The organism is Microbispora rosea, assembly GCF_044460045.1.
Taxonomy (GTDB): Bacteria; Actinomycetota; Actinomycetes; order Streptosporangiales; family Streptosporangiaceae; genus Microbispora; species Microbispora rosea.
This window is the reverse complement of sequence record NZ_JBITJO010000003.1, coordinates 662,818-778,160: the sequence shown is the minus strand read 5'-3', so window position 1 is coordinate 778,160 and position 115,343 is coordinate 662,818. Positions and strand designations below refer to the sequence as shown.

The window sequence follows — 115,343 nt, the reverse complement described above, 5'->3', positions numbered from 1 at the left end:
TACAACGCCCCCGCGGCGGCGGCGAGCAGCATCGCCTTGGTCTGCAGGGGCGACCGCAGCGCCACGGCGACCATGCCCGCGGCCACGCCCGCCACGATCAGCACGGCGATCCACACCGTGGAGCCCGACGCCGGTATCCCACCGCCCTCGGGGCGACCCGCCAGGAGGAAGGCGGCCACGCCGCCGCTGACCAGCACCGCGCCCAGCCACTCCGTCGGGCCCAGACGCTCCTGGTAGAACAGGGCCGCCGCGGCGAGGGCGAAGATGAGGTTGGTCGCGAGAAGCGGCTCCACGGACGCAACGTCGGCACGCCGCAGGGCCAGGGCCCCGAGGACCTGCCCGCCGACCATCGCGGCGATCCCGGCCAGCCACACCGGTTTGCGCGCCAGGTCGAACAGCAGGCGCACGTGCAGCATCTCGCCCAGCGGTTCGGTGTACGCGACGTGCTGCTGTGCGACCCAGCCCAGGCCGAGGAGGGCCGCGGCCGCCAGGCCGAGAACCACCGTGACGATCACGGCGGCACGCCGTCCGCCGGCGCCCTCGGCATCATGATCGGTCACTCCCCTCGGCGGCCGGGTCTCCCATGTATCCGCCCATCCCCCGCGACGACGACCTCATGTCCGGTGCTATGGTTTTGGGCAAACGTCCAAGACGGTCACCCAAGTCAGTCGTACAAGGCGGTCGTACGAGAACCGAACGGAGCACGTGGGAGATGGCGGAGGCGTCCGCGGACCGGGGCAGGACCACACGGCAGCGGCTGCTCGGCGCGGCGGCGGCCCTGATCGCCGAGGCCGGCTGGGGCGGCGTCAGCACGCGGATGGTGGCCGAGCGGGCCGGGGTCGCCCCCGGGGTCGTGCACTACCACTTCGCGTCGCTGCCCGACCTGCTGATCGCGGCCTCGACGGGGGTCGCGCGCGCGATGCTGGAGGAGCTGGCCGGGCGGCTGGCGGAGCAGCCCGACCCCGAGACCGGCGTCGAGTGGCTGCTGGGCGAGCTGTCCCGCTACACGGGAACCGACCCCGCCTCGCTGCTGATCGTCGAGATGTACCTGGCGGCGGCCCGGCTGCCCGAGCTCCGCGAGCTGCTGCACGAGATCGTCGCCGATTCCCGCGCGCGGATCGCCTCCTGGCTACGTGATCGCGGCCACGCCGGCGACGCCGAGGCCACCGCGGCGGTCCTGGTCGCGGCGGTGGACGGCCTCGTGCTGCACCGCGGGCTCGACCCCGGCCTCGACCTCACCGCTCTGGCCGGACCGCTGCGGGCGATGGTGCGTACGGACGGACACGAGGAGGGCAGTGGGACATGAAAGCGATCGTCTGCGGTGCCGGGATAGCCGGGACGGCCCTGGCCTGGCACCTGGAACGCGCCGGCTGGGACGTCGAAATGGTCGAGCGCGCCCCGGCGTTCCGCGAGAGCGGATACATGATCGACTTCTACGGGCCGGGGCTGGAGGCGGCCGGGCGGATGGGGCTGCGCCCCCGGCTGGAGGAGGTCCGTCACCCCGTCCACGAGATCGGTTACGTCGACGGCTCAGGACGGCAGACCAGCCGTCTCGCCGTCAAGGCGGGCTTCGCCGAGGTGGTCAGCCTGCTCCGGGGCGACCTCGCCCGCGTGCTCGCCGAGCAGGTGCGCGCGCCGGTGCGGTACGGCACGACGGTCGCGGCCGTCACGCAGGACGACGGGGGCGTCCAGGTCGAACTGACCGACGGCACCCGGCACGAGGCGGACCTGCTGGTCGGCGCCGACGGCGTGCACTCGCGGGTCAGGGAGCTGGTATTCGGCCCCGAGGAGCGCTTCGTCCGCTATCTCGGCCACCACGTCGCCGCGTACGTGGTCGAGGACGAGGACCTCAGCCGGCGGGTCGGCGCGCGCTACCGGATGCTGACGGTGCCGCATCTGATGGCCGGGGCCTACGCGGTGGGCGGGAACCGGCTCGCCCTGCTGTTCCTGCGCCACGAGCCCGACCCCGCCGTTCCCGCCGATCCGGCCGCCTCGCTGCGCGAGCACTTCGGGCAGCTCGGCTGGATCCTGCCCGAGGTGCTCGGCGGCTGCCCGCAGCCGCCGGAGCTGTACTACGACCAGGTCACACAGGTCGAGGCCTCCAGTTGGAGCAGCGGCCGCGTGGTCCTGCTCGGCGACGCCTGCCAGGCGGTCTCCCTGTTCGCGGGCCACGGCGCGTCCCTGGCGGTGGCCGCCGCGTGGGTGCTCGCCGGCGAGCTGCGCGCGGCCTCCTCCGGCGACCTGTCCCCCGCCCTCGACCGGTACGCGGCGCGCATGCAACCGGTCGTCGCCGACGTGCAGTCGTTCGGACGCCGTTTCCTCCCCTGGATGGCGCCGTCCAGCCGCCTGCGCATCACGGCCCGCGACTGGCTGCTTCGGCTGGCCTCCCTCCCCGGAGCCGACCGGCTCTTCATGAACTCCCTCAGCCCCGGCGGCCACCGCCTCATCACCTGACGGACCGCGGGGTGACGCACCGGTAACGGCTTTTTATTCCGGAAGCCGTGGTCCGGTAATCGGGGCGGACTGAAGTGGCCGTCATGGAAACGGCGGCAGAAACCAGCACACCGCGGATCGCCGGAGCCCATTACCCGGTCGTGGTCGTCGGTGGCGGCCAGGCGGGGCTGTCGGTCAGCCACTGCCTGGGCCGGCGCGGCATCGAGCATGTCGTCATCGAAGCGCGGCGGGTCGGTCACGAGTGGCGCGAGCGCCGCTGGGACTCCTTCTGCCTGGTCACCCCCAACTGGCAGTGCGACCTGCCGGGCTTCCCCTATCGGGGGCCCGACCCCGACGGTTTCATGGTCCGCGAGGAGATCGTCCGCTATCTGGAGGACTACGCCGCCTCCTTCGGGCCCCCGCTCGCCGAGGGCGTGCGCGTCACCCGCCTGCGGAGAGCCCCCAGCGGGACGTTCGAGCTCGCGACCACCGCCGGGGACCTCACGGCCGACCAGGTCGTGGTGGCCACCGGCCCCTACCACGACGCCGCCGTCCCCCGCCTGGCCGAGCGGCTGCCCGCGGGGATCACCCAGATCCACTCCTCGCGGTATCGCCGTCCCGCGCGGCTTCCCGAGGGCGAGGTCCTCGTGATCGGCACCGGGCAGTCGGGCTGCCAGATCGCCGAGGACCTGCATCTGGCCGGGCGCAGGGTCCACCTCGCCGTCGGGAGTGCACCCCGCGTCGCCCGCTTCTACCGGGGCAGGGACTGCGTGGCGTGGCTGCACGACATGGGCCACTACGCCAGGAGCATCGACGAGTTCGACGACGCGGACGCCGTACGCCTGCGGGCCAACCACTACGTCACCGGGCGCGACGGCGGGCGCGACATCGACCTGCGGGCCTTCGCCCGCGACGGGATGCGCCTGTACGGCCGGCTGACCGGCGTGACCGGCACGACGCTGGAGTTCGCCGCCGACCTGAAGGACAACCTCGACCGGGCCGACGCGGTGGCCGAGGGGATCAAGGACGCCATCGACGCGTACATCGCCGCGCGCGGCGTCGGCGCCCCCGCCGAGCCCCGCTACGTGCCGGTCTGGGAGCCGGGCGAGCCGGTACGCGCCCTCGACCTGGCCGCCGCCGGGATCACCTCGGTCGTCTGGGCGACCGGGTTCACCCGCGACCACCGCTGGATCGAGATCCCCGCCTTCGACGGCCGGTGCTATCCGATGCACTGGCGCGGCGTGACGAACTGTCCCGGGCTCTACTTCCTCGGGCTGCCCTGGCAGCACACCTGGGGCTCGGGCCGGTTCGAGGCGGTGGGACGGGACGCCGAGTTCCTGGCCGGGCACATCGAGGCGTCCCGGCGGCTGGCCGACGTCTGCGGCGCGCTGACCGGCGCGCCCGCCGAACTCTCACCCGCGCTGCCGGTCGGGTGACCCCGATGATCTTCGACGCCCACCGCCACATCGGCGTGCTGCCCGCCCATCCCTTCTACGGCGGCCCCGCGGTGAACCCCGACGTCACGGCGCGTGCCACGGTCAAGCAGCTGATCGCCGACCTCGACGCGGAGGGCACGGAACGCGCGCTGGTGCTGCCCAACTACGGCGTGCCCGACCCGGCGGTCGCCTTCGCCCTCAACGACCTCGTCCTGGAGGCCGCGCAGGCCGACGACCGGATCCGCGCCGGGCTGTGGGTCTCGCCGCTGCCCCGCGACGAGGAACGCACCGCCGGCGCCCTCGCCCTGGCAGGAGAGCGGGGCGTGCGGGCGCTCAAGCTCAGCTTCCTGCTCGGCGGGCGGCCCACCGACCCCGCCTGCCGTCCCGGCCTCGACCGGATCTTCACGGCGGCCGAGCGACACGGCCTGGTCGTCCACGTCCACACCTCGCCCGGCGCCGCCTCGGACGTCGACGAGGTCGGGCACCTGGTCGAGTGGTACGCCGACCGCGTGCCGGTGCACCTCGTGCACTTCGGCGGCGGGATGAGCGGCCACATCAAGCTGGCCGGCTCCCGGTTCTTCGACTGGATCGCGGCCGGCAAACGCGTCTACACCGACCTGTCCTGGGCCATCGGCTTCGCGCCGTACTGGCTGGCCAAGGAGATCGAGCGGCGCGGCCTCGGGCACGACCGCGTGCTGTTCGCCAGCGACCAGCCGTGGGGCGACTTCGCGGGCGAGCACGCCCGGATGCGCGCCGCGGCCGGGGACGGCGAGCTGGGCGCGCTCGTCTTCCGCCGCACGTTCGCCTCCCTCTACGACTGACCCCCACTCACCCCCCTGCGGCTAAAGGAGAGACACCATGTCCGTCGACATGAACGACCTCGAGAAGAAGAGCATCGAGGAGATTCCCCACCCGTCCCTGCCCGAGGGCTCCAGCATCTACGGCACGACCAAGGTGTTCCCCGACTACAAGGCCGAGAACGGCGAGTCGTACTTCACGCTCGTCCACGGCATCGCGCACGAGTCGTCCGTCAGCTTCGTGGCCGTGCTGCAGGCCACCCGGGCGCTGCGCAAGGGCTTCGAGACCGCCATCTACTTCTACGGCCCGGGGTCGCTGAACTGCCTGGCCACCCGCGGCTTCCCGACGACCGGCAACTCGGCATTCCCGGGCGAGCACAACATCAACAACCAGCTCAAGACGTTCATCGCCGAGGGCGGGAAGGTCTACTGCTGCCGGTTCGGCCTGTCCCTGCACGGCGCCCGCGAGGAGGACCTCATCGAGGGCGTGATCCCGACCCACCCGCTGGACGTGCAGGACGCGCTGATCCACTACGCCCGCAAGGGCGCCATCATCAACTCCACCTACCAGCTGTAGTGCCGTGACCGTCGATCTGCGGATCATGACCCGCGCCGAGCTGGCCCTGCGCGGCGTGGCCTTCGACACGCCCGTACGGCGGCCGGACGGCGCGGGGCCCAGCGGCGACGGCCACGTCCTCGTCGACGGCGCCGGCGCGGCGCTGCCCATCGATCCCGGCAGCCCCTACACCGTTCGCGACGGCACGGTCTGGCTCGGCGAGCAGGACACCGGGGTCTCCCTGGTGCCCGTGCGGCGGCCGAGGTTCTACGACCTGACCACCGCCGACGGCGTGCCGTACGAGAAGATCGCCCGGCTGCACGGCGCGGACGTGCTCGCCACGACCGTCGTGCAGACGTGCGTCCGGTACGGCGAGGCCGAGCGCTGCCGTTTCTGCACCATCGAGGAGTCGCTGCGGTCGGGCGCGACGGTCGCCGCGAAGACGCCCGGCCAGCTCGCCGAGGTGGCGGAGGCGGCCGTGCGGCTCGACGGCGTACGGCACATGGTGATGACCACCGGCACCACCACCGGGCCCGATCGCGGCGCGCGCACCCTGGCGCGGTGCGTGCGCGCCGTGCTGGACGCCGTGCCGCACCTGCCGATCCAGGTGCAGTGCGAGCCGCCGGGCGACCTGGCCTGGATCGGCGCGCTGCGCCAGGCCGGGGCCACCGCGATCGGCATCCACGTGGAGTCGCTGGACGAGGAGGTCCGGCGGCGCTGGATGCCGGGGAAGTCGTCGGTGCCGCTCGCCGAGTACGAGGCCGCCTGGGACGAGGCGGTCCGGGTGTTCGGGCGCAACCGCGTCTCGACGTACCTGCTGGTGGGGCTGGGCGAGGACCCCGACGAGCTGATCGCGGGCGCGGGCCGCCTCATCCGGCGCGGTGTCTACCCCTTCGTGGTCCCGTTCCGCCCGATGCGGGGCACGCTCGCGGCCCGCGACGGGATCGGCGCCCCCGGCGCGGGCCTGCTGACGTACGTCACCGAGGGCGTGGCGGCGCTGCTGCGCGCGGCCGGCATGCGCGGGGCGGACCAGGGAGCGGGCTGCGCCGCCTGCGGGGCGTGCGGCGTGCTGAGCGCGGCGGGCGGGTGAGGTGACGATGCACCTCGACGGCGACACGGCGCCCGACATCCTCGCGCTGCTCGGTGACCGCAGCACGCTGGCGCGCCGCCCGGGAGTGCGGATCGAGCAGGCGGCCGACGCCACGACCCTCCGGGCCTACCGTCGGCTGCGGCACGACGCGTTCGTCCGGGAGCAGGGCTTGTTCGACAAGCACGACCTCGACGACAGGGACGACGATCCCCGCACGGTCACGCTGGTGGCCAGGGACGCGGCGGGCACGGTCGTCGGCGGCGTGCGGCTCGGACCGGCCGGCGACGGCACCGACATCGGCTGGTGGACGGGCGGGCGGCTGGTCGCCGCGCGTGGTTCCGGGGGCACGGGCGGCATCGGCGCTGCCCTGGTGCGGGCCGCGTGCGCCCGCGCCGAGGCGGAGGGCGTGCTGCGGTTCGAGGCGACCGTGCAGGTCAGGGCCGAGACGTTCTTCCGCCGCCTGGGCTGGACCCGGGTGGGGCCGGTGACGGTCGCGGGCGCGCCGCACGTGCTGATGCGTCACCCGATCGGCCGGGTCGCGGCCCACGCGGCGGCGGCCAAGTCGGCGCTCGGGCCGCTGCTCGCCGCCCTCGCCGGGCAGGCCCCGCACGCCCTCGGCGGCCCGGGTTTCGTCGGCGACGACGGAGCGCCGGTGCCCGGCGGCGACGTCGTCGCGGCCTGCGACGCGATCGTGCCGTCCATGGTCGAACGCGACCCGGAGTGGGCCGGCTGGTGCTCGGTCCTGGTCAACCTCAACGACCTGGCCGCGATGGGCGCCGCCCCGGCGGGGCTGCTTGACGCGCTCGCCGCGCCCGACGCCGCGCACGCCGCCCGGGTGCTCGACGGCCTGGCCCGGGCCGCCCGCGCCTACGGGGTGCCGGTGCTCGGCGGGCACACGCAGCTCGGGGTGCCGGCCGCGCTGTCGGTGACGGCGCTGGGCCGCGCCGCGCGTCCCGTGCCGGGCGGCGGCGGACGCCCCGGCCACGCCGTGCGCCTCACGGCGGACCTCGGCGGCGGCTGGCGGGCCGGCTACCGGGGCCGCCAATGGGACTCGACCACCTCCCGGCGTACGGACGAGCTGCGCGCGATGCTGGGCGCGGTCGCGGCCGGCCGCCCCGCCGCCGCCAAGGACGTGTCGATGGCGGGGATCGCCGGCACGCTCGGCATGCTGGCCGAGGCGAGCGGCTGCGCGGCCGTGCTGGACGTGGCCGCGGTGCCGCGTCCGGCCGCCGCCTCCATGGGCGACTGGCTCACCTGCTTTCCCGGCTTCGCGATGCTCACGGCGGACGAGCCGGGCGCGCCGGCGCCTCCGGCGGGGCCGGCCGCCTCGGCGGTGTGCGGGGAGTTGACCACCGGCAGCGGCGTGTCGCTGCGCTGGCCCGACGGACAGGTCACGGAGGCCGTCGGCGGCCCGGTGACCGGATTGGGGGCCGCGTGAGCGCCCTGCGCATGGCGGCGGTGTCCGCCGGTTTCGGCCGCGACCTCGACGAGGACTTCGCGATCGTCGAACGCCTCGTCAAGGAGGCCCGCAACGCGGACGTGCGGCTCCTCGCGCTGCCCGAGGCGTGCCTCGGCGGCTACCTGCTCAGCCTGGACGGCGACGCCGCGGACGCCGGGCCGCCCCCGCTCGCCGTGGACGGCCCCGAGATCCGGCGGCTGGCCGCGCTGGCCGGCGACATGGTCGTGGTGGCGGGCTACTGCGAGGACGGCGGCGACGCCCGATACAACAGCGTGGTGTGCGTCAGCGGCGACGGCGTGCTGGGCAACCACCGCAAGGTGCACCAGCCGCTCGGCGAGAACGCCAGCTACGCCTCGGGCGACGGCTTCCGCGCCTTCGACACGCCCGTCGGCAGGATCGGCATGATGATCTGCTACGACAAGGCGTTCCCCGAGTCCGCCCGCGCGCTGGCCCTCGACGGCGCGCAGATCGGCGTGTGCGTGTCGGCCTGGCCCGGCTCGCGGACGAACGCGGCGGCGGACCTGGAGCGCGACCGCTGGAAGCGGCGCTTCGACCTGTTCGACCAGGCGCGGGCGCTGGAGAACCAGATCGTGTGGCTGTCGGCCAACCAGGCGGGCACGTTCGGGTCGCTGCGCTTCGTGGGCAGCGCGAAGGTCGTGGACCCCGGCGGCGAGATCGTCGCGGCGACGGGCGTCGGGCCGGGCGTGGCCGTCGCCGAGATCGACGTGCCGCGGGCGCTGGAGACCGCGCGCCGCTCGATGGGCCACCTGCGCGACCGCAGGCCGGAGACGTACGGAACGGCGGGGCACGCGGCGTGACCGTTCTGCGGATCGCCGCGGCGGCCGCCCACTTCGGCCGCGACCTCGCCTTCGACCTGGCCCGCATCGCCAAACTGATCGACGACGCCCGCGCCGCGGGGGCCCGGCTGCTCGTGCTGCCCGACGCCGCGCTCGGCGGCTACCTCGCCGACCTGCGCAGGCCGGACCCCGACGCGCTGCCGCCCGCGCTGAAGCCGGACGACCCGGTGATCGCGCGGGTGGCGGCGCTGGCCGCCGAGATGGTGGTGTGCGTCGGATTCTGTGAGGACGGCGGCGACGTCCGCTACAACGCGGCCGTGTGCGTCAGCGGCGACGGGGTGCTCGGCCTGCACCGCAAGGTGCACCTGCCCGCGGGCGAGACCGCGGCCTACGGCCCTGGCGACCGCTTCGACGCCTTCGACACCCCGGCCGGGCGGATCGGCATGCTGATCGACTACGACAAGACCTTCCCCGAGTCGGCCCGCAGCCTCGCGCTCGACGGCGCGCAGATCCTGGCGTGCCTGTCGGCGTGGCCCACCAGCGTCACCAACCGCGCGCCCCGGATCGCCCAGGACCGGCAGTCGCGGCTGTTCGACCTGTACGACCAGGCGCGGGCCGCCGAGAACCAGGTCGTGCTCGCCTCCTCCAACCAGACCGGGGTGATGGGCGGCATGCGGTTCCTGGGCCAGGCCAAGGTCGTCGGGCCGGGCGGCGACGTGCTCGCCCGCACCTGGTCGAAGGCCGGGCTGGCCGTGGCCGAGCTCGACGTCGCCGCCGAGATCGACCGCGCCCGGCGGATCCTCCATCACCTCGACGAGCGCAGGGCCGACGTCTACCGGGAGGCACGCGGGTGAGAATAGCGCTGCTCAGCTACTCGACCAGGCCCCGCGGCGGGGTCGTGCACACCCTCGCCCTCGCCGAGGCGCTCGCCGCGGCGGGACAGCACGTGACGGTGTGGACGCTCGGCCGGGGCGGCGACACGGGGTTCTTCCGCCCGGTCGACCCGGCCGTGCGGCTGCGCGTCGTGCCGTTCTCCGACATCCCCGGGGAGGGCGTCGGCCCGCGGGTGCTGCGGTCGATCGCGGTGCTGCGCGGGGCGTTCGCCCCGGAGGCGGCGTCGTACGACGTCGTGCACGCCCAGGACTGCATCAGCGCCAACGCGGCGGGCCGGTGCGTGCGGACGGTCCACCACGTGGACCACTTCACCACGCCCGAGCTGGCCGCCTGTCACGAGCGCGCCATCGTCACGCCGTACGCGCACGTCTGCGTGTCGCAGGCGGTGGCCGGCGAGCTCGCGGCCGGGTGGGGCATCACGGCGACGGTGATTCCCAACGGCGTCGCCTACGAGCGCTTCGCGTGCGCCGATCCCGTCGCCGCCCACATGTGGCGCAGACAGCTAGGGACGTACGTGCTGACGGTCGGCGGCATCGAGCCGCGCAAGGGCTCGCTCGACCTGCTGGAGGCGTACGCGCTGCTGCGGGAGGCCCGCCCGGACGTCCGGCTGGTGATCGCCGGGGGCGAGACGCTCTTCGACTACCGCGACTACCGCGCGCGGTGGGAGGCGCGGGCGGCGGAGCTGGGCGCCGAGCCGCTGGTCCTCGGGCCGGTCGCCGACGCGGACCTGCCGCCGCTCGTCGCGGGCGCCGCCGCCTTCGCCTTCCCGTCGGTGAAGGAGGGCTTCGGCCTCGCCGCGATGGAGGCCCTGGCGGCGGGCGTCCCCCTGGTGATGCGCGATCTGCCGGTCCTGCGTGAGGTCTTCGGCTCGGCCGCGCGCTTCGCCGTCAGCCCCGCCGGGCTCGCCGCCGAGCTCGCCGACGCCCTCTCCGCCGACGATCCCGGCAGGCGTACGGCGGGCCGGGCGGTCGCCGTCCGGCACACCTGGCGGGCCGCCGCCGAACGGCACATCGCCCTGTACGAGTCGCTCGCGTCGTAGTCTCGGACCATGGCGGCCAGAACGTTCGACGCGGTGCTGTGCGATTTCGACGGCGTCCTGAAATTTCAGGACTTCGAGCAGCAGGCCGAGATCGAGCGGGCGTACGGGGTGGAGCCGGGCACGGTGGCGCGGGTGGCCGGCCGGTCGGCCCTGGTGGTCCCCGCCCTGACCGGGCTCGTGACCCGCGAGGAGTGGCTGGCCTCGGCCGTTCCCGTCCTCGCCGGGCTGGTGGGCTCGGCCGCGCGGGCGAGCGCGCTGACCGCCGACTGGCTGGCCGCCCGCACCTGGGCGGACGAGGAGGTGCTCGCGCTGCTCACGCGGGCGCGCGCCCGCGTCCCCGTCGTGCTCGTCAGCAACGCCACCTCGGAACTGGCCGCCCACCTGCGCGAGCTGGAGCTGCACGACGCCTTCGACCACGTCGTGAGCAGTTACGACGTGGGGGTGGCCAAGCCCGACCCAAGGATCTTCGAGATCGCCGCCGGGCACGCGGGCGTCCCGCCGGAGCGATGCCTGTTCGTGGACGACCGGGCCGAGAACGTCGACGCGGCGAGGGTGCTCGGCATGACCGGGGTCGTCTACCGCGCCCCGGCGGACCTGGAGACGGCGCTGCTCCCGCTGTTCGAAGAGGCTCCGTGATGACGGTGCGGCGCGTGCTGGCCTTCATCGACAGGCCCGGGGACCGATTCGAGGAGGCCGCGGCGTTCTGGACGACCGTCACCGGCACTCGCCTGTCGCCGCGGCGGGGCGACGACGGGGAGTTCGCCACGCTGCTGCCGGCGAGCGGCGACGCCTGCGTGAAGATCCAGGCGGTGGGCGACGGGGGCGGCGCCCATCTCGACCTGGAGGTGGACGACGTCCGTGCCTCGCTGACCCGGGCCGTGGCGCTCGGCGCCGCCGTCGCCGCCGACCACGGCGACTGGGCCGTGCTGCGCTCCCCAGAGGGCAGGGCGTTCTGTCTCGTCCCCGGAGAGGGGACGACACGGCGGCCGCCCGTCTTCGCCGGCACCCGCCTCGACCAGGTCTGCCTCGACATCGCGCCCGGCGCGTACGAGGAGGAGGTGGCCTTCTGGGCGGCGCTGACCGGGTGGTCCCCGCGCCGGGGGTCGCTGCCCGAGTTCACGGTGCTGGCGATGCCGGAAATGCCGGTGCGGATCCTCCTGCAGCGGCTCGACAAGGGTCCCGGCCGGTCGGCCCACGTCGACCTGGCCTGCGCCGACCCCGACGCCGCTCGCGTACGGCACGAGCGGCACGGCGCGGTGCTCGTGACGCGGGGGCGGCACTGGCTGGTCATGCGCGACCCGGCGGGCGGTGTCTACTGCCTCACGCGCCGGGACCCCGAGACCGGCTCACTGCCGGGGTGACCGTCAGGCGGCGGGGCGCAGGTGCCGCAGCGCGGCGGCGAGCCGGGCCAGTTCGGCCACCATCGCGTCCGCCGCCGAGTTCATGACCTCGTTCGGCTGCAGGCGGCCCTCCTCGTCGAGGAGCTGGGCGACGAAGGGGATCGAGACCGCCTCGAACAACGGCACCATCTTCAGCGTGGTGACGACCTGCTTGAGCATCTGAACGGCCCGGGTGCCCGCGGAGACGCCGCCGTAGCTGACGAACCCGACCGGCTTGTAGTGCCACTCGTGGTGCAGGAAATCGAGGGCGTTCTTCAGCACGGCGTTGAAGCCGTAGTTGTACTCCGGCGTGACGAACACGAACGCGTCGCTGCGTTCGACGGTCGCGCTCCACTCCTTGGTGTGCTGGTGGATGTACTGCCGGAGGCGGGGGTGGTTGGGCTCGTCCATGAACGGCAGGTTCACCTCCGCCAGGTCGACGAGCTCGACCTCGAAGGCGTCCTGGGCGGCCGCGCGCTCGCGGAACCACTCCGCGACCGGTAGCCCGACCCGCCCGGGACGCGTGCTGGCGATGACGATCTGCAGAACAGGCTTCTCCACAATTCCCCCAAAACACCATTAAGCGGACATAACGCACTTAACAGTACGCTCTGATCGCGATGAACACCGATCGGGGTGCGCCGATTCCCGGGGCCATCGCCGAGCCGTGCGTGCCGCCCTGTAGGGCCGATGTGTGCAGCGAGCCGCAGCCGGTCGAACTCGCTTCATCCGCAGCCCCACCCCAGGACATCGAGGCCGCCGTGGGTACCCAGTGGCCTTGCAGGGGGTGAGCATCGGCGGGAGCGTCACAACTGTGCCGTTTACCATCAACACCTACTGCTACCCCCCGCGTCCGCCCATCCCCGCACGCCCGTGGCACCGCTCGACAGCCCACAGCGAAGCCAGCCATCGTACGGCTCCAGCTCTGGCAAAGCCCTCAGCAACGACGCCCTTGGATGGGGTCGTCATTCACTGCTTGGACCAAGGGAGGGCCTTGTCGAATGTCGACCGGATGGTGGTCGATACCTGGTCGCTTACGGGTGCGAACGAAAGGATCGCACCGACGACCAGTAGAATTCTGACGCTGGTTATCGACTGACTGTCGACTCCGGGAAGGAAGCCGATCGCCACTGCGGCACCCGTCAGCATCAGGGGAGCTGCCGCAACGCGAAGAAAACGACCCAATTTGATGTAGCGGGGAATTTCTGGTGCATGCTCGACCAGAGCCTGCCAATCCTGCTTGACTGACGATAGCAGACCTATCCGGAGCGATTCGCAGAGGTCTATGTAATCCTCGCGGGTCCTGACCCGGGCCAGCCTGATGCCATGCAATCGGATGAGTTCAGCTAACTTACGGTACTCGGCGCGGATCTCGCGCCGTAGCCGGAACTCCATCAGCCTAGTCCTGGAATCAAGCAATGACTGATCCCCTATGCGGCGCGCCGCCCACTCGGCGTACCGGCGCAACTCGCGTATCCTCCAGCCATGTGTCCAGAAGGTTCGATACTTGTAGAAGTAGGCCGTCACCGCAAGCAGGTGAATTATCACCGGATCGAGCGGCTGTCGAACGCACCTCGTACGCGCTATGTCTTCGACTATCCTGCCGAGCCTGCCGCCGACAGCTTGGGTTAGCAGGCCGACAATGAATGCGGGAACCGCGACCGCGTACCCCAGTCGGAGTAAATCCTGACCCGAGACGGGATTCACCATGAATGACACGACAGTCACCAATAATGGAATTGTGAAAGCCAAGCCGAAGACGAAAACTGCAAGGTAGCCGAGCGGACTCAGTTCAGCGACGTTCGAGACAATCCTCCTTATCACTCTCCTGCTGACAATCATGCCGCCGAGCGCCAGTCCCAGACAGAGGATACCGTAGCGATTCCACGGTAAATGATAAACAACAACCGAAGCGGTATCGAACTGGACTGCGAGAGTCAATACTGCAGCCGACAGGCCCAGTGCGGATGCCAGCAGAACGCCCATTGGCACGAGAGGAACTTTGTCAATGAGCAAAGAGTATAGACTTGCCTCATATCGTTCCCCACGGAGCGCCGCGAAGATCGCTGCTCGCCGCACTTCGGCTCGCTTCGCTACAGACTCAGGAGTATCTCCGAAGTCAATCGTCTCGGCAAGTTCGTTGACATAGTCGATAACTCCCAGGATGTGACGACGGTAGTTTGCGAGCACGAAGCGTTTGTAGCGAGGTCGCATGAGTCGCCCCTTCGTCGGCAGGCCCCACGAGTGTGACATGGACGTCGTCCCTCTGAAGCGTCTTCAGATTCCGGACAGCTCTCTGGCTAGAACGTCCACCTCCGCCAAGCAGGCCGGTCAGCGTCGGCCTGGGGCTCCGCAACCGGTAGCTGGCCAGCGCTTGTTACGGCGGTCACACACATGGCGCTCTGTCGCGACTGGGATCCGCGGCAAGCAGGCAACGCCTTTGAGCTTCCCTCATAGATGAGACCCTGACCAAGCCGCTGAACGGCCAACCGCCTGCCACAGCACTCACCCAGGAATTGCGAGACGTCAGATACGACTGTGTTCCGAGAACGAGAAGCCAGCACGATCGGTCACTCTCCTGCTTCGCTCCGCTTTTCGTCGATCGCGCGGCGAACCGTGCGGAACATCCGAATCAGCTCAGGGAGCTTGGCCAAAATCTCCCTCAGTTGAGTGATTGCGAGGGTGAGAAAGCCGAAACCCGCGAGCATGAAGAGTGTCAGGGTGTTCCAGTTCACGAGGACACCTCCGCGTTCATGTCGTCCTCGTGGCCAGTGTCCTCTTCCCGAACGCTTACGCCATGCCGTGCCAACGCTTCATAGATGTCGTCGGGACCGCAGTCGATGTGTTCGACATCGTGGCGCCCCTGGCAATCCGGCGGGCACTCGAACTCAGCGCATGTCTCGGGCTCGGCCGGGGCAACCGCGTTCCCCGCCATCCCTAAACTGTTGACAAAATCTGACACCTGCAAAGAGTAAGGATGCTGCGATGGCGACCTCGCCGAACCCTGAAAGTCACGATGCTCTTCGAAGCTTGACAACGGCGCTTCAGGAGCTCCATCGGGCAGCTGGGCGGCCCAGCTACCGCCGGATCAGTGATTCGATCAAGGACGGCTCCTATTCCGCGACGGTGAGCCACGAGGGCGTTCGGAGCGCGCTCAAGGGCTTGCGGACGCCCCGCTGGGAGACCATCGAGTCGATCGTCTCCTTCCTCGCCGGCTCCTGTCGGCCGTTGCGGGATCCTGCTACCGAGGTGGCGCATTTCCTTCCCCTGTGGCGCGCAGTCAAGGAAGGCGACGTAGGCGCCCTGAAGTCGGCACGGGAATTCGTCCTAGCGCGGAGCTGGGGCGATGATGGCGGCTCCTGGACACCCGAGATGATGGCGGGAGTGATGATCAACCCCTTCAACGCAGTCGAGCTCGACCCGACGCTCACCTCTCGACACGACCCGCTGATCTCTGAAGAGGAGTGGGTGAAGCTCAGCCTCCGTCTCATCGAGGAGTTCGGTGCTGAGTTCTTCCTGTACGCCCTGCTGCGCATTCTGAAGGGTGAGTACGTGGGCGAAGAGAAGGGCAGCCCCTTCGGCTACCAGTTTCCCGGCCAGGAGATGGATGAGGGCACGGCCCGAGAGGCCTTCGACTTCGCCTGTGACCAGATTGTGCGGCGCCTGCGCACCGAGCCGAACCTACTGGCGCGTTCGATTAGAGCGTTTTATTGCGACGACAGCCTCGACGAGGAGGAGCGCCAGGAGGTCACGCGCGCAGAGTCGGACCCGAGCCTCATGAGGGAGGTTATGACGATCTCCCCGGAGAACTGGCCGGAAGTCTCCGAGGAAGCCCGCCTGTTGATCTTCACCTACCTCGTCAAAGAAGGCAGGACAGTCGGCCGGCCAGGGCTTCCTCCGGAACAACGTTTCTTAATCACATGGCGAATACCGGAACTGCCGGATATCTAGGTGTGGACGTGGGTGACGTCGGTCGAGGAAGGTGACCGTTGGGGTTGCATGGGTGAGGGCTTTCATGGCTGCATCGTCGAGGACGGCTGGAGCATCGGTCGCGCGGCCGAACGCTTCCAGGTCTCCCACACCACCGCAGCTCGCTGGGTTCGCCGCTACCGCGTCCAGGGGGCGGCCGGCCCAGCCGCCCCCACCACAGCCGTGCCCGAAGCGACCCGCACACCGAGCGGCCCATCGTGAAACTACGGGTGACCCGCCGGTGGGGGCCGGCCCGAATCGCCGCCCGCCTCGGGTCACCGGACGGCGCGTGCGCCGCTACGAACACGACCTGCCCGGCTCGCTGGTGCACATCGAGGTCAAGAAGCTGGGCGACATCCCCGACGGCGGCGGGCACCGCATCGTCGGTCGCGCCCAGGGCAACAAGAACAAGCAGGCCACCACCACCCGGCGGCGTCCCAACAAACTCGTCATCGGCTACGGCCACCTGCACACCGCGCTAAACGACCATTCCCGCCTGGCCTACACCGAGATCCTTTCCGACGAGCGCAAAGACACCGCCGCCGCCTTCCTGACGCGAACTGCGGCCTGGTTCGCCGCCCACAACGTGAAACCATCCAGCGCGTGATCACCGACAACGGCGTGCTACAAGTCCCACCAGTGGGCGGTTACCTGCGTCGGCCTGGGCGTCGTTCACAAACGGACCCGCCCCTACCGGTCGCAGACCAACGGCGCGGTCGAACGCTTCCACCGCACTCTGGCCGACGAATGGGCCTACGCCCGCCCCTACGCCTGATGAGCCGAACGCCGCGCCGCGCTTGATCCCTGGCTGCACATGTACAACCATCACCTCGGACACACCGCGCTGAAAGCGCCAGCCACCCATCAGCCGCGTCACCAACCTCCCTGGGGAGTACATCTACTAGAACTAAATCCCAATACAACGAACCCCGCTTCCCGGCACAGGGAAGCGGGGCTCTCGCAGGTCAGGAGCTACATGGCCAGGTGGCGGCTGATGACGAGGCGCTGGATCTGGTTGGTGCCCTCGAAGATCTGCATGATCTTCGCCTCGCGCATGTAGCGCTCGACGCGGAACTCCCGCGTGTAGCCGTACCCGCCGAAGACCTGGACCGCGTCGGTGGTGACCCGCATCGCGGTGTCGGTCGCGACGAGCTTGGCGACACTGGCCTGCCTGCCGTACGGCAGGCCGGCGTCGCGGCGGCGGGCCGCGTCGACATACGTCGCCCGGGCGCAGTCCACGCCGGCGGCCATGTCCGCGAGCAGGAACCCGAGCCCCTGATGGTCGATGATCTTCTTGCCGAACGTCTCGCGCTCCTTGGCGTACGCCACGGCCTCGTCGAGCGCGGCCTGGGCGAGGCCGACGGCGCAGGCGGCGATGCCGAGCCTGCCGGAGTCGAGCGCGCCGAAGGCGATGGGCAGGCCCTGCCCCTCCGCGCCGATGAGGCGGTCGGCGCCGATCAGCACGCCGTCCCAGTGGGCGGTCGTGGTGGGGACGGCGTGCAGGCCCATCTTCTCCTCGGGGCGGCCGAAGGTCAGGCCGTCGGCGGCGCCGGGGGCGAGGAAGCAGGAGACGCCGCGCGGGCCGGAGTCCGTGCGGGCGAACAGCGCGTAGAAGTCCGCCAGGCCGCCGTGCGTGATCCAGGCCTTGGTGCCGGTGATCCGGTAGCCGTCCTCCGTCTTCTCGGCCTTGCAGGTCAGAGCCGCGGCGTCGGACCCGGCCTGGGGCTCCGACAGGCTGTAGCCGCCGATCAGCCGCCCGGCGAGCATGTCCGGCAGCCAGCGCTCCCGCTGCTCCGGCGTGCCGTACACCGCCAGGGGCAGGCAGGACAGCGTGTGCACGCTGACCGCGACCGCGACCGCGGCCCACCGCGCGGCCAGCTCCTCGAGCACCTGGAGATACACCTCGTACGGCTGGCCGCCGCCGCCGTACTCCTCCGGGTAGGGCAGGCCGAGGAGCCCGGCGGCGCCGAGCGTGGCGAACAGCCCCTCCGGGTAGGTCTCCGCGCGTTCGTGCTCGTCGACGCGGCGGGCGAGTTCCTTGTCGGCGATCTCACGGGTCAGCTCGATGAGGTCCCGGGCGTCCGGGCCGGGCAGCAGACGGTCGACGGTCACGATGACTCCTGGAGGACGGGGTCGTCCAGCTCGGCGAGAAGGGTGGCGGCGCGGTCGCGGAACTCCGCGACACGGGCGAGCTTGATGTCCTCATACCCCCGGATCAGGTCCGGCAGGGCGGCGATCTCCGCGACGACCGCGGCGGTCGCCGGGGTCAGCCGGTCGAGCGCGCGCCTCACCAGCTCGCGGTACTCCACGACCAGCGTACGCTCCACCCGGCGGACGGCGGCGTGCCCGAACACGTCGAACGCGGTGCCGCGCAGCACGCGGGCGGCCCGCAGCCCGTGGAACACGACGCCGGCGGACCGGCGCAGCCTGATCTTCCGCTTGAGGCCCATCGCCCGCAGCAGCGGCGGGTGCAGCAGCACCGACACGGCCGCGCCGGGGCCGAACTCCCGCTCGCGCCGGGCCCGTTCCAGCGGGTCGAGGTGCAGCCGGGCGACCTCGTACTCGTCCTTGTACGCCATGAGCTTGTGCAGCCCCCGGGCGTACGCGAGCCCGACGCGCACGCCGGCCTCCTCCCCCGCCCGCTCGGCGGCCAGCGCGGCCACCCGGCGCACGTCCAGCGCGTACGAGCGGGCGTAGCCCGCGTTCTGGTAGCCGGTCAGGTCGGCGACGCGTACGGCGAGGGTCTCCTCCAGCCCCTCGGACGCGGGCGGCGCCGCCGTCTCCGGCTGGGGGATCGCGGCCCGGAAGACGGCCTCGCGGTCGATCACGGCGGCCCGTCCCCACCGGAAGGCCGCCAGGTTCTGCTCCACCGCCGCCTTGTTGAGACGGATGGCCCGCTCGATCGCGCCGGCCGAGATCGGGATGCAGCCGTGCTGGTAGGCCGCGCCGACGAGCACGAGATTGGCGGGCATGTGATCGCCGAACAACGCCTCGGACAGCGCGCCTGCGTCGAGGTGGAGGCCGGCCGCCGACGCAGTGGCCGACGCGATGCGGGCGAGCGCGTCCTCGGGCCCGGAGAGGGCGGTGCGGCCGGTGACCATGGCGGCGGTCGGCACGATCGCGGTGTTCACGACGGCGGCCGTCCGCCCCGGCGCGGCGACGGCGAGGGTGTCGTCCGCGGCGGCGCCGAGCACGTCGAAGCAGACGAGGACGTCGGCGGTGCCGCGGGCGGCGCGGACCGAGCCGGTGATCGGCTGCGGGGAGATCCGCACGTCGCTGACGACGGGACCGCCCTTCTGAGCCAGCCCGGTCTGGTCGAGCCCGGCGGCGTGCAGGCCGTCGAGATGGGCGGCCATCTGCAGGATCTGCGAGACGGTCACCACCCCCGTGCCGCCGATGCCGGGCATCCGCAGCAGCACCGAGCGCTCCGGGAAGCGCGACACCGGCTCGGTCAGCGCCACCGGCGGCTCGGACACGGCACGCGAGACCTTGGAGCGGGGCTCGACGAGCAGGAACGACGGGCAGTCGCCCTTGAGGCAGCTGAGGTCGGAGTTGCACGACGCCTGGTGGATGCGGGTCTTGCGGCCGAACTCGGTCTCCACGGGCTGGACGGACAGGCAGGTGGAGGCGTCGCCGCAGTCGCCGCAGCCCTCGCACACGCGCTCGTTGACCACCACCCTGGCCTTCGGCGTGGGCAGTTTGCCGCGTTTGCGCAGCCGCCGCTCCTCGGCCGCGCAGCGGTCGTCGTGGATCAGCACGGTCACCCCGCCGATCGCGGCGAGCTCCTTCTCCACGTCCGGGAGATCGTCGCGGTGCCGTACGGACGCGATCGGGGCCAGCCGGACGGCCCGGTAGGTCTCCGGCTCCGGCGTCGTCACCACGATCCGGCGCACGCCCTCGGCGGCCAGCCACCGCGTCAGCACCGGCACGTCGAGGCGGCCCTCGGCGCGCTGCCCGCCGGTCATCGCCACGGCGTCGTTGTAGAGCAGCTTGTAGGTCATCGAGACGCCGGCCGCGACGGCGGCCCGTACGGCCAGGGAACCGGAGTGGTGGAAGGTGCCGTCGCCGAGGTTCTGGGTGAAGTGGCGGTCGGAGGTGAAGGGGGCCAGGCCGAACCACTGGGCGCCCTCGCCCCCCATCTGCGTCATGCCGACCTGCCTGCCGCGTCCGTTGCCGTCCAAGGCGATCATGGCATGGCAGCCGATGCCCGCGCCGACCAAGGTGTCATCGGAGGCGCGCGTGGCGGCGTTGTGCGGGCAGCCCGAGCAGAAGTACGGCGTGCGGGCGGCGACCAGCGGGAGCATGACGCGGCGCCGGGCAGGGGCGGGCGCCAGGATGGCCACTTGGCGTGGCAGGCGGTCCGGGCCGAGGCAGGTGGCGAGCGCCCCGGCCACGTCCTCGGCGCCGAGCGTGCCGCGCGACGTCAGCAGTTCCCGGCCGATGACGTCGGGACGCATACCGGTGTCGTACAGCGCCTGCTTGAGGTGCCCCTCCAGGAACGGCACCTTGTCCTCCACCACGAGCACCCGGCCGAGCCCCTCGGTCATGGCGGCGAGATCGTCGTAGGCGAGCGGGAACGGCATGGCGAGCCGGATGAGCCGCAGGCCGAGGTGGTCCATCGCGGCCTCGTCCAGGCCGAGGTCGGCGAGGGCGCGCAGGACGACGGCGTAGGAGGTGCCGGACGCGAGCACGCCCGTCGTGGCGCGCGGCGCGTCGTGGGCGACCCGGTTGAGGCCGTGCGTGCGGGCGTACTCGCGGGCGAGGCCGAGCCTGCGGGTGAGCATGTCGTGCTCGGCCTCGAGCGAGGCCGGGCCGACCAGGGTGGGCGGCGCCCCGCGGTCGGCGCGGTCCGGCACGGGGATGCCGGTCCGGATCGTCTCGCGCAGCGCTCCGAGGTCGACGGTGGCGGAGGAGTCGGCGACGTCGGCGACGATCTTCAGGCCGGCCCAGAGGCCGGTGGCCCGCGACAGCGCCACCGCGTGCAGCCCGAGCTCGACGACCTCCGCCACGGAGCCGGGGGCGAGCAGCGGCATCGACAGGCTCTGGCACATCGGCTCGCAGGAGCTGGGCACAGTCGACGACTTGCTGCCGGGGTCGTCGCCGATCCAGGCCACCGCGCCACCGAGCGGCGCCGTTCCGGCGAGGTTGCCGTGCCGGATCGCGTCGGCGGCCCGGTCGAGGCCCGGGTTCTTCCCGTACCAGAACCCGGTCACCCCCTCGTGCCTGCGGCCCGGCACCTGGGCGAGAAGCTGGGTGCCCGCCACCGCCGTGGCGGCGAGCTCCTCGTTGAGGCCGGGCCGGGCCACCACGCCCGCCTCCTCAAGGAACCGCGCGGCCCTGGCCATCTCCAGGTCGACCCCGCCCAGCGGCGAGCCGGGATATCCGGAGACGAAGACCCGGGTGTCCAGGCCGCGCGCGGCGTCGAGGCGGCGCTGCTCCAGGGTCAGCCGGACGAGGGCCTGGACGCCCGAGATCAGCACGGTGCCGCGCTCGGCCGCGTACTTGTCGTCGAGCGAGACGGGAGGCGTGGACACGGGCGGGGACACGCGAACCTCCTTGAGGTCGGTAAGTGACCCACAGCACACCAACGCTCCGGGCGTACGCGCAAGCATCGCGCGAGAACCGGCCGCCAAGACGCAAAAATATGGACGAGTCCGCCTCAGGCGCTACTGTTTCTTGCGCCGTACCGGGTGGAGAGGAAGTAGCCCATGGCGGAGATCGACGACATCGACCATCGGCTGCTGCGTCTGCTGCGCGAGGACGGGCGCAGGACCTTCTCCGAGATGGCCGCCGAGATCGGCCTGTCGGTGGCCGCCGTGAAGCGGCGGGTCGACCGCCTGCGCGAGATCGGCGTCATCACGGGCTTCACCGTGCGGATCGACTACGCCAAGCTCGGCTGGGGCATCGAGGCGTTCACCGAGCTGCGCTACCCCGGCACGACCCCGGTCGGCAAGATCGTCCGTACCGCCACGGACGTGCCGGAGGTGCAGGAGGTGTTCACCATCGCCGGCGACCCGGACGCGCTCATCCACGTCCGCGTCCGCGACCTCGGCCACCTCCAGCAGGTCATCGACCGCCTGCGCCGCGCCGGCGACGTGACCGGCACCAAGACCCTGCTCGTGCTCGGCTCGTGGACCCGCGACCTCGGGCCGGTCGAGGATCTCAGTCGCCGTTCCCCCGGACACTGAGGCCGCCGGCGTTCAGGAAGTCGGTCAGCGGGCCGTCGGCGAGCCTGCCGGCCCGGTACTCCTGCCGCAGCTTGACCAGCAGGTCGCCGACGCGCCGGGCAGCCTTGTCGCCCCTGTCCCCGCCCCGGTCTCTCCCTCTGCCGTGGCCTCCGGACATGTCCCTGGCCGTCTTCCTGATCGTCTCGTGGGCGTCGCGGGCCAGCTTCGGCTCGATGCCGCCCCGCCTCTCCTGCTCCTGCACGGCGCGGTCGAAGGCGGCCAGCCACTCCTGGTAGCTCCGGTAGACGCGGCGCGCGGACGGCGTGGGAGACGGCCTTGGGGACGGCTTCGGGGACGGCCGAGAGGTCGTCCTGGTCACCCGGGGCACCGGGGTGGGTGACGTCCCGGCATGGGTGGCGGTGGGCGACGGGGCCGCGGCCGCGGGTTCCGCCTGCCCGCCGCCGTCGGACAGAGCCGCCACCCCGATCGTGACCACGGCGAGCCCCGCCACCGCGGCGCCGAGCCGGATGAGCGTGCGCCGCTCGGGCGACACTCCCGTCGTACGCCCCGCGGGCACGCCGGGCGGCAGGGTGCCGGGCGGGGCGGTGTCGAGCAGCGGGGTGTCGAGCAGCGGGGTGTCGAGCAGCGCCGTGTCGCCCGCACGCGCGCCGCCCGCGTACGGCGTCGGCGACGGGGGCGGAGTGGGTGCTCCCGCCTCCCACGCCGGCCTTTCGGCCGAAAGCGCGACGGCCGCCAGGATCCGGCGGGCGACCTCCGCGTCGGCGGGCCGGGCGGCGGAGTCCTTGGCCAGCAACGCCATGATCAGGCGCTCCAGCTCGGCGGGGATGTCGGGGCGGTGCCGACTGGGCGGCGCCGGGGCCTGGTGGATGTGCTGATACACCAGCTCAGGGGCCGACCCGGTGAACGGCGGGTGCCCGCACAGCAGCTCGTAGCAGACGCACCCCAGCGCGTAGAGATCACAGGCGGACCCGCCGCCCCTGCCGTCGATCTGCTCCGGAGCCAGGTAGGCGGCGGTGCCGACGACGGTGCCCACCATGGTGAGCCGCGCCGCCTCGGTCGCCACCTGGGCGACGCCGAAGTCGACCACCTTGAGCACGCCGCTCGCGGTGAGGTGCAGGTTGGCGGGCTTGACGTCCCGGTGCACGACCCCGGCGCGGTGCGCGGCGTCCAGGCCGGCGGCGGCCTGGCTCATGAGGTGACACGCCTCCGCCACGCCGTACCGGCCGCGGTCGAGCAGCTCCGCGGCCAGGCTGCGGCCGGTGAGCAGCTCCATCACCAGATAGGGCCGCGCGTCCTGCTCGCCCACGTCGAGCACCGTCACCACGTTCGGGTGGACGACGCGGGCGGCGGCCCTGGCCTCGCGGGCGAAACGTTCCCGCGAGGCGACCCCGGCGACCTGCGGCGTGAGGATCTTCACCGCCACCGGGCGGTGCGCCCGCAGGTCCCGGCCCCGCCAGACCTCGCCCATCCCGCCCTGGCCGATCAGCTCCTCCAGCTCGTAACGACCGCCGAGCGTGGACGGCACCACGTCCCGCACCTCCCCATGGCCACTCGCGCCCCTCATGATCGGGAGCCAACCTATCCTCTCGGGCGGGCGGGGCGGGAACGGACGGCGTTACGCGGGGGTCCGCGGTCGCGACGAGGCCGCGGCGTCCTCCGGCTGTGCCCGCCCTTCGCCGCGCCGTTCGTGGGCGGCGGCGAGGATGAGATAGGCGCCGGCCGTCCAGGTGTAGGCGCGGTCGCGCAGCCCCTCGCCGGTGCGCGCGTCGAAGTTCTCCGCGAAGCCGGACCGCTCGCACAGCGCGCGGAACCGGGCGCTGATCTCGTCGGCGAGCCCGGTGTGCCCGGCGCGGCGCAGGCCGTCCTCGATGAGCACGGTCGAGGGGGCCCAGATCGGTCCCCGCCAGTAGCCGTCGTCCTGGTAGTGCTCGGACTCGGGGTGCTCGGTGGCGGGCCCGAAGGCGGTCAGATGCGCGGCGATGCGTGCGGCGAGCGCCGTGTGCACCGGCTCGGGGAGCTCGTCGCCGAGCACGATGGGCATGAGGTCGAGCAGGCTGGAGCTCGACCAGGTGTGCCCCGTGTGCGCGCCGCGGGCGACGAACCGGTCCCCCGTCCACAGCTCGGCGAGCAGCGCGTCGCGCATCCGGTCGGCGGCGCCGGACCAGTGGGCCGCCGCGGACGGGTCGGGGGCCCGGCGGGCCAGCTCGCGCATCTGCAGGACGAGGAACGCGGCCAGGTCGGCGGTCTCCACGACGCGTTCGGGGTCGAAGCTGGTGGCGTTGTCCCAGCCGCTGTCGTTGCCGTGCTGGTAGTGCGGCAGTTCCCGGCCGGGGACACGCCGCGCCGTGAGCCAGAAGGTCGTCCAGCGTTCCAGCAGCCGGTAGACCTCATCCGCCTCCGCCGCCTCCGGGAGGCGGCGCAGGGCCCAGCCGTGGATGGGCGGCTTGACGAAGTTGTAGAGGATCTCCGAGTGGGTGACGGAGTCGGGCAGCGCGCCCGCGGCGTCCTGGTGGTCGAAGGGCAGCAGGAACTGGTCCCACGCCAGGCCGGGCAGGCCGCCGGCGAGGGCGAGGGCGTTGAAGCAGTGGTCCCAGCTCCACACCTTGTCCATCCAGTGCTTGGACATCAGCACGGCGGGCCGGGTGACGAACCCGGCCGGGCGCACGGTCGCCGACCACAGGACGTAGGCGGCCAGCTCGGCCGCGGGCGTCCGGTCGCTGCGCCAGGGCGCCACCGCCGCCGTGAACGCGTCGAACTCGGCCCGTGCCGCCTCGGCCACCTCCTCGAAGGCGCCCGTGCGCGTGTAGGGGGCGCGGGCGGTCTCGTACTCCTCGACGGCGATCTCCCATTCGCCGCTCAGGACGACGCCCCGCTCGGCGGCGCCGAGTGCCTGGGCGCCCCGCGCCTCGGCCTGCCCGGCGAGCACCGTGATCCGATAGCGGCGTCCGGTCTGGTAGACCGTGAAGACGAACGATCCGTCCACCGGATCCTGGTAGAAGTACGGGCCGCTGAACGGCGTCAGGACGGGGTCGGCGGCCAGGAGGCTCAGTCCGAGGCCCCGGCCGCGCAGCCGCACCGTGTCGGCGTTCTCGTAGGCGAGGTCGATCCGGCCGTCGGCGCCGCTCCAGGTGAGCCGGTGGGGCGTGGCGGTGACATCGCTTTCGGCGGACGGCGCCAGCCGCAGGATCGGATGCATGCCGGTCTGGTGGGAGACCAGATGCACGTCCCGCGCGTAGGTGTTCTGGGCGACCACCGGCGAGAAGCCGAACCAGGAGCCGCGGTAGCTGAACGGGATTTCCCGCAGGGAGAACACCGGGCCTGAAGCGGCGACGGTCATGAAGAGGGGGTCCCTTCTCGAAAAAAGGCTCAGTCCTTGACGGCGCCGGCGGTGACGCCTGCGGCGACGTAACGCTGGGCGACGATGAGCAGAACGGTGGCCGGGATGGAGGCGACCACGGCGGTGGCCATGATGGCGTTCCACTCCTGGTTGTTGTTGCCGATGTAGTGGTAGATCCCCAGCGTGATCGGCTGATGGGCGCCGCCCTGGTCGAGCGTGGAGGCGAAGACGAAGTCCGACCAGGCCCACAGGAACGCGAACAGCGACACCGTGATGACCGAGTTGCGGGAGACCGGCAGCACGATCGAGACGAACGTGCGCATCACCCCGGCGCCGTCCACCCGCGCCGCCTGCAGCAGTTCCTCGGGGATGCCGGACATGAACGTGGTGAGGATCAGTACGGCGAACGGCACCGCGAGGGTGGAGTCGGCCACGATCAGCCCGGGAACGGTGTTGAGCACGCCGGTGGTGAGGAAGATGGCGTAGAAGCCCATCGCCATGATGATCCCGGGGATCATCTGCGCGATCAGCAGCACGAAGCTCAGCACGCCGCCGCCGCGCGGGCGCAGCTTGGCCAGCGAGTACGCCGCCGGGGCCGCGATCACCAGCGTCAGGGCCACGGTGCCCAGCCCCACCACGAGGCTGGTGGCGAGGTAGGGCCCCTGCTGCTCCAGCACCGCGCGGTAGCCGTCCAGCGTGCCGTGCACGGGGAACCAGTAGGGCGGCGACTTGCGCATGTCCTGGTCGCGGGTGAACGAGACGTTGACCATCCAGTAGACCGGGAACAGCATCACGGCCGTCAGCGCCAGCCCGGCGACGGTCTTGAGCCGCCTCATGCCGCGGCCTGCCGTCGCTGCACGCGGATGTAGACGAGCCCGAAGACCAGCGCCATCACGATCAGCAGGTTGCCCACCGCCGCGCCCGGGCCGAAGGAGGGCAGCAGGTTGCCGAAGCCCAGCCGGTAGGACCAGGTGGCCAGCGTCGTGGACGCGTCGCTCGGGCCGCCCTTCGTCATAATCCAGATGATGTCGAACACCTTCAGCGTGTAGACCAGCCCGAGCAGCAGCGTGATCGCCGAGACCGGCCGCAGCAGCGGGAACGTCACGCGCCAGAACCGCTGCCAGGGGCCGGCCCCGTCGAGCGCCGCCGCCTCGTACACCGCCGAGGGGATCGCCTGCAGGCCGCTGTAGAGCACGACCAGGTTGAACGGGATCCCGATCCAGATGTTGGCGATGATCACCGACCACAGCGACCAGTCCGGCGACGTCAGCCAGTTGACCGGACCGGCGCCGACCCAGCTCAGGGCGGCGTTGACCACGCCGGATTCGCTGTTGAGCATCCACGACCAGGTCGACGCGGACACGATCAGCGGCAGCAGCCACGGCACCAGGAACAGCGCCCGCAGCGTCGCCGACAGCCGGAAGTTCCGGCTGAAGAACACCGCCAGCGCGAGCCCGATGGTGAACTGGAAGGCCAGCGACACCACCGTGAACACGATGGTGTGCCACAGCGCCGGGGCGAAGGTGGCGTCGGCGAACACCTTGGCGTAGTTGGCGAATCCGGCGAACGGCGCGTCCCCCTGCACGAACGAGCGCACCGTGTAGTTGCGGAGGCTCAGCTCGACGTTGCGATACAGCGGGTAGGCGTAGAAGATCAGCAGGTAGAGGACGACGGGGGCGAGGAACGCCCACGCCGCCCACTGCCCCGATCGGGTGCGCGCCGGCGTTCTCGTCGCTCGGCTCATGCTCATTACTGGGTCGCGCTCGCCGCCGTCGACTGCGCCGCCGCCATCGCCTCCTGCGGTGCCGTGGAACCGCTCAGCGCGGCCTGCATCGCCCCACATCGGCTCGGAGATCTTCGGGTACTTCGTGCCGAGGTTGTCGCTGGTGCGGCCCTTGGCCGCCTTGACCGCCTCCACCCACACCTTCAGCTCGGCGTTCTGCTCGACCTGCTTGGTCTGCACCGCTTCCGTCGGCGCGATGTACGACAGCGTGGTCGTGGTGGTCAGGGAGTTGTCGGTGCTGGTCAGGCAGCTCACGAGCTTCTGGGAGGTGGCGTAGCGTGCCGTGTCCGACTGCACCGGGATGCTCACGAACTCGCCGCCGGTCGGGGCGGGGGCGGTGCCGCCGTCCTTGGCGGGGATCGGGATGATGCCGTAGTCGAAGCCGGTCTTCTTGGCGTTGGCGAGCTGCCAGGTGCCGTTCTCGCCGAAGGCGAAGTCCCCGGTCGCGAACTCCTGCCAGCTCGTGGTCTGGGTGTTGTTGATGACCGAGTTGGGCGCGTAGCCCTTCTTGAGCCAGTCGGCCCACAGGGCCACCGATGCGACACCCTCGGGCGAGTCCAGTTTCGTGAGGTTCGCGCCCGAGCCCCAGAACCAGGGCAGGAACTGGAAACTGCCCTCCTCGGTGCCGATCGCCGAGAACGTGATGCCCTTCTTGCCCGCCGCCTTCACCTTCTCCAGCGCCGCGGTCAGCGACGCCCAGTCCTTCACCGAGTCGGCGTCCACCCCGGCCTTCTTCAGCACCTCTTTGTTGTAGTAGAGGGCGAGCGTGTTGGCCCCGATCGGGATGCCGTACGTCTTGCCGCCGAGCTGGCCGGCGGCGAGCAGGTTCGGCGCGATCGACGTGACGTCGAGCTTGTTCTCCTCTGTCGTCGTCAGCACGCCGGCCTCGGCCAGCGTCGAGACGACCGGGTTGTCCACGATCAGCACGTCCGGCGAGTTGCCCTGCTGGGCGGCCAGCAGCGCCTTGTTGGTCAGGTCGGTGGTGTCGTAGCCGGTCCGCTCGACCGTGACTCCCGCCTGCGTGCCGCACGTGTCCAGCAGCTTCACCCAGTCGGAGCTCTTGTCGTACTGGGGGTAGGGGTCCCAGATCGTGTAGGTCCCGCCTCCAGCGGCGGACTGGCCCGCGCCCGCCGAGGGGGCGCCGGCGCCGTCGGGCTGTGACGAGCAGGCGGCCAGCCCGGTGGCGGCCACGAGGACCGCCGCACCCATCCCGGCCGCACGCCGGCCGCTGAAACCTGGTCTCATGACGTGACCTCCACTGGCAGCGTTACGCGCCTGTTTCCGATCTGAGTCGAACCGATTCGGCGAATCGGTTCGCCGACGATAGGCCCGGCTCGGCGCGCGCGTCAATGGGGTACGCGGCCCGATTTGCGGAGACGCCTGCCGGACAGCGGGTCGGATGGCGGGTCGGATCGCTCGTGTCGGCGAGATGACGATGACATGCCGGAAGGGTTTCCGGACCTTGACCGCTTTGCGACAGCACGCTTATCGTCCAGTCGAATCGATTCGCTGAAGCGATTCGACTGGCCCCGACCCCTACATCACTCAGCCCCCCGCGAATGGGACAGCGCATGGCCGTACCCTTGTCCGGGCGAGCACGCAGGCGCGCGCCTCATGCCGTTCTCGCCTCCGTCCTCGCGATGACCGCGATCCCCCTTGCCGCTGCGCCGGCGCACGCCCTTCCGGCGGACAGCGCCGCCGCACCGGCACTCGTCCTCCACTACGACTTCGAAGGCGACCTGTCGAGCGGCGTCGTCGAGGACCGCTCCCCCTCCGGCCTCGACGGGGCCCTGGCCAACCCGGGCTCGGCCAAGACCGCCGTGGGTCCCGACGGCACGCAGGCCCTGTCACTCCCCGGCGGGGCGACCGGCTCGACGACCGCCCCCTTCGTGACGATCCCCAACGGCCTGTTCCGCGACCGCCACGCCATGACCGTCTCCACCTGGCTCAAGTGGGCGGGCGGCCCCGACTTCCAGTGGGTCTACAACCTCGGCAAGGACAACGCGACCGCCACCTTCGTCACCCCGTCCTACGCCGGCGACGCCACCACGAGATCGTCCATCAAACCGGTCAACGGCAGCGCCGAGGTGGGGGTGCCGGGCGCGCAGAAGCTGCCCACCGCTCAGTGGGTCAACCTCGTCACGACGATCGACGGCAAGACCCTCACCTACTACGTGAACGGCGTGGCCATCGGCAGCACCACCGCCCAGATCGACCTGGCCGCGGTGATGCACTCCGACCGCAACACCACCTCGGGCTTCCTCGGCAAGCCGTTCTGGGGCGGGCACCCGTTCCTGGCCGGCGATCTGGACGACTTCCGCGTCTACGACGCCGCCATGGACGCCGAGCAGGTCGCGGCGCTCGCCGGAGACCACAAGGCCACTGTCACCAAGGTCGACCAGGCCTCCTTCGCGATCACCACCTACCCGGGCATCGCACCGGCACTGCCCGCGACCGTCAACGCGCAGTTCTCCGACGGCATCCGCCGGGGCGTTCCGGTCGTCTGGGAGGCGGTCGACCCGGCCGCGTACGCCAAGCCGGGCCGGGTCACGGTCAAGGGCACCGCCTACGGGACCACGGTCGAGGCCACGGTCGACGTCGTCGCCAACGACCTGACCATCGACCTCGGCACCGAGACCGGCGCCTTCCACGGCGGCGCGTCGGGCACCCTGTACGGCGTGTACGGCGAGGGCGTGCCGACCTCCAACCTCCTCGAGGGCATGCGGCTGCGTACGGTCGCGACGAAGGCCCAGGACGGCCCGCAGCACCCGGGCGCGGACGCGCTGGAGGTGGTGAAGCCGCTCGCCGACAGCACCGGCGGCGACGTGTACATCTACATGACCGACATCTACCGGGGCTTCCCCTACGAGTGGCCCGGCACCACGCCCCAGGCCAGGCTGGACGACTTCAAAGCCAAGATCGCCAAACAAGTCGACCAGGTCCGCACTCTCGACCCGAAATATCAGGACCACATCGTCTTCGTGCCGTTCAACGAGCCCGAGGGCAACATGTTCGGCACCGGCACGTGGAGCTACAACAAGATCAGCTGGTTGAGCGACCCCCAGTACTACTTCAAGGCGTGGGACGAGGTCAACGCGCTGATCAAGGGCAAGCTGCCGAAGGCCAGGATCGCCGGCCCCAACACCAGCGTCCTGTACGACCAGGTGCAGGGCTTCCTGCGGCACGCCGTGCAGGCGGGGACGGTCCCCGAGGTCATGACCTGGCACGAGCTGGGCGACCCGGCCCGCATCCGCACCAACGTGGCGAAGTACCGCCAGTGGGAGCAGGCCATCTTCGCGGGCACCCCGTACGAGGGCAGGCAGCTCCCGATCAACCTCGACGAGTACGCCTTCAACTACCACACGTCGGTGCCCGGCCAGATGGTCCAGTGGGCCTCGGCCATCGAGGAGTCGAAGGTCGACGCCGACATCGCCTACTGGAACATCGACGGCAACCTGTCCGACTCGGCCGTCCAGGCCAATCGCGGCAACGGCCAGTGGTGGCTGCTCCACGCCTACGGCCAGATGACCGGCGACACGGTCAAGGTCACCCCGCCGCGGCCGAACGTCAGCTACACCCTGCAGGGCGTCGCGACGCTCGACAAGGCCAAGGCGCAGGCCCGCGCGCTGTTCGGCGGAGCGTCCGGTCTCGTCGGCGTCCACTTCGCCAACGTCGACACCGCGCTGTTGGGAGGCACGGTGCACGCCCTGATCCAGGAGATCCCCTGGACCGGCCAGGTCGGCGACTCCGCGCAGCCCCGGGTCGTCGCCGAGCTGAACCAGAAGGTGACGGACGGCGCGGTGACCTTCGAGTTCGGGTCCGCGCTGCCCGCCCTGAAGGAGTCGTCGGCCTACCAGATCATCCTCACTCCCGGCGACCACGCCTCCTCCGGCACTCCGGCGACCACGCTCTGGCAGGCCACGTACGAGGCGGAGAACGCCGGCCACACCGGCACGGGGTACAGCCGCAACGGCCCCGAGGGGACTCCGTCCGACGTCGGCAAGTTCTACACCTCCGGCGGCTACGACGTCGGCGGGCTGCGCACCGGCTCCGACGTCACGCTGAACTTCCCGGTGTCGGTCCCGCAGGACGGCACGTACGACCTGTCGGTCTTCGCGAACTCGCTGAACACCTACGGCGCGGTTCAGGAGCAGGGCCCGACCAACGTCTTCCTCCGCGTCGACGGCAAGGACGAGCGGGAGCTCCACCTTCCGCTGGGATACAAGTGGGTGGTCTGGGACCACACCGACACGAAGGTCACGCTGTCGAAGGGGGACCACACGATCACCCTGGCCACCAGGAGCCTCGACGGCACCCGCGCCACCAAGGGGGACGCGATCATCGACAAGATCGACCTGACCCTCGCCAACCCGGCCGCGAGCGAGTCCGTCTACGAGGCCGAGTACGCCACGCTCGACGGAGCGCGCACCGCCTACGGCGAGAAGAAGGTGTCCGGCTCCGGTGTGGCCGACCTGCGCAAGGGGCAGGCGGCGACGTTCTGGGTCTACTCGCCCGGCGACGGCGAGTCCACGCTGGGTGTCGACCTGCGCGGCGGCGGCAAGGGCACGCTGACCGTCAACGGGCAGGACATCGCCGAGCCGTCCGGGTCCTCCCAGATCAAGGCGTTCCTGTCCGGCGGCGTCAACAAGATCACCTACACCGCGCGGACGGGCAGGGTGCGGCTGGACCGGCTTACGGTCCAGAAGACCGAGGGCGCGCTCACGCCCGCCTGGTACGAGGCCGAGTCGGCCCACGTCGCCGGCGCCGCCAAGGTGGCCGCCTATCCGCTGGCGAGCGGCGGCAAGGCCGTCACCGACATCGGCGGCGCCCCCGGCGACGCCGGCACCCTCACCTTCGACGTCACCGCGCCCGAGAACGGGACGTACGCGCTGACGGTTCGCTACTCCAACCCCGAACAGTCCCCCGCGTCCCACTACAACCCCGACCCGCTGGCCCGCCACGCCGAGATCTCGGTCAACGGCGCCGCACCGCGGCGGGCCTGGTTCCCCCACTCCTTCCACGCCGACAACTTCTGGGAGCTGACCATCCCCGTCCAGCTCAAGAGGGGAGCCAACACCGTCGCCTTCGCCTCACGCGAGCTGCCGAACTTCGACGGCGCCACCTACATCTCCGAGACCTTCCCCGACATCCTGCTCCGATCGCGGTACGCCCCGATCATCGACAAGATCGCGGTGACGCCGATCGTCAAGTAACACGCCGGGCACCTCAGCCGGGCGGGGCCGACGGCCCCGCCCGGCATTCTTGTTCTCGGCGGAATTCAGGCCGGGCGGGCCCGGAGGCCGTCGAGCGCCATGCCCAGCACCCGCTCACGCTGCTCGTCGTCGACGAACCCGCCCCCGGTGATACCGGAGATCATCCGCAGGACGTCGTCGAAGGTCACGTCGCCGCGGACCTCCCCGGCCTCCCTCGCCCGGTCGAACAGCGGCCCCCCCGCCTCGTACATCGCGGTCCTGCTCGACCGCATCATCTCCGAGTCGCGATTGAGCGCCTCGGAGATGGCCCGCTTGGTGGCCACGTAGTCCACGAACCGGCGCAGCCAGGCGGCCAGCGCCTCCCACGGCGGCAGGTCCGCCACCTGCCCCGCGGCGTCGCACAGCTCGTCGATCTCGTCCAGGTAGACGCTGTCGAACAGGTCCTGCCGCGTGGGGAAGTTGCGGTAGAGCGTGCCGATGCCCACACCGGCGCGCCGGGCGACGTCCTCCAGCGAGGCACCCGTGCCGTGCTCGGCGAACGCCTCCCGCGCGGCGGAGAGCAGCGCGTCGAAGTTGCGCCGCGCGTCGGCGCGCTGGGGACGCCGCACCCTCGTCCGGGGGCCCTCGGCCGCCTTCTCCGTCACCGGTCTTCCTCCCGAGGTTGAAGTGGAGGCACCCCTCCGCTAATGTGGAGGCACGCCTCGACTTTAGCAGGCGGACATTCGCGTTCGCGTCCTCTCCCGCGACGCCCCCTGATCGTCGTTCTTGTCGCACGCCGTCCCCGTTGCCGGGGCGGCGTCGCCGGCGCGCCTCGCCGGGCCGGTTCCTCCTCTCGAAGGATCTCGATGTCACGCACCACCTCGCCGCAACGGCTGACCTTCCTCGCGCTGGCAGCCGCCACGGCCGCGTTCTCCATGCTGCAGTCCCTGGTCAGTCCCGTGCTGTCCACCATCCAGCACGACCTGCACACCGGTCAGAGCACGGTGACCTGGGTGCTCACCGCCTGGCTGCTGTCCGCGTCCGTCGCCACGCCGCTGATGGGCCGCATCGCCGACATGATCGGCAAGGACCGCACGCTGCTCGTCGCACTGGGCGCCATCGCGCTCGGCTGCCTCGTCGCCGCCGTCGCCCCCAACGTCGGGGTCCTGATCGTCGGCCGGATCATCCAGGGCCTCGGCGGGGCCGTGTTCCCCGTGTCGTTCGGGATCGTGCGCGACGAGTTCCCCGCCACCCGGGTGCCCTCGATCGTCGGCATCCTGTCGGCCGTCATCGCGGTCGGCGGCGGCGTCGGAATCGTGCTCGCCGGCCCGATCGTCGACGCCCTCGGCTGGCGCTGGCTGTTCTGGATCCCGGCGATCATCGTGGTCGCCACCGCCCTCGTGGCCTACCGCAACGTTCCCCGGTCGCCGGTGCGCACGCCCGGCCGGGTCAACTGGACGGCCGCGGCGCTGCTGTCCGGATGGCTGGTGGCGCTGCTGGTCCCGCTCAGCGAAGGACCGGCCTGGGGCTGGGGTTCGGCCGCCGTCATCGCGCCGCTCGCGGGCGCCGCGGTGCTGTTCGCGGCGTGGATCGCGGTCGAGCTGCGCTCCCGCGACCCGCTGATCGACATGCGCATGATGCGGCTTCCGGCCGTGTGGACGACCAACCTGGTGGCGCTGCTGTTCGGCGCCGGCATGTTCGCCTCGTACGCGTTCCTGCCGCAGTTCATGCAGATGCCTGTGGCCGTGACGGGCTACGGATTCGGATCGAGCGTCACCGGCGCCGGGCTGCTGATGCTGCCCATGCTCGTCACGATGGCCGTCGCCGGCACCGTGAGCGGCCCGATCTCCCGCGTCGCCGGGGTCAAGGCCCAGCTCGTGTGGGGATGCGCGCTCGGCGCGCTGTCGAGCGCCGGCATCGCCCTCTGGCACGACCGGCCCTGGCAGCTCGCCGCCGCGACCGCCGTGTTCGGGCTCGGTCTCGGCCTGGCCTACGCCTCGATGACCAACCTGATCGTGCAGAGCGTGCCGGCCGGCCAGACCGCCGTCGCCGGCGGAATGAACACCAACATCCGCACCATCGGCGGCTCCATCGGCACCGCCGTGATCAGTGCCGTCCTCACCGGCCACCTGCGCCCCGACGGCCTGCCGTACGAGTCGGGCTTCACCACCGCCTTCCTAGTGCTGGCCGTGACCCTGGCGGCCACCGTCGCCGTTGCGCTGCTGGTCCCGGGGGCGCGCCGCCGTACGGCGCCCGCCGCCGAGGCGGCCGAGCGGGTCCCGGCGGTCCCGGTGGGCACGGTGGGCACGGCCCGCTGAACATCACGCAAAGGAGACACATCATGCAGAGGACATGGCTCATCACCGGCGCCTCCCGGGGCCTGGGACACGCGCTGGCCCGGGAGGTGCTCGAACGCGGCGACCGCCTCGTGGCCACCGCGCGACGGCCGGAACTGCTGGACGACCTCGTCCGGGCCCACGGCGACCGGGCACGCGCCGTCGCGCTGGACGTCACCGACGCCGCGGCGGCGCAACGGGCCGTACGGCTGGCCGTCGAGGAGTTCGGCTCGCTGGACGTGCTGGTGAACAACGCGGGGTACGCGAACTCCTCGCCCATCGAGGAGACCTCCGACGAGGACTTCCGGGCGCAGTTCGAGACCAACCTGTTCGGCGTCGTCACCATGACCAGGGCCGCGCTGCCGGTGCTGCGCGCGCAGCGGTCCGGGCACATCCTGCAGATCGGCTCGGTCGGCGGCCGGGTTGGGGGCACGCCGGGGCTCGGCGCCTACCAGGCGGCCAAGTTCGCCGTCGAGGGGTTCTCGGAGGTGCTGAACAGCGAGGTCCGGCCGCTGGGGATCACTGTGGTCATCGTCGAGCCCGGCGGGTTCCGTACCGACTGGGGCGGCTCGTCGATGCGCATCCCGCCCGTGGGACCCGACTACGAGCAGACCGTCGGCCGGGTCAACGCCTACCGGCGCGAGGTGGACGGCGCCCAGCCGGGCGACCCCCGGCGGGCGGCCAGGGTGATCGCCGGGCTGGTCGACGTGGACGAGCCGCCGCTGCGGCTGCTGCTCGGCTCCGACGCGCTGCGCATGGCCGAGCAGGCGTCCCGCCTCCGCGCGGCGGAGGCGGAGCGCTGGGCCGCCGTCAGCCGTTCGACCGACTTCGACGGCGTCGTGGGGCTGACCGAGGAGCCGGTCGCCCGGCTCCTCGCGCACGGCGAACGGTGACGGCCGGGTCAGGCCCGCAGCTCGGGGAACTGATCGTCGCGCCACTCCCCGGACGGCGGGGCTCCGGCCTCCGCGGCGTCGCTCTCCCTGGCCCGCAGCTCGACCCGGCGGATCTTCCCCGAGATGGTCTTGGGCAGCTCGGCGAACTCCAGCCGGCGCACCCGCTGGTAGGGCGCGAGCCTTTCACGGGCGTGCCGCAGGATGGCCCCGGCGGTCTCCCGGTTCGGCTCCCAGCCCGCGGCCGGCACCACGTACGCCTTGGGCACGGCGAGGCGGATCGGGTCGGGGGCGGGCACGACCGCCGCCTCCGCGACGGCGGGGTGCTCGATGAGCACGCTCTCCAGCTCGAACGGCGAGATCTTGTAGTCGGACGCCTTGAACACGTCGTCGGTGCGTCCCACGAAGGTGATCGAGCCGTCGGCGTCCCTGACCGCGACGTCGCCGGTGTGGTAGAGGCCCTCGGACATGGCCCCCTCCGCACCGTCCAGATAGCCGGTCATCAGGTTGACCGGGCGGGCGGCGAGATCGAGGCAGATCTCGCCCTCGTCCGCCGGCCGGCCGGTCACCGGGTCGACGACGACGACCGGGACGCCGGGAAGGGGGCGGCCCATCGAGCCGGCCTTCACCGGCGCGCCGGGCGTGTTGGCGATCAGCGCGGTCGTCTCGGTCTGGCCGTACCCGTCCCGGACCGTCAGCCCCCACGCCCGCTCCACCTGGGCGATGACCTCGGGGTTCAGCGGCTCCCCCGCGGCGACCACCTCACGCAGGCTGCCCGGCCCGCCCCCGAGGTCGGCCTGGACGAGCATGCGCCAGACCGTGGGCGGCGCGCAGAACGTGGTGACCCCGGCCCGGCGGATCTGCCCGAGCAGGGCGGCGGCGTCGAAGCGGGAGTAGTTGTGCACGAACACCGTCGCCTCGGCGTTCCAGGGCGCGAAGAAGCAGCTCCAGGCGTGCTTGGCCCAGCCGGGCGAGCTGATGTTGAGGTGGACGTCGCCCGGCCGCACCCCGATGAAGTACATCGTCGTCAGGTGCCCGACCGGGTAGGACACCTGGGTGTGCCGCACGAGCTTGGGCCTGCTCGTCGTCCCCGAGGTGAAGTAGAGCAGCAGCGGATCACCGGGGGAGGTCCGGGCCTCGAACGGATCCGGCTCAGGCGTCGCGTAGGCGTCGCCGTACCGGAGCCACCCGGCGGCCTCGCCCACGCAGACGCGGCCGTACTCTCCCGGCACGCCGTCGAACTTGTGCGTGTCGGCCGCGTTGGCGATGACGTGCCGGACACGCCCCCGCTCCACGCGGTCGGCGAGGTCCGCCGTGCCCAGGGCGGTGGTCGCCGGCATGATCACCGCCCCGAGCTTCATCACCGCCAGCATCGACTCCCACAGCTCGACCTGGTTGCCGAGCATCAGCAGCACGTGGTCGCCCACGCCGACCCCCTGGGCGGCCAGCCAGGCCGCCACCTGGTCGGAGCGGCGGGCCATCTCGTCGAAGGAGTAGCGGCGCTCGGAACCGTCCTCCTCGACGATCCACAGCGCCGTACGGGGATTTCCTCTGGCGATCGCGTCGAACCAGTCCGTGGCCCAGTTGAACCTGTCGCCGAAGACCGGCCAGGCGAACTCCCGTGCCGCCTGCCCGGGCTCCTCCCTCAAGCCGAGCAGCAGGTCGCGGGCTTCTCTGAAGACTTGGGTGCTGGTCGTCTCGCTCACGGTGACTCCTTCGTCGCGCAGGCCACGGACGTCAACGTACGACCGCCCCTCGCGCCGTGTCACCCCCGGAGATCCGCCAGCAGGGAGCCCGCGACGGCTTCCTCGTAGACCGCGGTCCACCGCTCGCCCATCGCGTCCGCGAGGGCGGGATCCCAGGGTGTCGGCACCGGCCGCCCGGCGAGCCGCAAGTGCTCGTCGCCTTCGGGGAGGTCGCCGAGGTTCGCGAGACCGGCGAGGTAATCGGCGGCGGTCATGCGCCAGAGCTCCGCGCTGTAGCGCCGCGCCACGGCACCGGCCATGTCCACTCCCGGCCAGTCGAAATCGCCGTGGTAACGCAGGCGGGCCCCTCCGCGTACGGCTGTCGCCGCCAGCCGATGGAATGCTGTCGACGGACGTCCCTCGGTGCAGACGAGGGGCGGGCATTCCGGCCCGAGTTCCACCGCCGCGCGCCGCAGCACGGCGGGGTTCTCGCACACGTGGACGACCGGGGCGCGCAGGGCGATGGAGAAGGTGGTGAGCTGGTGGAGCGTGACCTGGAACGGAGTGCCGAAGCGGGCGGCGCCGGTCAGCCACTCCCCCAGCCCCTCGCCCTCCGCCGGCAGGTTCAGGACGAGGATCCGGCTGGCGAGGTCGTCGACGACCACCTCATAGCAGTCCCACAGATCCCGGCGCTCCTCCGCTGTGCTCGGGGCCGGAACGCCCGCGCGGATCGCCAGGGCCCGCAGCACCAGGGTGGACAGGGTGGCCGGATGGTCGAGCGCCTTCGGATGACCCGTGATCTTGGTGGCCAGCCCGGCGAGGGTGATCTCCGGGTCGTCCTCGGGCCGCGCCTCGAGGAACTCCAGGACGCGGGCGGCCCTGGCGAGCGCCCCGGCCGTGCGCGGGCGGCCGGCAAGCCTGCTCACGGTGCCGTCGCGGCTCACCTCGTCGAGCCACCCGCGGTACCACTCCGCGCTCTCGTCCAGCGGGCTCTCCTTCGCGGGCCGAAGGACCTCGTCGCGGGCGGCGAGTGCGCGGGCCGCCTCGCGGGGGCGGTTCCGCAGCGGCCCGCCGAGCGTCTCCAGCAGGTCGACGAGGCCGAGGTTGGTCCCGGCGCGTACGACGGCGTCGAGCTCGCGCAGCGTGACGCCGATGCGCTTAACGCCGGGTTCGCGGTAGCCGATGATGCCGATAAGCGCCTTGCGCTCCGCCTCGTCGGGCTTGTAGACGCCGACCGAAGCGTCCAGGCTGCCGCCGTTGCTTTCCAGACGGCGCCGCGCGGCCTGGAGCAGGCGGCGATACTCCGGCCCCCGGTAGCGCTCCACCGCTTTTGCGGTCACTGTCATACGCTGGCCTCCGTGTCGTCGGGCTCGTCGTCGCCGTCGGCGGCGAGGAGGGTGCCCTCGGTGAGGGCGGGGGCGCGGCGGCTCGGCCGGAAGCCGAGCAGCGTCTCGGCCAGCTCCTCGTTGCCGGAGAACCCGGCGTCGGCGTCGACGGTCTGGGCGCCGTCCCAGAGCATGAGCATCGCCGACACCGCGTGCGCGCTCTTGTCGTGGTGCATGTCGTAGTGCGCGGCCATCGGCACGGTGTCGAAGTGGATCCACAGGTCGTGGCCGGTCATGAACAGATCGAGGCCGAACTTCACGGTCAGCCCCAGCAGCTCGGGCTTGTACCGGTCGTCGATGCCGGCGAACGCCTCGTCCAGCGCGATCATCCGCGGGCATGTGGGCTTGGCGGACGAGTAGAGGGCGTTGGCCGCGGCGAACAGCGGGAGGTGGATGGCCGCCGACTTCTCCCCGCCGGACATCTCCTCGTGCTTGGCCCGGGTGAGCTTCACCTCCTTCTCCCCCGGCACGGCGAGCACCAGCTCGAAGCCGTACCAGGTGCGGTAGTCGAGCACGTCGGCCAGCGCCTGCTTGTAGGTGGCGCGCGGATGGGCGGCCCGGTAGTCGCGGATCATCTCCCGCAGCAGGCCGCGCAGCTCGCCCAGCCCGGCCGCGCCGAGCCCCTGCGCGTCCCTGTCGAGGAGCCGCGAGACCGCGACCTGCCGGTCGTTCAGCCGGTCGGAGCGGCCCCATCGGATGCCGATCCTGGTGCCGGACGACATGGGCCGTGACCGGGTGTCCTCGTTCATCCCCCGCACCAGGTCGCGCGCGGTGCGGACCCGGTCGTGCACCTGCTGGGCGAGCGTGGTGAGCAACTCGTCCTCCAGCACCGTGCGCTCCCGTTCCTCGAGCAGCAGCCCCTGCTCTTGGACGCGGTCGGCGACCCGCCGGGCGAACGCCGCGACGGGATTGCGGCCGCCCTCGTCGCTGACGTAGACCATGACGACGCCGGTGGGGTCGTGCTCCAGGCGATAGTCCTCGGCGCAGCCGTCGAGCGCGTCCTGGAAGGTGCGCAGCGAGGCCGACAGCCGGCTCGCGGCGTTCTTGAGCGCGCTCTCCCCGGGCACGCGGATGTCGGCCATCTCCGCGGCGAAGGCGTCCAGCAGCGCGGCCACGTCTCCCGGCAGCACCCGGCCGACCAGGGCGGCGGGGTCCGGCGGCTGTCCACCCCCCTCTCCGGCGGCGGAGCGGGCGGACAGCTCGGCGGCCACCGAGGCGGCCGCCTCCGCCGGTTCGGGCCAGCCGACGTGGGCGGGCCACGGCGTGGTGGCGGTGACGCCGAGCAGCGGGCGCAGTTCCAGATGCGCGTACGGCCCGAACGCCGCGACGTGCTCGAAGAGGTGCCCGAGCGCCTGGCCGAGGGAGGCCTGGCCGTGCCTCAGGTCGGCCTGGGCGACGATCAGCGCCTCGTTCTCCCGCGCCGCCGTGGCGGCGTGCTCTTCGCACCGCCCCCGGACCTCGGCGAGACGGCGCTCGGCCTCGCCGATCTGGGCGAGCACCTCGCGCAGCGGCGCGTCCAGGGCCTCCTCGCCCGCCCTGAGCTCCTCGGCGTCGGCCCGGTGCTCCCGCTCCTTGTCCTCCAGGGCGCGGGAGTCCGCGTCGTGCCGCTCGCGCTGCCGAGCGATGGCGGCCTGCCGCGACGCGAGGTCCCGCTCCTCGGACGCGGCCCGCTCGCGGCCGTCGTGCAGCCGCTGCGCCGTCGTGAGGAAGTCGTCGACGGCCCGCGCGACCGCGTCGACCTCCTGTTCGGCGACGGGCATGCTCCGTTCCGCCGCGACCTGCCGCAGCCTCCGGCGCGCCGCGTCGACCTGGGCCACCGCGGCGTCGAGGTCGCGGCGGCGGTCCGCGAGCGCCGCCCGCGCCTGGGCCAGCAGCGCGGACTCCTGCGACACGCGGGTGACGGCTTCGACCACCGCCGTGGCGGGCGGAAGCTCCCGCCGGGCCCGGGCGAAGTCCTCAAGGCGGCGGTTCGCGCGCGCCAGGTCGCGCTGGGCGTCCTCGTGCGCCCGGCTCGTCTCACCGATCGTCTCGTCATACTCGGCGAGCCTGGCCGCGCGGCGGTTGGCCCGGTTCGTGGCGCCGATGTACTCGGGCGACGGCTTGGGCCGGGCGCCGAGGAGGAGCCCGAGGCCGAACTGTGCCCGGCCGGTCACCGTCGGCGCGGGACCAGCCTGACGATCCCGGGCGGGCGTGATCGTGTCGGCGACCGCGACCGACCGCAGCACGTCCGCGACGACCGCCGCCGGCACCAGGTCCTGCTCCTCCGGCACGAGGACGTCGGCGAGCGTACGGCCGGAGGGGCGGCTCTCCTCGGGGAGCGGCAGCAGGTAACCGTCGGATTCCAGGACCTCGACGGCGTCGAGGGTGTGCCGGGCCTGCGGGTGCACCCAGGCGGTCAGCAGTCCCGCGCCGTACAGCGCGCCTTCGAGGCCGGCCGCCTCCTTCTCGTCGAGGTCGGCGGCGAACCGGACGAGCCGCCACAGGGGCGCCCCCGGGCGTCCGTCACGGTCCGCCGTCCTGCGGTCGTCGTGCGGCGGCGCCTCGTCGCGCTCCGCCGCGATCTCCTCCCGCTCGCGGCGCAGGCGGACGAGGCCGGCGGCGAGGTCGCGCGCCCGGGCGGACAGGCGTTCCGCGGACCTGGCCGCCTCCGTCCGCCGCTCCTCGGTCCGCACGCTGTAGACCTCGGCCAGGGACGGCGCCCCGGCGTCTCCGGCGTGGGCGAGCGCCTCCGCCAGCGCCGCCACGTCGGCGGGCCCGGCCACCGCCTCGTCGTCCTCCGGGTTCAGGTCTCCTGGCGCGTCTCCCGTGGGCTCGGACGAGCCGCCCCAGCGGGCGGTCCAGACGTCGAGCGCCCCGCGGGCCTGACGGCGTGCCGTCACCAGCGCGGCGTCGGCGGCCTCGCACCGCGATTCCCGTTCCTCTACGTCCTTGTCCGCCTTGTCCCTGTCGGTCTCCGCCCGCAGCCGGTCCCGCTCCGCCCCCGACACCCGGGCGATCTCGTCGCGGACCATCGCGACGTCGTCCCGGCGGGCGGTGGCGCGTGCCCTCACCGTCGTGAGCAGGTCCTCCCCCGTGTCGGCCGGGCCGTCCCCGTCGTGGGAGACGCCGGCTCGCTCCGCCGCGTCGGCGAGGTCGGTGGCGTGGCGGACGATCGCCGCCCGCGCGCCCTCCAGCCGCTCCGCGAGCTCGCCCGCCTCGCCCTCCAGGGCGGTCAGGTGCTCGGCGCCGTCCGCCAGCCGGGCGCGCTCCCGCTCGATCTCCTCACCGGTCTTGACGATCTGACGGCGGCGCAGTTCCAGCTCGCCCCGGGCGCGGTAGGCGTCGTCCGCGCGCAACGCGGCGAGCCGGCGCTCCAGCCCTTCTCGTTCGGCTTCGGCCTCGGCGGCCGCCGCCGAGGCGGCCTCACGTGCCGCCGCGGCCCCCTTCCGCGCCTCCTCCGCGCGCACGAGCGTGCGGGCGTGCTCCACCGCTCCGTCCATCTCCGTGTGGATGCGGGCGAGCCGGGCCTTCGCATGGGTGCGCAGGTACGCGACGTAGTCGGTGAGGAACGCCCGTACGGCCGCGTCGGCGACGGCGAAGTCGTCGAACTGCTTCTGGACCGCCGCCAGGTTCTCGAAGTCGCGGGCCGCCTGGTCGACGAGCTCCTCGTCGATGGGGCTGAGACCCGAGGTGAGCGTGCCGGAGACCTTGTCGGGGTCGAGGTCCTTGGCCAGCAGCGGGCGGCGCAGCGCCAGCAGCAGGTCGAGAAGCTGCGTGTAGCGCTCCCTGCCGAGCCCGAACAGGCGGGCGTCCACCGCGTCCCGATACTGGGTGGCGGTCTCGCTGTGGGCGTCCGGGCCGAGGACGGCCTTGAGCTGCCGCTCGGTCAGCGGCCGGGAGTCGGGCGCCAGCAGCCCGAAGTCGACGCCGAGGCGCCTGTCGGTGACGAAGAACGAGGTCCGCACCCCGTCTCTGTGCCGGTGCGCGCGGATGCCGATGATGAGGGTGACGGTCTCGTCGGTCACGGCGGGCTCCGCCCCGATCTCCCGCCGGGCGAACTCCATCCACACGTAGCCGTACTCGGCCTCCTGCCCCCGATAGAGCAGGTTGGACTTCATCGTGCGGTTCTCGCCGCTGAACGGGTCGAGCCGCCGGGCGTCCGCCACGCCGTCGAGGATGAACGGGAAGAGCACCTCCAGCGCCTTGGTCTTGCCCGAGCCGTTGTGCCCGCGCAGCACCAGCCGCCCGTCGGCGAAGGCGAACTCCTCGTCCACGTAGTCCCAGACGTTGATCACACCGGCCCTGCTGGGCTGGAACCGGTCGCTCGGCGGCGTCATCGCTCCTCCTCCTGCGTGAACGAAACCTCCTGGCCGGACGAACCCTGCTGGCCGGACGAACCCTGCTGGCCGGACGAACCTCGCTGCGCCGCCGGCTCCGGCAGGGCCACCAGCGACAACTGGCCGCCCGACGTCCGGGTGGGCAGGGCGGCCCGGATGTTGCGGTAGCGCAGCGCGGCGGGCAGGACGAGCACGCCTCCGGGCACCGGCCTGAGCAGCGTCAGATCCGCGAGGAAGCCGACGACGGCGTCGAGCAGCCCCTGGGGATCCTGCTGCCAGACGCTGGTGAACGAGGCCGCCCCGAACTCGTCGTACAGCTCGGTCATCATCGTCTCCAGGCGGCTGCGCTCCACGAACGGCGCCTCGGCGGGCGCGGACCGGTCGTCGGGGGACGGCTCGGCCTCGGACGGAGACCAGGCGAGCTCGGCGACGATCCCGTCGCGGGGCAGGCCCGCGTCCATCCGCGCCACGAGGCGGGCCTGGTCGTGAGCGAGCGCGGGCACGGGCAGCCGCTCCGGCACGTGCTCGGGGTCCTCCAGCAGGTCGGCGACCTTCGCCAGCAGCAGCCCCGCCGCCCGGCTCACCGCGTTGCCCCGGCCCGGGAACGGCCGGTCGGTGAAGACGCCGCCCGGATCGGCGAGCATGACGCCCTCCGCGCGCCGTTCCAGCACCAGGCCGGTGAACCGGACGAGGTCCTCGGCGAGGCCGGGGGTGCGCAGCGCGTCGGCCACCTCGGGCTCGACGTCCGCGTAGTACACCACGGGGAACTCGACGAGCAGCCGCCGCGCCCTGCGGGCCGGGTTCGCGTGCGGCGGCTCGTGCACCAGGCCGGCCGCGCTGGTGAGGTGCTGGACGGGCCGGGCCGGCTTGAACAGCAGCGCGCAGATGTCATGGTCGATGTCGTACAGCGCGTCGCCGCGTTCGGTGTCGCGCGCCCACCACTCCAGGCTGCCGTCGGACAGCCGGAGCGCGCCCCGGTCCACCAGCCAGCCCAGCACGTCGACGACGGCGGCCTTGTGCGATCCGATCGCGGGGTCGAAGCCGAGGCCGTCGATGGAGTTGGCCAGCGGGGTGAAGATCCGCACCAGGTCCGCCAGGCTGATCTCGATGCGGGAGCGCTGGAACGACCCGAGCACCAGGCACAGGTAGGCCAGCCGGCGGCGGTCGAACGGCTTGCCCTTCCGGGAGAAGATCGAGCGCTGCGTCTCGTCCAGGACGTCGAGGTGGCGGACCAGCCGCACATGGTGGGTCGTGGCGATCAGCGTGTAGCCGAGCAGTTCGCGGAAGTCGCGCGTCATCTCGTCGGCCCAGCGCAGCACCTGGTCGAGCACGCCGGGACGCGGCCGGTCCTTGGTGATCAGGTCGCAGGTCAGCACGCGGCGTACCGCCTGCTGGTAGGAGCCGAGGTCGGCGACGGAGACGCCGGCGGCGACCCGGGCGCGGGGAGTCGTCACCGGGCACCCCCTGTTTCCGAGCCTGTTCCCGAGCCGGTTCCCCGGCCTGCCGCCGAACCCGCCTCCGGAGTCCGCGCGGCGAGCTCGACCCGGAACCCGGGCAGGTGGAGCAGTCCCTGCGCGGTGCGCACGGCGCTTCCGGCCTCGCTCGGCACGAGCCGGACCATCACGGCGTCGTTGGCGCCGGATCCTCTCTTCAGGCGGCCGGCGACGACCGTGCGGCCCTCCAGCGCCCGTGTCATCAGTTTCAGCAGGACCCGGGTCTCGGACTCGTCGAGCGCCCGCCCGTGCGCGCCCAGCTCGGTCAGGTGGCCGGCGGCCTCGCGTTCGGCCGCGCGTTCCGCCGCCTGCTCCCGGCGCAGCGCCGCCCGCGCCCCGGGGTTGCCGCGCACCGGCGTGGGCACGCCCGTCGTGGGCGCCTTGCCGCTGCGGAAGAGCGTGACCGACACCTCCACCCCCGGCGCGTCCCACCAGGTCGCCCTGGGCGAGATCTGTTCGGTGTCCTCGTGGGCCGTGCCCAGGTGCCGGGCGCTCCGCAGGTTGAACGCCGCGCCCGTCAGCGCGTGGGCGGCGCCCTCGTCCGGCGCGTTCCAGACCCATTCGGCCAGGTGCCGCAGCTGGGTGGCCCGGTTGACGCCGCCGCGCTGCGCCTCCGAGATCTGCCGGAGCAGCGCGATCACCCCCGACACCGCGATGCGTGTGGCGTTGCGCAGCTCTCCGGCGCGGGACTCCTGTGGCCCCTCAGGGGCGAACCACGCCCGCAGGACCGACCAGCGGCGGCGCCAGTCCTCCAGCCGCTCGTGCCGCTCCATGAAGGGCCGCTCGTCCGCGGCCGCCGCGCGGTCGAGCAGGGAGGCCAGGCCGCTCGCCTCGACGTCGCGTACGGCGGTGGCCAGGCGGGGCAGGTAGCGGTCGAGCTCCGCCATGAACTCGGACATGTGCGTCAGCAGGGCGTTCTTGTAACGCAGGAACGTCTCGGGGGAGGCGTCGGTGGATCTGATGATCTCGCCCAGCGTCACATGGAAGTGCGCGGAGCGGCGCCCCATGTCCTCCATCACCGAGTCCAGCCGCGACAGCCGGCGATAGACCTGCTCGCCCTCCCCCGCGCGGTTGGCCGCCGCGAGCGCCTTGAGGTCCTCAAGGATGTCGGAGAAGACCAGGCGCGACAGGTTGGCGTCCTGGATGCGGGCCGCGAGCAGCCCCTCGACCGAGGTGTACGCCCAGTAGCCGAGCTCGCTGAACTGGTAGACCGACTGCCTGTTGCGGTAGCGGACGAGGTTGCCGGCCCGGGACGCGTCGTCGAACCGGTGCACCACCCCGTCCTCGTACAGGGCGTCCAGCCGGTCGCGCAGGTTGCCGTCGAACGTGGGCACCTCGTCGTGGAGCCGCGTCAGCTCGTTCAGGGCCGACTGCACCTCCCCGGCGTCCACCTGGACCCGGTGCACCTCCCGCAGCCGGTCCATCGCCCGCAGGACCCAGAGATAGGCCACATGGTCGTCGCGCCTGGTGAAGTTGAACAACCTGAACCGATCGCTGATCGCCAGCGAGTCGAGGTCCAACGCCCTGCGGTCCGCCATCCGGTCCCCCCGATCCGTGTGCGGGTCGGTGCCACCGTTCCGTGCCGCACCCGCCCGATCGCGGAGTCCCGCCCACCAGGAGAGGCGGGCGGGGCTCCGCGTGCCGAGAAGACCGTATTGGAGGGCACCGACAGTTGCGACCTGCCCGGGGGCAGGAAGCGGGGGCAGGAAGCGGCGGCCTCGGCTCACGGAGGGGAGTAGCCGCCGGTGCGGAAGCCCATGCCGCCAGATCAGCCGCCGTGTCAGGTGGGCGTCAGGCGGGGCGGAGGAGTGCGACCAGGAAGGTCGAGTCGTCCCTGAACGGATGCAGGTCCCAGGTGGACAGCAGCAGGTCGGGTTCGAGCGCGACGGCGGCCGCGTCCGCGAAGAACTCGCTGAACTCGTAGCCGCGGCCGGCGCCGAAGCCGATCGCGACCCGGCCGTCCGGCGCGAGGTGGGCACGGAACCGTCTCAGCACCTCGCGACGGGTGCTGGGCGCGAGGAACGTCATCACGTTCCCGGCGCAGACGACGGCATCGAACGGCGTGGTGACGCCCTGCGCGGGAAGGTCGAGTTCGGCCAGGTCTCCGACCATCCATCGCGGCCCGGGGTGGTCCTGCTCGGCGGCCTCGATCAGGGCCGGATCGACGTCGACGCCGACGACGTCGTGGCCGGCCTCGGCCAATGCGCCACCGACCCGGCCGGTTCCGCAGCCGGCGTCGAGGATGCGGGCGCGGCGCGGCACCATGGCGTCCACGAGGCGGGCTTCCCCGGCGAGGTCGTCACCGGCGTGAGCCATGGAGCGGAAGCGCTCGATGAACCAGGTGGAGTGATCGGGGTCGGCGGCGACCTTCTGCATCCAGATGCTCTGTTCAACCATGCCTGAATTCTCCCGAGTGGAGGAGGCGGCGAGCGACGCGGTACCGGAGGGCCGGACGCCCGGGCGTCACCGGAGAGGCGTCACCGGAGCCCGTGCGCGTCCGCCCAGTCCGCGACGGCCGCGGCGATCAGCTCCGGGTGGTCTTCCGGGGTGTGGTGCCCCGCGACCTCGTCGAACCGCCGGATCTCGAGGCCGGCGACATTGGCCGCACACCAGTCGATCATGTCCTGGTGCACCATCGTGCCGGGTCCGGGCGCGAAGGCGAGCAACAGCTTCGGCACCTCCGGGCTGGCGGCCAGCCACCTGTCGTACGCCTCCACGCGTGCCACCACGTCGGCCGGCTCACCGCCGAGCGGCATCGAGCGCGCCCACCGCAGCAGCAGCAGGCGGCTCTCGCGCGTCGGGTACGGCTTGCGGTAGACGGCCAGGTCGTCCGGGTCGATGGGGGCCGCGACGGTGCCCGGCAACCCCTGTTCGATGAAGGCGTCGTCCTCCAGGATCATCTTCTCCCCGACGCCCTCGGTCTTGATCGCCGCGAACAGCTCCCGGCCGCCTTCGGGGAACTCCTCCCAGGTCATCGGCTTGACGATGGTCTCGGTGAAGGCGATCCCGCGTACGCGGTCCGGGTGGCGGGAGGCCCAGTCGAAGGCCAGCGCGCCGCCCCAGTCGTGGCCGATGAGGACCACGTCGCGAAGGTCGAGGGCGTCGAACCACGCGTCCAGATAGCGGGCGTGATCCGCGAAGGTGTACGCGATGTCGGGCTTGCCGGAGTCACCCATGCCGATCAGGTCGGGGGCCAGCCGGCGGCCCACGCCGATCGCGGGGATGACGCGCCTCCATAGGTGGGACGAGGTGGGGTTGCCGTGCAGGAAGACCATCGGCGCACCGGAGCCGGTGTCGCGGTAATGGAGGGTGGAGCCGAGAACGTGCTGAACGGGCACGACAGGTCCTTTCAGAGTCGAGCGGAACACATCGATCGGTTCATCGGAAGGCGGAGGCGTTGCGGACCGCCCAGTCGGCGAAGGACCGGGGAGCACGGCCGAGCACGCGCTCGACGTCCGGGCTGACCCGCTGCTCCGCGTCCGTCGGCTCCCCCAGGATGGCGAGGGTCCCCTCCACCACCTGCTCGGGCATGAACTGCAGCATCTGCGCCCGGGCCTCCTCCCTGGTCTGCTCGGCGAACCGCACCGGCGTGCCCAGGGCCGCGCCGATCGCCGCCACGCGTTCGCGCGGCGTGGTCGGCGCGGGACCGGTCAGCTCGTAGACGCGGCCGGCGTGCCCGTCCTCGCGCAGGACGGCCGCGGCGACCTCGGCGATGTCGGCCGGGTCGATGGTCGGCAGGCCGACGTCGCCGAACGGGGCGGCCGCCGAACGGCCCCCGCGGACGGACTCCGCCCAGGCGTAGGCGTTGGAGTGGAAGCCGCCGGGCCGCAGGATGGTCCACTCCAGACCGGACCGGCGCACCGCGTCCTCGAAGGCGGCGGGGTGGCGGTAGAAGTCCGGCCTGGTCCCCGCCCCCTGCGAGGACAGCAGGACGACCCGCCGGACCCCGCCGGCCATGGCGGCGTCGAGGATCGCCTGCGGGTTCTGACCCGCCACCAGCAGGAACAGGGCGTCCGCGCCTTCGAAGGCGTCCTTCAGCCCGGCGGGGTCGTCCAGGTCGGCCCGCACCTGCCGCACGCCCTCGGGCAGTTCGGCGGTCCGCCGGGAGACGGCGGTCACCCGCTCCCCCGCGGCGGCGAGCAGCGCGACGACCTGCCCGCCGACGTTTCCGCTGGCGCCCGTTACCACGATCATGATTGCTCCTCAGTGAGTTAGTTAACTGACTGAGAAGACCGTAGCGGCCCATCGGACCACTTGTCCACTTCTGGTCAGTCGACCGACTCAGAAACTCCGAGATGCGCCCGGATAACCCGGAGGTCGTACGCCGCCCGGCTCGTCTCGCGGGTGCGGGCGCCAGGGACCAAGCGGCCGCCGTCGCCAGAAACTTTCACCGCCGTCGTCGCCGTTCGCGGCGCGGAGCGTGCGCAGCCAGGTGAGCGCGGAGTGCACCGGCGCCCGTTTGACGGGGCCCTTGACGCCCCGGAACGCGACGCTGACACTGAGCGGCGATCTCCCCCGAACGACAGCGTGCTCTCGAGGGCACTTCCGTGCCGAGATTGTTAGCGCTCACATCGACACGCTCACATCGACATCCCGTACCGTCCGTCCCGACGAGAGGCACCCCCGTGGACACCTCCGTACGCTCTCCCGCATGGCCGCGCCGCGTCCTCGCCCTGGCGGTCCTGGCGCTGCTCGCGATCTGCCCATCCCTTGTGGCCGCCGGCCCCGCCCAGGGGGCGACCATCGACACGAGCGCGTCGTACGTGCTGGTCAACCGCAACAGCGGCAAGACGCTGGACGTCTACAACAGGGCGACGAGCGACGGCGCGCCCCTGGTGCAGTGGGCCCGCAACGACGGCGCCAACCAGCAGTGGCAGTTCGTCGACTCCGGCGGCGGCTACTACCGCCTCAGGTCGAGTCTCAGCGGCAAGGTCGTCGACGTCTCCGGCCGCTCCACCGCCGACGGCGCCGACGTCATCCAGTACACCGACAAGAACGCCACCAACCAGCAGTTCCAGGTCGTCGACACCGACAGCGGCTACGTGAAGCTGATCAACCGCAACAGCGGCAAGGCCCTGGAGGTCTGGGAGTGGTCCACCGCCGACGGCGGCCGCATCTCCCAGTACGCCGACCTGGGCGGCGCCAACCAGCAGTGGCAACTCGTCAGACTCACCTCCTACCCCGACCCGGGCTACGTCACCGGCGACATCACCGTGCACGACCCCGAGGTGACCAAGAAGCCCGACGGCACCTACCTGCTCGCGCACACGGGCGACAACATCGCGCTCAAGACCTCGTCCGACCGGACCGCCTGGCGCAACGCGGGCGTGGCCTTCCCCGGCGGGGCCTCCTGGACGCACGCCTACACCAACGGCAGCAACACGCTGTGGGCGCCGGACATCACCTACGTCAACGGCAAGTACTACATGTACTACGCGGCCTCGACCTTCGGCTCCAACCACTCGGGCATCTTCCTGGCCACCAGCACGACCGGCGCGTCGGGCTCGTGGACCAACCAGGGCCTGGTCATCGAGTCGACCACCTCCGACAACTGGAACGCCATCGATCCCAACCTCGTCATCGACGACCAGGGCCGCTGGTGGCTCGACTTCGGCTCGTTCTGGTCGGGGATCAAGATGGTCCAGCTCGACCCGGCAACGGGCAAGCGGCTGGACGGCACGATCCGCAGCATCTCGGGCCGCAACGGCGGCGCGACCGAGGCGCCGTTCATCTACCGGCACGGCGGCTACTACTACCAGTTCGTCTCCTTCGACCTGTGCTGCAAGGGCGCGTCCAGCACCTACCGCATCATGGTCGGCCGCTCCACCTCGGTCACCGGCCCGTACGTCGACCGGAACGGGACGGCGATGACGTCCGGGGGTGGCACGCAGGTGCTGGCCGGGCACGGCAGCATCCACGGCCCCGGCCACCAGGCCGTCCTCGCCGACAACGACGGAGACGTCCTCTTCTACCACTGGTACGCCGACGACGGCTCCTCCCGCCTCGGCATCAACAAGCTCGGCTGGGACGGCGCCGGCTGGCCCTACGTCTACTAGTCACCGGAGAGAGACGATTTTCATCTGACTCGGCCTGTCTGGCGAAAAGTTACGATCTCGACGAGATTTGCGTGGCGCTCTGGCGTGCGGCCGCGCGCGGCGGTGTGATTGCCCCGGCCTGATCCCCCCCACAGGCATTCGAGAAGGGGTCGCACAACGGTGAGAACTCCACATCGCGGCATCGCCGTCGCGGTCGCCGCGGCGGCGGCGCTGTTCCCCGCCGCGCCGTCCGCCCTGGCCACCGCCTCCACGGCCGGGCCGCGGGTCTCCTGCACGGCAACGCTGTCGGCGCCCACGCGCGAAGCCGCCTTCGGCGAGGCGGCCAAGGCGACGGGCGCGCCGGAACCACTGCTCAAGGCCGTGGCGTACATGCTGTCCCGCTGGGACGACCACCGGGGCAAGCCGAGCTCCGACGGCGGCTACGGCGTGTTCGACCTCGGCGACCGGGCGCCCGAGGCATGGGACGGCGCGGACAAGGGACGCGCGGCCGGGGCCACGAGCCAGATCGCGGCGGCGTCCGGGCTGACCGGGCTCACGGCCGACGCGCTGCGCCGGGACCCGAACGCCAACATCTGCGGCGGGGCCGCGCTGCTGGCGTCCTACCACGACGGCGGCGACGGCCTGGGCTCCTGGCGGGACGCGGTGGCACGGTTCGGCGCGAAGAACGACTTCGTCCGGCAGGTCTACCAGACCCTGCGCAGCGGCGAGAGCCGCGTCACCGCCGACGGGCAGCGGGTCACCCTCGCCGCCGACGAGTCGGTGACCCTGCCCGCCATGCGGCTCGCCGCCGGCGCCGACGTCGACTGCCCGGCCGGTCTCGACTGCGAGCCGATCCCCGCGCCGTACGCCAAGGGCTCGGCCTCCGAGCCGGACAACACGACCGACTACGGCAACCACGACCTCGCCGACCGGACCGGACCGGGCGGTCCCACACTCGACTACATCGTCATCCACGACACCGAGGGCTACTACGACCCCTCGGTCCGGTTGGCCCAGGACCCGACGTACCTCGCGTGGAACTACACCATCCGGTCCTCCGACGGCCACATCGCGCAGCACCTCGACGCCAAGGACGTCGGCTGGCACGCCGGCAACTGGTACGTGAACATGCACTCCATCGGCATCGAGCACGAGGGCTTCGCCGGGACCGCGGCGTGGTTCACCGAGTCGATGTACCAGACCTCGGCCACCCTGGTGAAACACCTCGCGCAGAAGTACGGGATCCCGCTCGACCGGGCGCACGTCATCGGCCACGACCAGGTGCCCGGGACCGTCCTCGGCGCCACCAAGAGCATGCACTGGGACCCGGGGCCGTACTGGGACTGGGACCACTACTTCGACCTGCTCGGCGCTCCCATCGGCGGCGACCTGAAGACCACCGCCGACGTCGCCCCCGGCGACGTCGTGGAGGTCCGCACCGGCTACCAGGACAATCCCCAGCCGGTGACCGGCTGCGCCGCCGCCTCTCCGCCCTCCCCCGACTGCGTCACCGGGGCCGGCACCAACTTCCTCCCCCTCCGCCAGTCGCCGTCCGAGACGGCGCCGCTCGCCGCCGACCCCGGCTGGAAGCCCGGCTCCACCGCGGGCTCGACGTACGCGAGCGACATCAGCGCCCGGGTCGTCTCCGGCCACAAGCTCGTCGTCGCCCAGGTGCAGGGCGACTGGCTCGGCGTGTGGTGGGCCGGCTCCCTCGCCTGGCTGCACAACCCCGCAGACCGGCCCGTCGTGGTCCGCACGCAGGCGAAGACGGTCACCGTGAAGTCCGCGACCACCCCCGCCGCCGTCTACGGCCGGGCCTACCCCGAGGCGTCCGCCTACACCGGCACCGGCATCCCGGTCCAGGCGCTGTCGCCGCTGGAGTACAAGATCCCGTCCGGGCAGACGTACGCCGTGAGCGACGACGACCTGGTCACCGACTACTACCGGGCGACCACGTTCGACGGGTCGGCGCCCGGCGACCGCACCGACCTCAAAGGCCAGGACCGGTACTACCAGCTCTGGTACGCCCACCGGCAGGTCTTCGTCCGCACGGCCGAGGTGGACCTGCACGACGCGCAACGGTCGCCGGTGTCCAGCACCGCGCCGCCGGTGATCAGCGGGTCCGCCAAGGTCGGCGGTGAGCTCACCGCCTCCCCCGGCACCTGGTCGCGGCAGGTGGCGGGCTTCACCTACCAGTGGTACGTGGACGGTGCGAAGGTCCCCGGGGCCACCGAGCCGGCGTACCGGCCGGGCGCCGGGGACCTCGGCAAGAGCGTGCTCGTCGAGGTGACCGTCGACGACCCGTACTTCACCGCCGCGTCGGCACGGTCGGCGGCGACCGCGCCGGTGGCGCCGGGAACGTTCACCTCGGCCCAGCCGCCCGCCGTGAGCGGGACGCCGAAGATCGGCCGAACGCTGACCGCCTCCCCCGGCGCCTGGACGCCGTCTCCGGAGAAGGTCGCCTACCAGTGGCTGCGCGACGGCGTCCCGGTCAAGGGCGCCACGAGCCGCACCTATCACCTCAAAGGCCACGACCGCGGCGCCCGCATCGCCGTACGGGTGACCGTGTCGGCGAAGGCCTATGCGAAGGCCACCGCCACCTCGGCGGCGACCCGGCCGGTGACCACCCGCTGAAAGTGCGGCGGGCCGGGGAGGGCTCTCCTCCCCGGCCCCGCCGTCAGGCGTGCCGCGGGTAGGCCGAGACGAGCTTCGCGGCGGCCTTCCGCGCCAGGTTCAGGGTGTCCTTCCAGTGGCTCGCGCGGGCGCTGACGACCTGGACGACGGCGACCGCCGATCGATGCCGGATGACCACGTAGTCGAAGTGGTACAGCTTGGCGTCCTGCCCGCGGTATACCGGGTTCGAGTCCTGGACCTCGAAGGCGTAGGCCGCCTGGCCCAGCCTGCCCGGCGCGCGCTTGACGATCTTCACCATGTTGCGCCGGTCGCCCGCGCCGTCGCAGGCCGCGGCGACCCGCTGGGCGGCGGAGGTCATCTTCTTGAGCGCGGCGGCGTCGCCGGTGTACAGGCGCTCCCCGCCGGACGCACGCCCCAGAACGAGGGCGCTGTGCACCGGCTCGTCGAACACCGCGTCGAACGCCCGCGCGGCGGTGAGGCAGGGGGCGTCGTCCACCTCCAGCCCGGTCAGGTCGAGCCGCTTGAGATCCATGGGCACCGCGCCCCATTCCTTGCCGAGGTCCTTGGTCGTGACCAGCAGCTTCTTGAGTTGCGTACGGCTCAGCGGCCGGTCGGACGCCGCCGAGGCCGGGACGGCGGCGGCGAGCGAGGCGGCGAGCGTCAGAGCGGTCACGGCGATCCGGGCTGGGTTCTTCATGCAGGCGTCCTTGTCGGTCGGGGGGATACCTTCGCGGGCTTGCTCATGCGGATTTCACCGGCGCCTCGGCAGCGTACACAATCCCGGGCATTCACGGCTTCGCGCTTATCGCCTTCAATTCGGCGTGCTTCTCGCCGATTTCGGACCGAGCTTCCTGTGAGGCTTTACCCGGCGTACTGTGTTGGCCGGCGCTCCGGCCGCTTTCCCCGCCCACACTTCAGGAGCCGACGATGGATAACGAGATTCAGCTGCTCAGTGACGGCGATGGCCTTGCGGTCATCGGGAATCCGGCTGCCGTGGATCGTTTCCTCGTCTCCGAGGGACTGCCGTCAAAGGACCTCGGACTGAAACGGCTCAGATCTGTCCTCAACACCGGGGCCGAGGCCGCACAGGCAGGTTCCGAGATTGCCGCAAACGCGGGCCGCTGGGTGAAGCTGACCGAGAAGTCCGCGCGAGCGATGCGGAAACACCCCCTGATGAAAGGTTCGGAGACGGGCGTCAGCCGTGCTGTGCTGACCGAGAAGGGCAAGATCAATGGACTCCTGGAACTGGTGAGGACGCCCGGATCGTTCCTGACCAACCCGGCGATTCTGGCCGGCGCCGCGGGGCTCATGGCGCAGCTCGCGATGCAACAGACCATGGACGAGATCACCGACTATCTCGCCATGATCGACGAGAAGGTCGACGATGTGCTCCGCGCCCAGAAGGACGCCGTGCTGGCGGACATGATCGGAGTGAACCTCATGATCGAGGAGGCCATGACCATCCGCGAGCAGGTGGGCGTGGTCTCCGAGGTCACGTGGTCGAAGGTCCAGGCCACGCCGGTGACGATCGCGCGGACCCAGGCCTACGCGTTGCGTCAGCTCGACGCGCTCGCGGAGAAGATGGACCATAAAGCCAAGATCGGTGATCTCGCCAAGACGTCCAAGGAAGCCGAGCTCACGGTTCAGGAGTGGCTCGCCGTCCTGGCTCGTTGCTTCCAGATGCAGGACGCGATCGCCGTGCTCGAACTCGACCGGGTGCTGAACGCGTCTCCGGAGGAGCTGGACCGGCATCGCCTCGCGCTCCGGGCCGCGCGGCAGAACCGGCTGGACCTCATCTCCCGGAGCACCGAGCGTCTGCTGGCCCGCATGGAGGCGGCTGCCGTCGCCGCCAACACCAAGGTGCTTCTGCACCCGACCACGTCCCGGGCCGTGGTGCAGTCGACCAACGATGTCGCGGTCACCGTCGTCGACTTCCACGGACGGCTCGGGATCGAGCGCGGCCGGCAGTCGCTGGAAGCAAGACGTTGGGCGGACGCGGCCTCGGAGGTGAGGGACAAGGTGCTCGAGACGGGAGCAGAGGGCGTCGACGCCGCCGTGCACCTCGGTACGGAGACCCTCGACCGGGCCAGATCGGTGATGGGCAGGCTTTCCAGCGGGATCGCCGAGCGAACGCTCCGTCCGCGCGGGGACGAGGAGAGCTGACTGCCGCCTGAATCTCAGGGGCGCCCTGGACGCTCCGTTCCCGGGATCCGTGCTCGTCAACGAGCTCTCCCCGGCGGTCCAGGAGGACGCCCAGGCCGGGCATCTGCTGAAGCCGGAAGCGTCCGCGCACACCTGGCACACCGACTACCAGGACGCCTGACGGCCCCGAAGTCCATGGGGTCGGTTGTGAGCGGTTCGGCGAGCAGCACATACTTGATGAGATGAAGCCAGCCAGCGGCGCGTCCCGCCGTCACCTGCCCACCAGTCCCTTCAAGCCCCCGCCTCCGGCCCCGCCTGTCGAACAGTTCAGTGTGAACGACCAGGTCACACATGATCGGTACGGCCTCGGCGTGGTCGTGGAAGTAGAGGAGGGGGTGGCTGTGATCGTCGATTTTCGATCGCAGCAGGAAAGAATCCTGACCCCATACAAGAAGCTGCACAAACTCTGAGACGGATGCGCCGCAGGGGAAGCGCGTCGTGCGAGTACAGCTCCGCCGGCGACACGCCGGCGGACGCCCACGCGCCGGCGCACTCCCTCACGGCCGGATCCGAATGTGCATCCGCCCTCGCCAGAAGCTCCCCTGCCCGGACCGGGCAGCGGCGCTTGGAGGATCGACGAGGTGCGGCACGACGGAGCGTGTGCCCGGACATGAGTCGGGGCCCGCGCTTGTAAAGCGCGGACCCCGAATCACGATGCGTACCTGAGTCAGGCGGGCACGATGTTCTCGGCCTGGGGGCCCTTCTGGCCCTGGGTGATGTCGAACGACACCTTCTGGCCTTCCTGCAGCTCGCGGTACCCCTGGGCGGCAATGTTGGAGTAGTGGGCGAAGACGTCGGGGCCGCCACCCTCCTGCTCGATGAAGCCGAAGCCCTTTTCCGCGTTGAACCACTTCACGGTTCCGAGAGCCATGTTGAATCTCCTTTAACAGGGACCGAACCGGAATCCGCACTGTGCTGATTCCGCGTCGCCCGATGAGGCCCCTCCGGAGAAGGCCGGAAAAACAAAATGCGCCTGAAGGTCACATCCCGCCAGGCGCACACGAGTTTCATGGGTACCACAACTGCAACTCGGTAGACCGTAGCACATGCAGGGGGCGACGGGCACATCTGAGGTTAAAAAATCCGGATGCCCCGGCCGGGCCGCATGACCGAAGTCATCAATTCCCTCCCGCGCGGCCACAACGTCATCAGACAGGAGACGGACGCCATCCGTCGGACTGCACGTGGCGCGGCGGCCGTCGGCCGCCGCGCCATGGGTGCGGTGTTGCGGGTGTGCAGGATCAGCCGGCGCTACAGGAAACCGTCGGCCAGGTCCAGTTGCCGTTGTGCTGGATGGTGACCCCGAAGTTGTTGCCGCTGCCGTTCGGCTTGGCGGTCATCACCTGGGAGCTGGGCCAGCTGGCGCTGGTGTTCCAAGTGGCGATGATCTTCGCGGGGGACGGGACGTTCATCGTGACCGTCCAGTTGTTCGAGCCGCTGACCGAGACGTTGAGGTTGTAGCGGTCGCTCCACGACTGGCCGGCGGACAGCGTCGCGGTGCAGCCACCGCCACCGCCGCCACCGCCGCTCGGGGGCGGCGTGGAGCCACCGCCACCGCCACCACCGCCGCCGGAGGAGCCGCCGATGGTGATGTTGGAGCTGCCGCTGCTCTGGTAGCCCTCGGTCGCCAGGATCTGGTAGTCGTGGTTGCCCAGGGACATGCCAGCGCGGGCCCAGGCGTCGAAGTGGTTGCCGACGGTGATGGTGCCGCCGGTCCTCTTCTGCTGACGGACGCTCCAGTACTGGTTGAAGGTCTGGTTGCCGTCGATCGAGGGCGCGTTGTAACGCGTCGTCTGGTAGATGTCGTAGGTGCCGCCGTCGGAGGTCACGGTGCCCTTGAAGGTGCCCGTGGGCCGGTAGGTGCCCCAGTTCTCCACGATGTAGTACTCCACCAGCGGGCTCCTCGTCCACCCGTACAACGCCAGATAGGCGTTACCCGAAGGGTTGAAGCTGCCCGAGTAGGTCACCGTCCGGCGCCCGCCGGGGCTCCAGCCCTTGCCCGCGACGAAGTTGCCGGTGTTGCGCCAGGAGGTGCTGTAGTTTCCGCCGGACCCCAAGTCCATGGAAACCGTGCCCTGGCTGTCGGTCCAGAACGAATAGAAGTATCCGTTGTTGGTGCCGGTCTGGTTCGTGGTGACGGCGGCGTGGGCGACGCCGGGCAGCATCGCCACGGCCGCGGCCAGCGCCACGGCGCAGACCCGGGCGATGAACACCCTGACGCGGCCGCGTCTGCGGCCTAACCAATGAGCGGGGGCATCGATCATGCGCGCTTCCTCCTCGAGAAGGCTGACGGGGGCAGACGGCGTACGGCGACTCGGCGGGGCACATAAGCGGGCGGGGTGGCGGCCATCGCGCGACGGCTGCCGTACGCCTCCGAAAACTATCGGAGCTTTGACGAAAGTATCGGGCGCGGTAGTTCGGTTGTCAACGATTCCTGTAACGCCGCCGAAACCTTAGGATGAGGGGGTTCATCATTTGCGCTGGTCAAAGGCGTGCGTTTGGTCAGTCCGCATTTCGGCGCACAGTCAGAACAGCAGGTCAACGTCCTTGAAAGTTTCACCCCAGCCGGCCCGCCACCACCCGTCGCCCGCCACACCCGCCGACCAGGCCGGCATCGGTGCGCGCGGCCCCCGGCGTCAGGCGGAGCGTCGCACGAGGTCCTCCAGCACGGCCACCGCCTCGCCGGCCCACTCGTCGGTGCGATGGGCCAACGCTTCCGATGACGACCGGCGACGGCAGGGTTCTCGCGCCTGATCGTACAGCCGCCGCGCAGACCATATTGGACGATTACGTCCAATCGATCCTACCTGGCAACAAGGTGGGATGACGGGCTCAGATCTTGACTACGAGGCGGTGTTCAACGCCATTCCGTGGGTCGACGCTTGGTCTGACGACCGCTCGCCGGCAGATGCTCGCGCCTGGTTGGATCGCCGCGACAGTGACATGATAGTGGACGATTGCGTCCATTTGAGCTATGCTTACCCAATCTGTCGAATCACGGTGTCAAGCACGCGGTGCCGCTGAAGCGCGCGGCAAGGGGCGGGCGGTTGCATGTCCACTGCTTACGACGTCAGAGATCAGCTGTTTCAAACGTTCAACGACCACAACCTGGGCCAACTGGGCCTGTACTACAGTGCGAGCGCCGTCTGGATCGGTCCAGAAGGCGTGGCGGAAGGACTGGAGCAGATCGTCACGGTCTACGAAGAGCTGCTCGCTGCTTTCCCCGATGCCCGCCTGACACCCTGGTACAAGGCGACCTTCAGCGACCCCGCCGTCACCGAATGGATGCTCACCGGCACCCATACGGGGCCCTTTCTTCTCCCATGTGGGCGCTACCTGGAAGGGTCCCACCGTCAGATCGCCGTTCGCGGTTGCTGTGTGGCTCACGTCGAGCACGACAGGGTCATCACACACCAGGTGTATTACGATCAGCTGGAGTTGTGCAGCCAGCTTGGCCTGCCCCGCGTAGCGGCGACGGTCGACTGATCACTCCTCTCAACGCGAACATCTGGTTGTCGAGGCCCGCATGACGGTGACCTGCGCGGACGATTCTCTCAGCAGTTCGACGCCCCGGCCGGCGCCGGCCGGGGCGTCAAGAACGGGGTCGCCGATCTAGCTGACGCTGTCAGCGACGACGTGGATGAGGTTCTTCCCTTGTGCGACGATCGCCTGCCGCCATGCGTTGAAGGTCGCGTCGCTGGGGTTGAACGGCGTCTCGAAGTGCTGCATGTCCGGGGTGTGGATGTGCCCCGCAGGAATGCTGAGACCCATCCGGTCGCGCAGCAGAGTGTTGCGGTACGCGCTCTCGTTGGACAGATAGTTGCCGCCGCCGCCACTGTAGGAGCACGATTCCGGATCGGGCGGAATGGGCGCCGTGGGAGGCGGGAACTCGTTCGGCGGCGGGTTGTTACGGGTCACCCGCTCCGGCGAATTGCAGTCGGGAAATTCGGTGTAGTTGGTGTGCCAGACGATGCCGAAGGCGACCGAGGTGTCCGGCCAGGTGTCCCCCGGAGGCCGCGGGACCGATGCTCCGGTATTGGCCTTGATCATCTCGGCGACAGGCAACGTGGCCGAAGTCCACTGTGGCGGATCGGTCAGACTGAACTCGGTCGGCCCGCCCCACCGGTCCACCACCTTCGCATTGCAGCCGTGGTTGTCGACCGCCAGTTGGGGCGTACCGTTGACCGCCGCGCACGGCCGGAAATTGTCGTTGCCGAGTGAAACGCCGTGGTAGCGGCCGTTCCACTGTTCGAGGTTGAACACCGAACCACCGGCCTGGCTCACCGTGATGGAGGCGTCCACCCGACGGGGGCCGTCCTTCATGAACGGCCCCACGGTGTCTTCCAGGTAGCCCTGTTCGAACTCGGGATAATTGACAGGGAGGGTGTACGCCTCGATATAGGCGGTCTTGCCGTCCTTGGTCTTGTACGTGGTGCCGTCGAGCGACAGGGCGGTCGCGCCGGACGGGTTGCCGTGCCGGATGTTGTTGCCGACCGAGCCGGGGGCCGTGCCGACGGTTCCGCCGTCAAGCGTGTACGGGTCGAAGCCGCTGCTGATCACCCGCACCACACCCTTGCCTGCGGGGAAGTCGATGTCGAACATCCCCCGAGAGGCCCGGTCGAAGGTGGTGATGAGGGCGGCTCGGTCCTCTCCGGCGAGATCGAACCGCGGCGTCCACTCGCGCAGCGCCGCGGTCGATTGGAGGCGGGTCCAGTAGAGCGGCCGGTCGTCACTGTACGGGAGGCTGCCGTCGATCTTGCCCTTGTTCTGGGCGCGACGTACGGCCGCCCGCCACAGGTGCCGGCCTTCCTCCTTCGCCAGAGTCGTCGCCGCTGCGAGGTTTCCGGTGTGGCAGAGCTTGTTGATGAGTTTCGGAGCGAAGTCCTGAAAACCACCGCCCTCGATCATTTGCTGGGCGAAGGGCTTCGACTGCAGAAGGGCGGGGTCGTCGTTGTCGGGAAGGGCGAAGCTCAGCCGGTTTTCTTCGACTGACAGCGGCGCGCTCGGGTCGAGACAGCCGGATGCGTTCGCGGACGCGGGGGTTGATGTCGCGAAGGCCGCCGTGGTGGCGAGCACCAGGGCAAGCGCGCCAATGCCGGCAATGGACGGGGGGGTTTTCATCCTGACCGCTTCCTCCTCATCTACTTCCTTGCGCAAGTCGTTCTGCCCGTGTGGAAGCGAAAGCCCCGCAGGCCGACAGTGGGTACGGCGGTAATGCGATGGCATTCCGCCCTTGGGGTTCAATCTCGAAACGGCAGTCGTCCGCTGCGCGCCTCGTCGAGGTCGGGGCCGTTGCGTAAGTAGAGGTCTACGCCCTTGCCGTCTGCGCCGCTGGGGTTCCACGGCGGAGGTCAGGGCGCCAACTCCCCGCCCTCATCGCGGCGTCGGCACAGCCATCTCGGCGTCGGGCGTTCCGGCGCGGCGGACCGCGGTGCTCTACGACTGGCCAACCGCCTGCTGGCCAATCCTGAGGGTGCGGCCGGCCTGGAGATCACGTTGGGCGGGCTGCTGGTGCGCGCGAGCGGTGATCTGCTCGTGGCGCTTACCGGAGCGCCCTGTCCCGCCACCGTCAGCTCCCCGGACGGACGCACGCGCGGCGTCGGGCACGCGTCGGTCGAGCACCTGCCGGACGGGGCCACGCTGCGGCTCGGTGTGCCGCCCCGCGGGCTGCGCACCTACCTCGCCGTCCGCGGCGGGATCGACGTCCCCGAGGTGCTGGGGTCACGGGCCACCGACCTGCTCTCCGGCCTCGGCCCGGCACGTCCGGCGCCCGGAGCACTGCTACCAGTGGGGCCGCCCCCCGTGGAGTTCCCTGCTGTCGATCTCGCCCCGGCGCCCGAACTCGAGTCGGGGGATCTCGTCCTGGCGGCCGTGCCGGGACCACGCCACGACTGGTTCAGACCGGAGGCGCTGGCAGCCCTGTGCGCCGAGCCGTACGAGGTCACCCCGCACAGCGACCGGATCGGCATGCGGCTGCGTGGGCCACGCCTCGAACGCGCACGCGACGGGGAGCTGCCGAGCGAGGGTATGGTCCCCGGCGCACTGCAGGTGCCGCCGTCCGGCCAGCCGACGCTCTTCCTAGCCGATCACCCCGTGACCGGCGGATATCCCGTCATCGCGGTCCTACGTGACGACGAGATCGGACGGGCAGCGCAGGCCCGCCCGCGCGTCGGCCGCCGAATCGCTCCTGGCCGCCGCGTCCGCCCCGGAGCCGCCTACCGGCCTTCGTCGAGGTCGATCGCGGTGCGGTCCACCAGCCGTTCGTAACGCTGCCTGGCGGCCTGCGGGGTGCCGAGCCCTAGGCCGAAGGCGATCTCCTGCCACGTCATGCCGCGCCCCCGCGCCATCCGGAGGAGCGCGGCCTCCAACTCGTCCATCTCGGCCCGGGCCTGCGGGACAAGAGTCAAGGCGGCCGTGATGTCGGCCTGGTCCACCTCCGGCTCGCCGTCATCGAGCTGCGCGGCCCCGCTCAGCAGGAACGACACGAGTCTGACGGCTTCGTGGGGTCCCATCACGAAGGGGTGGACCTGCCGGCCGCGTTGCCCGTCGGTGGTGGCGTGCCGCTCGGCGATACGGAACAACGACGCGTGGACGCGCTGCGCGCGCGCCGCCTCCGGACGCGGAGACGTGAACGGATCGAGGGGCTGGTCGGCGGTCGGTCTCATACCGCCCAAGGATGTAGCCACAACTCTTCATTGTCAACGTACCGTTGTGAACATCTCGTTCAAGTGGCAGCGTGACCTGCAACTCCCGCGCGATCTCCGCGCTCAATTCGCGCGGACTATGTCTGGCCGAGGCCGGCATAGCCCTCGGCAGCACGTTCGCCACCGCCTTGACCGGAACGCCGTGTTCAGGCCCCGCCCGCCGGTGCTGCTGGTGATCCCACCGTCGCCGACAACCCGGGGGACGAACGCGCCGCTGTAGAAGGGGTGGCGCAGGAACGCGTACGGCAGGCCGTTGCGAAGGAGAATGGTGGTCATGAGCCGGCTCCCTCTCGCCTCGATCCCGGCCGGGCCGGTGGCCGTGCCCGGCGCCGTCGCCGAACTCGCCGCGGGCGACACCGTCACTCCGGTGTGGCGCAACCAGCTCGGCGGCCTGACATTCCGGCTGGAGGACGCGAACGGCGGCACAAGGTACGTCAAGTGGGTCGCCGCCGGCACCCCGGAGATCGACCTGCCCGGCGAGGCGGAGCGCCTGGACTGGGCCGGGCGGTGGGCCGCCGTTCCTCGGGCGCCGACGTGGGGACGAAACGCGGACGGCGCCTGGCTCGTCACGGCGGCGCTTCCCGGCCGCTCGGCGGTGGACCCGCGCTGGACCACCGATCCCACCACCGCCGCGGCGGCGATCGGCCGGGGGCTTCGCCTGCTCCACGACACCCTGCCCGTGCAGGAGTGCCCATACGACTGGGGCGTCGAGCGGCGGCTCCGCGGTCGCGACGAGGCGGCCCGGCAGCGTCTCGGCGAACCGCCCGCAGTCGACCGCCTCGTCGTCTGCCACGGCGACGCCTGCGCTCCCAACACCCTGCTGCACGACGACGGGACGTTCGCCGGGCACGTCGACCTCGGCTCGCTGGGCGTGGCCGACCGGTGGGCCGACCTCGCGGTCGCCGCCTGGAGCACGGAGTGGAACTACGGCCCGGGATACGACGGCGTCGTGTACGACGCATACGGCGTCGCCCCCGACCCCGAGCGCATCGCCTACTACCGACTGCTGTGGGACCTGGCGTGAATCGCTACTTTCCCTTGTCCTGATTCTTCTCCTGGTCCTGGGGATACCAGGGCAATTCGATGCGGCTGGCTGTACAGCGGTATCAGGATGTCGCTCGAGGCTGGTCGCACCACCTGAAGGAGCCGCCCTCGGGATTCACGTCGGGCCCGTGGCGGAGCATCACCGGACGGATGCGGGCGAAGAAGACGGAGCCGCTCACGGACCGCCGGCCCCCCGATATGGCTCCGGCGGCGCGAGGCGATCGTCGGGGCGATCGATGGTCTGGGATCAGCCCAGCTGTTTCCAGATGCGCGTGAGCGCAGCGGCCCGGGTTGAGCCGCGGCCGCATCGCGCGCAGCAGCAAGCGCAGGTCGCTCTCGCCCGTCACCACGAAGCAGGCCACGCCCGCCACTGGATCGCCATGCGGAAACCCCGGCGCGGCCGGGTCACCGTGATTGTTAGCCATAACATTTTGGCCCGGCCATTCGGGCCGGAAACGACACGATAGGACGCCTGCGAGCGACGGGTACGGCGGGCGTCTTCCGTCACTGTGGGCTATTACGGCACGCCCGTCAAGAGCCGGAAAAGGCCGGACGACGGCGCGCGTGCACCGGTCCTGAAACTTTCACGACTTTCCCGTGCAGGCCGGCGCGACCGGCCGGGACCGCACGTCCCAGCGCATCCCGGGCATAGCTGAACCTCCACTGAACAGGAGCGATGTGAAAGAGATCGCCCCAGACGGGGCGCGGTCCCTCACCTCGGGAGTCGGCCGCCGGCGAGATTCGCACGGCGCGTGTGAACGCCCTCCCGGCTGAATTAGGGCCTTGACGGAGACGGGCCGGACGCCAAAACTGAGCGCACCGACCCCCAATGCACGACTGTGAGGCGGCGGGCCCACAGCTGCAATTGTTAGCGCTAACATCACATCGGCACTCGACACCCCCCACGAGGAAGGCACGAAAGCCTCATGATTTTCCGATTAGGGCATCTGAAGAGGGCGGCACTGTCCGCGGGCGCGGCGATCACGCTCGCCGCCGGCCTCCTGGCCGGCCTCTCCGCACCGTCGGAGGCCGCCACGCAGGGGCCGTGTGACATCTACGCCGCGGGCGGCACGCCGTGCGTGGCGGCGCACAGCACGACCCGCGCTCTCTACGGCAACTACAACGGCTCGCTCTACCAGGTGCGCCGTTCCTCGGACAACGCCACCCGCGACATCGGCGTGCTGAGCGCGGGCGGGGTGGCCAACGCCGCCGCGCAGGACTCGTTCTGCGCGAACACCACCTGCCTGATCACGATCATCTACGACCAGTCCGGCCGCAACAACCGGCTCACCCAGGCGCCTCCCGGCGGGTTCTCCGGCCCGGCCGCGGGCGGCTACGACAACCTCGCGGTCGCGACCGCCGCGCCGATCACGGTCGGCGGGCAGAAGGCGTACGGCGTCTACGTGGCCCCCGGCACCGGCTACCGCAACAACAACACCAACGGCGTCGCCAAGGGCGACCAGCCGGAGGGCATGTACGCCATCTTCGACGGCACCCATTACAACGGCGGCTGCTGCTTCGACTACGGCAACGCCGAGACCAACAGCCGCGACAACGGCAACGGCACGATGGAGGCCATCTACTTCGGCAACATCAAGGTCTGGGGCTACGGTGCGGGCAACGGCCCCTGGATCATGGCCGACCTGGAGAACGGCCTGTTCTCCGGGGTGAACCAGCACTACAACGCGGGCGACCCGAGCATCAGCCACCGGTTCCTCACCGCCATCGTCAAGGGCGAGCCCAACCACTGGGCCATCCGCGGCGGCAACGCCCAGTCCGGCGGCCTGGGCACCTTCTACAACGGGGTGCGGCCCAACGTCTCGGGCTACAACCCGATGAAGAAGGAAGGGGCCATCATCCTCGGCATCGGCGGCGACAACAGCGTCGGCGCCCGCGGCACCTTCTACGAGGGCGTGATGACGTCCGGTTACCCGTCCGACGCGACCGAGAACGCGGTGCAGGCCAACATCGTCGCCGCCGGATACTCCACGACGACGGGCGGCGGCCAGAACGGCACGCTCACCCCCGGCTCGGCGATCTCGCTGCGTGCCACCACGCCCGGCTACACCGACCGCTACATCCGGCACCAGAACGACAACGCCATCACGTCCGTGATCACCTCGTCCAGCTCAACCCTGGACAAGAGCGACGCCACCTGGATCGTGCGCAGCGGCCTGGCCAACAGCTCGTGCGTGTCGTTCGAGTCGAGGAACTACCCCGGCGACTACCTGCGGCACAGCTACTACCAGCTCTACCGGCAGCGCGACGACGGCAGCTCGCAGTTCGCGCAGGACGCCACCTTCTGCCCGCAGGCGGGCAAGAACGGCCAGGGCACGTCGTTCGCCTCTTACAACTTCCCGACCCGGTTCCTGCGGCACTACAACAACACCGTCTACATCGCCAGCAACGGCGGCTCGAACGCCTTCGACAACGCCACCCAGTGGAGCAACGACGTGAGCTGGGTCGTCTCCCAGCCCTGGGCATGAGCCCTCCGTCGTGAGCGAAGCCGCCCCCGGGTCACCGGGGGCGGCTTCCCCCTCTGGCCACGCTGTGGCCACGCTCATGCCAGGAGCGTCATCCGGGCTGCCCCCGCACCTCGGTGAGGCCTGCCTCCGCCGCCCGCATCCCGCGTGCGCCGATGACGGCGAGCGTGATCCCGCTCGCCACGAGCACGGCCAGTTGCAGGGTCGCGCTGAGGCCCGTGACGCCGGTCGCGCCCGGGGGCATCGTGCCTGCGCGGGCGAGCACGGCGGGCACGGTCAGGATCGCCGCCGCCAGGGCCACGGGCGCGGCGGGCCGCCCCGGCGTCCGGTGCCGGAGCGCGCACCACACCGCGATCGCGGTCAGCGACACGCACGCGAGGCCGGTCGTGTCGAGCCACATCCAGGCCGGAATGAGGAGCTCCGCGGAGACGGTCTCCGCCCGCGTCGCCGCCCCGAGCACCCCGACGACCACCGAGAGCAGCAGGCCCGCGGCGATCGGGAGCGCGAGCAGGAGCAGGGCCCGCCGCGTGGGCAGGCGGGGCGGCGGGGCGTCGCGATGGAACCCGATCACCAGCGCCAGCGCAGGGACCACGGCAGGCAGGGCCGCGCAGGCCCAGCGCACCGCGCCGTCCCATCCCAACGCGCTGTCCCATCCCAGGAACGGCGGCACCAGCACGTACGGCACGACCAGAGCCGCGATGGCCGCCGCTTTGGCGATACGGACACGGCCTCGCACGAGCGCGCCGAGGCCGGCCGCCCACAGCAGGGGCGTCAGGTCGGTCAGCACGAGCCGCGCACGCTCGGGGGACCCGGGATCGCCGATGCCCATGACACCGTCGGGCAGGGCGTCCACGGGGATGCCGTACGTCAGCACCGCCTGCCCGGCGTACAGGCCCGCGATCATCGTCCAGAAGACGAGGCCGAGCAGGGCGGCCAGGCGGACCGCCTCGCCCCACAGGTGGGCCCCGGGCGGAGACCCCGGACCGCCCAGCCGCAGCCGCAGCGCGAGCGCGGCCACGCTGGCGACCTCCAGGAGGCGCGGACGCTGGTCGTCGTGTCCGGCCGGCTCGCGCCGGGCGCCTTCCATGAAGGCCGCGACCATCTCCTCCTCGCGCTCGGCCCGATAGGACCCCGGCAGCAGCCGCAGCCACCGCCGGTAGCGTTCCTCGAGCACGCTTCGTCTGCCGACGCGCTCGCTCATGCCAGCCCTCCCGCCTGCCTGAGCCGCAGCCGCTCGACGGCGCGGCGCGCGTTGTCGGCCAGCCGTACGGCCTCCTCCTCCAGCGCCCGCGCCCCCTCGTCGGTCAGCCGGTAGTAGCGGCGCAGCCGTCCCTGCCGCACCTCCTCGCGGTCCGCCTCCACGAACCCGTCGGCGGCGAGCCGGTCCAGCACGCCGTACAGGGTGCCGATCTTGAGTTGGACACGCCCTCCGGAGAGCCGCTCGACCTCCTGCGCGATGCCGTAGCCGTGCCGCGGCTCGTCGACGAGTGCGGTGAGAACGAGGAACGCCGGTTCCGTCATCGCCCGTGCTGTCACGTCCCCAGGATATATCGCCGGACATGATATTCAAGTGCGCCTCACATCAACAGGAGAACATCCGCGATTTGCCTAAAAGGATTAGGCAAATACATAATGCGTGAAGGCGACGCAGGGAGAGGGTCATGGCACGCGCAGGGCTGACCACGGAACGCCTGATCAGGGCGGGGGCGGAACTGGCCGACGAGGTCGGCTTCGAGCATGTGACGATCTCGGCGCTGGCCCGGCGGTTCGGCGTCAAGGTCGCGAGCCTGTACTCGCACCTGAAGAGCTCCCAGGACCTCAAGACCGGGATCGCCCTGCTGGCGCTGGAGGAACTCGCCGACCGGGTCGCGGACGCGCTGGCCGGTCGCGCCGGCAAGGACGCCCTGGCCGCCTTCGCGGCCGCCTACCGCGACTACGCCAGGGAGCATCCCGGCCGCTACGCCGCCGCCCGGTTCAGGCTCGACCCCGAGACGGCGGCCGCCAGCGCCGGCGTCAGGCACGCCCAGATGACGCGGGCCATCCTGCGCGGCTACGACATCGCGGAGCCGGACCAGACACACGCGGTCCGGATGCTGGGCGGCGTCTTCCACGGCTACGTCGACCTGGAGCTGAGCGGAGGCTTCAGTCACACGCCCGTCGACCCGGACGAATCCTGGTCCTGGATGGTGGACTCCCTCGACACCCTGCTGCGCAACCGGACCACGCCCTGATCACGAACAGGCTGAGGCGATGAGCATCGAGCACGACCCGATCACCACACCCGTCACCGCGGACATCCTGCGCGGCGCCCTCGACGTGGAACGCACCGCGCACGGCCTGCTGCCGCATCGGCTGCCCGCCTGGGCTCGCCGGCAGATCCCCGACGGGCAACTGGCCATGGCCGAGGCCCAGCCGTCCGGCGTACGGCTGGCGTTCCGGACCCGGGCGACCACCGTCGAGCTGGACGCGCTGCCCACCAAGCGGGCCTACCGGGGCCTGCCCGCCCCGGCGGACGGCGTCTACGACCTGCTCGTCGACGGCCGCCTCACGGCCCAGGCGACCGTGAGCGGCGGCAACGTCCGCGTCATCGACATGGCCACCCAGTCGGTCGAGCTCCGGGAAGGACCAGCCGGAACCGCCCGGTTCGCCGATCTGCCCGCGCGTGACAAGGACGTCGAGATCTGGCTGCCGCATACGGAGATCACCGAGCTGATCGCCCTGCGCACCGACGCCACGATCGAGCCGGCGCCGGACAGCGGGCGCAGGGTGTGGCTGCACCACGGCAGCTCCATCAGCCACGGCTCCAACGCCGCCCACCCGACCGCCGTCTGGCCCGCCCTGGCCGCCGCCCGGGGCGGAGTGGAGCTGATCAACCTGGGGTTCGGCGGCAGCGCGATGCTCGACCCGTTCACCGCCCGCGCGATGCGGGACACCCCCGCCGACCTGATCAGCGTCAAGATCGGCATCAACATCGTCAACGGCGACGTGATGCGCCTGCGCGCGTTCACCCCTGCGGTCCACGGCTTCCTCGACACGATCCGCGAGGGACACCCGGCCACGCCGCTGCTGGTCGTGTCCTCCATCCTGTGCCCGGTCCAGGAGGACACCCCCGGCCCGCTCGCACCCGACTTCGGGGGCGGGACCGTGCGGTTCAAGGCCACGGGCGACCCTGCCGAGCGCGCCGCCGGGCGGCTGACGCTCAACATCGTCCGCGACGAGCTCGCCCGGATCGTGCGACAGCGGGCGGCCGACGACCCGAACCTGCACTACCTCGACGGCCGCGACCTTTACGGCGAGGCGGACTACGCGGAACTGCCGCTGCCCGACGAGGTGCACCCCGACCCCGCGGGGCATCGCCGCATCGGCGAGAACTTCGCCCGGCTCGTGTTCGGGGCCGGGGGCCCGTTCGCCGTCACGGCCGCCTGACTGACCGCGCCCGATCAGGCCACCGGGTGAGAGCCTGATGTGCCCGGCCGGAAATGTGCTGTTACGGTAGGCCGCGGTGTGCCGGGAAGTAGGGTCGGCGACGGGCGCGGGACGCCCGCGTGGTGGGGCTGCGCATGAAGGTGTTCTGGGCCGTGGTGGCGCGCTTCCACCAGCCGGCGCAGGTGATCACGACGGTGTTCGGGGTGACGATCATCCTGGGGACCGTCCTGCTGTCCAGTCCGCTCGCCACGGCCTCGGGGAAGCCCGCGGACTGGCTCACCGCCCTGTTCACCGCGACGTCGGCGGTGTGCGTGAACGGGCTGACCGTCGTCGACACGGCCACGCACTGGTCGGCGTTCGGCGAGGCGGTCATCGCCGTCCTGATCCAGGTGGGCGGCCTCGGCATCATGACGCTGGCGACCGTCTTCACCCTGCTCGTCTCTCGCAGGCTGGGCCTGCGGGCCCGGTTGTCCGCGCAGGCCGAAACCAGGGTGCTCAACGGCAGCGACCTGCGACGCGTGGTGGGCAAGGTGGTGCTCTTCAACCTGACCTGCGAGGCCGTCGTGGGAACCGTCCTCACGCTCAGGTTCGTGCTCGGGTACGGCGAGCCCGTCGGGCGTGGCCTTTACCTGGGCCTGTTCCACGCGGTCTCGTCGTTCAACAACGCCGGTTTCGCGCTGTGGCCCGACAGCCTGGTCAGGTTCGCCGCCGATCCCTGGGTCTGCCTGACCGTCGCGGCGGCGGTGATCGTGGGCGGGCTCGGCTATCCCGTGGTGTTCGAGCTGCGCCGGTCCTGGCGCCGGCCCAGCCGCTGGTCGCTGCTGACCCGCATCACGCTCGCCGTCACCGCCGTCCTGCTGGCGGGCGGCACCCTGGTCTTCCTCGTCACGGAATGGACCAACCCCCGCACGCTCGGGCCGATGGACGAACAGGGCAAGCTGCTCGCCTCGTTCTTCACCGCCGTCATGCCGCGCAGCGCCGGGTTCAACAGCCTCGACATCACGCAGATGCACCCCTCAAGCTGGCTCGTCACCGAGCTGCTGATGTTCGTCGGCGGGGGCAGCGCGGGCACCGCGGGCGGCATCAAGGTCACGACGCTGGGCCTGCTCACGTTCATCGTCTGGGCGGAGCTGCGCGGCGAGAGCAGGGTGAACATCGGCCACCGCCGCCTCACGGAGGCGGCGCAGCGGCAGGCGGTCTCGCTGACCGTGCTGAGCGTGTCCCTGGTCGCGCTCTTCACCTACGTCCTGCTGGTGCTGACGCCGCACTCCCTTGACCGGGTGCTCTTCGAGGTCGTCTCCGCCTTCGGCACGACCGGGCTGTCCGTCGGCGTCGCCTCCGCCATCTCCCCCGCCGCGCAGGTGCTGCTCACGCTGCTGATGTTCGTCGGCCGGATCGGCCCGCTCACGCTGGGCTCCGCCCTGGCGCTCAAGGAGCGCACCCGCCGCTATGAATTACCGGAGGAGGAGGTCATCGTTGGCTGACATGAGAAACGACCCCGTGGCGGTGATCGGTCTCGGCCGCTTCGGCACCGCGCTCGCCCTGGAGCTGGTGCGGCGCGGCACCGAGGTGCTCGCCATCGACCACCGCCCCAAGGTGGTGCAGAGCCTCGCGGGCCAGATCACGCACATCGCCACCGCCGACGCCACCGACCCCGAGGCGTTGCGCCAGCTCGGCCTGCCGGACTTCTACCGCGCGGTGTGCGCCATCGGCAGCGACCTGGAGGCGAGCATCCTCGCCTCGTCGCTGCTGGTCGAGCTGGAGATCGAAGACATCTGGGCCAAGGCCGTGAGCCGCCAGCACGGCCGCATCCTCAGCCGGATCGGGGTCCAGCACGTGGTCTTCCCCGAGCACGACATGGGCGAGCGCGTGGCCCACCTGGTGAGCGGGCGGATGCTCGACTACCTGGAGGTCGACGAGAACTTCGTCCTGGTCAAGACCCTTCCGCCCAAGGAGTACGTCGGAACCCCCCTCGGCGAGTCGAGCCTGCGCCGCAAGTACGGGGTGACGGTGGTGGCGGTCAAGCGGCCGGGCGAGGAGTTCACCTACGCCACCGCCGAGACCGAACTCGGCTACGGTGACGTCATCATCGTGTCCGGCCGCACGGACCAGGTCGAGCGCTTCGCGGAGCTGCCGTGACGATGTGGGGGAAAGCCGGATGTCCGGCTTTACCGGTCGCCGCGTCACGAATTCGAGTAACGTCACTACTCGTAGTGATCAGGTGGGGCCCGCCGCGACTTGACCGACCGGCCGGAAATGGCGCTATCCGTCGCGGACATCGGGGAGTGCCGCGTTCACTAGGCGGGAAGAGTAAAGCCATCAAAGGAATCATGTGCTGACGTGGGGGCCGGCTATGGAGTCGCGATGAGTTCCCAGAGCATCCTGCGTGCGTTGCCGTTCATCGCGATTCTCCTGGTCGTCGTGGTCGACCTGATCACCGGACCCCGTGTGGGCTTCCTGGCGCTCCTCACGCTGGGCCCGGCCTTCGCCTCGGTGGCGGGCGGCGTGCGCCGCACTGCCCTGGTAGGGGTGCTGGCCCTCGCCATCTGCGTCCCCCTCGCCGTGTACGACGGCCTGCTCGGCCGGACGAGCAACTATCTCACCCTCGCGGCGATCGTCGGCGTCACCGCCGCGAGCATGCTGGCCAGCAGACTGCGCAACCGGCGCGAACGAGAGCTGGCCAACCTCCGCCTGGTCGCCGAGGCGGCCCAGAGGGTGCTCCTGCGCCCGGTCCCCCGCCGCGCGAGCGACCTGCGGATCGCGCTCTCCTACACCTCCGCCGCGGCGGAGGCCCAGATCGGCGGCGACCTCTACGAGGTGGTGACCACCCCGGAGGGCGTACGGATCCTCATCGGCGACGTGCAGGGCAAGGGCTTGGAGGCGGTCGAGACCGCGGCGTGGGTGCTCGGCGCATTCCGCGAGGCCGCCTACGACCAGTCCGAACTCGCCGGTGTGGTCGAGCGTGTGGAGACCAGTCTGGCCCGGCACCTGAGCGGTGAGAAGTTCGTCACCGCCATACTCGCGGAGGTCCACGACGGGGAGATCTCCCTGCTCAACTGCGGCCACCCCGCCCCTCTCGTGCTGCGGCGCGACGGCGTCCACTTCGCGGAGCCGCAGGAGGAGGCCCTCCCGCTCGGGCTCGGCGCCCTCGGCTCGCCGCGGCCCAAGCCCCACCGGGTGCCGTTCGGGGAGGGCGACCAGATCCTCTTCTACACCGACGGCGTGATCGAGTGCCGCGACCGCAACGGCCACTTCTACCCGCTCGCGGAGCGGGCGCATCTGCTGCGCGGCGCCGATCCCCAGGTGGCCCTCGACGCGCTGCGCGCCGACCTGCTGCGCCACGTCGGCGGCCCCTTCCTCGACGACGCCGCGATGCTCCTGCTCCGCCGTCATCCCGGATGAGCCTGTCATCCAGGTGAGCCCGGCACCGCCGCCGAGCGCGGCCCCTACTCGGGGTGCTCGCCCCTGGCGCGGTCGCGGAGCCTGCCCACCAGCGTTGCCGCGGCCTGGCCGACCTTGCGGGGCACGGCGTGCGCCGGGCTGGCCGCGAAGCTCGACTCGTCCAGCATGTCCTTCACCATCTGCAGGGCGATGCGGTTGCGGTTGGGCGTGCCCTGGGCCAGCGCCTCGGTCAGCTTGCGCACCTGGTGGCTCTTCACCTTGGCCGGGAGCGGCGGCTCGTGCTGGTCGACCAGGCACTCGACGATGACGGGACCGTCCCAGGAGAGCGCCTCGTACATCTGGTCGGCGCAGCTTCTCGGGTCGGTGATGCACATTCCCCGGGCGCCGCACGCCTCGGCGAACCCGACGAAGTCGATCGGGGCGAGGTTGACGCCGTACTCGGGGTTGCCGAGGAACACCATCTACTCCCACTTGATCAGGCCGAGAGAGTTGTTCTTCACCACCACGATCTTGATGGGCAGGTCGTGCTGCACAGCGGTGAGGAAGTCGCCGAGCTGCATCGTCAGCGACCCGTCCCCGGTGAAGGCGACGACCTGCCGGCCCGGGTAGGCGACCTGCGCGCCGATCGCGTACGGCAGGCCCGCCGCCATCGAGCAGTTCGTGCCGGAGAAGCTGAACATCTGCCCCCGGCGGATCTTGATCTGCCGGGCCGCCCAGCTCGTGACCGTGCCCGAGTCGCCGCACACGATGGCGTCCGGCCTGAGCGCGCCGTTCAGCGCCCAGGCGGGCACCTGCGGCTTCATCGGCATGTCGGCGCGCGTGCCGCGCTCCTCCATGAGCCGCCACCACTCGCGCATCCCCTGCTGGGCCCGGGTCAGGAACGACCTGTCCTCGTTGCGGGTCAGCAGCGGCAGCAGCTCGGCCAGAGTGGCCCGCGCGTCGCCGGCCAGCGGCACGTCCACCGGGTAGCGCAGGCCGAGCCGTTCCGGCATGTCGTCGATCTGGACGCACACCGCCTGCCCCGGCGCGGGGTAGTACTCGATGTACGGCATGGTGGACCCGACGATCAGCAGCGCGTCGCACTCCTCCATCGCGTCCTCGCTCGGACGGCTGCCGACCAGCCCGATGGGCCCGGTGGTGTAGGGGCTGTCGTCGGGCACGCAGTCCTTGCCGAGCTGGGCCTTCACGATCGGCGCGCCGAGCTTCTCCGCGACCGCCTCGAGCTCGTCCACCGCGCCGCGGGCGCCCGCCCCGGCGAGGATGACCGGCCTGCTCCGTCCCGACAGCACCCGCGCGGCCGCGTCGAGGTCCTGCCGCCGCGGCACCCGGATCGGCGGCCGGTACGCGGTGGACGTGTGGCCCTCGACGTTGCGCCGGAAGCGGCTGCCCGAGCTCGCCGGGGCCGCCTGGTAGTCGATCGGGAACGTGAGGTGGGCCGGGCCGCGCTGGGTCAGCGCGGTGCGCACGGCGTAGTCGGTGACGTTGACGACGTGCGCCGGCCCCATGATGCGCTGGTTGTACAGCGCCACGTCGTCGAACATGTAGTCGGTGTTGACGTCCTGCAGGTTGCTGGTGCCGATGAGGTCGTGGTAGGTCATGCCGCTGATCGCCAGGAGCGGCGCCTGGTCCGTCCGCGCGTCGAGCAGCCCGTTGAGCAGGTGGGCCGCGCCGGGACCCGAGGTGGCGAAGCACACGCCGAGCCGCCCGGTGAACTTGGCGTAGCCGACCGCCGCCATCGCGGCCACCTCCTCGTGACGGCAGTGGATGTAGCGCAGGTCCCGCCGGCGGTTGTGCAGGGCGTCCATGAGGCCGTTGATGCCGTCGCCCGGCAGCCCGAAGACGACGTCCACCCCCCACTGGATCAGCCGGTCGACGAGGACGTCCGCGGTGGTGAGCTCATCGCCCATGATGGGTCTCCCTCGATGACACGCGTACGCGCCGCCTGGCGGCCAGTGCCGCCGCGACGGCGACGGCGGCTCCTGTGCCGCCGGCGACGAGCGCGCGCAGCCCGGCACGGCCACCGGCTCCGTCACCGGCTCCGTCACCGGCGGCCCTGGCGGCGGTGCCGTCGGCGGCGGGTCCGAGTTCGCCCTCGCGGATCGCGAGCGCGAGCACCTGGGCCAGGTGCAGAGGCCTGCGGCCGGTGCCGGCGGTGATCTGGCCGCGGCAGCTGAACCCGTCGGCGACGATCAGTGTGCCGGGGCCCGCGGCGCGCACCTTCGGAAGCAGCACCCGCTCCCCCGCCGCCGTGGACGTGCGCGTCCAGGGGGTAGGGGTCGATCAGCTTGTGGGGGTTCATCCGGCCGTCGGGGTCCCAGACGCGCTTGAACTCCTCGAAGGCCCGCATCAGCTCGGGCGGGAACATGCGCGGCCACAACTCGGCCCTCCCGTGCCCGTCCCCGTGCTCCCCCGACAGCGATCCGCCGTACGCGACGACGAGGTCGGCGGCCTGCTCCATGAACCGCCGGAAGGCATGGACGCCGCCGAGGCTGCGCAGGTCGAAGTCGATGCGGCTGTGGACGCATCCCTGGCCCCAGTGGCCGTAGAAGACGGCGTCGTAGCCGTGCCGGTCGAGCAGGCGCAGGAAATCGCGCAGGTAGGGCCCGAGGACGTCCGGGTGGACGGCGGCGTCCTCCCAGTTGGGCCAGCCGCCGTGGCCGCCGAGCCCGACGGGCATGCGGGCGGTGCCCGCCGAGTGGCGCCGGATCTCCCACACCGCGGCCTCGTCGGCCGGGTCGTCGTAGAACCTGCAGCTCGGGCCGTGCGGGCGGGACCGCACGGCCCGGACCAGCCGGGCGGCCCGCACGTCGCGTCGAGGGTGAGCGCCAGCGTGCCCTCCGAGCCCACGAGCGCCCGTGCGACGTGGAAGCCGTTCTCGGGGAGCAGCGCGTCGAGGTTGTAACCGGACACCCGGCGGGGGATGACCGGCAGGCCCCGGCGGATCGCGTCGGCGTAGGTGTCGCGGATGTGACGCAGCCCGGCATAGATCGCGCCGCGCCGCCCCCCTGCCGCGATGACGCACTCCAGCTCGTCCTCGCCGGTGGCGCCGACCCGCATGCGGGTGCCGTCGTAGGTGACGATCTCCAGTTCCTCGATGTTGTCGACGGTCTTGCCCGCGGTCAGGGAGTGGGTGCCGCAGGAGTTGTTGCCGACCATGCCGCCGATCGTCGCGTGGTCGTGGGTCGCGGGATCCGGGCCGAAGGTCAGGCCGTACGGCGCGGCGGCGTCCCTGAGCCGGTCGCAGACGACGCCGGGCTGCACCCGCGCGGTGTGCCGCATGGGGGCGAGTTCCACGATGCCGTCCATGTGGCGGGTGAAGTCGAACACCACGGCCCCGTTGACGGCCTGCCCGGTCAGCGAGGTGCCGCAGCCGCGCGCGAGCACGGGAGCGCCGAAGCGGCGGCACACCTCCAGCGCGGCCTCGACGTCGGCGGCGTCCCTGGGCGTCACCACGCCGACCGGCACCTGCCGGTAGACGGACGCGTCGTAGGCGTACATGGCCCGGTCGCCGCCGCCGAACCCGACCTCGCCCGCGATCGCCTCGGTGAGCCGGTCGCGCAGTTCCCCGGCGTACGGAGGAAGCGGCGGGTTCCTGGCCTCCGCCGCCCCCGGCCACGCGCGGGACGGCGCCGACGGCGGCGGTCTCGGGAAGACACGGGTCATCTCCGCCTCCTCGCGGATCTCGCCGTCCGGCCGCGTGCGCCGCGGACCGGCGGCGGCCTCTGCGGCGGCCTCTGGCGCGACCCTTCCCGCTGAGGGCGGGCAGGACCGCGGGCGCGGGTAAAAGCGCGGCGGGGATACATCCATGCGAACCGTGCGATATGCGGGTCTGCTGCCCACAAAGCCGCCATGACCTGCGGCGTCGTTTATGGGCATCGGGGGCGGGAAGGGCACCCCGGGCGAGCCGTTCGATGCCGGAGCCGATCATGAAGGTATCGATGATGAACGTGCAGAGCAACGCGGTGAAGAGCGCGGGCGACACCCTGGCGTCGGCGATCGGCAGCGTCGCGGGCGCGGTGGCCGACCCGAAGGGCGCTCTGAAGCAGGCCAAGTCGGCCCTTTCGTCTCCGAAGCAGCTCGCCGTCGCCGCCGGCCTCGTCGCCGCGTACGTCCTCGGCTGGTGGAGCGGTCACCGGACCGCGCCGGCCGCGAGAGGCAGGGCGCGGGGCCGCTGAGGGCACGCCCGGACGCGCCGCCGATCAGCGAGGGCGCCCGTACGACCGATGTCGATCGGAGGCGGACATGACCGAGATCGTGGGTGAGAGCCTGGCCCGGCGACTGGTGGAGTGGGGGGTCGACACGATCTTCGGGCTTCCCGGTGACGGGATCAACGGCCTGATGGAGGGCTTCCGCCGGCACCGGGAGAAGCTGCGCTTCATCCTGGTCCACCACGAGGAGGCCGCCGCGTTCATGGCGACCGGCTACGCGAAGGCGACCGGCCGTCTCGGCGTGTGCGCCGCGACCTCGGGGCCGGGCGCCATCCACCTGCTGAACGGCCTGTACGACGCCAAGCTCGACCATGTGCCCGTGCTAGCCCTGACGGGCATGCAGGAGACCTCGGTGCTGGGGACCCACTACCAGCAGGAGGTCCACCTCGACCGCCTCTACCAGGACCTCGCCGCCTACAACCTGATGGTCACCAATCCGCAGCAGATGCCCGGCGTGGTCGACCTCGCGGTGCGCAACGCGCTGACCAAGCGGACGGTGTCGCACCTGACCTTCCCCAACGACATCCAGGTGGCGCCAGCGAGCGAGGACCCGTACCGGCACATCGGCCCCGGCACCCCGCCCGCCAGCCTGACGACCTGCTCACTCCCGCCGCTGCGGCCGGTCGAGGAGGATCTGGCCCGGGCGGCCGAGGTGCTGCGGCGGGGCCGGAAGATCGCCATGCTCGTCGGCGTCGGCGCGCGGCACGCCCGCGAGGAGGTGCTGGCGGTCGCCGACAGGCTGGCCAGCCCCATCGTCAAGAGCCTGCCCGGCAAGTTCGTGGTGCCGGACGACCACCCGCTCACCACCGGCGGGCTCGGCCTGCTCGGCACCGCGCCGAGCGAGGAGCTGATGGAGGAGTGCGACACGCTGTTCATGGTCGGCACGTCCTTCCCCTACGGGAAGTACCTGCCGCCCGAGGGGCAGGCCCAAGTGGTGCAGATCGACACCGACCCCACCCTGCTCGGCATCCGCCGGCCGACGCAGGCCCCGGTCGCCGCCGACGCCAGACTCGCGTTGCGGGCGCTGCTGCCGATGCTGGATCCCGCCGAGGACCGGTCGTTCCTGGAGAAGTACCAGCGCAAGATGGACGCCTGGCGGGAGGACATGAAGGCGCTGCAGGACCCGGGCCGCGACCCCGTCGCGCCGCAGTACCTCATGGGCTGCGTCGACGAGGCGGCGTCCGGCGACGCCATCCTGACCTGCGACTCCGGGACCATCGCGACGTGGGCCGCGCGGCACTGGACGATCCGCGGCGGGCGGGAGTTCTACCTGTCGGGCAACCTCGCCACGATGGCCCCGGGCCTGCCGTACGCCATCGGGATGCAGCACGCCTTCCCCGGCCGCCAGGTGATCGCCTTCGTGGGCGACGGTGGGTTCGCCATGCTCATGGCCGATTTCCTCACGGCCGTACGGCACGACCTGCCGATCAAGGTCGTGATCAACAACAACAACAGCTACGGGCAGATCCTGTGGGAGCAGATCATCCTCGGCTACCCCGAGTACGCCGTGCGGCATCGGCAGCCCGAGGCCGACTTCTCCGCCTGGGCCCGCGCCTGCGGCGCGTACGGCGCGAAGATCAAGGACCCGAAGGACCTGCCGGGCGCGATCCGCGAGGCGCTGGCGCACGACGGGCCGGCCCTGGTGGACTGCGACGTCAATCCCGACGAGCCGCCGATGCCGGGCAAGGTCAAGTACGAGCAGGCAAAGCACTTCACCGAGGCGTTCCTGCGCGGCCAGCCGCACAAGGCGGGCGTCCTCGCCACGGTCGCCCGCGACAAGATCAACGAGCTGCTGTCCTGACGGTTCCGCACGACCCGCAGCGCGACCGGGCGTACCCGCGGGACCCGTTCCCGGCCGGCCGCACGGATCGCGCAGGGTGACGGCCGGCTCGGCGGCGTGAGCGCGGAGTGGCGAAGGTCACGCGTCTCGGCGCGCGAATACTTCGAGTTTTTTGGAACTAAATGCGGGGGCGGGGCGGTTACAAGCGTTCGATCTATTTCGAACGTCAGGCCGGAGCCACGATGACAAGTCGCTTGCACGAACGACAGCACGCCCTCGACACCCCGGCGGTGAGACGCCGCGGCCTCCCGGCGCTGCCGCGCACCGCGGCCTTCTGGCTGGTGGCGGGCACCACCGCCATCCTGCTGTCCGCATCGAGTGCGCCGAGCCCGCTCTATCCCGTGTACCAGGCCGAGTTCGGCTTCAGCGCCCTCACGCTGACGGCGATCTTCGCCGTCTACGTGCTCGCGCTGCTGGTCAGCCTGCTCACGGTGGGACGGCTCTCCGACTTCCTGGGCCGCCGCCCGGTGCTCGCCGCGGCGCTGGTCGCCGAGGCGGCCGCGATGGCCGTCTTCCTCGGCGCGCACGGCGTCGCCGCCCTCTTCGCCGCCCGCGTCATCCAGGGCCTCGCGACCGGTGCCGCGATCGGTGTGGTCGGTGCGTTCCTGCTCGACCTGCAACCCACCGACGGCTCACGGCTCGGATCGCTCGTCAACGGCGCGGCCACCACCGCGGGCTTGAGCATCGGCACGATCGGGAGCGGCGTGCTGATCCAATACGCGCCGCACCCCACCCGGCTGATCTTCGTGATTCTCACGGCGGCGTTCATCGGCCTCGCGGTCGCGACGGCGGTGCTACCGGAAACCGTCGCGCGGACCCCCGGCGCCGCCGCCGCGCTGCGCCCGAAGGTGCTCGTCCCCACCCCGGCCAAGCGTGCGTTCCTGCGCGCGACCCCCGTCATGCTCTCCACCTGGATGCTCGGCGGGCTGATCCTCTCCGTCGGGGCCTCGCTGCTCTCGACGGTGTTCGACGAGCAGAACCACGCGGCGATCGGCCTCACGCTCGGAGCGCTCGCCGCGGTCTCGGCGTTCGTGTCGGTGCTGCTCAGGAAGCGCGCGCCGGAGCGTCTCCAGCGCGAGGGAACGCTGCTGCTCCTCCTCGGAACGATCCTGCTGATCGTCGCCGTGGCGTCATCCTCGCTGACCGCCTTCGTCGCGGCGACGCTCGTCGCCGGCGCCGGGTGGGGGCCGGCCTACCTCGGCGCCTTCCGGACGGTCAGCCAGCTCGCGGCGCCGCACGAGCGAGCCGCGCTGATCTCGGCGATCTACGTGGTGAGCTACCTGGCCTTCAGCATCCCGGCGTTGATCGCCGGGATCGCCATCACCACGCAGGGCCTGCGGGGAACCTCGCTGGTCTACGCCGCCGTGGTCGCCCTCGTGGCCGCAGGCACCCTCGTCTACGAGGCGCTGAGCCGGCGCGAGCCGGCCGCTTCGTGACGGCGGTCGTGGTCCGCGTAGGGTGAGCAGTCTCCGTACGGGCACAATCGTTCAAGACCGCCGCCGTGCCATGGGCTACAACGGTCCCCGGCGTGCCGCCAGTGCGGCACGGGACGTGCGCGGGGAGGCGAACGGATGAACGTGGGTTTCGTCGGTCTCGGGATCATGGGGCAGCCCATGGCGCTCAACCTGGTCCGTGCCGGAACCCCCCTCGTGGTGTGGAACCGCACGGCCGCCAGGAGCGAGCCGCTGCGCGCCGCGGGCGCGGAGGTGGCCGGCAGCGCGGCCGAAGTGTTCCGGCGGGCGCGGGTGGTGATCCTCATGCTGGCCGACGAGGCCGCGATCGACGCGGTGCTGGAGCGGGGCACGCCCGCCTTCGCCCGCAACGTCGCGGACCGGGTCGTGGTCCACATGGGCACGACCTCCCCCGCCTACTCGGCGGGGCTGGAGGCCGACGTGCTCGCGGCCGGGGGCGGCTACGTCGAGGCGCCGATCTCCGGCTCCCGGGTGCCGGCCGAGCAGGGGCGACTGGTGGTCATGCTCGCCGGCCGGCCGGAGGCCGTGGAGGAGGTCCGCCCGCTGCTGAAACCGATGTGCGTCAAAACGGTGGTGTGCGGGCCCGCGCCCAAGGCGCTGCTGACGAAGCTCGCCGTCAACATCTTCCTGATCACCACGGTCACCGGCCTCGCGGAGTCGCTGCACTTCGGTGAGCGCCAGGGCCTCGACATCGGGCTGCTCGTGGACGTCTTGAACTCGGGCCAGATGGCGAGCGACGTGTCGCGGGTGAAGGCGGTCAAGCTGGCCGGGCGTGACTTCGCCGCCCAGGCCGCCATCGCCGACGTGCTGAAGAACAACCGGCTCATCGCCGAGGCGGCACGCCGGGCCGGCGTCGCCTCGCCGCTGCTCGACGTCTGCCACGCCCTCTTCGGCGAGACCCTCGCGCTGGGCCACGCCGATCTGGACATGGCCGCCGTCGTCCACGCGATCGAGGCCAGGACGCACAAGGAGGAAACACGCGGATGACCGCTCACCCGATCGTCATCGTCACCGGAGGCACGCGCGGGATCGGCCGGAGCACGGTGCGGCGCCTGTGCGACGACGGATACGGCGTCGTCTTCACGCACTCGAGCTCGGACGCCGAGGCCGAGACGCTGGAGGCCGAGCTCGGCCGCTCCGGCGCCCTGGCCCGCGGCGTACGGCTCGACGTGACCGAGGAGGACGCGCCGGAGAGGCTGTTCGAGCTCGCCGAGTCCGTCGGCGAGGTCGCGGGCCTGGTCAACAACGCGGGGGTGACCGGCAGGATCGGGCCGTTCACCGATCTGACCGATGCCGATCTACGGCGGGTCGTCGAGGTGAACCTGGTGGCGCCCGTACGGCTGTGCCGCGAGGCGGCGCGGCGCTGGACCGCAGGCACACCGGCGACCCCGCCCGCCATCGTCAACGTCTCCTCGATCGCGGCGCGCACCGGCTCGCCGAACGAGTACGTCGCCTACGCCGCGACCAAGGCGGCGGTCGAGACGCTGACCGTGGGACTGGCCAGGGAGCTCGCCCCGGCGGGCATCCGGGTCAACGCCGTCTCGCCGGGAACGATCGACACCACGATCCACGCCCGCGCCGGGGAACCGGGACGGGCGCAGCGGGTGGCGGCCCGTATCCCGATGGGACGTCCCGGCAGGCCGGAGGAGATCGCCGATGCGGTCGTCTGGTTGCTGTCGGACCAGGCGTCCTACGTCACCGGCACCGTCCTCGACGTCGGCGGCGGACTCTAGGTCGTGACCGGCCCCGGAAGACGGATCGAACGCGATCGCCATCCTTGATGTCGGCATCATGCGAAGATGTCGGGATGCTGTCCCGAGTAGCGTCGGCCGCGGTGCTGGCCGCCGTGCCGTTCATGACCACCCCCCAGGCCGGGGCCGCGGCTGCCCCGCCCGTGATCCGTTACGCGGGTCTCGGGTCCTGCCTCCAGGCCGGCGGCGGCCGCCATCCCTGCGGCCCGTTGAAGCTCTGGCTGAGCAACGGCCGTGTCGTCGCGCTCCCCTACGCCCGCAGGACCGTGGCGCCCGACGAGTACACCGTCGCCGGCGTCATCGCCGTCTCCCAGGACGGCGCGCAGGCCGCGTACTTCGCGGGGAAGGACGGCGTGCTCACGATCTGGGAGGCCGCGACCGGCAGGGCGCGCGAAGTTTCCACGGTGACGTGGCCGGACGACCTCCGGATGGACGCGCTCACCCTCTCTCCGGGTGGCCGGTTCCTCGGCATGCGCGGCGTGGACGCCTCCGAACGGGAGGTCAACCGGGTCGCGGACACGACCACCGGGAAGGTGTTCACCCTGCCGAAGGGATACCAGACATGGGACTTCAGCCCGGACGGGAAGCGCATGATGGCGGGCGACAACCGCAGGGTGGTGCTCTACGCGACCGGCACGTGGTCGGTGAAGTTACGGCGGTCGGTGTACATGCGGGGCGACCTCGGCCCCGACGGCGTCACCGTGGCCGCCCCGAAGTGGACGAAGACCGGCGGTTCCGTGAAGAACGTGGTCCTCACCCGCAACCTCGCCACCGCGAAGAGGACCAGCATCCCCATCCGGCTCCGCAAGGGCGAGACCGCCTTGACGGCACGCTGGGACAGAGCGGGCCATCTCGACGTGCTGACCCGCTCCGATCGTCACGTGAACGGTGACCTGCGCAGGACGCACACCTGGTATCGGGTGAACCGCTCCACGCACCAACTGCGGCGGCTCGACTCCTTCGTCATCCCGTCCTCGGTGGGAGGCTACGTCCTCGCCGAGTGACGGCCCGGGAGGTCTGTGTCGACGACCGCACGGCTCGTATCCGGCCGGGCCGATCCGTCAGGCGAGCGCGGCGGTCCACTTCGCGGGCGTGAGGCCGTAGGCCCGTTTGAACATGCGCGACATGTGGGCCTGGTCGGCGAAGCCGGCGAGCTGGGCCGCCTCGGCCAGGGGCACGCCGTCGCGCAGCAGCCGGCGGGCCAGGTCGAGTTGCCGCATCGTGCGGAAGCGGGTCGGGCTGGTGCCGAACGCCTCACGGAACTGCCGCGCGACCGTCCACCGGTCGAGGCCCGAGACCTGCTCGAACTCCGCCAGCGTGCGCCGCACCGCCGGGTCGCCGGCGATCAGGTCGCGCACCCGGGCCAGCGCCTCCAGCGCCAGCGGAGCCCGCCTGCCCGGCCGTACGGAGGAGTGCCGCACGAGCGTGCGGACCACCCGCAGCGTGAGCGTGAGCCGTTCGACCTCGTCCAGCGGCTCGTCGATGTCCCGCAGGCACGCGGCGAGCGCGGGGTCGGCGTCGCGCCGCCCGATCACGGGATCGGCGACGAACGGCAGCGGCGCCCCGCCCAGCGCGTCCTGGACGAGGGAGGGATCGAGGTAGACGATCCGGTAGGCGAACCCCTCGTCGGTGCCCGCCACGCCGTCGTGCGGCTCGTCGGGGTGCAGGACGTGCCACTCCCCCGGCAGGCAGTGCCGCTGCTCACCGCGATAGCGGAACGTTTGCACGCCCCGCAGCGTCATCCCGATCGCGTACGTGTCGTGGCGGTGCGTGGCGAAGCCCTCGCCGGTGAGCGACGCCTCCAGCCGTTCGATGCCCGCCGCGCCGGAGCCGAACCGCAGCCGATGGCCGGGTCGGGTCCCGCCGTCCGGCAGATGCCGTCGCAGGCCCGCACCGCCGTCCGGTGACTCGTGCCGCACGCGCCGAGACTACAGGCGTTCGCGGCCGGCGGCCGGAGCACGTCCCGCCGGAGCGGGAGGCGGCGGTTTTGACCCCGGCTCGCCCCACCGATCACGATGGGGGCGTGAACGAAACCCCTGTTGAGGTGCCCTCGCCGCGGCCCGGCCGGGAGACGGCGCCGAGCATCCGGGACGTCGCGGCGGCCGCGGGCGTGTCCCGGCAGACGGTGTCCCGGGTGCTCAACGCCTCGCCCAAGGTGAGCGCCGAGACGCGGCGGACCGTCATGGAGGTCATCGAACGGCTGCGGTATCGGCCCAACCGGGTGGCCCGGGCACTGGGGACGGGACGGGCCCGGGGCGTGACGGTGGTCACCTCCGACACCATGCTGTACGGCTACGCCTCGACGCTGCAGGGCATCGAGGAGGCGGCCCGGGTCGAGGGCCTGGCCGTCGGGGTGCGGGTGATCGAGTCGGACCGTGACGTCGACGTGCGCAACGCCGCCGACTACGTCAGCGATCCGAGCGCCGGGGGTGTGATCGTGATCGCGTTCGACGCGGCCGGCATCGCGGTGCTGCGCGCGCTCCCCGACTCCCTGCCCGCGGCGGCCGCGATCGAGCCCGGCGTGCCCGTGGTGGGCCGCCCGGCGATCTGCCTGGACGAGCAGCAGGCGTCGGGCGAGGCGACGCGGCATCTGCTTGCGCTGGGACACCGGACCGTCCACCACGTGGCCATCCCGTCGGAGTCGGAGCACAGCGGGCGTCTCGCGGGCTGGCGCCGCGCGCTGGACGAGGCCGGGGCGGCCGTCCCGCCGGTGGTGCCGGCGGGCTGGGACGTGCGGTCGGCGTACGAGGCGGGACGGGTCCTGGCCGCCGACCCCGGCGTGACCGCGATCCTGTGCGGCAACGACGACATCGCGCTGGCCGTGCGCCGCGCCCTGTTCGAGGCGGGCAAGGACGTGCCTGGTGACGTGAGCATCGTGGGCTTCGACGGGGTGCCGGGCTCGAAGTACTGGACGCCGGCGCTCACGACGGTGGAGATGGACTTCGCCGGGCTGGGCCGCGCCACGGTGGCGGCGGTGCTGGCCGAGCTCGCCGGGGAGCCTCAGCCGGCCGTGTCGCTGACGCCGCCGCGGCTGGTGGTGCGCGAGTCGACGGCGCCGCCGCGCGGCTGAGCCGCATCCGCGGCGAGCCGTAACCGGCGGCCACGGGCCGATGCGGCGGCGCCGACGGCGGGCCCGGCGCGGCGCCGGATGTTGTTAACAACACCGTAACGGGCCCTTCCCCTCGATTGTGTGACCGGTCACACTCGCATTTATGTCGATGTGACCGGTCACACACCTGCTCCGGAGAACCCGGCGCGATCGTCAGGAGACGCAGTTGAACTCACGGCACACCGAGACCAGCCTGGTGTGGGGGCACTCGGCACTGCGGGTGGTGATCGCCATATCGCCCGACGGCGTGGTGGGCATCCGCGAGCTGAGCGCGGGCGGCCCGGTGCCGAGATCGCCCGCGCAGCCTCTCGTGGAGGTGCTGCTGGCCGGGCAGGGACGGGCGCGGGCCTCCCACCGCTTCTCCGACACCGCCGTCGGCCGCCGTTTCACCTACGTGGGGGCCGAGCAGGTCCGCGACGGGAAGTGGCACGAGCTGCGGATCACCCTCAGGGACGAGCAGACCGGCCTGGAGGCGCACACGCACCTGCGCTCGGCCGAGGGCGTGCCGGCCGTGCGGTCCTGGACGACGATCGACAACCGCGGCGCCCACGAGGCGGTCGTGCTGGGCGTGACCTCGTTCGCCGCCGGGTTCCCGGCCGGCTCGGCCGGCGGGCTGGACGTCGTGCGCGGCGACAGCGAGTGGCTGGGCGAGAGCCGCTGGCGCGTACGCCCGCTGCGCGAGGAGACCGCCGACCTCAACCTGCCGCTGCACGGCCAGGACGGCCGGGGCCGCCTGGCGGTCACCAGCACCGGCACCTGGTCGACCGGGCAGCACCTGCCCACAGCGGGACTGCTCGACCGGGAATCCGGCCGGGCGTGGCTGTGGCAGGTCGAGCACAACGGCCCGTGGCGGTGGGAGATCGGCGAGCGCAGGGACGGCGTCTACGTCGCGCTGCTCGGCCCCACCGACATCGACCACCAGTGGCACACCGTCCTCGCCCCCGGCGAGTCGTTCACCACGGTCCCGGCGTCGGTCGCCGTCTCCTCCGGCGGGCTGCACGGCGAAGGACTCCATGGCGCGGTGGCCGCTCTGACCGCCCACCGGCGCGCCCTGGTGCGCCCTCATCAGGACCGGGCCCGCCTGCCCGTGGTGTTCAACGACTACATGAACACCCTCATGGGCGACCCGACGACCGCGAAGCTCATCCCGCTGATCGACGCCGCCGCCGAGGCGGGCGCCGAGGTGTTCTGCATCGACGCCGGCTGGTACGACGACGGCGGCGACTGGTGGGACAGCGTGGGCGAGTGGCAGCCGTCCCAGACGCGGTTCCCGCGGGGCATCGAGGAGGTGCTCTCCCACATCAGGACGCGCGGCATGGTCCCAGGCCTGTGGCTGGAGCCGGAGGTGATCGGCGTGCGCAGCCCGATGGCCGGCAAGCTGCCCGCCGGGGCGTTCCTGCAGCGCGGCGGCACGAGGATCGTGGAGCACGGCCGCTACCACCTCGACCTGCGGCACCCGGCCGCCGTCGCCCATCTCGACGAGGTCGTCGACCGGCTCGTGGAACAGCTCGGCGTGGGCTACTTCAAGCTCGACTACAACATCGACCCCGGCGCGGGCACCGACGTGGACGCCGTGAGCCCGGGAGCGGGGCTGCTCGCCTGCAACCGGGCCCACCTGGCGTGGCTGGAGGCGGTGCTGGACCGCCACCCCGACCTGATCCTGGAGAACTGCGCCTCCGGCGCGATGCGGATGGACTACGCCCTGCTGTCGCGGATGCAGCTCCAGTCCACCAGCGACCAGCAGGACCCCCTGCTGTATCCCCCGATCGCGGTGGCCGCTCCCCTGTCCGTCCTGCCGGAGCAGTCCGCGAGCTGGGCCTACCCCCAGCCCGGCATGGATGACGAGCAGGTCGCCTACAGCCTGTGCACCGGCATGCTGGGCCGCCTCTACCTGTCCGGCCACCTGCCCACCATGACCGGCGCGCAGCGCGACGCGGTCAGGGCGGCCGTCGCCGCCTACCGGGGCATCCGCGGCGACCTCGCGGCGGCCGTCCCCGTCTGGCCGCTGGGGCTGCCGGGCTGGGCCGACCCCTGGCTCAGTCTCGGCCTCACCACCCCCGGCCACACGTACGTCGGCGTCTGGTGCCGCGCGGACGAGCGGACGACGGCCTCGCTGTCCCTCCCGCACCTCGCCGGACGCCGGGTCGGCGTCGAGGTCGTCTACCCCCGCCACCTGCCCGCCTGGGACGGGGAGTGGGACCAGGAGAGGGGCCGGCTCGTCCTCACCAAGCCGGTTCCCGGCCCTTCTGCCCGCATTTTCCGCATCTCACATGCGTCCCCGCCCGACTCATCCCTCCCGCTCTGACATCCCGGGCCTGCGGTCCGGACGCCCCCCGGAAGAGAGATCGAACCCATGAAGAAATGGCAGACCCTCGCGGTCGTCGCCGTGCTCGCCGCGGGCGCCGCCGCCTGCAGCGACCCCTCTGTGGACTCCTCCGCGGACGCCGGCGGCGGCACCGCGGGCGACTCGGCCGCCGCCACCTGGGCCGAGCCGACGGCCAGGCTCGACGGCGTCACCCTGACGATCTGGGCCGCGCAGAACAGCAACACCGTGCCCAAGCAGGTCGTCGACGCCTTCGGCAGGGCCACCGGCGCCAAGGTCGAGATCGTCACCATCCCCGATCCGTACGAGCAGGGCGTGCAGACCAAGGTCGCCACCGGGGACAAGCCCGACCTGGCGTTCTGGCAGCCGACCGCGTCCATGCTCACGGCGATCAACGCCAGGACCAACCTGCAGCCGCTCGACCAGGCCCCCTGGCTGTCCAAGCTGGCCCCCCAGCTCAAGGACATCACCGGGATCCTGAACGGCACGCGGTACGCCGCCCTGATCACCAGCCCGGCCGTCGAGGGCGTCTACTACAACAAGGAGGTCTTCGAGGCCAACGGGATCACCGAGACCCCGAAGAACTTCGACGAGATGATCGAGCTGGCCCGCACGCTCAAGGCCAAGGGCGTCACCCCCTTCTACGAGATGGCCGGAGACCGGTGGGCCACCCAGTGGTGGGTCCAGGTCCAGCTCGCCGACGCCGCCAAGGACGGGCTCTGGGAGAAGATCAACAAGGGTCAGGAGACCTTCTCCAGCCCGGTCGTGCTCAACGCGATCAAGAGGTACAAGTCGCTGATCGACGAGGGACTGTTCAACAAGGACATCAAGACCGCCACGTTCGAGGACCAGGGCAAGGCCCTGCTCGACGGCAAGGCGGCCATGGCGGTGCAGGTCAACTCGTTCTTCGGCCAGCTCCAGGCGACCGCGGACACCGCCACCCTCGACAAGAGGATCGGCTTCTTCCCGATCTCCCCGAGCGGCAACGTCGGCACCTTCATCCCCGACCAGTCCAACGCCCTGGTGGCCTTCAGGACCGGTGACGCCAAGCGCGAGGCCGCCGCGCGCCAGCTCCTGTCGTTCTGGATGGGCCCGGGCTACAAGGACTTCGTCGCCGACCGCAACACGGTGTCCCTGGAGACCGGCGTGCCGAGCCCGGCCTCGGTGCCCGAGGCGCTGCGGCAGGTGCACGACTCCCTCGGCGCGGCCGTCGGCTCCATGCAGGCCCTGGCCGTGGCCAACCCGGACCTGTACATCAACCTCGCCGACATGATCACCGGCACCATGACGCCCGAGCAGGTGGCCTCCACCACCCAGGAGCAGTTCGCCCAGCTCGCCAAGGCCGCCGGCGCGGCCGGTTTCTGACGCCCGACGACAGGCCCATCGCCAGTCACCCGAGGACATGCCATGCTGACTGCCACGGACACCCCCGTCCCGGACCGGCCGCTCGCGCCGCCGCCCGCTCCGCGCGGTCCCGCCGGCCGCGCCCGCCGCGGGCAGGACCGGACCCACCCGATGTGGTTCATGGCCCCGGCGCTCGCGATCCTGCTGGTGTTCTTCTTCCTGCCGACCGCGTTCAACTTCGTCTACGCGTTCACCGACTGGTCGGGCTTCAAGAGCGCCATCAGGCCGGTCGGGTTCGGCAACTTCGCCGACCTCGCCTCCAGCGGCACGCTGTTCTCCGCGCTGCGCGTCACCGTGGTCTACGCCGTGCTCGTGGCGGTCTTCCAGAACCTCTTCGGGCTGGGCCTGGCCCTCCTGCTGGAGCGCGACACCTGGGTCAACCGCACGCTGCGGGTCTTCTTCCTCATCCCGGTGCTGATGTCCGCCCTGGCCGTCGGCTACATCTTCCAGGCCCTGCTCAAGCCCGAGGGCAGCCTCAACCAGCTGCTGTCGCAGCTCGTCGGTCACGACGTGGGCTACGCCTGGCTGGGCGACACCCGATGGACCATCGTCGTGGTCGCCGTGGTCCACGCGTGGAAGTGGATGGGCCTGTCCATGCTCATCTACCTGGCCGGGCTCAAGACGATCCCCGAGGAGATCATGGAGGCGTCCCGCATCGACGGCGCGTCACGGTGGCACGCGTTCCGGCGGCTGCGCTTCCCGCTGCTCGCCCCAGCGATCACCTTCAACGTCGCCACCGCCCTGCTCGGCTCCATGAACGGCTTCGACATCGTGCAGGCCACCACCGGCGGCGGTCCGGCCCGGACGACCGAGATCCTCAACATCTTCATCTACCGGACCTTCGGACAGGGCCTGTTCGCCCAGGCCACGACCATGAGCCTGGTGCTGTTCCTGCTCGTGTCGCTCATGGCGTTCCCCGTCATCCGCATCCTGCGCAAGCGCGAGGAGATCCTGTGACGCCCCGCTCCCCCGCCCGCCGCGACGCCTCCACCGCGACCGGCCGCGTGCAGCCGTTCGCCGCCACCGCGCTCGCACTGGTCACCATCGGCATCCCTCTGTGGCTCGTCGTGGCCACCGCCGGCAAGTCGCGGGGCGAGGCCCTCATCCCGGACCTCACGCCGCCCACCCACTGGCACCTGCTGGAGAACCTGGGGGAGGTGTGGAGCGAGGGCGAGGTGCCCGCCGCGTTCTTCGGCAGCCTGCTCGTCGTGGTGCCCGCCGTGACCGGCGTACTGATCTTCGGGTCGATGGCGTCCTGGATCCTCGCCCGGCGCGCCACCCGGCTCAACGCCGTGCTGTACGCGCTCGCCATCAGCGGCATCATCCTGCCTCCCGCGGTGGTCACGGTCGTGCTGCTGCTGCGCCAGCTCGGCCTCGCCGGCAGTGCCGTCGGGATGATCGGCGTCTACATGGGCATCTACATGTCCACCGTGATCTTCTTCGTCACCGGCTTCGTCCGCACCATCCCCGTCTCGCTGGAGGAGGCCGCGCAGATCGACGGCGCGGGACCCCTGCGCGTCTTCTTCCACGTCGTCCTGCCGCTGCTGCGGCCGGTCCTGGCCACCGCCACGATCCTCGTCTGCCTCTACGTGTGGAACGACGTCTTCTACGCCTTCTTCGTGGTCGGCGGCCGCCTCGACACCCTGCCGCTCAACCTCTTCCGCGTCGCCAGCGCCGGGCTCTACCTCGACAACTGGCACCTCATCTTCGCCTACGTCATCCTCATGAGCCTGCCGCTCGTCGTGGTCTTCGCCGTCGCCCAACGCAAGATCATCTCCGGCATCACCAGCGGCGCCGTCAAGTGAGCGCCGCGGAGTGACAGCCCCCCTCAGGGGCGCCCCCGCGTCCCGGTAACAGGAGAGGACACCCATGCACCGACAAAGGTCATCCCGGCGTGCCCGCATGACGGCCGCGACCACGGCCCTCGCCGCGGCGGCCCTGACCGCCGGGCCCGTCGCCGGACCGGCGGACGCGGACACCGCCGCCGCCGACGTCGTCGCGGTCGACTTCGCCCAGCACACCGGGCCGGTCCACGGCGGCGCGACCGGCATGCTGTACGGCCTGTCCGACCCGGGCGTCCCGGGGGACCCCCTCGTCGCCGGCGCCCGGCCGCGTACGGTCGCGCAGAAGGCTCCGGACGGCGACCAGCATCCCAACGGCGACGCGCTCACGATCGCGGACGGCTTCTTCGCCGCGGGCGGCGAGGAGATCGTCGTCTACATGCAGGACGTCTACAGCAAGTGGCCCTACGAGAACCTCGGCATCGACGACTACCTCGCCAAGGTCGACGCGATGGTGCGCAAGGTCGTCGCGGAGCGCCCGCAGGACAAGGACAGGTTCGTGTGGGTGCCGTTCAACGAGCCCGACGGCATCTGGTACCAGAACTGGTCCACGATGAAGCAGAAATTCTTCGACGACTGGAAGGCGGTCGTCGAGCGCATCCGCTCGATCGACCCCGGCGCCCGCATCGTCGGCCCCAACGAGGCCCGTTACAACCCCGGCCGCCTGCGCGACTTCCTCACCTGGGCCAGGGACACCGCCTGCGGCGCGAAGAGCTGCCTGCCGGACATCATGGCCTGGCACGAACTGTCGCGCGGCAGCCTCGCCGCCTATCGCGGCCACTACGACGACTACCGGCGGATGGAGCGCGACCTCGGCGTCGGCCCGCTGCCGATCAACATCGACGAGTACGGCAACCGGCGTGACATGTCCGTGCCCGGCCAGATGATCCAGTGGATCACCATGTTCGAGGACACCAAGGTGGACGCCGACATGGCGTTCTGGACCTACGCCGGCAACCTCTCCGACCACGCGGTGCGCACCCGCCAGGCCAACGGCGCGTGGTGGCTGCTCAAGTGGTACGCGGACCTGACCGGGCAGACGGTGAAGGTGACCCCGCCGCGGCCGGACGTCCCCGACACGGTCCAGGCCCTCGCGGCCGTCGACCCCTCCGTACGGCGGGGCACCGTGCTGGTCGGCGGCGGCGCCGCGCCCGTCCGGCTCGACCTCTCCGGGCTCGACCCCGCGGTCTTCGGCAGGCAGGTCGACGTCGTCGTGTCCAGGACGACGTGGTCCGGCTACGAGGGAGACGCCACGCAGCCGCCGGTCGTCGCGGCCACCCGGACCACCCTGCGCGGCGGCACGCTGCGGGTCGACCTGCCGGGCGGCGACGTGATGGCCGCCTACCGGGTCACGATCGTCCCGTCGAGCGGCGGCGCGCCCGCGGCCGACGCGCCGTGGAGCGTCTCGGTGGAGGCCGAGTCTGCCGGCCTTGCCTCGGCCCAGGTGCACGACCAGGACACCACGGCCGACCCGCAGCTCTACGCGACCTCCGGCAAGCGGGACGTCGGCTCCATGAAGACGGCCGGCTCCGCCGTCACCTTCCCGGTGACCGTGCCGCGCGACGGCCGCTACCGCCTGGGGATCTTCCAGGGCGCGAACAAGGCCCCCGGCAGGCACGCGCTGTTCGTGGACGGGAAGCTCGACCAGATCGTGCAGTATTCGGCCGACCTCGGCTGGACCTACCGCGGCCGCACCGACGTCGAGGTCGAGCTGACCGCCGGCGCCCACGAGCTTTCCCTGCGCACCAGCACCGACGGCACGACCCCGCTGCCGGGCAGCGACATCACGCTGGACAAGTTCGACCTCACCGAGATCACCGGCCCCGAGCGGGCGGCCTACCCGGCCGACGAGGCCCGGCTGTCCGGCGGCGCGGGCATCACCCGTGAGGGCAGGGGCGCCGCCGTCACCCTCGGCGGCGACGCCCGGGCCACGTTCTTCGCCGCCGTGAGCGAGGACGGCTACTACGACCTGACCTTCTCCTACAAGGCGGGCCGAGCCGGCGACCTCGGCGTCCGCGTGGACGGGCGAAGGATCGCGGGCGTGCGGGCGACGCGTCCCGGCGAGGCGGCCTCCCGGGCCCGCGTCTACCTCCCGGCCGGCGTCTCGGTGATCGAGGTGGGCGGCCCGGCCGGCCTGCGGCTGCGCGGCCTTACCACGGTCAGGGCCGAGGAGGCGGACGCAGCGGCCTACCGGATCGAGGCCGAGCAGGCGCAGCGCGCCGGAGCGGCCCGCGTGGTCGCCGTCCCGGCGACGAGCGGCTCGAACGCCTCCGGCGGCGCCTATGTGGGCGACATCGGCAACGGCGCGGGCAACACGCTCACCCTCACCCGGCCCGCCGGGTTCGGCCCCGGCGAATACGTCCTCGTGGCGCACTACGCCAACGCCGACAGGAACACCGGCCACCCGTACAACACCGACGTCATCAGCCGGTTCCTCGACATCACCGAGACGGGCGGTGCGACGACGCGCGGCGTTTTCCGGCACGGCTACGCCTGGGACAACTTCTGGTCCCAGGCGACGCCGCTCACCCTGACGACCGCCTCCGGGGCGCTCGTCCTCGGCAACGCGACGGCGTACGCGCCCAACCTCGACCGGCTCGAGCTCGCGCGGCTCGTGCTGGAGGTCGACAACACGGCCAAGTGACCGGGACGGCCCGCCGTGTCCCGCACGGCGGGCCCTCCTCCTGCGGGCATCCACGGGGACGGTGGGCAAGACGGACCGCATGTCCCGTCCGCGCGTAGGACGATGTGACCATGAGCACACCCCCGGCTCCCCCAGCCGAGCAGGCAACAGTCGAGCAGGCCGTCGCCCGTATCGCCGACGAAACGGGGGAGGTCGCGGGCGCGGGAGTCCTCGTCGCCGCGGATCTCGTGCTGACGTGCGCGCACGTGATCACCCGCGGGAGGGAGGAACCGCCGAAGACCGTGCTGGTGGACTTCCCGTTCCTTCGCACGGGGCCTTCGCGGGCAGGCGTCCACTTCCTGGCGTCGGCGGCACCCGGTTCGGAACCGCCGACGGGGGATCTCGCCGTTCTCCGGCTGGAAACCGCGCTGCCGCCGGACGTCCGGCCGGTCGAGTTCGCCGCCTCCGCGCCGCCCGGCCTTCAGGTCAGCGTCTACGGTTTCCCGAACGGCTACCCGGACGGGCGCTGGGTGTCCGGGCGCACGGTGGGAAGCCTGCCGAGCGGCGCCGTCCAACTGGAGGTGACCGACAGCGCCGGGTTCACGGGCGGCTACTCCGGAGCGCCCGTCTGGAGCCCCGAACTCGGCGCGGTGCTCGGCATCATCTTCGCGGCGGACGGGCAAGGCGGCAGAGCGGGATACATGAGCCCGGCTCCCGCTCTGGCCGAGACGTGGCCGGAGTTCGACGCCGTCGTCCGCTCCGCCCCGGAGCGAGCCGCCGCGGCTCCCGAGGGCCGGCGCCGGAGAGCCGCGGAGGTCGCGTCCGGCGGGCGGGAGCGGACGCAGTGGGTCAGCGACGCACCGGCCGACCACGACATGCTCAAGCGGACCGCGCTGGCGAACGTGCTCGCCAGGCAACTGCGTCACGCGCGCACGGAGACCCCCGACGCGTCGTTCCTCGTGCACGTCGACGGTTCGTGGGGAACGGGCAAGAGCACCCTGCTCAAGCTGCTCGCCCGCGAACTGCACAGCGATTCGATCGTGGCCTTCTTCGACACCTGGCGGCACGTCCGCATCGAACCGCCCTGGTGGGCGTTGCTCGTCACCATCCGCAAGGCGGTCGTCCAGCACAGGCCTCGCTGGCGGCGTCCCCTCTTCCTCCTGCGAGAGCTGCTGGCGCGCGTCCGCCGTGACGGCGCCCCTCAGGTGCTGTCGGGGCTGCTGCTGGTGGGCGGAGCGCTCCTCGCCGCGTTGCTGCTCAGGGCGGGCGTCATCACGGTCCGCAGCGTCGAGCCGGCCTTCAAGACCGTCACGACCGTCGTCGGAGCGGCCGGCGCGTTGTGGACGGCCGGGATCCTCCTCAGCAGGTACGCGATGTGGGCGTCGGCGCGCAGGGCCCGCACCTTCGAGGACTCCCACACCGATCCCATGAACGACGTCGCCGAGCACATCGCCTGGCTCGTGCGCCACGCCGGGCGGCCCATCGTCGTCCTCGTCGAGGACCTCGACCGCTGCACCGCCGACTACGTCGTGAACTTCCTCGACTCCGTCCAGACGCTTGTCCGCGACGTGCCCGCGCATTGGCGGCGGCCCGCGCGCCGCACCCCCGGCTGGCATGCCCCGAGCTTCGTCGTCGCGATGGACGGCGCCTGGCTGCGCTGCGCCTACGAGAACGCGTACGAGACGTTCAAATCGGCCGTCGCCGAGCCGGGGCGGCCCATCGGCTACCTGTTCCTGGACAAGCTCTTCCAGCTCAGCGTCCCCATGCCCAGGCTCGGCGGGGCCAACAGGGACCTGTACTTCGGCCGGCTGCTCGGCGTGAGCGTCGAGAGGCCCGCGCCTGCCACAGCCGGCCAGGTCCGCGCGGCGCTCACGGCGAGCAGCGACGAAATCGAGGTGCTGGAGACGCTGGCGAAAGCCGACCCCCGGGTCCGCGAGATCGTGGCCGCGCAGGCGGTCGAACGGATCCTCGACGCCGGCGTACAGGACGTCTCCCGGCACGCCCTCGCGAAGTTCTCCCGGTTGCTGCACAGCAATCCGCGCGCGATGAAGCGGTTCGTCAACACCTACACCGTCCTGCGTGCCGTACGCGTTCTGGAGGGCAGCCTGGTGCCGACCGACACCCTCGCGCTGTGGACGCTTCTTCGTATCCGATGGCCGGAGCTGGCCGACTACCTGGAGGCGCATCCCGAGGCCATCGATCTGATCATGGAAGGTTCCGGCGCGCAGGGCCTCCCGGAGTCGCTCCGGGAGCTGGCGCCCTCGGAGGACCTCCATGAGGTGCTGTGCGGCGTGCCGGGGGTGACGCTCACGCCGGACGTGATCCGCGCCTGTTCCGGCGCGGGCGACGACCTGGCGCCGCTCCGTCCGTAGTCTCCGGCGGGCGGGCACACGCTCCGATCGTCCCCGTCGTGCAGTACGGTCCCGCTGCCGCCGCGGGCCGGAATGCCCGCGACGGTCTTGGCCGGGCGCGGGGTGAGGGACTAGGTTCTCGCCGTGCCCACCGCTGATCACGCCTCCCCCGGCGTCCGCGTCTACGCCGTCTGCTCGGAGGTCCCGCCCGACGTCGTCGGCGGGCTGGGCCGGTACGCCGAACGGATCATGGACGCCCTGCGGGACGCGGGGGCGCCGGTCGTGGTCTTCGGCGCCACGGCCCGCCGGGGCCGGGCGCCCGGGGCGGAACGCCGGGGCGACGTCACGCTGCACCGCCTGCCCACCCCCGGGTACGGTCCGGGCGAAGGATCGGCCCTCCCCGCGGGTGTACGGCGGCTCGCGAGGATCGCCGGGCTGTTCGCGTTCAACGTGCGGGCGGCCGCCCGGATCCTGTCAGCCGAGGCGGGACGGACCGGGGCGGTCGTCGCCGTGCACGACTGGATGGGCTGCGTGGCCGGAATCCTGTGCCGTGTGCTGGGGCGGCTGCCGGTGGTGTTCCACGTGCACACCCGCGAGCTGAACGCCCCCGGAGTGGGGCGCCGGTCGGCGTACGCCGTCCTGCTCGACCTTCTGGAGACGGCCCAGGCGAGGACGGCGCGCCTCATCCTCGTGCCGAGCGCCCGCATGCGCGACGACCTGGCCGCCCGCGGCTGGCCCGCGGACCGGATGGTCGTCGTGCCGCACGGCTTCGAGGAGCCCGCCCTGCTGCGGCTGGCGGGGCTGCCCGGCGGCGAGCGCGACCGGGTCCGCGCGGAGGTGCGGCGGCGCTATCTGCCCGGTGGCCAGGGCCGGCTCGTCGTGTTCGCGGGGCGGCCGTCGCCGCACAAGGGGGTCGGCACGCTGATCCGGGCGGTGCCGCGGGTCGCCGCCGAGCACGGTGACGTGCGGTTCGTGCTGATCGGCGCCCCGGCCCCGCAGACCGGCGACGCCGCGACGGTGGCCCGGCTGATCGAGCGGACGCAGACCGGCGCGCACGTGGTCGCCGGCAACCGTTTCCTCGCCCCCGCCGAGGTGTTCGCGCACTTCCTGGCCGCCGACGCCTGCGTCTTCCCGTCGGTGTACGAGCCGTTCGGCCTGGTCGCGGTCGAGGCGATGGCGCTCGCCCGCCCGGTGGTCGTCGGGCCGGGCTACTCGCCGGAGGTCGTCGGGGACGGCGCCGTTCGCTGTGCCCGCGACGATCCCGGCGAGCTGGCCGAGGCCCTGCTGCGCCTCCTCGGCGACCCCGCGGAGGCGGACCGGCTCGCCCTGCGGGGAGCCGCGTACGTGCGGGAGCGCTACAGCTGGGCGCGTACGGCCCGGCACACCCTGGAGGCGTACGAAAGCGCCGCGCGCCCCCGCCGGGAGCGTGGCCTGACGACGGCCGGGCCGCCCCGCGGCGGTCAGCCGATGCGGAGGGGAAGCGTGCGCGGTCCCCGCACCTGACCGGGGGCCCACGTCACCGCCGAGGGGTCGGCGAGGCCGAACACGGGGACCCGCTCCAGCCAGACCTCCAGGGCGACCCGGAGCTCCATGCGGGCCAGGTGGGAACCGACGCAGCGGTGAATGCCGAGCCCGAACGCCGCGTGCCGGTTGATCTCGCGGTCGATGATCACTTCGTCGGCCCGGTCGAACTGCGCGGGATCACGGTTGGCGGCGGGGAACGACACCAGGACCCAGTCGTCGGCCTTCATGTCGGCGCCGCGCCAGTGGATGTCCTCCTTGACCAGCCGCGCCATCGTGACCGGCGCGTACGCCCGGAGGAACTCCTCCATCGCGGTCGGCAGCAGCCCCGGCTCGGCGACCAGGCGCTCGCGGTCGGCCGGGGTCTTCGCCAGGTGCCACAGCGAGGCGCCGATCGCGCTCCACGTCGTGTCGATCCCGGCGATGAGCAGCAGGGCCATCGTGCCGGCCACGTGCGAGGGCTCGAGCTTGCGGCCGTACAGCTCCGCCTCGATCAGGTAGGTGGTGAGGTCGTCGCGCGGGCTGGCCACGTGGTCGCGGATCTGCTCCAGCAGGTAGTCGAACAGCTCCCCCATGTTGGCGACCCGCTGCTCCGGCGGCAGGTTGACGCCTTCGAGCGCGTGCTCCACGAACTCCCGGAACCTGGGCCCGTCCTCCGGCGGGAAGCCCAGCATGTCGGAGATGACCCGCATCGGGATGTGCTGCGCGTAGTCGCGGGCGGCATCGACGATCTCCGCGCCCTCGAACCCGTCGATCAGCGAGTGGCAGAACGCCCGCGCCGCCTCCTCCCGCTTGGCCACCTCCTTCTTGGTGAACGCCGGGAGCAGCAGCTTGCGCGCGTCGTGGTGGAACGGCGGGTCGGAGGAGATCGGCGGCACGGCTCCCACCGGCGCGATGTCCCGGGGCGGCCGGTAGTTGCTCATGATGATCGCCCGGGAGGAGAAGTGCTCGGTGTCGTAGGCGATCGCGGCGACGTCCTCGTACCGCGTCGGCAGCCACCCGCCGCCGAACCTCTCCGTGTGCGCGATCGGGCAGCGCGCCCGCAGCTCGTCCTGGATGGGGTACGGATCGGCGGCCCATTCGGGCTCCAGGTGGGAGAAGTCGCTCGCCCAGTCGGAGACCGGGCCGGTGATGATCTCGCTGCGGGTGCCGAGGGGCTCCTCCTGCCCCTCCCGGAAGTCGCGGACGAAGCGATCGTCGACGCTCATCTCATGCCTCCTCGACCAGGACGATCGCCTTCTCCGGGCAGTTGGAGACCGCGACCCGCGCGGCGCGCTCTCCGCCTGGCGGCACGACCCCGTCGCCGACGACCTGGCCATAGCCCTCGTCGTCCTCGGTGAACAGGTCGGGCGACAGGTCGTAGCAGCGGCCGTGTCCCTGGCAGCGCGCGGGATCGATCTGCACTTTCACTGGTGCTCCCCTTGTTTCTGTGGCGTCCGCGAAGCGGGGTCGGTCGGGGCGATGGCGGCGACGAGGCGCGTGAGCAGGGCGCTCCACTCCTCGTCGCCTACGGCGTGCAGGTCCGGCGTGAGCAGCGCGCTGCCCATCGCGAGCAGGAGGCACAGGTGGGCGACGGCGCCGGGTGAGAGCGCCGGGTCGATCTCACCGTCGTCCTGGGCGGCGCGGACGAGCCCGGCGAGCCAGCCGGCCCGCTCGCCGACGTAGTCGTGCATCGGACGGGCCACGTCCTGGTCGCGGCGGGCCGCGACCAGCGCCTCCACGATCAGGGAGCCGCGGGCGTCGGGACGGCGCGGGAGCCGGCGGCCCACGGCGACGAGCAGGTCCGCGACCGGCCGGCCGGGGTCGGCGGCCAGCATGTCGGCCAGCAGCCGGGGCCCGTGGGCGCGGAGCGCGGCCACGATCAGCTCGGCCTTCGAGCCGAAGTGCGCGTACAGGGCGCCGTTGCTCACTCCGGCCGCCGCGGCGATGTCGGCCACGCGCGTGCCGTCGTACCCGCGCCGGGCGAACACGTCGACGGCCGCGCGCAGCAGCCGCTCCCGCGTCTCCGCGGCGGTGACACCAGCGATCCGCCCCACGACAAAATTAAATGTTCGTTCATTTGATTGCGTCAAGACCGCGTCCGCTCCTCCTAAGGCCAACGCCTCGTAAAAAATGGCGGCGGATGCGCCAAGCACCGGACAAAGGTCGCAAAATAGCAGAATGTTGAACAAATGGGACGAGCATCGCGACTGGTTCGTGGACGCGGCGCTGGCCGCGGCCGTCATCGCGTTCACCGTGCCCACGACGCTCACCGGCTACAGCTTCTCCCTCTGGGGCGGCGCGCCGGACGCGCTCGAAATCACGACGGGAGTGATCACGGCGGCGGCCATGATGGTGCGGCGCCGCACCCCCTGGCCCGCGATCGTCGCCTCGGTCGCGTGCGCCTGCGTCACCGGGCAGGTCGTGCCGATGATCCTGGCCGTCTTCTCGATGACGGCCGAGCACCGGGTGCGCCGGTGGCAGTACATCGCCCTCGCCGTGACCGTGGTCTACTTCGCCGTCGACTACCGCAACCCGCACAGCGACCACTCGGTCTACCTGAACATCGTCCGCGCGCTGACCCTCATCTACCTGCCCGCGGTCGTCGGCACCTGGGTGAACGCCTACCGGCGGCTCATCAGGGAATTGCGTATCGGCGTACGCGAACGCGAGGAGATCGCCGCCTCCGAGGAGCGCCGCAAGATCGCCAGGGAGATGCACGACACCGTCACCCACGCGGTCACCGCCATGGTGCTCAACGCGGGCATAGCCCGCGACACCACCGAGCCGGACGAGATCCGGGCGCTGACGGCGAGCATCGAGGACAAGGGCGTGCAGGCACTCGGCGAACTGCGGCAGTTGCTCACCGTGCTCCGGCGCGACGAAGGGGACCTCGCCGCGGGCACCGAGGCCATCACCCGGCTGGTCGGCGAAGCGCAGGCCAGCGGGCTCAAGGTCGATCTCCGCCTCGACGCTCCCCCGGGGGCGCTGCCACGACAGGTCTCGCACGCGTGCTACCGCCTCGTGCAGGAGGGGCTGAACAACGTGCGCAAGCACGCACCGGACTCCCTCGTCAAGGTCACCTGTGAGGTCACCGGCGACCAGGTGGCCGTCTCCGTGGTCGACACTCCGGACCGCGCCCACCCCGGTGAGAGGACGGTCAGGCCGGCGCCCTCCCTCGGCGGCGGATACGGCCTGGCCGGCATCAGGGAGCGCGTCTGCCTCGCCCAGGGCCGGTTCTCCTCCGGGCCGACCCCCGAGGGCGGTTTCGCGCTCGCCGCCCGGCTCCCCCTCCGGCTGCCGCACGACTGAAACGGTTTTTCCCCTACCCAGCGGGGTAGGTCCCCCTCATACCGACCGGTACAGCGGGAACGTGAGCCCGGAACGCAGCGGCCCGGTTCACAGGGCCGCCGCCACGGAAGCGGAGCGCCGGCGCGCCGCTTCACACGCGTCTGCCGTAACGATCTCGTTTGAGGGTAGCCATGAAAGCCGTGGTCTACGAAGGCCCCCGACACGTCAGCGTCACCACCGTGCCGGACGCCAGAATCGAACGGCACACGGACGTGCTCGTCCGCGTCACCACAACCAACATCTGCGGCTCCGATCTGCACATGTACGAGGGCAGGACCGACTTCGAACCCGGCCGGGTCCTCGGGCACGAAAACCTCGGCGAGGTCGTGGAGATCGGGGACGCCGTCGACCGGGTCAAGGTCGGCGACATGGTCTGTCTGCCGTTCAACATCTCCTGCGGCTTCTGCGCCAACTGCGAGCAGGGCCTCACGGCCTTCTGCCTGACCACCAATCCCACACCGGGCCTGGCCGGCGCGGCGTACGGCTACGCCGACATGGGCCCGTACAACGGCGGTCAGGCCGAGCTGCTGCGCGTGCCGTACGGGGACTACAACTGCCTCGTCCTGCCGGAAGACGCGCGAGAGAGGCAGACCGACTACGTCATGCTGGCCGACGTGTGGCCCACCGGCTGGCACGCCACGATGCTCGCCTGCGTGCAGCCGGGCGACACCGTCGTCGTCTACGGCGCGGGCCCGGTCGGGCTGATGGCCGCCTACTCCGCCCTGCTCAGGAACGCGAGCGGCGTCATGGTCATCGATCACCATCCGGACCGGCTGGCCAAGGCCGAGGAGATCGGCGCGATCCCGATCGACGACTCCCGGGCCAGCCCCGTCGATCAGATCCTGGAGCTGACCCAGGGGATGGGCGCCGACCGCGGCTGCGAGTGCGTGGGCTTCCAGGCGCACGACCCGGAAGGCGCGGAGCATCCCAACATGACCCTGAACAACCTGGTCAGGTCGGTCAAGTTCACCGGGAACATCGCCGTCGTCGGCCTGTTCCTCGCCCACGACCCCGGCGGTCGGAACGACCTGTACAAGCGCGGTCAGGTGGCCATCGACTACGGGACCTTCTGGTCCAAGGGCCAGACGATGAGCACCGGCCAGTGCAACGTCAAAAACTACAACCGCCAGCTGTGCTCCCTCATCCACGAGGCCGGCGCCCGGCCGTCCTGGATCGTCTCCCAGGAGCTGGGCCTCGACGACGCTCCCAAGGCGTACGCGCACTTCGACGCGCGGGACAAGGGCTGGACCAAGGTGGTGCTGCACCCGAACGGAGCCGCCTGACCCGCCTTGATCACACGGCGCCGGGCCCGTGATCGCCCGAAGCGGGCGGACCCTACTCTTGGGGGGAGAGCCGCGCCGCGGAGGCGCCCGGCGCGACCAGGAAGGGACAGGCGTGCTCACCGTCTGCGTGGCCCCGGCGGACCCCCCGCTGATCGTCGAATCCGTCCGTGCCGCCGGTGGCGAGGTCGTCGGTGATCCCCGCAGGGCGGAGGCGCTGGTCTGGACCGACTCGCGGCCGGAGGGCGTGCGGGACTACCTGACGCCGAGCGTGCGCTGGGTCCAGCTGCCGTCCGCGGGTGTCGAACGGTGGACGCGGGAGGGGCTCGTCGACTCCACCCGGGTCTGGTGCTCGGCCGCGGGGGCCTACGCCCCGCAGGTCGCCGAGCACGCCCTCGCCCTGCTGCTGGCCGGAGTGCACCGGCTGCCCGCCGCCGCCCGTCGCCGTACGTGGCACCGCGACCAGCCCGGCACGCTGCGCGGGAGCACCGTGGCCGTCGTCGGCGCGGGCGGGATCGGCAGAGCGGTCATCCCCGCGCTGCGCGCCCTGGGCGCGGACGTCCTCGCGGTCAACCGCTCGGGCGAGCCCGTCGAGGGCGCGGCCGAGACGGTGCCGTTCGACGGACTTGCCGCCGTCTGGTCGCGCGCCGATCATGTCATCCTGGCCGCGCCCGCCACTCCGGAGACCTACCGGATGGTCGGCCGGGACCAGCTTCGGGCCCTGGGCCCGCGCGCGTGGCTGGTCAACGTGGCCCGGGGTGAACTGGTCGACACCGACGCCCTGCTCGCCGCGCTGCGCGCCGGGGAGATCGGCGGCGCCGCCCTCGACGTCACCGACCCCGAGCCGCTGCCGGACGGGCACGGCCTGTGGGCCGAGCCGAACGCGCTGATCACCTCGCACAGCGCCAACCCGCAGGCCCGTCTCGACGAGAGCCTCGCCGAGCGGGTACGCGAGAACGTCGCCCGCTACCTGCGGGGGGAGCCGCTCCTCGGCCGCATCGATCCGGCGCGGGGCTACTGACGCCGCACCCGGCGCGGTTTGCGCGGACCGGGCGGCAGCGGCGAAGATCACCGGATGGCCGCCCCCAGCCCGTCACGACGACGATTCGCGCTCTTCGCGCTCGCCTCCGCCGTCGTCTGCGTCTCCTTCCCGCTGGCCGAACCGGCTCTGTGGAGCGCCGAGCAGAGAGTCCCGTTGAAGCTCCTCATCATGTTCGACGGGGCCGTGGAGCCGGTCGCGATCCTCGTGCTGGCGCTGCCGCTGGGAGTGCTGATCGACCGGACCCGACGCCGGTCAGTCCTGGTGCTGTCGGCGCTGCTGGGAGCGGTGGCCCTCACGTCCGTCCCGGCGGCCGGGGCTCTCGGAGCACCCACCTGGCCGCTCCTCCTCGCGGTGATGCCGGCGAGCGGTGTCCTGGCGATGGTGACGGAACTCGGCCGGGACGCGTACCTGCCGTCCGTCGTGCGGCGCGAGCGCCTGCTTCCGGCGAACGTCCTGCTGCTGACCCTGCTGCCGCAGATCGTCGTCGTGCCGATGAAGCTGACGGGGGCCGTCTGGCAGGGGCCCGTGTTCCTGTTCGCGATCGGCCTGGCACTGGCCGCGGCGGCGGCGCTGTTCCGGGGCGTCTCCGCCGTCGAGGCGCCGCCGCCGCCCAGGGCGGGGCTGTGGCGGGAGACGGCGGAGGGGATCCGTTTCACGGCCCGGCATCCGGCGCTGCGGGCGATCGCCCTCTATCTGGTGCTGTCGGCCGTGGTCGCCGAGATCGCCGGCGCGGTGGCAGGCGAGGCGTGGGAGACCGCGTTCCGCGGCCTGAGCGGGGCCGGCAGCGGGTCTGCCCGGTGGCTGATGAGCGCGCCGGCATACGTCCCTTGCGTCCTCGGGGCGCTGGTGGCCGTGCTGCTGCACCGCAGGATCGGGACCTTCCGCCTGGCCTGGTGGGCCCTGATCGTGAGCGGGCCGTTCACCCTGCTGCTCGCCTTGTCCGGCATCGGGCCCGGATGGGCCTGGTACGTCCTCGGGACCGCCGTCCCGGCGGCCGGAAGACTGATCGCCTTCGTCGCCCTGCTCAGCCACCGGCAGGCCGTCACACCCCACCGGCTGCTCGGGCGCACGGGCGCTGTGCTGATCGTCCTCACCACTGTGACCGACGGCGTGGCGGGCCTCCTGGAGGGGCCCGCGGAGCGACTGGCGGAGGTGGGCGGCGTCGCACCCGCCGCACTCGCCACGGTCGCCGCGCTCGCCGCCGCGGTCCCGCTGCTGCGGGCCCGGCGGTCCGCCGATCACGATGTGAACGGCGGGCTCGGTGACGCCGAGCCCGCCGTGTCATGGGGAGAACCGGCGATTAGGCGGATCGACTGGTGATGCTCACAGGAGTCCCCTCTTCACGAGATTCCCCATGAGATCGCGGACTCCGAAGTTCCAGGGTTCGCACTCCTCGGCGTGCCGGACGCGGTTGACCAGGGTGCCGAGCGCCGGGGAGCTGATCCTGACGATGTCGCCGACCTTGTGCGTGAACCCCTCGCCGGGGCGGTCGCGGTCCTGGATGGGCGCGAACATGGTGCCCAGCATGAGGACCGCGCCGTCGGGATAGTGATGATGCGGCCCGATCATCTGCCGCACCAGCGCTTCCGGATCACGTGACATCCGCGCCATCTCCGAGACGGTCTCAAGGCGGAAGCCGTCCATGCCTTCGATGTCGAGGCCCACCACGAGGCCGCGTACCTGTTCCAGGTCGAACCGCTCGTCGAAGAGCCGGATCAACGGCCCCAGCGCACACGAGGCGTTGTTGTCCTTCGCCCTCGGCAACAGCAGCGCGGATCGGCCCTCGACGTCCCGGAGGTTCACGTCGTTGCCGAGGGTCGCCCCCACGATCCGGCCGCTCGACTGGACGATGAGCGCCACTTCGGGCTCCGGGTTGTTCCAGGTCGAGGCGGCGAGCACGCCGACGGGGACCGCGGTTCCCATGGCGGAGAGGATCTGGCCCTTGGTGAAGATCTCGGCATCCGGTCCGATGCCGACCTCCAGGTACTGACTCCAGATGCCCTCGGCGACGAGGAGGTCCTTCAGCCGCGTCGCCTCCTCCGAGCCCGGTGACAGGCCGTGCAGGTCGGCTCCGAGGCCGGCGAGAATCCGCTGGCGGATGTCCGCCGCGAGCAGCAGGTCGCCGCGGGCCCGTTCCTCGATGATGCGCTCGATCATCGAGACGGCGAAGGTCACCCCGGCGGCCTTGAGCGCCTGGAGGTCGACCGGTGTGAGCAACCAGGGCCGGGTGCGGTCCCGGTCCGCGGCGCCGGTGTTGGCGAGCACGTCCCGGAAGCCGCCGACCCGCCGGCCGTCGAGCCTGGACACCACGGCGGCGGGATCCGGCAGTTCACAGACGTCGCGGATCGTCGGGAACTCGGCGCTGATGTCGAGGACGTCGCCGTTGCGGACGACGACGGGTGACGGCCCTTCGACGCCGGGATCCCAGATCCGGCCGATCAGAATGCTGTCCTCGGCGTCGTCCGGCAGCGCGTCGGCGGCCGTGCCGAACCAGTCGACCTCGGCGGAGTACGCCGCGGACGATGCCTGGCTCATACGGGGTCTCCCAGGTTGAAGAAGGACCGCTCGTCCTCGGGGCGGATGTCGAAGACGGCGTCCCGGAACATCCTCAGGGGGTGGGGCGTGAAGGGGTGCCGCGCGATCGCCTCGAGATCGAGTTCGATGCCGAGTCCGATCCCTGCCGGGATCATGACGTCGCCCTCCTTCGTGAGCACGAGTCGTTCGTTGGTGATCTCCGGGCGCCACGGCACGTCGGTCGCCATGATTTCCAGGTATCGGAAGTTGGGCAGGGTCGCCCCGAGTTGCAGCGTCGCCGCGGTGCTCAGCGGCCCGCTGGGATTGTGCGGGGCGAAACCGACGTAGCTGGTCGCGGCGAGCGTCGAGATGAAGGCCAGTTCGGCGATGCCGCCGGCGTGCGTCACGTCGGGCTGGACGAAGTCGACCGCCTGGCGGGCGATCGCCGGCGCGAAACCCTGCCGGCCGAACCAACGCTCCCCGGCGGCGATGGGCACCGGAGACGCCCGGCGGATGTCGACGAGGGCGTCGAGGTTGTCCGGAGGGCACGGCTCCTCGAACCACACCGGGTCGAACTGGGCGATCTCGCGTGCGATTTTGATCGCGTGGCGGACGTCGAACCGGCCGTGGCCCTCGATGAACAGCTCGACGTCGCGCCCGACCGCGGAGCGGACAGCGTCGATCTGCGCGAGCACGCGGTCCAGCTGCCGGGACGTGATCGTCAGGTCGAAGTTCTCGAAGGGATCCCACTTGAGACCGCGGAAGCCGCTGTCGACGGTCCTCCTCGCGGCGGCGGCGTAGTCCTCAGGCGTGACGGCTCCCGAGAACCAGCCGTTGGCATAGGCACGCACCCGGTCCCGGGTGGCGCCGCCGAGAAGCCGGGAGACGGGGACACCGAGCTCCCGTGCCGAGATATCCCACAGCGCCATTTCGAGCGAGCTCAGCGCGGTCATGATGACCGGGCCTCCTCGCCAGTACCAGTCTCTCGCCAGCTCGTACAGGATGCCGGAGATACGGGTGGGATCGAGCCCCACCATGGCTTCGGCGACTTCCGCGACGGCTCCCTGGACGGCGCGCTCCTTGCCCTCCAGCGTCGCCTCGCCGAGTCCGACGATCCCCTCGTCGGTGGTGACGCGGACGATCACGAGATTGGTGCGGTAGAAGTCGACGACGAGGGTGTCGACCGAGGTGATCTTCATGCTCCCGTTTACCCCTTCACGGCGCCGGCGGTCATGCCGGCCACCACATGCCTCTGCGCGAACAGGTAGAAGACGACGGCGGGCAGCGTGAACATGAACGCGACCGCCATCACCGTCTGGATCGGCGTGCCCAGCTCGCCGATGAAGTTCGCGATCCCCACCGAGGCCGGCTGCTTCCCGGGGGTGAAGATGAATGTCACGGCGAACACGTACTCGTTCCAGGCGTGGAAGAACGCGATGACCGCGGTGGCCGCGATGGACGGCGCGATCAGCGGCACGTTGATGCGCGTCAGCACCGTGAGCGGCCGTGCTCCGTCGACACGCGCGGACTCCTCCAGCGCGCGCGGTATGCCGTCGATCGCGCCCTTGAGAATGAGGGCGACGATCGGCAGGACGAAGGCGGAGTTGACCAGGATGAGGCCGGCCAGGGAGTCGAGCAGGCCGAACCGCCGGAAGAGCGAGAACAGCGGCACGACCATGAGCGCCTCGGGAAGCATCTGCGTGAACAGCAGAAGCACGGTCACGACGGCCTTGCCCCAGAACGAGAACCGCGAGAGCGCGTAGCCGAGCGGAATGCCGAGGCCGATCGAGAGGACTGTCGTGCCGAGGGCGATCACCAGGCTGTTGCGCAGCCACCCCAGCGCCTTGCCTTCGGCCAGCGCGTCGATGAAGACCCCGAATTGGGAGAAGTCGGGGACGAGCCGAGCCTTCGCGGCGAAGAGATCAGAGTTGCTCGACAGCGCCGTGACGATCATCCAGTACAGGGGGAAGACCGCGACGCCGAGCACGACGAGGACGCCGAGGATGCGCAGGGTCAGACCGATGCGAAGCGGCCTCATCAGCGGGCCTCCCTTTCGGCGGCGCGGGCCACGAACCGGCTGCCGGCGACGACGATGAGCGACACGACCACCCCGACCATGCCGATCGCCGCCGCGGAACCGAGTTGCTTGGAGTCGAAGGCCTCCGAGTAGAGGTCGATGACGAGCGTCTCGGTCGCGCCGACCGGTCCCCCCTTGGTCATGAGCCAGATGAGCTCGAACCGCCGCAGCGACCAGATGGTCATGAGGATGGCGAGCAGTCCGATGGTGGGCTTGATGACCTGCCAGGTGACGGCGCGGAAGGTCCACCACCGCCCTGCGCCGTCCACCGTCGCGGCCTCGGTCAGGTCCGGGGGCACGGACTGCAGCGCGGACAGCAGCACCACCGAGGTGAACGGGAACAGCTGCCAGATGGTCGTGGCGAGGATCGCCGGGAGGGCGTACTTCGGGCTGTCGAGGATGGCGCCGCCCGGGACGCCGAGGCCGACCGCGTCCAGGAAGCGGTTCACGATCCCGTAGTCCGGGTTGAGCATCCACGTCGCGATGAGCGCGACCGCGATGCCGGGCGCCGCCCACGGAATGGTCACCAGCGCGCGCGCCCACCCCCTGCCGCGGAACCCTTTGTTGAGGAGCAGGGCGACGGCGAGCCCGGATCCCACGGCGCCGACAACACACACGATCACATAGATGAAGGTGGTGAGAAGGGTGCGGCGGAAGTCCGCGTCACCGAAGATGCGGGTGAAGTTGTCCAGCCCCACCCAGGTGCTGCGGGTGGGATTCAGCAGCGACGTCCGCGTGAAGCTCAGGAAGATCTCCTGAACGAGCGGAACGACCTGGAAGACGAGGATGAAGACGGCGGCGGGCGCCAGGAAGAGGTAGGGCGTCCACTTGCTTCCCCGCGGGCTGCCTCGACGCCGGGTCTCGGATCGAGACCCTGAGGTCTGCTGTTGTTTCAGCACAGTCATCGAGTTCGGTCCTTGTTCGAGTAGGACGCCGCCGGCGCGAGGGATGCTCACGCCGGCGGTCTCGTCCGATCAACCGACCAGTTTGGTCGCCTGCTCCTGGGCGCGGTCCAGCGCGGTCTTGAGGTCGACCGTGCCCTGGAGCGCCGCGACGACGTTCTGCACGACGATCTTGCGGATGTCCGGCGTCTTCGCCTCGAATCCCAGGACGATCTGCGGCAGGCTCGATTCGGTGAGGTCGTCGAACACCTTGAGGAAGGGCGTCTCCTTGAGCTTCTCGGCGCTGCGCTGGGTGACCGTCGCCACGCTGCTCGCGCCGAGGATCTCCTGCAGCTTCACCTGGTTGGCCGGCTCAAGCGCCCAGCGGATGAAGGTGGCCGCGGCCTCCTTCGACGGGCTCGCCTCGTTGATCACGATGGGCGCGAGGATCGCGCCCTGGCTGCGGACCGGGAACGGGATGGGCGCGACGCTGAAGTTCAGGTTGGGGTTCTGGCCGCGGGTCGCCGTCACGTAGCCGCCGTTGTTGAGCTCCATGCCGACCTTGCCCTCGGCGAACATGCGGCGGAACGTCGCCGCGTCCGCGCCCCGCGGGATCACCTTCGCGTCGTACAGGTCCTTGTACGCCTGCAGGCCCTTGAGGTTCTCCGGCGAGTTGATGGTCAGGTTCTTGCCGTCCGACCACTTGCCGCCGAAACCGTAGACGTAGTTGAAGATGTCCTGCCAGACACCGGCCTCCTCGGCCTCCGTCTGACGGAACGCCAGGCCGTAGACGTCGCCCTTGGTCAGCGATTGCGCCGTCTTGGCGAACTCCTCGTAGGTCGTCGGCGGCTTCGAGATCAGGTCGGCGTTGTAGAACATCGCGTAGTTCGACGCCTCGAAGATGATCCCGTCTCGCCTGCCGTCGTGGACCATGAACTGGTCCGGCTGCTTGAGCAGGTCGTACTTGCTGACGTCGATCAGGTCGTCGAGCGGCGCGATGAGGCCGGCGTCCGAGGCGGACTCGAACTCGGGCATGTCGAAGCGGATCAGGTCCGGCCCTTTCCCGCTCCCCATCTGGGTCAGGACGGTCTGGCCGAAGGTCGGGTACGGCACCGCCGCGGCGGACACCCGGACCTTGCTCTGGCTCTTGTTGAAGTCATCGAGCCACTTCGTGAGCAGTGGCCCGCGGCCGGGGTCGCCGAACGTCGAGGCGGCGAAGGTCAGCGTGGTCACGCCGCCGGATCCGCTTCCGGATTCACTGTCAGAGCCGCAGCCGCTCAGGAAGGCGACGGCCGTACAGATGAGACTGGTCGCCACAGCCATGCTACGGCGAACGCGATGCAGCTCCATGTGTTACTCCCGTAATCAACCGTTCGTTCCCCCGAAACGCCGTTTTCTTGCAACGATCGTAGCAACATGTGCAACACTGTCAAGAAGCGAGCGGTTGCGCGGCATATGCTCTACATTGCGCGTAGTGCAACGCAGGGAGGGCAGTAGTGGCACAATCCATCCAGCGCGCGATCAACCTGATCCGGGTGGCAGCGGAACATCCGCTGACCCTCACAGAGGCCGCGGACGTGCTCGGCGTCCACAAGTCCACGGCTTTGCGGATCTTGCAAGCTCTTGAGGCCGCGCGGTTCGTGCGCAAGACAGGGGCGGGGGCCTACGTGTTCGGGAGCGGGCTCATCGAGCTGTCCGAGCTCGCGCTCGGCTCGATGGACCTACGTCAGTTCGCATCGGCGCACCTGCGCCGGCTCCAGGGGCAGACGGGTCATACCGTGCACCTGGCACAGCTGACCGGCAACGAGATCATTTACATCGACAAGGTCGACAGCCCCGCGTTCGACGCGGTGAAGCTGCCGTCTCGGATCGGCCGGGCCGTCTCACTGTATGCGAGCGCCGTCGGGAAGGCGATCCTCGCCTACCTCCCCAGGGAGGACCGCGATCGCCTGCTCGCGCACGTCGCCTTCGACCGGTACACCGACACGACGATCACCGATCGCGAGTCCTTCGAAGTCGAACTCGCGCAGGTCCGCGAGCAAGGCTGGTCTGTCGACAACGGCGAGCACGACGCCTACGTCATGTGCGTGGCCGCGCCGGTCAGGGATTCACGGGGCAAGGTCGTCGCCGCCGTCTCCATCACCGCGATCGAGGTGATCGAGACCTTGGACCAGTTGAAGGAGAAACTTCCGCTGCTGCTGGAGACCGCGACGCTGATCTCACAAGAAGTCGGATACACGCCGGAGGCGCCGCCGGCGAGCTGAGTCGCGACCCGTGGGGGCACTTCGAGGTGCCGTCGGCGTTGGCCTGACACGCCGACTCTCCCAGGGCTTCCCCAGGTCGCGGGCTCGGGTCCTCAGACGACCTTGCCGTGGCACCTCCGTAGGTGGGAGGCGCCACGGCAAGGCCCTGCCGGGTCGGCGGGAGGAACCAGGTCAGTCGACGGTCACCTGCGTGCTCTGTGACGCGTTGAACAGTTTGTCGCCCGGGTAGCGGGCGACGACGGGGCTGTCGAGGAGCGCGCCGTCGACGGCCTCGCGGAAGGTGGCCACACCGTCCTTGACGGGTGCGGATCCGAGGTGGGTGTCACCGGCGTAGAAGTCGACCTTGCCGGTGGGGGAGGCGACGTTGGCGGTCACGGTGCCCACCGCGGCGGTCGCGGTGAGCCTGACGTTGTGGGAGTTCCCGGCGGGCGTGGCGGTGACGTCCAGGCCCGTCGTGGTGGTGCGGAACGCCACGTTACGCAGATAGAAGTTGAGCATCGGACGCCAGACATGCCAGGTGTGCATGCCGTCGACGTAGTACTCCTTGATGTCGACTCCGGCGGACCGCAGCGCCTCGGCGCGTGTGTGCAGGCTCTGGGCGCTGGTGCCGTCCTGCCGTCCGGTGCCGAAGAGGAGGCCGCCGGGCACCGTCTTCAGGCGGTCGATCTGCGCCTGCGAGGCGGCCGGCCCGCCGATGCTCCAGGCGGCGTCGTAGGCGAACAGGTCGGTGTTGTCGTACATGATGGTGAACGCACGACTCCCGCCCGCCGAGAACCCGCCGAACGCGCGGTCCTCCGGCCGGGTCGAGACGTGGTAGTTCTGCTCCACGAACGGGATGACGTTGTTGCGCAGCTCGTCGGCGTACCCCTGGTTGCCACCGGGCAGGCCGTTGAAGTCGGTGGACACGACCACCATCGGCTGCACCGCGCCGTCCCTGATGGCGTTCTCCACGATGTGGTGGGCCACGCCCTGCATCGTCCAGGCGATCGAGCTGTCCCCGGCACCGTGGCTCAGATAGAGCGTGGGATAGGGCGTCGCCCGGTTCGGGTCGTAACCGTGCGGCGTGTAGACGACGATGTCATGCACCCCGGCCGGGTTGGTCGACAGCGGCGACGGATACCGCCGCGACTCCAGCTTCCCGGCCTCACCGGCCTTGACCGGCGCCTGATAGTCGTTGTCGTAGGTGGGGAACTTCGCGCTGCTCGGTACGTAAATCGTGCTGCGCACCGCGCCCGGCGCGCTCGGGTACTGGGGCTGCACCTCCCACCGGTTGGCCGGGTCGTCGTGCAGGGCGCAGCCGGTGGCCTCCACGTTGGTGCAGTCATGGGTGAAGGCGTAGCGGAACGTTCCGGCGGGTAACGGGACGGTGATCTCCCATACCCCGTCGGACCCGAGTTGCATGGGCAGGATGCGCCAGGGGGTGGCCGCGGTGTCGCCCGGCTGCCACTGGGACGGCGGGTGGTTGTCGCCGACGTTGTCGGGCTGAGCGAAGAACCAGTCGCCGTAGATCTGCACGCTGTCGACGCCGGCGGGCGCCTGGTATCGGAATGTCACCGCGTACCCGGTCGGGGGCGCGTCGGACTTGACCAGGGTCGGCCCCAGCGGCTTCACCGGCGCCGCCGAGGCCGGGGGGGCCGACACCCCGACCGCGGCCACCGCTGTCGCGACCGTGAGGCCGGCCAGAAGCGACCTCAGCCTTCTACCTCGTTGAATCCTCGGCGGACGATGGGGATGGGCGACGGGCACGTTGCTCTCCCTCCGAAGAGTGAAAAGTGGTCAGACGTAACGAATCGGACCTGACCGTTGCCATGATCGTAGGTGGACGCCCACCGATGTCAAGAGCAAATTGCATATGACGTTCCATGCGTTGCAACATGCGCAATAAAGTCGCGTCCGGCCTCGGCAGGCGGTGGGCGGCCGGCAATCAGAATCGGGGCGAGACCTTTATCGAGGTCCCGCACAACTTTCATCGATCGGCTCACAAAGTTTGCCGATGTTAGCGCTATCTTTCGTTGGGGCTGGAGGTTAGTGTCTGCATTCAAGAACCCGCAGGGAGGATCGATTGATATTGCGACAGCGAACGTCACGTCGCAGGCTGAGTCGCACGAGTAGAGGTGTCGCGGGCCTGGCACTGGGTGCGCTTCTCTCGGTCTCGCTCGCGGCGACGCCCTCGCAGGCTGCCGAGGAGAAGCTCGACGAGGGCCTGGTGCACCACTTCGCCCTCGACGAGACCAGTGGGACGACGCTGGTCAACTCGGGTAGCGCGGGAACGGCGGCGAACGCCACGCTCGTGCATCCGGAGAAGGCGACCTTGACCGGCGACGGAGTCAGGTTCAACCCCGACTCCTACGAGAGCGCCCTCGACGGTGCGTACGTGGCCCTGCCGGACGACATCACCGCCGGCATGTCGAACCTCACCGTCGACTATGACGTGCGGATCGACCCGGCGAACGTCGGCGAGCACCAGATGTGGAGCTTCGGCGCGAAGTCCGGCTCGTGCGACGCCGACACCGGCGCCCAGGGCTCCATCTTCGCGTCGAACACCCAGCGGTTCCGCGTCGCGGTGGGTTCGGCGAACATCCAGCAGAATCGGGTCCGCATGCCCGAGGGCGCGTGGACGCACGTCACCTACACCCAGTCGCTGAACGCGAACGGCACGAGCTGGACCGGCAGGCTTTACCTCGACGGCGTGCTGCACGCGACGTCGGCGAACCTGACCACGCCGCCGTCGGTGAACGCCGCGGGGACCAACTGCAACTTCCTCGCTCGCTCGCAGACGTCGGGCCACTACTCATTCCGCGGAACGATCAGGGACTTCCGGGTCTACGACCGGGCGGTGAGCCTCGACGAGACACTCGCCCTGGCGGAAAGAACCGTCTCCGACGGCGTGCGCGCCGACGCCGAGGCCATCGACCTCGGTCTGACCAGCGCGATCGTCCGCGACATCGTCCTGCCCAAGGTGGGCTCCACGGCGGGCTCGACCATCACGTGGACGAGTTCGGACCCGTCGGTCGTCCAGGTCTACACCCCGCCGGCCGTCCCCAGCGCGCGCAAGGTCGCGGTGACCGGCAAGATCACCCGGCCCGCCCAGGGGCAGCCCGACGCGACGGCCACGCTGACGGCGACCGTTCGCAAGGGCGCCCAGGAGGTCACCACACGGGAGATCCCCATCGTGGTGAAGGCCGAGTTCGACGACGCGCAGGCGGTCGACCGTGACACGTTCGACCTGGCCCTGCACGCCACCGACCACGTGCGCGGAAACTTGGACCTCCCTGCCACCGGCGAGTTCGGATCCGCGATCACCTGGAAGTCGACCACCGACCTCGTCACCCCGACGGGTAAGGTGACCCGCCCGGCCTTCGGCCGTGCGGACGTCGAGGGCGTCCTGACGGCGACCATCACCAAGGGCTCGGCCTCGAAGACGAAGTCGTTCCCGGTGACCATCACCGCCATGCCCCGCTCCGAGGAGTACGAGCGGTACTTCATGGGGTACTTCAAGGGCGAGGGGATCGCCGACGGCGAGCAGATCATGTTCGCGACGTCCAACGGAAACACCGCTCTCGACTGGACCGGTCTGACCGGAGGCCGGCCGTCGCTCATCTCGCAGCTGGGCGACCAGGGCCTTCGCGACCCGCACATCGTCCGCTCACCCGACGGCGACACGTTCTACATGATCGCCACCGACCTGAACTGGTACGACCAGGGCGGATACGCCATCAACGACACCCAGTACATCGAGGTGTTCGAGTCGCACGACCTCGTGCACTGGACCCCTCAGCGACACGTGAAGGTCGCGCCCGACAACGCGGGCAACGCCTTCGCACCCGAGTCGCTGTGGGTCGAGGAGATCGGCGCCTACGCCGTCTTCTGGGCGCAGTCGCTGTGGAACGACCCCGTGAACCGCACCGGTCAGGGGAACGCGCAGATGTGGTACACCACGACGCGCGACTTCCAGACGTTCTCCGATCCCAAGGTCTGGCAGAACCCGGCCCCTCTGTCGCGGATCGACACGACCGCGATCCGGGTCGGCGACCAGTACTACCGCGTGACCAAGAACGAGGCCGGCAACCAGGGCTCGGACATCTTCTCGGAGAAGCACACCGACTTCCTGGACAGCGACATCAACCACTGGACGTTGGTCGCTCCGGCTCTGGGGCGCACGACGTGGGCCGCCAACCAGGGCTACGAGGGGCCGATCATCTTCAAGGCCAACCCCGGTGACACCTCCTGCCCCGGCCAGTTCTACCTCTGGGGTGACCGGTACACGAACGGTGGTGGATACCAGGCCGCGTGCCACGAGAACATCGAGGCTCCGACCTGGAACGCCAAGGCGATCACGATGACCAACGCGGGCGTCGCACGTCCGCGTCACGGCACCGTGATCCCGATCACCCTCCGCGAGTGGAACGACATCCGCGGGATCCCGAACAGCGACGTCACGACCACGACTGAGGTGGCCGTCGAGCCGTACGCGAGCGGGGCCCAGACGAGCACGGCCACCGCCACGGTCAAGGCGGCCGACGGGTTCGAGACCGGCGGCCAGGTGCGGTTCAGCATCGGCTCGTGGTCGAAGCTCGCCCACCTGAAGGACGGCGCGGCCACGGTCACGCTGCCGGCGGGCCTGCCTTCGGGCGCCCGCACGGTCAAGGCCGAGTACCTCGGCTTCGACTACCTGAAGGCATCGGAGGGCACGGCGTCGTTCCAGGTGCCCTCCGGCCCCAACGCCGTCAAGGTCAAGGCGAAAACCGCGCCGGCGTCCGTTGTCCGCGGGGACACGTTCACGTTGAACGTGACCGTCGGGCCGGCGGGCGGGCAGAAGAAGGACGCTCCGACTCCGACCGGCGAGGTCACCGTCACCTTCGGCGGCACCGTGCAGGTCGTGCCACTGGCGGACGGCGAGGCCGTCGTCACACTGCGGACCGCCGATCTGCAGCGCGGGGTGTACCCGGTCCACGTCGCCTACTCCGGCAACCCGACCTACCAGCCCCACGCCGCCGACTACCAGAAGTTGACGGTTCGGTAGCCGGCGAGTGGCGGGGGGGGGGGGGCCCCCCCCCCCCCCCCCCCCCCCCCCCCGGCCCCGGGGGGGCGCCCCCCCCCCCCCCCCCCCCCCCCCCCCCCCCGCCCC

Annotated in this window: 87 protein-coding genes and 4 pseudogenes (1 of these 91 running past the window's edge); 51 read left to right on the top strand and 40 right to left on the bottom strand. The window is 71.3% G+C overall.

Annotated features, from left to right (window positions below):
* Nucleotides 1–560: the 5' portion of a DMT family transporter gene (locus ACIBK1_RS15810; protein WP_396735487.1), read on the bottom strand. Its footprint begins 367 nt before the window's first position; 560 of the gene's 927 nt are visible here — the first part of the coding sequence; the start codon lies at nt 558–560; the stop codon falls past the left edge of the window.
* A 152-nt stretch (nt 561–712) separates the two neighbouring features.
* Between ACIBK1_RS15810 and ACIBK1_RS15805 the strand changes: the two genes are divergently transcribed.
* The 12 genes from ACIBK1_RS15805 (at nt 713) to ACIBK1_RS15750 (ending at nt 11,862) form a co-directional block, all read left to right on the top strand.
* Entirely contained in the window at nt 713–1,306 is a 594-nt protein-coding gene (locus tag ACIBK1_RS15805) for a TetR/AcrR family transcriptional regulator (protein WP_030512260.1), read from the top strand.
* Nucleotides 1,303–2,454, top strand: coding sequence for an FAD-dependent oxidoreductase (locus ACIBK1_RS15800; protein WP_396735484.1), 1,152 nt, complete (start codon nt 1,303–1,305; stop codon nt 2,452–2,454). The genes ACIBK1_RS15805 and ACIBK1_RS15800 overlap by 4 nt, the downstream gene beginning before the upstream one ends.
* A gap of 83 nt (nt 2,455–2,537) precedes the next feature.
* Nucleotides 2,538–3,869: an MSMEG_0569 family flavin-dependent oxidoreductase gene (locus ACIBK1_RS15795; RefSeq protein ID WP_396735481.1), complete on the top strand. Its 1,332-nt coding sequence runs from the start codon at nt 2,538–2,540 to the stop codon at nt 3,867–3,869.
* A 5-nt stretch (nt 3,870–3,874) separates the two neighbouring features.
* On the top strand, nt 3,875–4,690 hold the full coding sequence (locus ACIBK1_RS15790; protein WP_396735479.1) for an amidohydrolase family protein: 816 nt from the start codon (nt 3,875–3,877) through the stop codon (nt 4,688–4,690).
* 37 nt (nt 4,691–4,727) lie between these two features.
* On the top strand, nt 4,728–5,243 hold the full coding sequence (locus ACIBK1_RS15785; RefSeq protein WP_030512256.1) for an MSMEG_0572/Sll0783 family nitrogen starvation response protein: 516 nt from the start codon (nt 4,728–4,730) through the stop codon (nt 5,241–5,243).
* Between the two features lie 4 nt (nt 5,244–5,247).
* On the top strand, nt 5,248–6,312 hold the full coding sequence (locus tag ACIBK1_RS15780; RefSeq protein ID WP_396735476.1) for an MSMEG_0568 family radical SAM protein: 1,065 nt from the start codon (nt 5,248–5,250) through the stop codon (nt 6,310–6,312).
* 7 nt (nt 6,313–6,319) lie between these two features.
* Entirely contained in the window at nt 6,320–7,750 is a 1,431-nt protein-coding gene (locus ACIBK1_RS15775; RefSeq protein WP_396736002.1) for an MSMEG_0567/sll0787 family protein, read from the top strand.
* Nucleotides 7,747–8,589 carry a carbon-nitrogen hydrolase family protein gene (locus ACIBK1_RS15770; protein ID WP_396735473.1) on the top strand — a complete coding sequence of 281 codons (843 nt, stop codon included), beginning with the start codon at nt 7,747–7,749 and terminating at the stop codon, nt 8,587–8,589. The genes ACIBK1_RS15775 and ACIBK1_RS15770 overlap by 4 nt, the downstream gene beginning before the upstream one ends.
* On the top strand, nt 8,586–9,422 hold the full coding sequence (locus tag ACIBK1_RS15765; protein ID WP_396735470.1) for a carbon-nitrogen hydrolase family protein: 837 nt from the start codon (nt 8,586–8,588) through the stop codon (nt 9,420–9,422). The genes ACIBK1_RS15770 and ACIBK1_RS15765 overlap by 4 nt, the downstream gene beginning before the upstream one ends.
* Entirely contained in the window at nt 9,419–10,501 is a 1,083-nt protein-coding gene (locus ACIBK1_RS15760) for an MSMEG_0565 family glycosyltransferase (RefSeq protein ID WP_396735467.1), read from the top strand. Before ACIBK1_RS15765 ends, ACIBK1_RS15760 begins: the two co-directional genes overlap by 4 nt.
* 9 nt (nt 10,502–10,510) lie before the next feature.
* Complete coding sequence (locus ACIBK1_RS15755) at nt 10,511–11,137, top strand: HAD family hydrolase (protein ID WP_396735464.1); 627 nt, start codon at nt 10,511–10,513, stop codon at nt 11,135–11,137.
* Nucleotides 11,137–11,862, top strand: a complete 726-nt coding sequence (locus tag ACIBK1_RS15750; protein WP_396735461.1) for a VOC family protein — start codon at nt 11,137–11,139, stop codon at nt 11,860–11,862. The genes ACIBK1_RS15755 and ACIBK1_RS15750 overlap by 1 nt, the downstream gene beginning before the upstream one ends.
* Before the next feature lie 3 nt (nt 11,863–11,865).
* Here the strand turns inward: ACIBK1_RS15750 and ACIBK1_RS15745 are convergent, their stop codons facing one another.
* From ACIBK1_RS15745 to ACIBK1_RS15735, 3 genes are all read right to left on the bottom strand, one after another.
* The gene (locus ACIBK1_RS15745; RefSeq protein ID WP_396735458.1) at nt 11,866–12,441 is read right to left on the bottom strand and encodes an NADPH-dependent FMN reductase; all 576 of its coding nucleotides are present in this window, start codon (nt 12,439–12,441) and stop codon (nt 11,866–11,868) included.
* Between the two features lie 408 nt (nt 12,442–12,849).
* Complete coding sequence (locus ACIBK1_RS15740; RefSeq protein ID WP_396735455.1) at nt 12,850–14,070, bottom strand: hypothetical protein; 1,221 nt, start codon at nt 14,068–14,070, stop codon at nt 12,850–12,852.
* 380 nt (nt 14,071–14,450) lie between these two features.
* Nucleotides 14,451–14,615, bottom strand: coding sequence for a hypothetical protein (locus ACIBK1_RS15735; protein WP_396735452.1), 165 nt, complete (start codon nt 14,613–14,615; stop codon nt 14,451–14,453).
* Between the two features lie 250 nt (nt 14,616–14,865).
* Between ACIBK1_RS15735 and ACIBK1_RS15730 the strand changes: the two genes are divergently transcribed.
* Nucleotides 14,866–15,831 carry a hypothetical protein gene (locus ACIBK1_RS15730; protein WP_396735449.1) on the top strand — a complete coding sequence of 322 codons (966 nt, stop codon included), beginning with the start codon at nt 14,866–14,868 and terminating at the stop codon, nt 15,829–15,831.
* Between the two features lie 48 nt (nt 15,832–15,879).
* Nucleotides 15,880–16,754, top strand: a pseudogene (locus ACIBK1_RS15725) (integrase core domain-containing protein).
* 67 nt (nt 16,755–16,821) lie between these two features.
* Here the strand turns inward: ACIBK1_RS15725 and ACIBK1_RS15720 are convergent.
* Both ACIBK1_RS15720 and ACIBK1_RS15715 read right to left on the bottom strand, forming a co-directional pair.
* Nucleotides 16,822–17,961: an acyl-CoA dehydrogenase family protein gene (locus ACIBK1_RS15720; RefSeq protein ID WP_396735447.1), complete on the bottom strand. Its 1,140-nt coding sequence runs from the start codon at nt 17,959–17,961 to the stop codon at nt 16,822–16,824.
* Nucleotides 17,958–21,395 (bottom strand): indolepyruvate ferredoxin oxidoreductase family protein, encoded by a 3,438-nt coding sequence (locus ACIBK1_RS15715; RefSeq protein ID WP_396735444.1) that lies wholly within the window; start codon nt 21,393–21,395, stop codon nt 17,958–17,960. The genes ACIBK1_RS15720 and ACIBK1_RS15715 overlap by 4 nt, the downstream gene beginning before the upstream one ends.
* A gap of 162 nt (nt 21,396–21,557) precedes the next feature.
* On the opposite strand from ACIBK1_RS15715, the gene ACIBK1_RS15710 reads away from it, so the two are divergent.
* Nucleotides 21,558–22,037, top strand: coding sequence for an Lrp/AsnC family transcriptional regulator (locus ACIBK1_RS15710; protein ID WP_051762810.1), 480 nt, complete (start codon nt 21,558–21,560; stop codon nt 22,035–22,037).
* On the opposite strand, the gene ACIBK1_RS15705 is transcribed toward ACIBK1_RS15710, so the two are convergent.
* The 4 genes from ACIBK1_RS15705 to ACIBK1_RS15690 are packed head-to-tail and all read right to left on the bottom strand — an operon-like array spanning nt 22,012 to nt 28,402.
* Complete coding sequence (locus ACIBK1_RS15705) at nt 22,012–23,601, bottom strand: serine/threonine-protein kinase (RefSeq protein ID WP_396735441.1); 1,590 nt, start codon at nt 23,599–23,601, stop codon at nt 22,012–22,014. The two genes, ACIBK1_RS15710 and ACIBK1_RS15705, sit on opposite strands and share 26 nt — an antisense overlap.
* A 51-nt stretch (nt 23,602–23,652) precedes the next feature.
* Nucleotides 23,653–25,374 (bottom strand): amylo-alpha-1,6-glucosidase, encoded by a 1,722-nt coding sequence (locus ACIBK1_RS15700; protein WP_396735438.1) that lies wholly within the window; start codon nt 25,372–25,374, stop codon nt 23,653–23,655.
* 29 nt (nt 25,375–25,403) lie between these two features.
* Nucleotides 25,404–26,210 carry a carbohydrate ABC transporter permease gene (locus ACIBK1_RS15695; RefSeq protein WP_396723098.1) on the bottom strand — a complete coding sequence of 269 codons (807 nt, stop codon included), beginning with the start codon at nt 26,208–26,210 and terminating at the stop codon, nt 25,404–25,406.
* Nucleotides 26,207–28,402, bottom strand: coding sequence for an extracellular solute-binding protein (locus ACIBK1_RS15690; protein ID WP_396735435.1), 2,196 nt, complete (start codon nt 28,400–28,402; stop codon nt 26,207–26,209). Before ACIBK1_RS15690 ends, ACIBK1_RS15695 begins: the two co-directional genes overlap by 4 nt.
* A gap of 395 nt (nt 28,403–28,797) precedes the next feature.
* On the opposite strand from ACIBK1_RS15690, the gene ACIBK1_RS15685 reads away from it, so the two are divergent.
* The gene (locus ACIBK1_RS15685; RefSeq protein ID WP_396735433.1) at nt 28,798–32,370 is read left to right on the top strand and encodes a LamG-like jellyroll fold domain-containing protein; all 3,573 of its coding nucleotides are present in this window, start codon (nt 28,798–28,800) and stop codon (nt 32,368–32,370) included.
* Between the two features lie 65 nt (nt 32,371–32,435).
* On the opposite strand, the gene ACIBK1_RS15680 is transcribed toward ACIBK1_RS15685, so the two are convergent.
* On the bottom strand, nt 32,436–33,014 hold the full coding sequence (locus ACIBK1_RS15680; protein WP_363419504.1) for a TetR/AcrR family transcriptional regulator: 579 nt from the start codon (nt 33,012–33,014) through the stop codon (nt 32,436–32,438).
* Between the two features lie 201 nt (nt 33,015–33,215).
* On the opposite strand from ACIBK1_RS15680, the gene ACIBK1_RS15675 reads away from it, so the two are divergent.
* Together ACIBK1_RS15675 and ACIBK1_RS15670 are read left to right on the top strand one after the other, a co-directional pair.
* Nucleotides 33,216–34,667 carry an MFS transporter gene (locus ACIBK1_RS15675; protein ID WP_396735429.1) on the top strand — a complete coding sequence of 484 codons (1,452 nt, stop codon included), beginning with the start codon at nt 33,216–33,218 and terminating at the stop codon, nt 34,665–34,667.
* A 23-nt stretch (nt 34,668–34,690) separates the two neighbouring features.
* Nucleotides 34,691–35,578 carry an oxidoreductase gene (locus tag ACIBK1_RS15670; RefSeq protein WP_396735427.1) on the top strand — a complete coding sequence of 296 codons (888 nt, stop codon included), beginning with the start codon at nt 34,691–34,693 and terminating at the stop codon, nt 35,576–35,578.
* 8 nt (nt 35,579–35,586) lie between these two features.
* On the opposite strand, the gene ACIBK1_RS15665 is transcribed toward ACIBK1_RS15670, so the two are convergent.
* From ACIBK1_RS15665 to ACIBK1_RS15630, 8 genes are all read right to left on the bottom strand, one after another.
* The gene (locus tag ACIBK1_RS15665) at nt 35,587–37,281 is read right to left on the bottom strand and encodes an AMP-binding protein (RefSeq protein ID WP_396735424.1); all 1,695 of its coding nucleotides are present in this window, start codon (nt 37,279–37,281) and stop codon (nt 35,587–35,589) included.
* Between the two features lie 59 nt (nt 37,282–37,340).
* A complete protein-coding gene (locus tag ACIBK1_RS15660) occupies nt 37,341–38,606 on the bottom strand; it encodes a TIGR02679 family protein (RefSeq protein ID WP_396735421.1) in 1,266 nt (421 codons plus the stop codon).
* The gene (locus ACIBK1_RS15655) at nt 38,603–42,961 is read right to left on the bottom strand and encodes an SbcC/MukB-like Walker B domain-containing protein (protein ID WP_396735418.1); all 4,359 of its coding nucleotides are present in this window, start codon (nt 42,959–42,961) and stop codon (nt 38,603–38,605) included. Before ACIBK1_RS15655 ends, ACIBK1_RS15660 begins: the two co-directional genes overlap by 4 nt.
* Nucleotides 42,958–44,415, bottom strand: coding sequence for a DUF2398 family protein (locus tag ACIBK1_RS15650; protein ID WP_396735416.1), 1,458 nt, complete (start codon nt 44,413–44,415; stop codon nt 42,958–42,960). The genes ACIBK1_RS15655 and ACIBK1_RS15650 overlap by 4 nt, the downstream gene beginning before the upstream one ends.
* Nucleotides 44,412–45,992 carry a TIGR02677 family protein gene (locus tag ACIBK1_RS15645; protein ID WP_396735414.1) on the bottom strand — a complete coding sequence of 527 codons (1,581 nt, stop codon included), beginning with the start codon at nt 45,990–45,992 and terminating at the stop codon, nt 44,412–44,414. Before ACIBK1_RS15645 ends, ACIBK1_RS15650 begins: the two co-directional genes overlap by 4 nt.
* 253 nt (nt 45,993–46,245) lie before the next feature.
* Nucleotides 46,246–46,851 carry a class I SAM-dependent methyltransferase gene (locus tag ACIBK1_RS15640; RefSeq protein ID WP_396735412.1) on the bottom strand — a complete coding sequence of 202 codons (606 nt, stop codon included), beginning with the start codon at nt 46,849–46,851 and terminating at the stop codon, nt 46,246–46,248.
* A gap of 80 nt (nt 46,852–46,931) precedes the next feature.
* Nucleotides 46,932–47,792, bottom strand: a complete 861-nt coding sequence (locus ACIBK1_RS15635; RefSeq protein WP_396735409.1) for a haloalkane dehalogenase — start codon at nt 47,790–47,792, stop codon at nt 46,932–46,934.
* Between the two features lie 40 nt (nt 47,793–47,832).
* Nucleotides 47,833–48,648 carry an NAD(P)H-binding protein gene (locus ACIBK1_RS15630; protein ID WP_030512228.1) on the bottom strand — a complete coding sequence of 272 codons (816 nt, stop codon included), beginning with the start codon at nt 48,646–48,648 and terminating at the stop codon, nt 47,833–47,835.
* Between the two features lie 431 nt (nt 48,649–49,079).
* On the opposite strand from ACIBK1_RS15630, the gene ACIBK1_RS15625 reads away from it, so the two are divergent.
* Both ACIBK1_RS15625 and ACIBK1_RS15620 read left to right on the top strand, forming a co-directional pair.
* Nucleotides 49,080–50,510: a family 43 glycosylhydrolase gene (locus ACIBK1_RS15625; protein WP_051762801.1), complete on the top strand. Its 1,431-nt coding sequence runs from the start codon at nt 49,080–49,082 to the stop codon at nt 50,508–50,510.
* Nucleotides 50,511–50,669: 159 nt separating this feature from the next.
* Nucleotides 50,670–53,123 (top strand): N-acetylmuramoyl-L-alanine amidase, encoded by a 2,454-nt coding sequence (locus tag ACIBK1_RS15620; protein ID WP_051762799.1) that lies wholly within the window; start codon nt 50,670–50,672, stop codon nt 53,121–53,123.
* A 43-nt stretch (nt 53,124–53,166) separates the two neighbouring features.
* Here the strand turns inward: ACIBK1_RS15620 and ACIBK1_RS15615 are convergent, their stop codons facing one another.
* Complete coding sequence (locus ACIBK1_RS15615) at nt 53,167–53,820, bottom strand: hypothetical protein (RefSeq protein WP_030512225.1); 654 nt, start codon at nt 53,818–53,820, stop codon at nt 53,167–53,169.
* Nucleotides 53,821–54,296: 476 nt separating this feature from the next.
* Between ACIBK1_RS15615 and ACIBK1_RS15610 the strand changes: the two genes are divergently transcribed.
* Both ACIBK1_RS15610 and ACIBK1_RS15605 read left to right on the top strand, forming a co-directional pair.
* A complete protein-coding gene (locus ACIBK1_RS15610; RefSeq protein WP_231514186.1) occupies nt 54,297–55,286 on the top strand; it encodes a hypothetical protein in 990 nt (329 codons plus the stop codon).
* A gap of 221 nt (nt 55,287–55,507) precedes the next feature.
* Nucleotides 55,508–55,735, top strand: a complete 228-nt coding sequence (locus tag ACIBK1_RS15605; RefSeq protein WP_030512223.1) for a hypothetical protein — start codon at nt 55,508–55,510, stop codon at nt 55,733–55,735.
* 257 nt (nt 55,736–55,992) lie between these two features.
* Here ACIBK1_RS15605 and ACIBK1_RS15600 read toward each other — a convergent pair whose 3' ends face one another.
* Together ACIBK1_RS15600 and ACIBK1_RS15595 are read right to left on the bottom strand one after the other, a co-directional pair.
* Complete coding sequence (locus tag ACIBK1_RS15600; RefSeq protein WP_030512222.1) at nt 55,993–56,196, bottom strand: cold-shock protein; 204 nt, start codon at nt 56,194–56,196, stop codon at nt 55,993–55,995.
* 370 nt (nt 56,197–56,566) lie between these two features.
* A complete protein-coding gene (locus ACIBK1_RS15595) occupies nt 56,567–57,589 on the bottom strand; it encodes a glycoside hydrolase family 11 protein (protein ID WP_396735403.1) in 1,023 nt (340 codons plus the stop codon).
* 787 nt (nt 57,590–58,376) lie between these two features.
* Here ACIBK1_RS15595 and ACIBK1_RS15590 point away from each other — a divergent pair.
* On the top strand, nt 58,377–58,811 hold the full coding sequence (locus ACIBK1_RS15590; protein ID WP_030509808.1) for an ester cyclase: 435 nt from the start codon (nt 58,377–58,379) through the stop codon (nt 58,809–58,811).
* A gap of 126 nt (nt 58,812–58,937) precedes the next feature.
* Here the strand turns inward: ACIBK1_RS15590 and ACIBK1_RS15585 are convergent, their stop codons facing one another.
* The gene (locus ACIBK1_RS15585) at nt 58,938–60,482 is read right to left on the bottom strand and encodes a hypothetical protein (protein ID WP_156081041.1); all 1,545 of its coding nucleotides are present in this window, start codon (nt 60,480–60,482) and stop codon (nt 58,938–58,940) included.
* 159 nt (nt 60,483–60,641) lie between these two features.
* Between ACIBK1_RS15585 and ACIBK1_RS15580 the strand changes: the two genes are divergently transcribed.
* Complete coding sequence (locus ACIBK1_RS15580; protein ID WP_396735400.1) at nt 60,642–61,592, top strand: biotin-dependent carboxyltransferase family protein; 951 nt, start codon at nt 60,642–60,644, stop codon at nt 61,590–61,592.
* On the opposite strand, the gene ACIBK1_RS15575 is transcribed toward ACIBK1_RS15580, so the two are convergent.
* Nucleotides 61,541–61,990 carry a DNA-binding protein gene (locus ACIBK1_RS15575; protein WP_396735397.1) on the bottom strand — a complete coding sequence of 150 codons (450 nt, stop codon included), beginning with the start codon at nt 61,988–61,990 and terminating at the stop codon, nt 61,541–61,543. The genes ACIBK1_RS15580 and ACIBK1_RS15575 overlap by 52 nt on opposite strands.
* A gap of 313 nt (nt 61,991–62,303) precedes the next feature.
* On the opposite strand from ACIBK1_RS15575, the gene ACIBK1_RS15570 reads away from it, so the two are divergent.
* Together ACIBK1_RS15570 and ACIBK1_RS15565 are read left to right on the top strand one after the other, a co-directional pair.
* Nucleotides 62,304–63,053: a phosphotransferase gene (locus ACIBK1_RS15570; RefSeq protein ID WP_396735394.1), complete on the top strand. Its 750-nt coding sequence runs from the start codon at nt 62,304–62,306 to the stop codon at nt 63,051–63,053.
* A gap of 946 nt (nt 63,054–63,999) precedes the next feature.
* A complete protein-coding gene (locus ACIBK1_RS15565) occupies nt 64,000–65,559 on the top strand; it encodes an alpha-L-arabinofuranosidase B (RefSeq protein ID WP_396735391.1) in 1,560 nt (519 codons plus the stop codon).
* 88 nt (nt 65,560–65,647) lie between these two features.
* On the opposite strand, the gene ACIBK1_RS15560 is transcribed toward ACIBK1_RS15565, so the two are convergent.
* Both ACIBK1_RS15560 and ACIBK1_RS15555 read right to left on the bottom strand, forming a co-directional pair.
* Nucleotides 65,648–66,757, bottom strand: a complete 1,110-nt coding sequence (locus ACIBK1_RS15560) for a hypothetical protein (RefSeq protein WP_396735388.1) — start codon at nt 66,755–66,757, stop codon at nt 65,648–65,650.
* On the bottom strand, nt 66,754–67,092 hold the full coding sequence (locus tag ACIBK1_RS15555) for a PadR family transcriptional regulator (RefSeq protein WP_231514017.1): 339 nt from the start codon (nt 67,090–67,092) through the stop codon (nt 66,754–66,756). The genes ACIBK1_RS15560 and ACIBK1_RS15555 overlap by 4 nt, the downstream gene beginning before the upstream one ends.
* Nucleotides 67,093–67,217: 125 nt before the next feature.
* On the opposite strand from ACIBK1_RS15555, the gene ACIBK1_RS15550 reads away from it, so the two are divergent.
* From ACIBK1_RS15550 to ACIBK1_RS15530, 5 genes are all read left to right on the top strand, one after another.
* Complete coding sequence (locus ACIBK1_RS15550; protein WP_396735385.1) at nt 67,218–67,787, top strand: TetR/AcrR family transcriptional regulator; 570 nt, start codon at nt 67,218–67,220, stop codon at nt 67,785–67,787.
* A gap of 19 nt (nt 67,788–67,806) precedes the next feature.
* A complete protein-coding gene (locus tag ACIBK1_RS15545; protein ID WP_396735382.1) occupies nt 67,807–68,982 on the top strand; it encodes a GDSL-type esterase/lipase family protein in 1,176 nt (391 codons plus the stop codon).
* A 134-nt stretch (nt 68,983–69,116) separates the two neighbouring features.
* Nucleotides 69,117–70,466, top strand: a complete 1,350-nt coding sequence (locus tag ACIBK1_RS15540; RefSeq protein ID WP_396735379.1) for a TrkH family potassium uptake protein — start codon at nt 69,117–69,119, stop codon at nt 70,464–70,466.
* Nucleotide 70,467: 1 nt separating this feature from the next.
* Nucleotides 70,468–71,121: a potassium channel family protein gene (locus ACIBK1_RS15535; protein ID WP_239105256.1), complete on the top strand. Its 654-nt coding sequence runs from the start codon at nt 70,468–70,470 to the stop codon at nt 71,119–71,121.
* Nucleotides 71,122–71,346: 225 nt separating this feature from the next.
* The gene (locus ACIBK1_RS15530) at nt 71,347–72,384 is read left to right on the top strand and encodes a PP2C family protein-serine/threonine phosphatase (RefSeq protein WP_030509819.1); all 1,038 of its coding nucleotides are present in this window, start codon (nt 71,347–71,349) and stop codon (nt 72,382–72,384) included.
* A gap of 44 nt (nt 72,385–72,428) precedes the next feature.
* Here the strand turns inward: ACIBK1_RS15530 and ACIBK1_RS15525 are convergent.
* The 4 genes and pseudogenes from ACIBK1_RS15525 to ACIBK1_RS15510 form a co-directional block, all read right to left on the bottom strand.
* Nucleotides 72,429–74,291: pseudogene (locus ACIBK1_RS15525) on the bottom strand (thiamine pyrophosphate-dependent enzyme).
* On the bottom strand, nt 74,281–74,616 hold the full coding sequence (locus ACIBK1_RS15520; protein WP_396735376.1) for a hypothetical protein: 336 nt from the start codon (nt 74,614–74,616) through the stop codon (nt 74,281–74,283). Before ACIBK1_RS15520 ends, ACIBK1_RS15525 begins: the two are co-directional and overlap by 11 nt.
* A gap of 109 nt (nt 74,617–74,725) precedes the next feature.
* Nucleotides 74,726–75,190 (bottom strand): annotated as a pseudogene (locus tag ACIBK1_RS15515) (FAD-binding oxidoreductase); the annotation flags it as partial.
* Between the two features lie 254 nt (nt 75,191–75,444).
* Nucleotides 75,445–75,882: pseudogene (locus tag ACIBK1_RS15510) on the bottom strand (FAD-binding oxidoreductase); the annotation flags it as partial.
* A 428-nt stretch (nt 75,883–76,310) separates the two neighbouring features.
* Between ACIBK1_RS15510 and ACIBK1_RS15505 the strand changes: the two are divergent.
* The 6 genes from ACIBK1_RS15505 to ACIBK1_RS15480 all read left to right on the top strand — a co-directional run bounded on the left by ACIBK1_RS15505 (nt 76,311) and on the right by ACIBK1_RS15480 (nt 82,659).
* Entirely contained in the window at nt 76,311–76,559 is a 249-nt protein-coding gene (locus ACIBK1_RS15505) for a hypothetical protein (RefSeq protein ID WP_143734573.1), read from the top strand.
* Between the two features lie 67 nt (nt 76,560–76,626).
* On the top strand, nt 76,627–78,393 hold the full coding sequence (locus ACIBK1_RS15500) for a thiamine pyrophosphate-dependent enzyme (protein ID WP_396735373.1): 1,767 nt from the start codon (nt 76,627–76,629) through the stop codon (nt 78,391–78,393).
* Nucleotides 78,394–78,614: 221 nt separating this feature from the next.
* Nucleotides 78,615–79,868 (top strand): MFS transporter, encoded by a 1,254-nt coding sequence (locus ACIBK1_RS15495; protein WP_396735371.1) that lies wholly within the window; start codon nt 78,615–78,617, stop codon nt 79,866–79,868.
* A gap of 135 nt (nt 79,869–80,003) precedes the next feature.
* Complete coding sequence (locus tag ACIBK1_RS15490; RefSeq protein ID WP_396735368.1) at nt 80,004–80,891, top strand: NAD(P)-dependent oxidoreductase; 888 nt, start codon at nt 80,004–80,006, stop codon at nt 80,889–80,891.
* Nucleotides 80,888–81,637, top strand: coding sequence for an SDR family NAD(P)-dependent oxidoreductase (locus ACIBK1_RS15485; protein WP_396735365.1), 750 nt, complete (start codon nt 80,888–80,890; stop codon nt 81,635–81,637). The genes ACIBK1_RS15490 and ACIBK1_RS15485 overlap by 4 nt, the downstream gene beginning before the upstream one ends.
* A 74-nt stretch (nt 81,638–81,711) precedes the next feature.
* Nucleotides 81,712–82,659, top strand: a complete 948-nt coding sequence (locus ACIBK1_RS15480) for a hypothetical protein (protein ID WP_396735362.1) — start codon at nt 81,712–81,714, stop codon at nt 82,657–82,659.
* A gap of 57 nt (nt 82,660–82,716) precedes the next feature.
* On the opposite strand, the gene ACIBK1_RS15475 is transcribed toward ACIBK1_RS15480, so the two are convergent.
* Nucleotides 82,717–83,574 (bottom strand): AraC family transcriptional regulator, encoded by an 858-nt coding sequence (locus ACIBK1_RS15475; RefSeq protein WP_396735359.1) that lies wholly within the window; start codon nt 83,572–83,574, stop codon nt 82,717–82,719.
* 104 nt (nt 83,575–83,678) lie between these two features.
* On the opposite strand from ACIBK1_RS15475, the gene ACIBK1_RS15470 reads away from it, so the two are divergent.
* The 8 genes from ACIBK1_RS15470 to ACIBK1_RS15435 all read left to right on the top strand — a co-directional run bounded on the left by ACIBK1_RS15470 (nt 83,679) and on the right by ACIBK1_RS15435 (nt 96,809).
* Nucleotides 83,679–84,725 (top strand): LacI family DNA-binding transcriptional regulator, encoded by a 1,047-nt coding sequence (locus ACIBK1_RS15470; protein ID WP_396735356.1) that lies wholly within the window; start codon nt 83,679–83,681, stop codon nt 84,723–84,725.
* Nucleotides 84,726–84,930: 205 nt separating this feature from the next.
* The gene (locus ACIBK1_RS15465) at nt 84,931–87,069 is read left to right on the top strand and encodes an alpha-galactosidase (RefSeq protein WP_396735353.1); all 2,139 of its coding nucleotides are present in this window, start codon (nt 84,931–84,933) and stop codon (nt 87,067–87,069) included.
* A 48-nt stretch (nt 87,070–87,117) separates the two neighbouring features.
* Nucleotides 87,118–88,452: an ABC transporter substrate-binding protein gene (locus ACIBK1_RS15460; protein WP_357324301.1), complete on the top strand. Its 1,335-nt coding sequence runs from the start codon at nt 87,118–87,120 to the stop codon at nt 88,450–88,452.
* Between the two features lie 42 nt (nt 88,453–88,494).
* Nucleotides 88,495–89,448, top strand: coding sequence for a carbohydrate ABC transporter permease (locus ACIBK1_RS15455; RefSeq protein WP_396735350.1), 954 nt, complete (start codon nt 88,495–88,497; stop codon nt 89,446–89,448).
* Nucleotides 89,445–90,296, top strand: a complete 852-nt coding sequence (locus ACIBK1_RS15450) for a carbohydrate ABC transporter permease (protein WP_396735347.1) — start codon at nt 89,445–89,447, stop codon at nt 90,294–90,296. Before ACIBK1_RS15455 ends, ACIBK1_RS15450 begins: the two co-directional genes overlap by 4 nt.
* Nucleotides 90,297–90,393: 97 nt before the next feature.
* Complete coding sequence (locus ACIBK1_RS15445; protein ID WP_396735344.1) at nt 90,394–92,976, top strand: CBM35 domain-containing protein; 2,583 nt, start codon at nt 90,394–90,396, stop codon at nt 92,974–92,976.
* Nucleotides 92,977–93,086: 110 nt separating this feature from the next.
* On the top strand, nt 93,087–95,327 hold the full coding sequence (locus ACIBK1_RS15440; protein WP_396735341.1) for a P-loop NTPase fold protein: 2,241 nt from the start codon (nt 93,087–93,089) through the stop codon (nt 95,325–95,327).
* Nucleotides 95,328–95,450: 123 nt separating this feature from the next.
* Nucleotides 95,451–96,809: a glycosyltransferase family 4 protein gene (locus ACIBK1_RS15435; protein WP_396735338.1), complete on the top strand. Its 1,359-nt coding sequence runs from the start codon at nt 95,451–95,453 to the stop codon at nt 96,807–96,809.
* Here ACIBK1_RS15435 and ACIBK1_RS15430 read toward each other — a convergent pair.
* From ACIBK1_RS15430 to ACIBK1_RS15420, 3 genes are read right to left on the bottom strand one after another with little or no spacing between them, the layout of a single operon-like run.
* Nucleotides 96,767–98,035: a cytochrome P450 gene (locus ACIBK1_RS15430; RefSeq protein ID WP_081903755.1), complete on the bottom strand. Its 1,269-nt coding sequence runs from the start codon at nt 98,033–98,035 to the stop codon at nt 96,767–96,769. The two genes, ACIBK1_RS15435 and ACIBK1_RS15430, sit on opposite strands and share 43 nt — an antisense overlap.
* 1 nt (nt 98,036) lies before the next feature.
* A complete protein-coding gene (locus ACIBK1_RS15425) occupies nt 98,037–98,237 on the bottom strand; it encodes a ferredoxin (protein WP_030509837.1) in 201 nt (66 codons plus the stop codon).
* Nucleotides 98,234–98,863 (bottom strand): TetR/AcrR family transcriptional regulator, encoded by a 630-nt coding sequence (locus tag ACIBK1_RS15420; RefSeq protein ID WP_051762048.1) that lies wholly within the window; start codon nt 98,861–98,863, stop codon nt 98,234–98,236. Before ACIBK1_RS15420 ends, ACIBK1_RS15425 begins: the two co-directional genes overlap by 4 nt.
* 124 nt (nt 98,864–98,987) lie before the next feature.
* On the opposite strand from ACIBK1_RS15420, the gene ACIBK1_RS15415 reads away from it, so the two are divergent.
* The 4 genes from ACIBK1_RS15415 to ACIBK1_RS15400 all read left to right on the top strand — a co-directional run bounded on the left by ACIBK1_RS15415 (nt 98,988) and on the right by ACIBK1_RS15400 (nt 103,799).
* Complete coding sequence (locus tag ACIBK1_RS15415) at nt 98,988–100,118, top strand: sensor histidine kinase (protein ID WP_396735333.1); 1,131 nt, start codon at nt 98,988–98,990, stop codon at nt 100,116–100,118.
* Between the two features lie 218 nt (nt 100,119–100,336).
* Nucleotides 100,337–101,440, top strand: coding sequence for a glutathione-independent formaldehyde dehydrogenase (locus tag ACIBK1_RS15410; protein ID WP_342202891.1), 1,104 nt, complete (start codon nt 100,337–100,339; stop codon nt 101,438–101,440).
* A gap of 112 nt (nt 101,441–101,552) precedes the next feature.
* The gene (locus tag ACIBK1_RS15405) at nt 101,553–102,458 is read left to right on the top strand and encodes a D-isomer specific 2-hydroxyacid dehydrogenase family protein (RefSeq protein ID WP_030509841.1); all 906 of its coding nucleotides are present in this window, start codon (nt 101,553–101,555) and stop codon (nt 102,456–102,458) included.
* A gap of 54 nt (nt 102,459–102,512) precedes the next feature.
* Nucleotides 102,513–103,799 carry a hypothetical protein gene (locus ACIBK1_RS15400; RefSeq protein WP_396735328.1) on the top strand — a complete coding sequence of 429 codons (1,287 nt, stop codon included), beginning with the start codon at nt 102,513–102,515 and terminating at the stop codon, nt 103,797–103,799.
* Between the two features lie 3 nt (nt 103,800–103,802).
* On the opposite strand, the gene ACIBK1_RS15395 is transcribed toward ACIBK1_RS15400, so the two are convergent.
* From ACIBK1_RS15395 to ACIBK1_RS15375, 5 genes are all read right to left on the bottom strand, one after another.
* Nucleotides 103,803–105,014 (bottom strand): fumarylacetoacetate hydrolase family protein, encoded by a 1,212-nt coding sequence (locus ACIBK1_RS15395; protein WP_081903757.1) that lies wholly within the window; start codon nt 105,012–105,014, stop codon nt 103,803–103,805.
* The gene (locus ACIBK1_RS15390; RefSeq protein WP_396735325.1) at nt 105,011–106,192 is read right to left on the bottom strand and encodes a mandelate racemase/muconate lactonizing enzyme family protein; all 1,182 of its coding nucleotides are present in this window, start codon (nt 106,190–106,192) and stop codon (nt 105,011–105,013) included. The genes ACIBK1_RS15395 and ACIBK1_RS15390 overlap by 4 nt, the downstream gene beginning before the upstream one ends.
* Nucleotides 106,193–106,200: 8 nt before the next feature.
* Nucleotides 106,201–107,031 carry a carbohydrate ABC transporter permease gene (locus ACIBK1_RS15385; RefSeq protein ID WP_030509845.1) on the bottom strand — a complete coding sequence of 277 codons (831 nt, stop codon included), beginning with the start codon at nt 107,029–107,031 and terminating at the stop codon, nt 106,201–106,203.
* A complete protein-coding gene (locus tag ACIBK1_RS15380; protein WP_030509846.1) occupies nt 107,031–107,975 on the bottom strand; it encodes a carbohydrate ABC transporter permease in 945 nt (314 codons plus the stop codon). The genes ACIBK1_RS15385 and ACIBK1_RS15380 overlap by 1 nt, the downstream gene beginning before the upstream one ends.
* Before the next feature lie 69 nt (nt 107,976–108,044).
* Nucleotides 108,045–109,184, bottom strand: a complete 1,140-nt coding sequence (locus ACIBK1_RS15375; protein ID WP_197042761.1) for an ABC transporter substrate-binding protein — start codon at nt 109,182–109,184, stop codon at nt 108,045–108,047.
* 263 nt (nt 109,185–109,447) lie between these two features.
* Between ACIBK1_RS15375 and ACIBK1_RS15370 the strand changes: the two genes are divergently transcribed.
* A complete protein-coding gene (locus ACIBK1_RS15370) occupies nt 109,448–110,215 on the top strand; it encodes an IclR family transcriptional regulator (protein WP_396735321.1) in 768 nt (255 codons plus the stop codon).
* 171 nt (nt 110,216–110,386) lie between these two features.
* Here ACIBK1_RS15370 and ACIBK1_RS15365 read toward each other — a convergent pair whose 3' ends face one another.
* Nucleotides 110,387–111,871: an alpha/beta hydrolase-fold protein gene (locus ACIBK1_RS15365; RefSeq protein ID WP_396735318.1), complete on the bottom strand. Its 1,485-nt coding sequence runs from the start codon at nt 111,869–111,871 to the stop codon at nt 110,387–110,389.
* Nucleotides 111,872–112,283: 412 nt separating this feature from the next.
* On the opposite strand from ACIBK1_RS15365, the gene ACIBK1_RS15360 reads away from it, so the two are divergent.
* A complete protein-coding gene (locus tag ACIBK1_RS15360) occupies nt 112,284–115,238 on the top strand; it encodes an immunoglobulin-like domain-containing protein (RefSeq protein WP_156081043.1) in 2,955 nt (984 codons plus the stop codon).
* The last annotated feature ends 105 nt before the right edge of the window (nt 115,239–115,343 follow it).

What these genes read in the sequence shown, in the direction of transcription:
- ACIBK1_RS15750 (WP_396735461.1), top strand. Translation starts at nt 11,137, where the DNA reads ATGACGGTGCGGCGCGTGCTGGCCTTCATCGACAGGCCCGGGGACCGA.
- ACIBK1_RS15675 (WP_396735429.1), top strand. Translation starts at nt 33,216, where the DNA reads ATGTCACGCACCACCTCGCCGCAACGGCTGACCTTCCTCGCGCTGGCA.
- ACIBK1_RS15390 (WP_396735325.1), bottom strand. Translation starts at nt 106,192, where the DNA reads ATGAAGATCACCTCGGTCGACACCCTCGTCGTCGACTTCTACCGCACC.
- ACIBK1_RS15570 (WP_396735394.1), top strand. Translation starts at nt 62,304, where the DNA reads ATGAGCCGGCTCCCTCTCGCCTCGATCCCGGCCGGGCCGGTGGCCGTG.
- ACIBK1_RS15655 (WP_396735418.1), bottom strand. Translation starts at nt 42,961, where the DNA reads ATGACGCCGCCGAGCGACCGGTTCCAGCCCAGCAGGGCCGGTGTGATC.
- ACIBK1_RS15485 (WP_396735365.1), top strand. Translation starts at nt 80,888, where the DNA reads ATGACCGCTCACCCGATCGTCATCGTCACCGGAGGCACGCGCGGGATC.
- ACIBK1_RS15590 (WP_030509808.1), top strand. Translation starts at nt 58,377, where the DNA reads ATGTCCACTGCTTACGACGTCAGAGATCAGCTGTTTCAAACGTTCAAC.
- ACIBK1_RS15670 (WP_396735427.1), top strand. Translation starts at nt 34,691, where the DNA reads ATGCAGAGGACATGGCTCATCACCGGCGCCTCCCGGGGCCTGGGACAC.
- ACIBK1_RS15775 (WP_396736002.1), top strand. Translation starts at nt 6,320, where the DNA reads ATGCACCTCGACGGCGACACGGCGCCCGACATCCTCGCGCTGCTCGGT.
- ACIBK1_RS15500 (WP_396735373.1), top strand. Translation starts at nt 76,627, where the DNA reads ATGACCGAGATCGTGGGTGAGAGCCTGGCCCGGCGACTGGTGGAGTGG.
- ACIBK1_RS15505 (WP_143734573.1), top strand. Translation starts at nt 76,311, where the DNA reads ATGAAGGTATCGATGATGAACGTGCAGAGCAACGCGGTGAAGAGCGCG.
- ACIBK1_RS15575 (WP_396735397.1), bottom strand. Translation starts at nt 61,990, where the DNA reads ATGAGACCGACCGCCGACCAGCCCCTCGATCCGTTCACGTCTCCGCGT.
- ACIBK1_RS15550 (WP_396735385.1), top strand. Translation starts at nt 67,218, where the DNA reads ATGGCACGCGCAGGGCTGACCACGGAACGCCTGATCAGGGCGGGGGCG.
- ACIBK1_RS15415 (WP_396735333.1), top strand. Translation starts at nt 98,988, where the DNA reads ATGTTGAACAAATGGGACGAGCATCGCGACTGGTTCGTGGACGCGGCG.
- ACIBK1_RS15800 (WP_396735484.1), top strand. Translation starts at nt 1,303, where the DNA reads ATGAAAGCGATCGTCTGCGGTGCCGGGATAGCCGGGACGGCCCTGGCC.
- ACIBK1_RS15535 (WP_239105256.1), top strand. Translation starts at nt 70,468, where the DNA reads ATGAGAAACGACCCCGTGGCGGTGATCGGTCTCGGCCGCTTCGGCACC.
- ACIBK1_RS15605 (WP_030512223.1), top strand. Translation starts at nt 55,508, where the DNA reads ATGAAGCCAGCCAGCGGCGCGTCCCGCCGTCACCTGCCCACCAGTCCC.
- ACIBK1_RS15615 (WP_030512225.1), bottom strand. Translation starts at nt 53,820, where the DNA reads ATGAAGAACCCAGCCCGGATCGCCGTGACCGCTCTGACGCTCGCCGCC.
- ACIBK1_RS15640 (WP_396735412.1), bottom strand. Translation starts at nt 46,851, where the DNA reads ATGGTTGAACAGAGCATCTGGATGCAGAAGGTCGCCGCCGACCCCGAT.
- ACIBK1_RS15560 (WP_396735388.1), bottom strand. Translation starts at nt 66,757, where the DNA reads ATGAGCGAGCGCGTCGGCAGACGAAGCGTGCTCGAGGAACGCTACCGG.
- ACIBK1_RS15380 (WP_030509846.1), bottom strand. Translation starts at nt 107,975, where the DNA reads ATGACTGTGCTGAAACAACAGCAGACCTCAGGGTCTCGATCCGAGACC.
- ACIBK1_RS15455 (WP_396735350.1), top strand. Translation starts at nt 88,495, where the DNA reads ATGCTGACTGCCACGGACACCCCCGTCCCGGACCGGCCGCTCGCGCCG.
- ACIBK1_RS15795 (WP_396735481.1), top strand. Translation starts at nt 2,538, where the DNA reads ATGGAAACGGCGGCAGAAACCAGCACACCGCGGATCGCCGGAGCCCAT.
- ACIBK1_RS15595 (WP_396735403.1), bottom strand. Translation starts at nt 57,589, where the DNA reads ATGATCGATGCCCCCGCTCATTGGTTAGGCCGCAGACGCGGCCGCGTC.
- ACIBK1_RS15495 (WP_396735371.1), top strand. Translation starts at nt 78,615, where the DNA reads ATGACAAGTCGCTTGCACGAACGACAGCACGCCCTCGACACCCCGGCG.
- ACIBK1_RS15755 (WP_396735464.1), top strand. Translation starts at nt 10,511, where the DNA reads ATGGCGGCCAGAACGTTCGACGCGGTGCTGTGCGATTTCGACGGCGTC.
- ACIBK1_RS15490 (WP_396735368.1), top strand. Translation starts at nt 80,004, where the DNA reads ATGAACGTGGGTTTCGTCGGTCTCGGGATCATGGGGCAGCCCATGGCG.
- ACIBK1_RS15645 (WP_396735414.1), bottom strand. Translation starts at nt 45,992, where the DNA reads ATGGCGGACCGCAGGGCGTTGGACCTCGACTCGCTGGCGATCAGCGAT.
- ACIBK1_RS15660 (WP_396735421.1), bottom strand. Translation starts at nt 38,606, where the DNA reads ATGACAGTGACCGCAAAAGCGGTGGAGCGCTACCGGGGGCCGGAGTAT.
- ACIBK1_RS15480 (WP_396735362.1), top strand. Translation starts at nt 81,712, where the DNA reads ATGCTGTCCCGAGTAGCGTCGGCCGCGGTGCTGGCCGCCGTGCCGTTC.
- ACIBK1_RS15400 (WP_396735328.1), top strand. Translation starts at nt 102,513, where the DNA reads ATGGCCGCCCCCAGCCCGTCACGACGACGATTCGCGCTCTTCGCGCTC.
- ACIBK1_RS15565 (WP_396735391.1), top strand. Translation starts at nt 64,000, where the DNA reads ATGATTTTCCGATTAGGGCATCTGAAGAGGGCGGCACTGTCCGCGGGC.
- ACIBK1_RS15705 (WP_396735441.1), bottom strand. Translation starts at nt 23,601, where the DNA reads ATGAGGGGCGCGAGTGGCCATGGGGAGGTGCGGGACGTGGTGCCGTCC.
- ACIBK1_RS15430 (WP_081903755.1), bottom strand. Translation starts at nt 98,035, where the DNA reads ATGAGCGTCGACGATCGCTTCGTCCGCGACTTCCGGGAGGGGCAGGAG.
- ACIBK1_RS15700 (WP_396735438.1), bottom strand. Translation starts at nt 25,374, where the DNA reads ATGACCGTCGCCGCTTCAGGCCCGGTGTTCTCCCTGCGGGAAATCCCG.
- ACIBK1_RS15440 (WP_396735341.1), top strand. Translation starts at nt 93,087, where the DNA reads ATGAGCACACCCCCGGCTCCCCCAGCCGAGCAGGCAACAGTCGAGCAG.
- ACIBK1_RS15530 (WP_030509819.1), top strand. Translation starts at nt 71,347, where the DNA reads ATGAGTTCCCAGAGCATCCTGCGTGCGTTGCCGTTCATCGCGATTCTC.
- ACIBK1_RS15545 (WP_396735382.1), top strand. Translation starts at nt 67,807, where the DNA reads ATGAGCATCGAGCACGACCCGATCACCACACCCGTCACCGCGGACATC.
- ACIBK1_RS15395 (WP_081903757.1), bottom strand. Translation starts at nt 105,014, where the DNA reads ATGAGCCAGGCATCGTCCGCGGCGTACTCCGCCGAGGTCGACTGGTTC.
- ACIBK1_RS15445 (WP_396735344.1), top strand. Translation starts at nt 90,394, where the DNA reads ATGACGGCCGCGACCACGGCCCTCGCCGCGGCGGCCCTGACCGCCGGG.
- ACIBK1_RS15540 (WP_396735379.1), top strand. Translation starts at nt 69,117, where the DNA reads ATGAAGGTGTTCTGGGCCGTGGTGGCGCGCTTCCACCAGCCGGCGCAG.
- ACIBK1_RS15630 (WP_030512228.1), bottom strand. Translation starts at nt 48,648, where the DNA reads ATGATCGTGGTAACGGGCGCCAGCGGAAACGTCGGCGGGCAGGTCGTC.
- ACIBK1_RS15460 (WP_357324301.1), top strand. Translation starts at nt 87,118, where the DNA reads ATGAAGAAATGGCAGACCCTCGCGGTCGTCGCCGTGCTCGCCGCGGGC.
- ACIBK1_RS15600 (WP_030512222.1), bottom strand. Translation starts at nt 56,196, where the DNA reads ATGGCTCTCGGAACCGTGAAGTGGTTCAACGCGGAAAAGGGCTTCGGC.
- ACIBK1_RS15610 (WP_231514186.1), top strand. Translation starts at nt 54,297, where the DNA reads ATGAAAGGTTCGGAGACGGGCGTCAGCCGTGCTGTGCTGACCGAGAAG.
- ACIBK1_RS15710 (WP_051762810.1), top strand. Translation starts at nt 21,558, where the DNA reads ATGGCGGAGATCGACGACATCGACCATCGGCTGCTGCGTCTGCTGCGC.
- ACIBK1_RS15685 (WP_396735433.1), top strand. Translation starts at nt 28,798, where the DNA reads ATGACCGCGATCCCCCTTGCCGCTGCGCCGGCGCACGCCCTTCCGGCG.
- ACIBK1_RS15385 (WP_030509845.1), bottom strand. Translation starts at nt 107,031, where the DNA reads ATGAGGCCGCTTCGCATCGGTCTGACCCTGCGCATCCTCGGCGTCCTC.
- ACIBK1_RS15790 (WP_396735479.1), top strand. Translation starts at nt 3,875, where the DNA reads ATGATCTTCGACGCCCACCGCCACATCGGCGTGCTGCCCGCCCATCCC.
- ACIBK1_RS15695 (WP_396723098.1), bottom strand. Translation starts at nt 26,210, where the DNA reads ATGAGGCGGCTCAAGACCGTCGCCGGGCTGGCGCTGACGGCCGTGATG.
- ACIBK1_RS15805 (WP_030512260.1), top strand. Translation starts at nt 713, where the DNA reads ATGGCGGAGGCGTCCGCGGACCGGGGCAGGACCACACGGCAGCGGCTG.
- ACIBK1_RS15785 (WP_030512256.1), top strand. Translation starts at nt 4,728, where the DNA reads ATGTCCGTCGACATGAACGACCTCGAGAAGAAGAGCATCGAGGAGATT.
- ACIBK1_RS15730 (WP_396735449.1), top strand. Translation starts at nt 14,866, where the DNA reads ATGGCGACCTCGCCGAACCCTGAAAGTCACGATGCTCTTCGAAGCTTG.
- ACIBK1_RS15690 (WP_396735435.1), bottom strand. Translation starts at nt 28,402, where the DNA reads ATGAGACCAGGTTTCAGCGGCCGGCGTGCGGCCGGGATGGGTGCGGCG.